The sequence below is a fragment of the Marinactinospora endophytica genome (assembly GCF_054780875.1).
Window position 1 is genome coordinate 571843 of the sequence record NZ_BAAGVM010000001.1, and the last position, 113984, is coordinate 685826.

The following is a 113984-nucleotide window of genomic DNA, read 5'->3' on the forward strand; positions in this document are numbered from 1 at the left end:
GAACATGCCCGACGCCTATCTCGTCTTCCTGGCCCCGCCCTCGTGGGACGAGCTGGTGCGCCGGCTGACCGGCCGCGGCACCGAATCGCCCGAGGTGATCCGCCGCCGCCTCGACACGGCCCGCGTCGAACTCGCGGCCGAGAAGGAGTTCGACACCACGCTCGTCAACACGTCCGTGCGCGACGTGTGCGATGAGCTGCTAGCGTTGATGTTCGCGCCGTCTGTGTGATAGGGGCGACCCGACAGGGCGGCAGCCCAGGGGCGCTCTGCGACGGCCACCGCACGATCCACCCACGGCCCCGTCGACACGGGGCCGGTCGATATCCGGGAGTACGCAACGTGGCTGGCACCCTGCCTGTCGCCGAAGGCATCACCAACCCGCCCATCGACGAGCTCCTGCAGGTCGTCGACAGCAAGTACAGCCTGGTCACCATGGCCTCCAAGCGCGCTCGGCAGATCAACGCCTACTACGCCCAGCTGGGCGAGGGCCTGCTCGAGTACGTCGGGCCGCTCGTCGAGACCCAGGTCCAGGAGAAGGCGCTGTCCATCGCCCTGCGCGAGGTCAAGGAGGGGCTGCTCAGCGCGGACCCCTACGAGGGCGTCTGAGACGGACCGTCCGGGGTCGCCCACCAGGGGCCGGGGCGGTTTCGTTAGGGTTCGACCGTGAGCACTGAACACCAGCCCGAAGTCGTCCTGGGAGTGGGCGCGGGCATCGCCGCCTACAAGGTCTGCGACCTGTTGCGGCGCTTCACCGAATCCGGGCACGGGGTCACCGTCGTGCCGACCGCCGAGGCGTTGCGTTTCGTCGGTGAGCCGACGTGGGCCGCGCTGTCCGGCCGTCCGGTCGCCACCGGTGTGTGGGACGGGGTCCACGAGGTCCCGCACGTACGCATCGGCCAGCGCGCCGATCTCGTCTTCGTCGCCCCCGCCACCGCCGACCTGCTCGCCAGGGCGGCCCACGGCCTGGCCGGCGACCTGCTCACCAATACGCTGCTCACCGCCCGCTGTCCGGTGGTGTTCGCTCCGGCGATGCACACCGAGATGTGGGAGCACCCGGCCACACAGGCCAACGTCGCGACACTGCGATCGCGGGGCGCCATCGTCTTGGACCCGGCGGTGGGCCGGCTCACCGGCGCCGACACCGGCCGTGGCCGGCTGCCCGACCCCGCCGAGCTGTTCGCCGTGGGACGGCGCGTGCTCGCGCGCGGCGCCCTGTCCACCGATCTGGCCGGCCGGCGGGTGGTGATCTCGGCGGGGGGCACCCGCGAGCCCATCGACCCGGTCCGGTTCATCGGCAACCGTTCCTCGGGACGGCAGGGGTACGCGCTGGCGGCCACCGCGGTGGCCCGCGGCGCCCAGGTCACCCTCGTCTCGGCCAACGTGGAGCTGGCCGACCCCGCGGGGGTCGAGGTGCGCAGGGTCGGTTCCGCGTTGGAGCTGCGCGAGGCCGTTCTGGCCGAGGCGCCCGCGGCCGACGCCGTGGTGATGGCCGCGGCGGTCGCCGACTTCCGGCCCTCCAGTGAGGCCGGTGGGAAGATCAAGAAGACGGGGGCCGCACCCGCGCCGATCACCCTGGTCGAGAACCCTGACGTGCTCGCCGAGCTGGTGCGCGAGCGCGCGCGGGCTGACCAGGTCATCGTCGGGTTCGCGGCCGAGACCGACGACGTCTTGGAGAACGGGCGCGCCAAGCTCGCCCGCAAGGGCTGCGACCTGCTCGTGGTCAACCAGGTCGGTCGGGGCAGGGCCTTTGGGACCGTCGACAACCAGGCGGTCGTGCTCGGCCGCGACGGTACGAGCACCGAGATCCCGCGCGGTCCCAAGGAGGATCTGGCCGATCGGGTGTGGGATCTGGTGACGGAAAGGCTGTCCCGGTGAAAACCCACCGGTAAGGTCGTCATTTGGTGGGATTCCATGGTGACATGCCATCGCCGGTGTCGTACTGTTGTGCGGATGCCGTGCGGGAAGGCGCCCTACTACAGTGGTTCCCACCAATCGATCGCGTCGGCCGGAGACCTGCGGGCGGTAGCGTCCCTCGGGTACCGATCGCCGCCGACAACTGTCAGCCAGCAGCCGCTGCAAGGAGTCCCTCAACGTGTCCCGTCGCCTTTTCACCTCCGAGTCGGTCACCGAAGGCCACCCCGACAAGATGGCCGACCAGATCAGTGACGCGATCCTCGACGCAATGCTCAAGGACGACCCGAAGAGCCGGGTCGCCGTCGAGACGCTGATCACCACCGGGCAGGTGCACGTCGCCGGTGAGGTCACCACCGAAACCTACGTCGACATTCCCAGCATCATCCGGGAGAAGATCCTCGAGATCGGCTACGACTCCTCCGCGAAGGGATTCGACGGGGCCTCCTGCGGGGTCTCCGTCTCGATCGGCGCGCAGTCCCCCGACATCGCCCAGGGCGTGGACACCGCTTACGAGAAGCGCGAGAACCAGGACTCCGACGACCTCGACCTCCAGGGCGCGGGCGACCAGGGGCTGATGTTCGGTTACGCCAACCGCGAGACCCCCGAGCTCATGCCCCTGCCGATCAAGCTCGCCCACGCGCTGTCCCAGCGGCTGTCCGAGGTGCGCCGCGACGGCACCATCCCCTACCTGCGCCCTGACGGGAAGACCCAGGTCACGATCGAGTACGACGGCGCCACCCCGGTCCGGCTGGACACCGTCGTGGTCTCCAGCCAGCACGCCTCGGACATCGACCTCGGCGAGCTGCTCACGCCCGACATCAAGGAGCACGTGATCGCCCCGGTCGTGGCCAGCTACGGCCTCGAGACCGACGACTACCGCCTCCTGGTCAACCCGACCGGCCGCTTCGAGATCGGCGGCCCCATGGGAGACGCCGGTCTGACCGGCCGCAAGATCATCGTCGACACCTACGGCGGCTACGCGCGCCACGGTGGCGGCGCCTTCTCCGGCAAGGACCCCTCCAAGGTCGACCGTTCCGCGGCCTACGCCACGCGCTGGGTGGCCAAGAACGTCGTGGCCGCGGGGCTGGCCGAGCGCGCCGAGGTCCAGGTCGCCTACGCCATCGGCAAGGCGCACCCGGTCGGCGTCTTCCTGGAGACCTTCGGCACCGAGCAGGTCGCCCCCGAGCTGATCGAGAAGGCGGTCCTCGAGGTCTTCGACCTGCGTCCGGCCGCCATCATCCGCGACCTCGACCTGCTGCGCCCGATCTACTCCAAGACCGCCGCCTACGGTCACTTCGGCCGCGAGCTCCCGGAGTTCACCTGGGAGCGCACCGACCGGGCCGAGGCGCTGAAGAGCGCCGTCGGGGCCTGACCGCCTGCCCCGCACGCGACAACGCCGGGACGGGACCCGCGCGGTCATGCGCGGGTCCCGTCCCGTCTCGTCCATGGGCGCCTCAGGAGGCCGAGGGCAGGCGAGCCAGCGTCCATTTCTGCACGGCCTCCAGCGGCCCCTGCGAGAAACGGCGCAGCCACAGGGAAGCCGCCACGACCAGCAGCAGGCTGACCGCGGCCCACAGGCCCAGCACCCACCACGGCCCACTGCCGGCCATCCGCTCGGCCAGTCCCAGCCCGAAGCCGTAGCACAGCAGCATGCACGCCACGTTCTGCGCGACATAGCCCGACAGCGCCGTACGGCCCAGCGCCGACAGGCCGTGCGTGAGCGGCCCCGGACGCCGGACGCGGTCCATCACGACCCCCACCAGGCCGATGTAGCCGATCGCCAGTACCGGCGCGGCGACGTAGCGGTCGAGCAGGAAGAAGTCGGGCCCGGCCAACGTCGTCGCCAGGTTCAGCGGCAGGCCCGCGCCCACGCCCCAGACCAGCATGCGCGTCCGTATGCGCCGCCCGGAGGCGCCGGGATCGAACGCCCCGGCCCTGAACAGCCGCACCCCCACCAGGAACAGGCACACCATCAACGGCAGCGCCACCACCATCTCGGCGCGGAGCACGGCCACGTTGGCCAGCCGGAAGGCCACCAGGTCGAGGTAACCGCCCTGGGCGTAGAGCGCGACCACGGGATCCTCGACCGCGGAGGCGTCCCCGCCGCCGGGTTCGGAGCGGGCCGCGGCCACCAGCACCACGGTCAACGCGGTCATCGCGATGACGTGGAACGCCCCCGAGCCCCACAACGCGACCCGCTGGACCACGCGGGAGCGGGGGAGCAGCCACGCGACGATCAGCGCGGTCACCGCGTACCCCATGAGCACGTCCCAGGCGAACACCAGGGTGAAGTGCACCGCCCCCTCGAACAGCAGGAACAGCGCCCGCCAGCGGTAGCGCCCGGGCCAACGGTCCCCTCGCCGGGCCGCCGAACGGAACTGGATCGCCAGGCCCACGCCGAACAGCACGGTCAGCAGGGCCAGGAACTTTCCGTTGGCGGCGAAGCGGAGCAGCACCTCGGCGATTCCGGAGAGCGAGGGGTCCGTCAGCAGCGAGTCCAACGGCACCAGTGGAGTGCCGGCCGCCAGCGGAGCGATGTCGCCGCCCGGGGCGGTGAAGATCCACACGTTCGTGCCGAGCGTGCCCAGGATCGCCACGCCACGTAACACGTCGAGCAGCGGCAGTCGCCGCGCCGCGGCCGGCCCCGCGGCTACTCCGGTCCGTGTGGTCGTGGTCTCCATCGTCAGCGTCCCTCCATCAGTCGGCCGCCCTTCCGGCCGGAACGCTTCCGATACTTCCGCCCGGGCGTCTCCCGCGCCTCCTGCCGAATGCCGAACCGGGATGCTGCTTTCGGAGGACTCTCAGGGACGGATCTCCCCCTGACATGCCGGAGGCGGCGTCGCGGGATCCACCGCGACGCCGCCTCCGGCGGGCCTCAGATGCGAATGGTGGTGCTGCGCACGATCTCGAACACCGGATGGTTGGGTGCCGCCTCCACGAACTCGGTGTCGGAGGAGTCACGGCCCACCTCGAAGTAGGAACCGACCACCACGGCCCGGGGATGGGCGAGGTACTCGCGCAGTACCGGCGCCGCCCGTTCGGGTTCGACCTCGAGAACGCTGATCAGCTCGATCCAACCGCCCCGGCGCAGCGTCGCGATGCCCTCCTTGCGGAGGTTGCGGACCCAGCCCACGGGGCCGTAGGGAGCGACCAGGAAACGGCCGTTGGCGTTCTCCACGAGACTGATCGGCGTTGTACGCAGGAACCCGGACTTCGCGCCGCGGGTGGTGAGCAGGTGGGTCTCCCGTGGCGCGGCGCCGTACTTGACGAGACCGCCGATGAGGGCGTTCGCCGTGCGTCGCAGTCTGGTCATCTCAAATCGCCTGGTGCCGTTCGTCATCGCCTCTCCCTACGTCGCACTCCCCTCCATTCTGGGGGGCGCGACGATCACCTCGCGCGCACCCTCCATACCCGCCGGCCCGACGGCGAACCCGCGGGGGCGAAGGGGCTCATCGGAACGCCGGGATACCCGTCACCGCCTGTCCCAGACTGAGCGCGTGCACCTCCTCGGTGCCCTCGTAGGTGGCCACGGTCTCCAGGTTCAGCAGGTGCCGCAGCACCGGATACTCCAGGGTGATCCCGTTCGCGCCGTGGATCGACCGCGCGGCGCCGGCCACCCGTTGGGCCGCCGCGACGTTGGCAAACTTGCCGTAGCTGACCTGGGTGTGGTGGCAGGCGCCGGCGTCCTTGAGCCGGCCGATCTGGAGCGCGGTCAGGGCGGCGGAGTTGACGTCCACGACCATGTCGGCGATCTTGCGCTGGGTGAGTTGGAAGGCCGCGATCGGACGGCCGAACTGCACCCTCGTGCCGGCGTACTCCAGCGCGGCCTCGTAGCAGGCGCGCGCCGCGCCGGCGACCCCCCACACGATCCCGTAACGGGCCTCGTTGAGGCACGACAACGGCGCGCCCAGACCGGCCGCACCGGGAAGCCGCGCCGACTCCGGCAGCCGCACTCCGTCGAGCACCAGTTCGGAGGTGATCGACGCGCGCAACGACAGCTTGCGGTGGATCACGTTGGCGCTGAAGCCGGGCGTTCCCGCGGGGACGAGGAACCCGCGGATCCCCTCTTCCGTCGTCGCCCAGACCACGGCGACATCGGCCACCGAGCCGTTGGTGATCCACATCTTCGTCCCGTCGAGGATCCAGTCGGAGCCGTCACGGCGGGCGCGGGTGCGCATCGATCCGGGGTCGCTGCCGGAGTCCGGTTCGGTCAGTCCGAAGCAGCCGATCGCCTCGCCGGCCGCCATGCGCGGCAACCACTCCCGTTTCTGCTCCTCCGAGCCGTACCGGTGGATCGCGGTCATCGCCAGTGACCCCTGGACCGACACGAAGCTGCGCAGCCCCGAGTCCACCGCCTCCAGTTCACGACAGGCCAGCCCGTAGGCGACCGCGCTCGTCCCGGCGCACCCGTAGCCCTCCAGGTGCATGCCGAACACGCCGAGGTCGCCGAACGCCTTGGCCAGTCCGCGAGGGTCGGGGATCGTGCCGGCCTCGAACCAGTCGGCGACGTGGGGGAGGAGCTCCCGGGTCGCGAAGTCGCGGACCGTGTCGCGGATCGAGCCCTCCTCCGCGTCCAGCGACGTGTCAACGGCGAGGAAGTCCCGCGCGTCGGGGGCGGCGGGCTTGTGCTGGTCGCCCATGATGGGTCCTTTCGGTTGTGGTGTGGATGTCCAGGGAACCGAGCGTGCCGGCGGGCGGATCGTCAGGGAGTGGCCTGCCGGGCCGCGCCCCGGTCGATCATCCCGCCGATCTGCTCGGCCGTGAAGCCCAGCTCGGCGAGCACGGAGGCCGAGTGCTGACCCAGGAGGGGAGGCGGTGACACCGCGCCGGCGTCATCGGCCTGGGACTCCAGCCGGAAGCCGGCCCGGACCAGGTCCAGGCGCCCGGCGGTGGGGTGGTCGGTCGTCATGGTGACGTCGTCGCCGGCCGCGTCGGCCGTGCGGATCGCGTCGAGCACGCCACGCACCCGGCCCACCGGCACGCCCGCCTCCATCAGCAGCCGGGTCCACTCCTCGGCGCCGCGCCCACGCAGTACCGAGGTGATCTCGGCGACCAGTTCCCCGCGATGCTCCACCCGGCCGGGGTTGGTGGCGTAGCGTGGGTCGGCCGCCAGGTCCGGCCGCTCCAGCACGGCGCACAGGCGCCGGTACAGCGTGTCGTTGCCGGCGGCGATCACGATGTCGGAATCGGCGGTGGGAAAGACCTGGTAGGGCACGATCGCGCCGTGGGCGTTGCCGGCGCGTCCCGGCTCGCGGCCGGTGACCAGGGCCTGCTGGGCGAGGTTGACCAGCCCGGACAGGGCGGAGCCGATCAGCGACACGGTGACGTGCTCGCCCCTTCCCGACGCGCGGGCGCGCACCAGCGCGCCGAGGATCGCCACGGCCGCGTTGAGCCCGGTCAGGACGTCGGTCACGGCGACGCCCACCTTGGCCGGCGCGCCGTCTGGCTCGCCCGTCACCGCCATCAGCCCGCTCTCCGCCTGCACGATCAGGTCGAACCCCGGCCGTTGGGCGGGGACGTGCCCGGGGCCGAAGCCGCTGATGGAGCAGTAGACCACCGCGGGGTTGCGCTCCCGCACCGCCGCGTACCCCAGGCCGAGCCGTTCGGCCACACCCGGACGGAAGTTCTGGACCACCACGTCGGCGCGCGCGCACAGCTCCCGCACCGCGGCCAGACCGTCGGGGTCCTTGACGTCCACGGCCAGACTCCGTTTGCCGCGGTTGACGGCCAGGTAGTAGGCGGCCTCCCCACCGGCCCGGGGCGGTCCCCACGAGCGGGTGTCGTCTCCGTGACCGGGGTGTTCCACCTTGACGACCTCGGCTCCGAGGTCGGCCAGCAGCATGGTGGCGTAGGGCCCGGCGAGCACCCGGGACAGGTCGGCGACGAGGATCCCGTCCAGGGGACCGGAGGGGGCGGTGCGATCGGTGTCGGTCATCCTCGGGAACACTCCTCATGCGTGCCGGCGCGGGAAGCGCGCAACTGGTGACAGGTCTCCAGACAGCGGCGGAGTGCCGTGGCCAGCGCTCCCCCCGACTGCCCGGCGTAACGGGTCTGGACGCGACGCACCATTTCGGCGGTGTCGGTACGGACCGACAGCCCCTCCACGAGACAGCGGAAGAACTCTCGGGCGAGATCGGTCAGCAAGGTGGTGTCCGCGGCGACGACGCGGCCGTCGGAGAGGTCGACGGCGAGCACGACCCCCAGCCGTTCGTATTGGGAGTGACCGGCGACCGTGTCGGGAAGGCGGGCGTAGCCCGAGACCAGGACCACGTCGGGGTTGTCCAGGAGCGGCCGGAAACGGTCGTGTGCCTGCACGGTGCTGTTCCTCCAGAGGGCATGCGAGTACTCCATGTCTTGCACTGGAGTCTCGCGCCTGGACAGGACGACCGGGAAGGACCGGTCACCCTCGGCGGGAGGGCAGGCCCTCCCAGTATGTCGGATCCGATCGTGGCGGTGTCAACGCTCCCACCCCCGAACAGCCCGGTTTGCCTTCCCCAGGGGAGCGTGCGCTATAGTCCGGGCCAGGTCATGAGCGCCAGCGCCAAGCCCCGGCTCGCTGGCCGGCAACCCTCCTTCCGCGGTGGGGTGCCCCGGGTGAGGACCAGGTCGAGACACGACCACCAACGTCAACGTGTCAGACAAGCGCGGACCCCGTCCGACGGTGCCAGCAGATGCGCCCTGGGGTCCTCTGTGACTCTGAGAGGTGCCTGATGACAGCTATCGCCCCGTCCCCGCTCGCTTCCACCGACCTGCCCGACGCCCCCGCCGTGGTCGGGACCGGACTGCGGGTTCCGCTGGTCACCGGCGGGAGCGCCGAGTACGCCAACCTCGACCACGCGGCCAGCGCCCCGTGCCTGGAGGCGGTCCGCGAGGCCGTCGAACAGGCGCTGCCCCGTTACGCGAGCGTGCACCGCGGGGCCGGACTGCACTCGCAGATCAGCACGGACGCCTACGAGCGGGCCCGGGCCTCGGTGGCGCGCTTCGTCGGCGCCGGCGAGGAGGACACGGTGGTGTTCGTCCGCGGCACCACCGACGCGCTCAACCTCCTGGCGCGGTGTCTGCCGCGGGGCACCACCGTGGTGCTGTTCGCCGGAGAGCACCACGCCAGCCTGCTGCCCTGGGAGCACGAGGGGAGCCGGGCGGGCGAGGTCGTCCGGCTCCCGCTGCCCGGCGGGCCGGAGGAGGCGGTCGAGGCCGCCCGCGCCGCGCTGCGGGCCGCGCGGCCGGGACCCCGCCTGTTGTGCGTGACGGCGGCGTCCAACGTCACCGGCGAGGTGTGGCCGATCGAGGAACTGGCGCTGGTGGCGCGGGAGGAGGGGGCGCGCGTCGTGGTGGACGCCGCCCAGCTCGTCCCGCACCGGCCCTTCGACCTGGCGGCCTGCGGCGCCGACTACGTCGCCTTCTCCGGCCACAAGCTCTACGCGCCCTTCGGCTGTGGCGTGCTCGCCGGACGCGCCGACTGGCTCCGGGCGGCCGACCCCTACCTGGCCGGTGGTGGCGCCACCGCCAACGTCACCGACGCCGGTGTCGTCTGGAGCGACCTACCGGATCGGCACGAGGCGGGCAGCCCCAACGTCATCGGGGCGGTGGCGCTCGCCGCGGCCTGTGAGGCCCTGACCGAGGCGGGGTGGGAACATCTGCGCCTGCGGGAGGAGCTGTTGCTCGGCCGGTTGCGGGACGGCCTGGCGGGAATCTCCGCGGTGACCGAGCTCGCGTTGTGGGGGACGGGGTGGCCACGGGTGGCGATCACGTCGTTCGTCGTGGAGGGGGTGGCGGGTGACCTGCTGGCCGCGGCGCTGTCCGCCGAGTACGGGATCGGCGTGCGCGACGGCCTGTTCTGCGCCCACCCCCTCACCCGGGCGCTCCTGCCGGAGGGACACGGACGCGCGGTCCGGGCCAGCATCGGGCTGGGGACGACCCCGGAGCACGTGGACCGCCTCGTCCACGCGGTCGCCGAACTCGTGGCGGAGGGACCCCGGTGGACCTACGCACGCGAGGAGGGGCGGATCGTCCCGGTTCCGGACCTCCGCCTCCACGGGTAAAGGACAAAAGACTTTTCAGAGGACAAAATTCGCTTAAATAAAGTGAGAATTATCCCGGGGGGATAAAAGTCCGAAGAGGCGGTAGCATCGGGCGCTAATGAACGGGCACCGTAACGGAGCCGGAATGGATCACGAGTCCACTCCGGTCCGGGCGCCCATCAGCCGACGGCTCGGGGAGCGCGATCGTGACTGATCACTGGTGGGCGACGAGGACCGACCGGCGGCCGAGCGTGCTGGAGATCCCCTGGCCGCGCGTGGTCCGGCTGGACGAACGACGTAGCGGGCCGCGCCGTGCGGCACCACGGGCACAAGCGATCGTGAAACCTCCCTCTCCCCTGGAACGGGCCCAGACCGCCTTCCTGCGCCGGGCCGTCGGCTACCTGGCCGCGGATCTGCGCGTCCGCCAGTACATCACCCTGGGCGCCGACGCCGCCGCCGTCGGCGCCGCCCGGGACGCCGCCCGGGAACACGTCCCCGACCCCCACTTCCTACGGATCGACACCGACTCCGTCCCCTCCCTGGCCGGCCGCGGACAGGCGGGGGAGGAGGAGATCACGGTCCTACGCGCCGGCGGTCTCCCCGCGGGGGAGCTCATCGGCCGGCTCCGCGTCCGGGGGCTGGTCGACTTCACGGCACCGGTCGCCGTGTTCGTCCTCGACGCCCAGCTTCGCCTCACGGGCCCGCTCCAACCGCACAAACTGGCGGCGACGTTCCACGCGGTGCTGTGCCCGGGCAGCCACCTCGCGATCACCCGGCCGCCCCACGGCTGCCCCGACACGCGGAGCCGGGAACACACCGCCGAGCTGTTCGCCCCGTTCCGGCTGATCGAACCCGGCCTCGCCGACATGGCCTGGTGGCCCTACCCCGACGAGGAGGTCACCGGTCGCGGAACCGGAGTCCTCGCCGGGGTGGCGCGCCGCTCCTGAGACAGCGGGGCGCCCCGCTGCCGGCTAGGCGACCTCGTCGCGCTCACGCCAGGCGCTCAGGTAGGCCCGGGTCATCCAGGCGTCGGCCCAGGCGTGGTCGGGCCGCTCGGGCAGGAACGACGACCTCGACAGTTCCTCCAGCCGTTCCTCCAACCCCTTCGCCGCCTCCAGGGCCTCCTCCCGCGTGAAGCGCCCACGGCGCAGGTCGCGCAGCCACGGCCCCCACGGGTCGGGGATCGGCAACGTGATCCGCCCGGTCTCCAGCAGTTCCACGCCCTGCACCCCCAGACGCACCATGTGCATCGCGAACTTCACGTCGAAGCCGTAGCGGTCGACCAGCTCGGGCCGGTTGGTGCGGCGTCCGCCGCGTCGGCCGAGCAGGCTGTCGCGTTGGGTTCGCAGGTAGCCCAGGAAACGGTGGCCGGCCTGCCGGGAGACGATGCGGGAGGCCGAGGCGCGCAGCTCCTCCCCCAGGGGAGAGAGGTGGACGATCTCCGCGTCGGGCACGAACAGCGGCAACAGGACCGTGGGATTCCCGCTCAGGGCCAGCCGCATCCACTTGCGCAGCGAGTACACGGTGAGATCGAGGTCGCCGGGACCCGATCGAGCGCCTTCGGGCTGGGAACGGAAGACGTACTGCTCGAAGGAGCGCAGCCCGATCACGTACTCGGGCGGTTCCACGCAGATCCCCATCTCGTCGCGGTCGTTCAGACCGTCGACGGAGGTTCCGTGCACGCCGGAGCCGACCTGGCAGAGCAGGATCGTGCCCTGGTCGGCGATCCGCGCGGCCTCGGGGGTGGAGTGCTTCACCTGCGCCTCCTGGAGTGATGGGGACGAATGGGACCGACGGTAACGGCACCCTCCGACATGAGGCACCTGGTTTTCCGGAGGCTCCGGCACACCGGAACGGGGACGGTGGGACGGGCGACGGCCGGCGGTGCTGTTCCACTCGTGCCAGGCCCCGGCGACAAAGGGACCGGGGCATCGCCGAATTCACGGAAGAACATGAATTCGATGGCTTGAGACATCACTTTCCGTGGAGGATCGGGCGGATGGCGGAGCGGGACATGGGCCCATGCCTGCCGCCGGAGCCACTGCGCGCGATAGAAGGGCCGGAACCGTTCCGGTGGCCGGATGGGGAAACCACTCCGGTCCCGTGAAGATCGGTCGCGTAGGGTCCTCATCTGGAAACCGCTCGTGGAGGAGTGGAGGAGAGGCATGGCCGTTTCAGGGTGGATCGACAAGGCGTTCTCGTCTACGGCCGTTCTCGTGGTGCTCTCCGGGTGTTCGCTGGAGGATGTGATCGAACCTCAATTGGAGGTTCCGGATCCCACGGTGTCTCCGCCTGAGGCGTCTTTGGAGGGGTTCGCGGAGTTCAGTGACCTGTCGTTGCCTGAGGGGGTGCGGGAGGTCGGTGTGGATTCGGGGTTCGACGATTACGGGCGGGTCGTCTACTGGATCGATTTCGTGATCGACGACCATAAGGCCGCGGAATCCGTCTGCGAGCAGGCGGGGATCTTCCTGCCATACAGTGATGGTGTTCCCGCATATGAGCGTGAGAAGTTGCGTATCGATCCCGCGGATCTGGAACGCCATTCAGGCGTTCCGCGGGGTTGTGAGGCCCTTATCGGTGATCTCAGTACGGAGGTCATGGCGGTGGTCTTGTATCCGGATCCTTCGGAGGAGGGGCCGGCCAAGGTCTACATGTCGGAGTACGAGGTATCGCGGTGACGTTGACACCACCGCCGGAGTGCCACCTCCTATACCCGGCCGCCATGGAACGTGGTGATGAGGCGATGAGGGGGACCGGTCCGATGGGTGTCCGTAAGGTGTTCTTTCTGTCGGCTGTTCTCGTGATGCTTGTCGGGTGCTCGCTGGAGGATGTGATCGAGCCTCGATGGGAGGTTCCGAATCCTACGGTGCCTCCGCCTGAGGCGTCTTTGGAGGGGTTCGCGGAGTTCAGTGACCTGTCGTTGCCTGAGGGGATGCGGGAGGTCGGTGTGGATTCGGGGTTCGACGATTATGGGCGGGTCGTCTATTGGATCAGCTTTGTGATCGATGATCATGGGGCCGCGGAATCCGTCTGCGAGCAAGAGGGAAGTCTTCTCTCGTACGCCGATGGCCTGGCCGAGTACGAACGGGAACAGCTTCGGATCGATCCCGCGGATCTGGAGCGCTACCCGGGACCTCCCCGGGGGTGTGAGTTCCTTGTCGGTGATTTCAGCACGCAGCTCATAGCGGTGGTCCTGTATCCGGATCCTTCGGAGGAGGGGCCGGCCAAGGTCTACATGTCGGAGTACGAGGTGTCGCGGTGAGATCGGTCCTCTCGCTGGGGAGCGGCACCCTTGCTCTCCGGCGTCATGGAACGCGGTGGCGAGATGAAGGGGATGCCGGCGGGCGCGCCGCCGGCCATGGGCGGGGGCGAAGGGGGTGCCTCTCCGTTCGACCGCCTGCTCTCCTTCCAAGGGAGGGGATGACGGTACGGAACACGTGTCCGCGTAAATCACCGGCGGCAGTTGGAACTGGAACGATGACAAGCCCATCGATATCGAACACACCAATCTGGGAGTGAAGTGGCCGGTTCCATGCGTGTCCGTGAGGTGTTCTTTCTGTCGGCTGTTCTCGTGGTGCTCTCCGGGTGTTCGCTGGAGGATGTGATCAAGCCTCGATGGGAGGTTCCGGATCCTACGGTGTCTCCGCCTGAGGCGTCTTTGGAGGGGTTCGCGGAGTTCAGTGACCTGTCGTTGCCTGAGGGGATGCGGGAGGTCAGCGTGGATTCGGGGTTCGACGATTACGGGCGGGTCGTCTATTGGATCAGCTTCGTGATCGATGACCATGAGGCGGCGGAATCCGTCTGTGAGCAGGTAGGAAATTTCCTGTCATACGGTGATGTTTTGGCCGAGCGTGAACGGGAGCGGCTTCGGATCGATCCCGTGGATCTGGAGCGCTACCCGGGCCCGCCGTGGGGGTGTGAGGCCCTTGTCGGTGATCTCAGTACGGAGGTCATGGCGGTGGTCTTGTATCCGGATCCTTCGGAGGAGGGTCCGGCCAAGGTCTACATGTCGGAGTACGAGGTATCGCGGTGAGATCGGTCCGGCGTCATGGAATGCGGTGATGAGGCGATGAGGGGAACCGGTCCGATGGGTGTCCGTGAGGTGTTCTTTCTGTCGGCTGTTCTCGTGGTGCTCTCCGGGTGTTCGCTGGAGGATGTGATCGAGCCTCGATGGGAGGTTCCGGATCCTACGGTGTCTCCGCCTGAGGCGTCTTTGGAGGGGTTCGCGGAGTTCAGTGACCTGTCGTTGCCTGAGGGGATGCGGGAGGTCGGTGTGGATTCGGGGTTCGATGATTACGGGCGGGTCGTCTACTGGATCGATTTCGTGATCGATGATCACGAGGCGGCGGAATCCGTCTGTGAGCAGGCGGGGAATTTCCTGCCATTCAGTGATGGTGTTCCTGAATTCGAAAGAGAATGGCTTCGGATCGATCCCGTGGATCTGGAGCGCTACCCGGGGCCTCCGTGGGGGTGTGAGGTCCTTGTCGGTGATTTCAGTACGGAGCTCACGGCGGTGGTCTTGTATCCGGATCCTTCGGAGGAGGGGCCGGCCAAGGTCTACATGTCGGAGTACGAGGTGTCGCGGTGAGGCCGGTCCTCTTGTCAGGGTTTAGCGCCCTTGCTCTCCGGCGTCATGGAATGCGGTGATGAGGCGATGAGGGGAACCGGTCCGATGGGTGTCCGTGAGGTGTTCTTTCTGTCGGCTGTTCTCGTGGTGCTCTCCGGGTGTTCGCTGGAGGATGTGATCGAGCCTCGATGGGAGGTTCCGGATCCTACGGTGTCTCCGCCTGAGGCGTCTTTGGAGGGGTTCGCGGAGTTCAGTGACCTGTCGTTGCCTGAGGGGATGCGGGAGGTCGGTGTGGATTCGGGGTTCGACGATTACGGGCGGGTCGTCTACTGGATCAGCTTCGTGATCGACGATCATGAGGCGGCGGAATCCGTCTGTGAGCAGACGGGGAGTTTTAATCCACTCGGTGATCGCGTTCCTGAGCGCAAACAGGAGCGGCTTCGGATCGATCCTGCGGATCTGGAGCGCTACCCGGGGCCTCCGCGTGGCTGTGAGCTTCTTGTCGGTGATTTCAGTACGGAGCTCATGGCGGTGGTCTTGTATCCGGATCCTTCGGAGGAGGGTCCGGCCAAGGTCTACATGTCGGAGTACGAGGTATCGCGGTGAGGTCGGCTCTCTGGCTGGGGTGCGGCCCCTTGCTCTCCGGCGTCACGGAACGCGGCAGCGAGAAGAACACCCCACTCCTTCAGGAGATTTCCGGATTCTCCACTGGGGAACCCCGAAGCGGGAGGAGCGGTGAGACGAAAGGGAGTGTGGTGGGAGGGGGCGCTGTGGGCGGATTGGGTCCCTAAATAGGCCTGAGGGCTCACGACAGCCCTGCCCCGTCCACCTACTCTCCTTCTGGAAGGGGGGAGAGGGAGGGTGGCGTGGGCGATTCTGGGTGGCGAGACGATCGGGGTGCGAGTTTTGTCGAGTATGCGGGACTTGTGGTACTGGTCGCCGCCGTCACCGCCGTTCTGGTTTTCTCCGATCTCGGCGGACGCATCGCAGGTGGAATGGGTGACGCAGTGTGCCGCGCTCTCTCCTTGGCGGGATGCTCTCCCGCCGTGTCGAACGCCGGTGAGGCGTCCGAGGCGCACCCGGGAACACAGCAGGCGCAGCAGCAATCGGGAGCCTTCTCGATTCAGACGGCCGATTTCACCACACCTGGAGACGGTGTCCACTTCTCGTTCGTCCATCACCCCGAAGGGGCCGAGGACGGGTTGGGAACCGATCACGATCGCAGGGACGCGGGAGAAGAGGCCGGACGGGAGCGCGAGACCGACGAGAACCGCCACCATGACCCCCAGGAGCAGAACGGTACCGAGGGAGACGAACCTCCCGACGACGAAGTGGGAGAAGGAGTCGAGGGGGAGAGAACCGACGAACCCGACCCGCCTCCGTGGGAGCCGGCTGATCCCGGCTCGGGGGAGTGGGGGTCCGATAATTGGCCGCTGGACGACTACTTCACCAAGTCCGCCGCCGAGACGATGTCCCACGTGATGGCGGGGTCATGGCCTGACGCATCGCGGAATCTGCTCCACTACCTTGGGAATAGTGGTGATCCTCTGGAGCAGGATGTTGACCGCATGCTGGAGGAGATCCCGGGGCTTCAAGAGCGGGCAGATACTTTCGTGGACAGTCTCGCTGAAATCGCGGTTAGAGAAGCTCAGTCTGATGAGATTGCCGTCCCGGTCACTTACCCTGTCAATACAGATTGGCGGAAATTCGGATATGCACACGGGGCTGGTGAGAATAGAAACTGGTTCTACGCGACCGGGGAGTTCGACATGAACGTGACTGGCCAAATTACCGTCTACCCTCCGGAGGAGCCGGGAGGGCGGTGGCGGTACGAAGCGCGTACCCGCGTAAACTATCGGGACCAGTACAACTGGGACGGGAACAAGTCCACTGACATTCTGGGGTTCACGATCACCGATGAGCAACTCGCCGAACTGCACAGAGCTGGAGTCGCCCAGGAATTCCTCATGTATGGTCGTTCCGAGGAACACACCTACACGGGAGAGATGTGACCGGTCCGATGCGTGTCCGTAAGGTTTTCTTGCTGTCGGCCGTTCTCATGGTGCTCTCCGGGTGCTCGCTGGAGGATATTATCGAACCTCAATTGGAGGTTCCGGATCCTACGGTGTCTCCGCCTGAGGCGTCTTTGGAGGGGTTCGCGGAGTTCAGTGACCTGTCGTTGCCCGAGGGGATGCGGGAGGTCAGCGTGGATTCGGGGTTCGATGATTACGGGCGGGTCGTCTATCGGATCAACTTCGTGATCGATGATCACGAGGCGGCGGAATCCGTCTGTGAGCAGGCGGGGAATTTCCTGCCATTCAGTGATGGCGTTCCTGAATTCGAAAGAGAATGGCTTCGGATCGATCCCGCGGATCTGGAGCGCTACCCGGGACCTCCGTGGGGCTGTGAGGTCCTTGTCGGTGATTTCAGCACGCAGCTCACGGCGGTGGTCTTGTATCCGGATCCTTCGGAGGAGGGGCCGGCCAAGGTCTACATGTCGGAGTACGAGGTATCGCGGTGAGGCGGGAAGGTCTGGCCGGGGCGGTCGTCCTTCTGGTCCTGGCCGCTACGGGATGCGGCGGTGAGGCGGATGCCTCGGAGCTTCCGGAGATCTCGGGCTCCTTCGGTGCGGAGCCCAGGGTGGGGGAGTTCGGCCCGCTTCCCGATGGGGTCGTCATCGACACGGTGATCGAGGGGGAGGGGGACCAGGTCGGGGCCAACGCGCTGGTCGTCGCCGACCTCGTCTCCTACGACTGGGCCGAGGGCTCCCCCGGCGAACCCGTCTTCTCCTCCCACGCGGTGGGAGAGCAGGTCCTGCTCTCCACCGAGGAGTTCGCCGCCTACGTGCCCGAGGGCGCCGGTTCCCTGTCCGGCCATCGTGAGGGGACGCGCTTGGCCGTCGCGGTTCCGAAGGGTTCCTCGGAGTCCGGACCACCGGACGGGAGTGAGGGAGCCGGCCTGCACGTCCTCGACATCGTCACGCACTATCCGGCCGCGCGGACCGTCGAGGGCGAGATGCGTCCCGTCTCGGACCCGGACCTGCCCTCGGTCGAGCAGGAGCCCGGGAGCGAGCCGCGGATCGACGTCCCCGACGGCGATCCCCCCACCGAACCGGTGGCGGTCCCCCTCATCGAGGGGGAGGGGCCACAGATCCGGAAGGGGGATCGTGTCGTCGTCCAGTTCACCGGGGTGACCTGGGACGACGGTGCCGTGTTCGACAGCACGTGGGACTGGGGCGGGCGTCCGACGGCCTTCCCGGTGGGAAGCGGGCAGATCGTCCCCGTCTGGGACGCGGAGCTTCCCGGGGTGAGGGTCGGCAGCAGGGTGATGCTCGTCGCTCCACCCGAGTACGGTTACGGCGCGGCCGGTGGCAAGGAATCCCTGGGGATCTCGGAGGACGACACCCTGGTCTACGTCGTCGACGTGCTCGGCGTCCACTAGAGGCCGCCGCCCTCCGCCCCGTGGCGTCGCGCCGTTCGACTCAGCGCTCGGACCGATCCCCCGCGACGAGGGCGTTGATGAGGGAGGCGCCGCGCTCGGCGTCGTCCACGCTGACGGTGAACCGCCCCCCGGAACGGTAGTCGATGACCAGGCACTCCCCGGCGCGCAGCATGACGGTCATGTTGCCCGGACGCCCCCGGATCCCCCATCCGCCGACGTGGCCGGGGGTGCGCTGTTGCGCCCTGGCCCGCGCGATCCTCTCCGGTGGGATCCGGTGGACCGGCCATCCGAAGAGACCGAACGCCACCGCGACGCCCTGTTCGGTCACCCGTACGTTGACCGACGAGGTGAACAGGCCGACGAGGCCCAGGATGACGGCCAGGCCGATGAGACCACCGGCCTCCCCGCCGGCGACGCCGCCCGTCCACAGGGTGGCCAACACCAGGCAGAAGGATCCGGCGGCCAGGAGGGCGAGCCAGGGGTTGGCGCCACGGCCCACCCACACCGATCGCCGGCCGGGACGGAGGCGCAGCTCGGGCGGCTGCCGCGTGGTGTCGGTGGGGACGTCGGGCGCGCCGCGGCCGAGCCAGCCGGCGAGCACGCCGGTGGCGAGCGACGCGGCCATCACCACCGCCACCCCCCACTCCTTCAGGTCGGCACGTGACCAGGAGGAACGGTCCAGGTTGGCGTCCAGGGTGAGCAGGGAGAGCCCGACCAGGAACACGCCTCCGCCGATGAGGAATCCCCACCAGTACACCCGGCCGGACCGGTGAGTGAGCGTCTGTCCCCATAGCGCCAGGCCGATCGCGATCGCGACGCCGACCAGCCACACCGCGACCGGTAGGACGGTGAAGGTGAGCAACGGGGCGGAGCCGTCGGCTCCCGCGCCGCTCCAGTGGATCGCCACGGGGTCGGGCAGGCGGTCGCGTAGCGCCAACGGCGGGGCGGCCAGGGCGGCCCCCACCAGCGTCCCCCACACCCCCGCGAGGATCGGCGCTCGAATCCGGTCGGTCATGGCAGCTCCTTCAGGATGTCGATGAGGTCGTCGCGCCCGTAGCCGTAGCGCGCGGCCTCGTCGAGGAGGTCGCGTGCCCGTTGCTCGATCAGGGCCCGCCCGGCGGGACGCTCCGCCACGGTGACCCCCCGGCCGCGCCGGAATTCGAGGATCCCCTCGTCGCGGAGGTCGCGCAGCGCCCGCAGGACGGTGTTGGCGTTGATCCCGAGCGCCGCGGCGAGCTCGCGCGCGGGAGGCAGCCGATCGCCCGGCCGGTATCCACCCTCGCCGACGGCGCGTCGGATCGCGCCGGCGACCTGCTCGTGGAGCGGCCGGGGATCGTTCAGATCGAGCGTCAGCAACATGGTGCTATCAACATTAGCACCAAATGGGGATGGGGCGTCGTGACGTGAGACGGAGACGGAGTCGAGTGGACCGCCAGGGGCGCGGCGGCCCGCTCAGATCACGTCGAGGGGGTCGACCCTGACCTGGGCCAGACGCTCGTCCCGGCGCGCGCTGCGCGCCGCCGCCGCGGCCTTCAACGCGGCGGCCAAGGACCCGGCCTCGCCTCGCGGGACACGCAGCAACGCGCGCTCGGTCGCCTCGTCCCTGCCCGGGCTCCCGACCGGGACCGGTCCCAGCAGTTCGGCCTGCCGCGGCAGGTCCAATCCCTCCACGAGCTCCCGGACCCGCGCGGCATCTCCGGTGACCGACGCCATGGTCACGGCCGGCGGGAAACCCAGTTCGCGGCGCTCGGCGAGCTCCCGTTCGGCGAACCCTCCCGGATCCCAGCGGATCAGCGCCTGGGTGACCGGCAGGGACGGGTCGGCCAGCACGACGACCTGTCCGCCCTCGGTGGCCGGGCGCACCAGCGCCGCCGCGTTGCACCAGCGACGCAGCGCCTCCTCCGCCGCGCGCAGGTCGGCGCGGCCCAGCAGGGCCCAGCCGTCCAGCAGCAGCGCCGCCGCGTATCCACCCTCGGCCGCGGGCTCGGCTCCCGGGGTGCTCACGACCAGGGCGGGCCGGGGACCGACCTCGGTCAACACCTCCTCGCGGCCCGACGTGCGCACCGGGAGCGAGGGGAAGGCCCGCCCCAGTTCCTCCGCCGTTCGCCGCGCCCCCACCACGTTCGCGCGCATCCGCCGGTGATCGCACGACGGGCAGCGCCACTCGCCGCAGATCCGGCCGCACCAACGGCAGTAGGGCATCGCGTGCGCGCTGCGCAGGGAGAGGGGACCCTGGCACGTGTCACAACGCGCGGGGGCCCGACAGCTCGCGCAGGCCAGGGCGTTGAGGTAGCCCCGTCGGGGGACCTGGACCAGCACGGGGCCCTCGCGGGCGGCCTCGCGCGCCACGCGCAGGGCCAGGCTGGGCAGCCGGGCCGAACGCGCGGCCTCGTCACGGGCCAGTTCGACGTCGTCGCCCGCGGCGCGTATCCGCGGCGCCCTGCGGCGCAGCAGCTCCCGGTCGGCGGTGAGGGGGAGGGCCCAGCCCGTCTCGATGAGCCGGGCGGCGTCGCTGGTCCGGGTGAACCCGCCGATCAGGGCACCCGCGCCGGCGCGGTGCGCGCGCATGGCCAGCACGGTGCGGGCGTGTGGATAGGGGGCGTGGGGGTCGGCGTGGACGTCGTCGCCGTCGTCCCACAGCACGACCAGGCCCAGGTCGTGGACCGGCGCGAACATCGCCGCGCGGGTGCCCACGACGGCCCGGGCGCGTCCGCGCAGCACCGCCAGCCAGCGGCGGTAGCGTTCGGCCGGGCCGAGGTCGGCGGTCAACGCGACGTGGTGGTCCGGCCCCAGCAGGGAGCGGAGCGCGGCGTCGACGACGGCGACGTCCCGGCCGTCGGGGACGACCACGACGCAGCCGCGTCCGGCCGCGACGGTCGTGGCCGCGGCCACCGCGATCGCGTCGGCCCACCCGGGGCCGGGCAGCGCGTTCCAGACGGCACGCGGCGGCGGGCCCGACGACAGGGCCGCCAGGAAGGCCGCCCCGTCCCGGTACTCCGCCCACGGTCCGGGGGCGGGTGGGGGCGGCGGGGGCGGCACCTCGCCCACGGGCTCCTTCTCCACCCGGGCGTGCCGCGGAGGGATGGCCAGGCGCAACACGTCGTTGAGCGTGCCGGCGTAGTGGTCGGCGACGGCTCGGGCGAGTCCGTGGACCTCCGGGGTGAGCACCGCTTCGGAGGAGACCACCTGGTGCAGGTAGGACAGGCGGCCGGTGAAGTCGGACTCGGCCGCGCGCTCCACGAGGAAACCGTCGAGCACCTGGTTGTTGAACCGGATCCGGACCCGGCATCCAGGGACCGCCTCGGCGTCCATGGAATCGGGGACCAGGTAGTCGAACGGCCGGTCCAGGTGGGGCAGCGGGGTGTCGACGACCACGCGCGCGACGGGCAGCGTGTCCGCGGGGCGGCGCCGGGCGGGGGCCGCGCCCGCGGTCCTCTTCGGGGCCGCCGCGCGGGGCACGTCGAAGAGGGCCTCCTCATCGGGGCCGGGCTGTGTGGTCATCACTGCCAGTCTTACCAGAGGGGAGCGACCGTCCCAGCTGAGCGTCCTGCGGGCCGGGGGCGGGGATGGGCCGGCGCAGGAACCCCGGTCCCGGGAGCGGCCGGACTAGACTGGCCGCGGCGCGCCGCCGGTCAGATGTCGAACGTTGAAGGTGTGGGGTCGTACATGAGGTTGGTCTTCGCCGGCACGCCCGAGGTGGCGGTTCCGTCCCTGGAGGCGTTGCTGGAGTCCCGCCACGAGGTCGTCGCGGTCGTGACCCGTCCCGACGCGGCCTCGGGCCGTGGCCGCAGGGTGTCGGTCAGCCCCGTCGCCCAGCGTGCCGCCGAGGCGGGGGTGGAGGTGCTCAAACCCGAGAAGGCGAGCGATCCGGCCTTCCTCGACCGGTTGCGGGAGCTCGCGCCCGACTGCTGCCCGGTGGTGGCCTACGGCGCGCTGCTGCGTCAAAGCGCGCTGGACATCCCCCGCCACGGTTGGGTCAACCTGCACTTCTCGCTGCTGCCGGCCTGGCGTGGCGCGGCGCCGGTCCAGCACGCCGTGCTCCACGGCGACGACGTCACCGGCGCGATGACCTTCCAGATCGAGCCCGACCTGGACTCCGGTCCGGTCTTCGGCGCGGTCACCGAGCCGATCGGTCCGCGTGACACCAGCGGTGACCTGCTGGACCGCCTCTCCCGTAGCGGGGCGGGCCTGTTGGTGCGCACCTTGGACGGGATCGAGCGCGGTGAGCTCACCGCTCGACCGCAGAGCCCCGATGGGGTCTCCTACGCCCCGAAGCTGACGTCCCAGGACGCGCGGGTGGACTTCGAGGCCCCCGCGATGCGCGTGGACCGCCTGATCCGGGCGTGCACGCCGGCCCCCGGGGCGTGGAGCACCTTCCGGGGGACCCGGATCAAACTCGGTCCGGTCGTGCCGGTCCTCGACGCCCCGGCGCTGCCGCCGGGTCGTCTTTCCGCGGACAAGAAGCGCGTCCTGGTGGGCACCGCCACCCACCCCGTCGAGCTCGGCGAGGTGCAGCCCCAGGGTAAGCGGCTGATGTCGGCCGTGGACTGGGCCCGCGGCGTCCGCCCGGGCGCCGACGAACGCCTCGGCGGGGAGTGAGCGGAGAGGGCGCCGCCGCGCGGCGGTCGGCCCCTGTTCCGTCCGCACTGACCTGTGCCTCTCTGTACCCTCGATGGGTGGCCCGCGATCTCGGGCCGCCCAGTTCCCGCTTGGCATGAGGCTGATACGACCGTGAGTGACCGTTCCCGTTCCCCCTATCGTCCCGCGCGCCGGGGCCCCCGGCCCGCCGGAGGGCCGCCCACGCCCAAGGACCCGGCCCGGCGGATCGCCTACGACGTGTTGCGAGCGGTGGACACGCGGGACGCCTACGCCAACCTGCTGCTGCCGTCGCTGCTGCGCGAACGCGGGGTGAGCGGCCGCGACGCCGCCCTGGCGACCGAGCTGACCTATGGCGCGCTGCGCCGCCAGGGCACCTACGACGCGATCCTGGACGCCTGCGTCGACCGCTCGCTGCGTTCGGTGGACGCCGAGGTGCTGCCGCTCCTGCGGCTGGGCGCGCACCAGCTGCTGGCGACGAAGATCCCGCCGCACGCCGCGGTCAGCGCGACGGTCGACGTCGCGCGCAGGGTCGTCGGCCACCACCGGGCCCGTTTCACCAACGCGGTGCTGCGCAGGGTGAGCGCCCGCACGCTGGAGGAGTGGACGGCGATCGTGGCTCCCGAGCGCGCCGTCGACCCGGTCGGCCACCTCGCGGTCGTGCACAGCCACCCGCGCTGGATGGTCGAGGCGCTGGCCGCGGCCCTGGGCGAGGATCCCGGGGGCGACCTGGCCGACACCGAGCGCCTGCTCGTCGCCCACAACGAGCGCCCTCGGGTGACCCTGGTCGCCAAACCGGGCCGTGCCGCGGTCGCCGAGCTGATCGAGGAAGGCGCGCAGGAGGCCCGCTACTCCCCCTTCGCCGCCTACCTGCCCGAGGGCGATCCGGCGGCGCTGCGGTCGGTGCGCCAGCGCCGCGCGGCGGTGCAGGACGAGGCCAGTCAGCTGGTGGCGTTGGCGCTCACCCGGGTCCCGGTCGAGGGCGCCGACACGCGCTGGCTGGACATGTGCGCCGGCCCCGGCGGTAAGGCGGGCCTGCTCGGCGGGCTGGCCGGACAGCGCGAGGCTCGGCTCCTGGCCGCCGAGGTGCAACCGGCCCGGGCCCGTCTGGTGGCGGGCGCCGTTGAACGGTCGGTGCGTGACGCGGCCCGTGTGGTCGTCGCCGACTCCACCCGCCCGGCCTGGCGTGACGGCGTGTTCGACCGGGTGCTGGTGGACGTGCCCTGCACCGGGCTGGGGGCGCTGCGGCGCCGTCCGGAGTCGCGGTGGCGGCGTAGCGAGGCCAGCGCGGCGGAGCTGGAGCCGATCCAGCGCGCCCTGTTGGATCGGGCGTTGGACGCGACCCGGCCGGGGGGCGTGGTCGGTTACGTGACCTGTTCCCCCCACCTGGGCGAGACCGAGGGCGTGGTGCGCGCGGTGCTGGCCGGGCGCTCCGACGCGGTGCTGCTGCGCGCGGCCGACCATCTCGCGGAGGTGCCGGAGGTGGCGGCGGGCGACTTCGCGCAGTTCTGGCCGCACCGCCATGGGACCGACGCGATGTTCCTGGCCCTGCTGCGCAAGGCGCCGGCCGACGCGCGCTGACCCCGCCCCTGGCATACGCGTCGGCCGTGGGGAGCGGTGCGGGTTCCCCACGGCCGGCGCGCGCCAGGGCGGGGTCAGGCCGTTCCGCTGGTGACGTTGCCCGACGCGGAACCGTGGTGGCCGCTGTGGCTCCAGGACTTGGAGTAGTAGGCCTTCCCGTCCTTGACGTAGGAGACCACCTGGTAGGAGTGGGAGCCGTGCGGCCCGGAGCCGTTGGCCTCCTTGGCGTAGTAGACGTCGGCCGACGCGACGGCCGGGGCGCCCAGGGCGAGCGCGGAGACGGCGATCCCGGTGAAGGCCAGGCGGCGTAGAACGATCGTTTTCATGCTGGGTTTTCCCCTCTGGCAGGAGGCGTCGTCGGCTTCGTTGCCCGGTCTGTCATGGACCGCTCGCTTCCGACCCGGTATCGGGAGGAGAGAGGTGATTTTCCGGGCCACGCCTCATAGTGGGCTCTCGCGCATCAAAACCCAACAGAGGAAGGGCCTGGTCATGACAAAGCCATGCCGGGAGACGGTAAGGCGGAGTTGACCGAGCCCCCGCCGCCGGACGCGGGCGAGCCCACCCCCGCACGCGCCCGCAGCGGGCCGGTCGGCCCGGTGCCGTGCGGCCACCCTAAACTCGGGACCGTGGCAATCCAGATCTCACCCAGCATTCTCTCCGCCGACTTCGCACATCTCGCAGACGAGGCGGCGGCCGTCGCCGACTCCGCCGACTGGCTGCACGTCGACGTCATGGACAACCACTTCGTCCCCAACCTGACCCTGGGGCTGCCCATCGTGGAGGCTTTGCACAAGGCCGCCACACTGCCGCTGGACTGCCACCTGATGATCGAGGACCCCGACCGCTGGGCCCCCGCCTACGCCGAGGCCGGCGCGGGCAGCGTCACCATCCACGCCGAGGCCGCCCGGGCCCCCGTGCGCACGCTGCGCTCCATCCGTTCCCAGGGCGCCCGCGCCGGGCTCGCGCTCAACCCGGCCACGCCGATCGAGCCCTACGCCGAACTGCTGCCCGAGCTCGACATGCTGCTGCTCATGACGGTCGAGCCCGGCTTCGGCGGACAGAAGTTCCTCGACGTCGTCCTGCCCAAGATCCGCCGTACCCGCGAACTCATCCGCGACCGCGAGGCGGCCGTGTGGCTCCAGGTCGACGGCGGGGTGAGCGAGGAGACGATCGAACGGTGCGCGGAGGCCGGCGCGGACGTCTTCGTCGCGGGCTCCGCCGTCTACGGTGCCCAGGACCCGGCCGGCGCGGTCGAGGCGCTGCGCGCCCGGGCCGAACGGGCGGCGGGCTGACCGGCCCTCCCACCGGCGACTTCGCGTGGCCGGTCACCACGGAGGTGGTGGCCGGCCACGTCCGTGTTCCCGCCCCGCGCGACGCCGGGAATACCCGGGCGTGGCAAACTGTTGGGCGAGACGTTTTCGAACGCGTGCTCCGGGGTCGGTGAAAGTCCGAACCGGCGGTGACAGTCCGCGACCCGGCCGAAGCCATCGGCCGGTTGAACCGGTGGAATTCCGGTACCGACGGTGAAAGTCCGGATGGGAGGCAGCGCGCGTGGGAGACCGGCTTTCCGTCGTCCAGCACGGCCACGGGAACCCGGAGTCCCGGCGGTCCGCCGCTCACGCACATCCCCGGAGCCTGACCAGGTAAGGGGATGGCTCCCTCGTGTTCACCGGAATCGTGGAAGAACTCGGCGAGGTCGTCGCCGTCGATCCCGTCGGCACCGCCGGCGAGGCCGCCCGGATGACGATCCACGGCCCCACCGTCACCTCCGACGCCCGGCACGGCGACTCCATCGCGGTGAACGGCACCTGCCTCACCGTCACCTCCGTCGCCGACGGCCGCTTCACCGCCGATGTGATGAGGGAGACACTGGAGCGTTCCAGCCTCGGCGCCCTCGTCCCCGGATCCCCCGTCAACCTGGAACGCGCCGCCCGCGTCTCCGACCGCCTCGGCGGCCACATCGTCCAGGGCCACGTCGACGGCACCGGCGAGATCCTGGAACGCGTCCCCGGCGAGAACTGGGAGACCGTCCGCATCTCGCTGCCCGACCGGCTGGCCCGCTATGTCGCGGAGAAGGGCTCCATCGCCGTCGACGGGGTCAGCCTCACCGTCGTCACCGTCGCCCCCGGTTCCTTCGGCATCGGCCTCATCCCCACCACGTTGGAGCTGACCACGCTGGGCCACAAGGGGGTCGGCGCGACCGTCAACCTCGAGGTCGACGTCATCGCCAAGTACGTCGAGCGCCTGGTGGGCGTGGGAACGTCGACGGGTACGGGGGAGGCCGCGCGATGAGCGCCGTCCACACCGGGGTCTGGTGGCTGGAGTGGGCCTACGCGGGGTTCACCCTGTTCGGCGAGCATGTCCGCTGGGCCGACCTCATCGGCAACGCCGCCGCGCTGGGCACGGTCGCCCTGGCGATCCGGCGCACGATCTGGACCTGGCCGGTGCAGCTGGTCGGCACCGTGCTGCTGTTCGCCGTCTCCATCGACGCCCATCTCACCGGCAACGCCCTCAAGCAGGTGATGTTCGCGGTCATCGTCGTCTACGGCTGGTACCGATGGGCCAAGGGAACCCGTGGCGGCGCCGAGCTCCCGGTGCGTCCGGCCACGGCGCGCGAGCGGGGCCTGCTGGCGGGCCTGCTCGTCGGCGGGACCGTCGCGGTGGCCTTGCTGTTCGACTACACGGGCGTCTCGTGGGCGCCCTGGCCCGACGCCTTCATCTTCGTGGGCAGCGCGATCGCCACCTTCGGCCAGAGCCGGGGGCTCGTGGACTTCTGGGTGGTCTGGATCATCGTCGACCTCGTCGGAGTCCCCCTCGCCCTGATGTCGGGGCTATGGGTCACGGGCATCGTCTACGGGTTCTTCTTCGTGCTCGCGCTGATCGGCATCCGCGACTGGATGCGCCACTACCGGGCCGACCTGCGAGAGCAGGCGGACGCGCGACACGGCCCCGGCAGCACCGCGTCGGCCTGATGGCCCCATCCCACCATCCCCACCCATTCCACAGTGACCGCAGGACACGAGGAGCATCGATGACGATCGCCGCCGAGCAGCAGACCCCGGCACCGGTCGAACTGGACGACATCGCCGACGCCATCGCCGACATCGCGGCGGGCCGCCCCGTCGTGGTCGTCGACGACACCGATCGGGAGAACGAGGGCGACATCATCTTCGCGGCCGAGGCCGCGACCCCCGAACTCCTGGCGTTCACCATCCGCCACACCTCCGGCGTCATCTGCGTGCCGATGCTCGGCGAGGACCTGGACCGCCTCCACCTGCCGTTGATGACGGCGACCAACGAGGAGAGCATGCGCACCGCCTACACCGTCACGGTCGACGCGCGCACGGGTGTCTCCACGGGGATCTCCGCCGCCGACCGCGCCCGCACGATCCGCCTGCTCGCCGACCCCGCCAGCGTCGCCGGGGACTTCGTCCGTCCCGGACACGTCCTCCCGCTGCGCTACCGGGCCGGGGGCGTGCTCGCCCGTCGCGGTCACACCGAGGCCGCGGTGGACCTCGCCCGGCTGGCCGGGCTGGCTCCGGCCGGGGTGCTCGCCGAGGTCGTCAACGACGACGGGACGATGGCCCGGCTGCCCCGACTGCGGGAGTTCGCCGACGAGCACGGTCTGCGGTTGGTCTCCGTGGAACAGCTCGTGGAGTACCGGCGGCGCACCGAGACCCTGGTCGAGCGGGTCGTGCAGACCCGGATCCCCAACCGCCACGGCGAGTGGCGCGCGGTGGGCTACCGGGGCAGTGTGGACGGTTCCGAACACGTCGCCCTGGTCTACGGCGACATCGGCGACGGCGCCGACGTGCTGGTCCGGCTGCACTCCGAGTGCCTGACGGGCGACGCCTTCGGTTCGCACCGCTGCGACTGCGGTACCCAGCTGGACGCGGCCATGGCCGGTATCGCCCAGGAGGGGCGTGGAGTGCTCGTCTACCTGCGCGGCCACGAGGGGCGCGGCATCGGTCTGCTGCACAAGCTGGAGGCCTACCGGTTGCAGGACGCCGGCGCCGACACCGTCGACGCCAACCTGGAACTCGGTCTGCCCGCCGACGCCCGCGAGTTCGGTACCGGCGCGCAGATCCTCGCCGACCTGGGGGTCACCTCGGTACGGCTGCTCAGCAACAACCCGGCCAAGAGCGAGGGACTCGCCCGTCACGGCGTCACCGTCACCGAACGGATCGCGATGCCCACCGTGGTCACCGCCGACAACCTCCGCTACCTGAGGACCAAGCGCGACCGCATGGGCCACGACCTGCCCGGCATCGCGGTGGCCGACTGAGCGCGTCGCGGGCGCACCGACAACCGGCGAGATCGAGGAGACGCAGATGAGTGGAGCAGGAAGTCCGACCACGGGGATTCCCGACGCCCAGGGGATGACCCTCGGCATCGTGGCGACCAGGTGGAACGCCGAGATCGTCGACTCCATGCTGGAGCGGGCCCTGGAGGTGGCACGGCGGGCGGGTGTGGACACGCCGACCGTGGTCCGGGTCGCCGGGGCGATCGAGATCCCCGTGGTCGCCCAGGAACTGGCGCGCTCCCACGACGCGGTCGTCGCCCTGGGGGCCGTCGTCCGCGGGGGGACGCCGCACTTCGACTACGTCTGCCAGTCCGTCACCCACGGGCTGACCGAGGCGGCGCTGCGCGAATCCAGCCCCATTGCCAACGGCGTGCTGACCTGTGACACCCTGGAACAGGCGCGCGACCGTGCCGGCCTCCCCGGCAGCCGAGAGGACAAGGGGTACGAGGCCGCCGTCGCGGCGCTCGACACTGCGCTCGTGCTGCGCCGGCTCCGCGCCGGGGCCGCCTGAGCGCCGGACCGCCACAGGGGCGGGAGCCGTTGACCGGCGGGTATGAGGGAGAAGAAGCGTGCACCCCGGGAACACCAGAGACGAGGACGCCGTGGACGAGACCGGCGCCGCGCCCACGCCACCCGTGACGTGGCGGCCGCGCAACATCCGCATGGTCGCCTACGGGCTGGCCGGGCTGCTGTTTGTGACCATGGCCGTGCTGGCGCTCATCCTGCCGGCGGACTGGAAGTTCCAGGACCGTGTCGGCCTGCTGCTGCTCGGTGTGCTCTCGGTCGGGGTGCTGCACCTCCTCGCCCGGCCGCGGGTGACCGCCACCGACGAAGGTGTCACGATCGTCAACTCGATCCGCACCCACGTCCTGGTGTGGCCGGAGATCGTCGACGTGCGCATGCCGGTGGGCGAGCCCTGGCCCTCGGTGGACCTGGCCGACGGGTCGACGCTGGCGGTGATGGGGATCCAGAGCAACGATGGTGACCGGGCCCAGCAGAACCTGGCCGCCCTCCGCGCGCTGCTGCGGGAGCGGGGCGAGGCGGCGGAGCCCGGCCACTGAGCGGACGGGTCGCCCTCCGCTGCGGACCGGTCGAGGGGCGGTCGTCGCCGACCGCCCCCTCCCCGCTCGCTTGCCACCCCGGTGTCGCTGAGCAGGCGCGCGGTCCGTCCGAGATGGGCGGATATGTGGTTGACCACGAGAGCGCGACGCCGATTTCGGAGGATCGTGATCATTACGGTGGGCCCCCACCGGGCATAGCCTGGCCACGAGCACGGGAGGGGTGCCCATGACCAGTTCCCCCGCGGTCGCCGCGATCGCCGGGCCCGACGCGCTCGCCGCGGCGCTGGACGCCCGCGACTATCTCGCCGACGAGGGAACGGCCACGGCCTGCTTCCTCGCGTTGCGCATGGCCCGCCCCCTGTTCCTGGAGGGCGAGCCGGGAGCGGGCAAGACGGGGCTCGCCCAGGCCCTGGCCGAGGTGCTCGGCGGTCCCCTCATCCGGTTGCAGTGCTACGAGGGGATCGACGCCGCCCAGGCGCTCTACGACTGGGACTACCCCCGTCAGCTCCTGCACCTGCGGGCCGCCCAGGTCGCGGGCGCGCACCAGGCCGACGAACTGGAGGCCGGCCTCTACGACCGCCGCTTCCTGCTGGCCCGCCCCCTCCTGCGGGCGTTGGAGAGCACCGGTCCGGTGCCCGCTGTCCTGCTCATCGACGAGATCGACCGGGCCGACGACGAGTTCGAGGCGTTCCTGCTGGAGTTCCTGTCGGAGTTCGCGATCTCCATCCCGGAGCTGGGAACGGTGCGCGCCGAGGTGCCGCCCGTCACCGTCTTGACCTCCAACCGCACCCGCGAGGTCCACGACGCGCTCAAACGCCGATGCCTGTACCACTGGATGGCCCAGCCCGACCCCGAGCGCGAGGTGGCGATCATCGGCCGCCGCCTGCCCGGGGTGGCCGAACGGCTCGTGCGCGAGGTGGTCGAGGTCGTCCAGCGGCTGCGCGCCCCCCGCGGCCGCGGTGCCGACCTGGTCAAACCGCCCGGTGTCGCCGAGAGCATCGACTGGGCGGCCGCGCTGGCCGAGCTCGGCGCCCGGGAGCTGTCCCCCGACCTCGCCGCGCGCACCCTCGGCGCGCTGCTCAAGCACCGCGAGGACCACGAGAACGTCACACCCGACCTGCCCGGTCTGATCTTCGGGCGGCGGCCCACGGGGAGCGCGGGGTAGGCGGCCATGGCCTTCGACCGTGACGCCCGGGACCTCGCCAGGTCCCTCCTCGACCTGCCGCGCGCGTTGCGCGCCGCCGGGGTGCGCGCCGACCCCGCCCGCGCGCGGGCCTTCCTCACGGCGGTGGCCGAACTCGGCGTGGGCCGGCCGAACGCGATCTACTGGGCCGGCCGGATCACCCTGTGCTCAGGGCCGGAGGACCTGGAGCGCTACGACGCCTGTTTCGCCCGGCACGTCGAGGCCGGACTCCCCGGTCCCCCGACGGGCGGGGAGGGATCGCAGACGTTCCGGGCCCCGGTGTGGCATCCCGCGCCGCGCAGGGAGCGCGGCGCCTGTGACGCCCCCGAGCACGCCGTCGCGGCCTGCGACACCGAGGTGCTGCGCTCCCGCGACATCGCGACGCTGGCTCCGGCCGAACGCGCCGAGGTCGCGCGGCTGCTCAGCCTGGTGGAGAGGCGCGGCCCGCGTCGTCGGTCCCGGCGCACGGTTCCGGCCCGGCGCGGCCGGCCCGACCTGGCGCGCACGGTCCGCGCCATGCCGCGCCGCGGGGGCGAGGCGCTGCATCTGGTGCGCGGCGCCCGCCGTCTGCGCCCCCGCCGCGTCGTAGTGCTGATCGACGTGAGCGGTTCGATGCGGCCCTACGCCGACGCGCTGCTGCGCCTGGCCCACGCGGTCCTGCGCGGACATCCCGGCCACACCGAGGTGTTCGCCGTGGGCACCCGGCTGACCAGGCTCACCCCCGGTCTGGCGGCCCGGGACCCGGCCGCCGCGCTCGCCGCGGCCGGCAGGGCCATCCCCGATTGGGGAGGCGGGACCCGTCTCGGCGCCGAGCTCAAGGAATTCCTCGACCGTTTCGGGCGCCGCGGTATGGCTCGCGGGGCGGTCGTGGTTATCGCCTCCGACGGCTGGGAACGGGGCGACGCGAACGAACTCGGTGTCCAGATGGGCCGGCTGGCCCGCCTCGCCCACCGCGTGGTGTGGGCCAACCCGCATCGGGGACGGCCGGGCTACGAACCGCTCACGGCGGGGATGCGGGCCGCCCTGCCTCATGTCGACGATTTCGTGCCCGGGCACAGCCTGGACGCGCTGGAACGGCTGACGGCCGTCATCATCGGCGGAACCGTCAGGAGAGGAGCAACCCGTGCGTGACATCCGCAACACGGTGGCGGAGCTGTACGCCACCGGCGAGACGTTCGCCCTGGCGACGGTCATCGACACCTACCACAGCGCGCCCCGCGACGCCGGCGCGGCCATGGCGGTGACGGCCGGGGGCGAGGTCGTGGGCAGCGTCTCCGGAGGCTGTGTGGAGGGCGCGGTCTACGAACTCGGTCAGGAGGTCATCCGCACCGGACAGCCGGCGCGCCGCACCTACGGTGTCAGCGACGACGACGCCCTCGCCGTCGGCCTCACCTGCGGCGGCACCCTGCACGTCCTGGTCGAACCCGTCGACCCCCACCGTTTCCCGCGGCTCGGCGACGTCATCGACGCGGTCAACCAGCACCGCCCCGTCGCGGTGGCCACCGTGGTCTCGGGGCCGGGACGGTTCGGCGCGCGCCGCGTGCTGTGGCCGGAGGGGGCCGAGGGAGACCTCGGATCCCGGAGGCTGGAGGCGGCCGTCGACGACGACGCGCGCGGCATGCTCGCCCAGGGGCGCACCGGCATCCTGCGCTACGGGGCCGACGGCCAGCGCCGGGGCGACGAACTCGAGGTGTTCGTCCAGTCGTTCGCGCCGGCGCCGCGCATGCTGGTGTTCGGGGCGATCGACTTCGCCGCCGCCGTCGCCGACATCGGCGCCTACCTGGGCTACCGGGTCACGGTGTGCGACGCCCGGCCGGTCTTCGCCACCCCCAAGCGGTTCCCCCGCGCCGACGAGGTCGTCGTCAAGTGGCCGCACGTCTTCCTCTCCGAGATCGAGGACGAGATCGACGAGCGGACCGCGATCTGCGTGCTGACCCACGACCCCAAGTTCGACGTCCCGGTGCTGGAGGTCGCGTTGCGCACGCCGGCCGGCTACATCGGCGCCATGGGCAGTCGGCGCACCCACGAGGACCGGCTGGCCCGGTTGCGGGAGGCGGGGGTGCCCGACGAGCGGTTGGAACGGTTGCGTTCACCGATCGGCCTGGACCTGGGGGCGCGCACCCCGGAGGAGACCGCGGTGTCCATCGCCGCGGAGCTGATCCAGGTCCGCTGGGGAGGAAGCGGTCGGCCCCTCTCCTCGACGGCCGGACGGATCCACCACGAGTCCGCGCGCCCGCAGCGCCGACCTGCCTTGGTCGGGGGACCGCGCGAGGAGACGATACGGGAATGAGGCGCGGGCGCCCTTCTCCGGAACCGGCTTTCGCGGCGCCGTGACCGGCGGTTTCGCCGGCGGGGACGACAAACTCCCCGGGCGGGCGTTGCAACCCGCCGTGAGCGGGAAGTTCCGCCAAAGAGCGGAAAACAAGAGCCGAGGAGGCGGTCATGCCGTCGTGGGGCTGGGCCGGAGCCGTGCTCATCGTGGCGTTCGCGGTGTTCGGATGCTGGTTGTTGGTACAGCGCACCAAACGACCGAGGAAGTTCTTCCGGGGAGGGTTCGCCGATCCCCTGCGCGACGAGTTGCCACCCGAGGAGCGCACCACGCTCGCGCCGCAGACGGTGAAGGAGCCCACTCGGCGCAGTTTCCTGGAGACCACGATCGATGAGGAGGCCGCCGCCCTCGTCGAGGGGGACGGGGAGCGCCATCACACGCCGCCGTTGACGACGAACCTGGACCGCGAGGCCGCCGCCCTCATCGACGAGCAGGTGGGCGATTCCAGTGAGGGGACGGGGGCCAGGCCCCGGGAATCGGTTCCGCCGGGCGACGCCGACCCGACCCGTCCGCTGTCCTCGAAACCCCGGGGACCGGTGGGGGACCCCCAGGCGCGTGAAAGCGCGCCCGCCCCCGCTGAGGAGCCGGCGTCGGGCATCCCGCTGCCCCGCCCGCGACGCCGTATCAGGTGGCGCAGAGGTCGAGTCTGACCGGCCACAAGCGGCCAAGCCGGCAGGTGAATCGGGGGCCGAGGGCGGGTACATCAACGCGCCATCGCATAGATCACGGGCATAACGGGCGTGAAGCGAGAGTCGCAGATGCAACCTGCCAGAGCTTGTCGCATGGCATCATCGCGGCATGACGACACGGGAGCGTGACGCCGAGACCACGTCGGTCGCCGGACTGTTACTGGCCGCGGGGGAGGGCAGCCGCCTGGGGCGCCCCAAGGCCCTGGTCGAATTGGAGGGGGAGCGGCTCGTCGACCGGGGAGCGCGCATCCTGCGTGAAGGCGGATGCGACCCGGTCTACGTCGTGACCGGGGCCGCCGACGTGACGGTCGAGGCGGCGGTCACGATCCACAACCCCGACTGGGCCGACGGCATGGGTTCCTCGCTGCGCATGGGCCTGGCCACGCTCCCGCCCGGTGTCGACGCGGTGGTCGTGGCCCTGGCCGACCAGCCGCTGGTCACCCCGGCCGCGATCGGACGCCTCCTGGGCGCCTACCGCGAGGGCGCCCGGGCCGCGGTCGCCACCTACTCCGGCAACCTCCGCAACCCGGTCCTGCTGGGAAGGGAACACTGGCCGAGCGTGCACGCGCTCGCCGAGGGCGACGTCGGCGCCCGCCACTTCCTGCGCGCCTACTCCCACCTGGTGACGATGGTCGCCTGCGACGACGTGGCCCGCCCCGACGACATCGACACCCCCGAGGACCTCGACCGGATGCGGGCCCTGCTGGCCTCCGGCGAGAACCGGCCCTGAAAGATCCCGCGCGGTGTCGTCGCGTCACGCTCGGTCCCCGTGCGCGGGGACCGGATCGACCCGGCGGATACCGTAACGGGACTCGGTCGTCTCGCCAGGGGCCAGCACGATCAGATCGGTGCCCGAGGCGAACCCGTTGGGCGGGCAGGTCATGGGCTCCACCGCGAGCTGACGACGGCGCACCCCGGGCTCCAGCACATCAGAGCTGAACACCTGCAACCAACGGTAGGAGGCGTCGGCCCACAGGGCCACAGCGTGGTCCCGATCCGACAGCACGGTCCAGGCCAGACCGTCGAGACCGCGCCGCAGGTCGGTGAACGCGGTGTCGAAGACGGTCTCGCCGATCCGGTGGGCGGAGGTGAAGTCCAGCGGCGTGCCCCGCACGGGCGTGGGCGGGCCACAGGGCAGCAGGCGCTCGTCCACGGGCAGGTGGGCCCCGGCCGGCAGCGCCAGAACCGCCTCGTCCACGACCGAGCCGACCGTCAGGTAGTTGTGCGTGCCGTTGCCGTAGGGCGCCGGATCCGCTCCGGCGTTGCGCGCGCCGATGCACACGCTCAGCCCCGTCACCGGGTCCAGGTCATAGCGCACCGACAACTCCAGCCGGAACGGATATCCCGGCGCGCCGTCGAGCACGTGGGTCAACAGCGCGTCGGTCGAGGAGATGTCGGCGGGCAGCCAGGCCGCGGAGTGGGTGAGGCCGTGGAGCGCGGTGGCGCGTCCGGGCTCGGTGATCTCCAGGCGGTGCTCGACACCAGCGAAGGAGTAGCGGCCGTCCCCGATCCGGTTGGGCCAGGGCAGCAGCACCTGCCCCTGGAAGGCCACCGGCGCCTCCCCAGGGGGGTAGCCCCACACCAGGTCGCGGTCCCGCCAGACCAGGCGTTGCAGCGCGGCCCCGCGCCGATCGATCGACGCCTGGTAGTCACCGGCGGCCAGCTCGATCGTGTCGGTCCCCACTGTCGCCTGACCGCTCATGTGTCCCACCGCTCTCACATCCGATGTCGACCATCGGCGATCATAACCGTCCGGCCCGGGGCGGCGGAGGATCTGGGCGGCGCCGTCCCTCCAAAGCCCGGCGGCGCTATCCGAGGACCAGGCTGAGGGGGATGAGCACCCCCATCCCCACCAGGAAGAAGCCACTGGACAGCAGGCGGACCAGCATCACCGCCGACCCCGCCACGGCCAGGCGGCCGGCGACGAGCCGGGTACGGGCGCGGCGCCGCTGGCCCGCCGCGACCCGGCCGGCCACGAACAACCCCGACCCCAGCGCCACGGGGAACCACCACACCAGCCCCGCGCCGGCGGGGAGCAGGCCCAGCAGCGATGTGGCCAGCTCGGCGACGGGGGAGACGAGGGCGCTCCCGCGCAGTGCGGTCAGCGCCTCGTGGGCCGAGGCGATCCACGGCTGGTCGCTGTAGAGGCCGCGGGTGTGCCACAGCAGCAGGCCGCTCCCGTCGAGGAGACCCAGCAGGGCGGCGGGGTAGGCGAGGCGGCGGCACCGGCCGGCCCGCATCGCGCGCTGGAGGCGCTCCATGTGGCGATCGATGCGTTCGCTCTCGGACAGCCGCCGAGGGCGCAACCGCTCCCAGGGCGAGCCGGACCGCCCGTCGGGGGCGGCGGGGGCGGCGGAACGGCCCGCGCCGGTGACGCGCTCGCGCGCGCTCGCCCAGCCGTCGCTCAGCGCGGTGCCCATCCGTTCGCGGCGTCCCCGCCACAGCGCCCTGCTGTCCGCGCGCTCGCGCTGGCGCAGCAGTTCGCCCTCGCGCGCCGCCGTGGGCAGCGTCAACAGGGCCATCACCAGCGCCGCGTTCGTCGTGGTCACACCGCCCCGGCCCTTCAGCGCGATCCGGCGCTGCTCGCGCCACCAGGGGACGCGCGGCGCGTCGCTGCGGTGGGCGGGGTGCCAGGACTGGGCGCGCAGCAGCCGGCGGTAGTGGCCCGCCGAGTCGGGGTCCAAGACGAGTTCCACCGCTCGCGCCCAGCCGGCGTCCCACTCGTGGCGGCCCGGATGGACGGTTTCGTGATCGTCGCGGGCGGCGAGGCCCGCGACGGTGGCCTCGACCTGACGCATGATGAGGGGAACCTCGTGCTGCACGCGCTCCAGCAGCGCGCACCGGTTCGTCCCCTCGGCGCGGCAGGCGGGGTGGTCGCACCAGTGCCGCGCGGCCAGGCCGAGCGCGCCCAGCTCGACCGCCTCGCGCAGCGCGGCGTGCCGGCTCCCCTCGCCGGTGGCCAGGGCCAGCACCCCCTCGGCGGTCACCTCGTGGCCGCGGTAGCGCGGGGGCATGCCCGGCACGAACCTCGCCGCCAAGGCGCTGATGGCCACGTGCACGCGCTCGGGGTGGGCGTCGAGGACGGTCAGATGGGCGCGGTCGAAGGTGTAGTCGTTGACCTCGCGGTCCAGCCAGGTGCGCAGCGCCGGCCAGTGGGTGCGCAACCAGACCTCGCCCTTGTCGGAGCGGTCGAGGAGGTCGAAGGCGAGGCTGGGGGGATCGTCGTGGGAGACGTCGGCGAACTTGATCGGCGCGTGCCGCCTGGTCTTGACCACCTGCGGCCGTTCCCCGGCCAGCCACTGCGTGACCTCGGCGTACCCCCAGCGGTCCCGGGGGACGGGGGTGAGCAGTCCGCGGGCCAGCAGCCGCCACCGTTCGTCGGGGATCGCCGAGACGTCGACCTCGCTGTTGCGGGCGGTCAGCCAGTTCTCGCCGCGCTCCGGCCGCCTCCCGGTCATCAGCTCGTGCACCATGATGCCCAGCGACCACCATGCGGCGGGCGCCTCGCGGCGGCCCTCGACGACCTCGGGCGCCGCGTAGGCCTCGGTGATGGCCAGCCCGCCGTAGACGCGGCTCATCGTGGCGCGCACCGCGCCGCCGAAGTCGGTCAGGGCGAACACCGGCGGGTCGGTCGCGCGGACGAGGAGGTTCTCCGGCTTGACGTCGGTGTGGTTGTGCTGGAGGGAGTCCTGCCAGTGGTGCAGGCACTGGGCGACCGCCGCGACGATGCCGCGGGCCTCGTCCTCGGGGAGGGGGGAGCGGTCCATGATCGCGCGCAGGGATCCCTCGGCGAAGTACTCCTGGGCCTCCCAGGCCACTTCCTCGCCCCAGGCGCTGCGCGCATGCCCGTAGCCGTGGATGGCGGGCGTGTGGGGGTCGGCGGTGCCACGGGCGCGCAGCCGGTCGAGCAACTCGCGGTTGATGTCGTGGCCGGGCCGGTAGACCTTCAGCGCGACGCGGGGCCGCGGCCCGCCGGCGCCGCCCTCGGAGGCCGCGCCGATCGGCTCGGCGAGGTAGACCACCGCCTCGCCGCCGGAACCGATGTGGCCGAGCACCTCGTAGGAGCGGCGGAGCTCGGCCGGGACGGCGTGGTCCAGGTCGCCGGCCGGGCCGATGACGACACGGGAGACCAGCCGCGCCAGCCAGTCGAGCAGGGGGCGCAGCAACCGGCGCCACCACGGCTGTGACGAGGTGGGGGAGGCGGTGGCCCCAAGGCGCCGGGTGTGTACCGCGGTCTCGCCGCCCGGGGCCGGGGCCGGCGCTACCCTGGTCCGGTTCCCGGGCCGGAGCAGGGCGGTGACCCGGCGGGTCCGCTCCTGGTCGGGGGCCGACCGGGGGCCGGCCGCGGCGGGTTCGATCCGCTGGGTCGGTGCGGTGGGGTCGGAGGGGTCGGGTGTGGCCATCGTGGGAACGGCGTCTCTCCGCTCGCTTGGAAAAGCTGGGTCGCCCCTCCAGGGTAGGTCAGTCCCCGGCGGCGGAGGGGGTCCTCACCCCGACCGGTCGGGACCCGCGCCGGGGTGTGGGCGTGGCCGGGGCCGAGGGAATGGTGCGAGGGGGTTGTCCCCTTTCGCGGAGATTGGCTAGCGTGGCTCATTGGCTAGGCCAATTTCGGTCGCCGAAGCATGGAGGAGGAGCGCAATGACGCACGCCGGTGGGCCGCTCTCGGGCATCGTGGTGCTGGACCTGTCGCGGGCCCTCGCGGGGCCGCACGCCGCGATGCTGCTGGGCGACCTGGGCGCACGGGTCATCAAGGTCGAGCAGCCGGGCACCGGCGACGACACCCGCGGCTGGGGACCGCCGTTCGTGGGCCCCGAGGGCGACCCCATCAGCACCTACTTCCTCTCCTGCAACCGCAACAAGGAGTCGATCGAACTCGACCTCAAGTCCGACGACGGCCGCACCCAGCTCACCCGGCTCGTGCGGGCCAGCGACGTCCTCGTCGAGAACTTCCGCCCCGGGGTGCTCGACCGGCTCGGCTTCTCGATGGAGCGGCTGCACGAGCTCAACCCGCGTCTGGTGGTCTGCTCGATCAGCGGTTTCGGGCACGACGGCCCCGAGGGCGGCCGGGCCGGATACGACCAGATCGCCCAGGGCGAGGCCGGCCTGATGAGCATCACGGGTTCCTCGCCCGAGGAGCCCACCAAGGTGGGCGTGCCCATCGGCGACCTGCTGGCGGGGCTGCACGGTGCCTACGGGACGCTCAGCGCCCTCTACGAACGCGAGCGCACCGGCCGGGGCCGCGTCGTGCGCACCTCGCTGCTCTCCTCGATCGTCGGCGTCCACGCCTTCCAGGGCACCCGTTGGACCGTGGCCAAGGAGGTGCCCCGCCCCATCGGCAACCACCACCCCTCCATCGCCCCCTACGGCACCTACGCCTGCGCCGACGGCATGCTCCAGGTCGCGGTCGCCAGCGAGGGCCAGTGGGCCAAGTTCGCGGCGCTGCTCGGACTGGACGCGACGGACCCGCGCTTCGCCCGCAACGCCGACCGGGTCACCAACCGGCCCGAGCTCAACGCCGCGATCGAGGCGGTGCTGGCCGGCGGGTCCCGGGACGAGTGGCTGGAGCGCATCGGCGCGATCGGGATCCCCTGTGGGGCGATCCGCACCATCGACCAGGTCTACGAGTGGGAGCAGACCCGCTCCCAGGGGCTCGTGCTGTCGGTGGACCACCCGGTGCTCGGCGAGATCGAGCTGCCCGGTCCTCCGGTGCGCTTCGACACCCACCCCGACGAGACCACGGCGGGACGCGCCGGACACCTGCCGCCGCCCCGGTTGGGCGAGCACAACGACAGCGTCCGCGCCTGGCTGGACGAGCTCGACGCGGACGCGTGACCCGCGGCGGGGCGGAGGTGGTGCGGCCGGGGCGACGGCCGCACCACCTCCGCCCCGTTGCGAGCCCTCCCCACGGGCAGGCGCCCGCCCTTATCGTCCACCACGCGGCTCGACCCCGAGCCGGGCGCACGCCTCGCGGTACAACCGCACGACCTCCGCGCGGATCTCACCGCGCTCGGTCAGCGGGCGCCCCCACGGGATGCGCACGGTCTCCTCGACGCCGTCGACGACCACCACGTACTCCCCGCCGGCGCCGTCCAGGCCGGTCATGCGCGCCGACGTGGCCCGCGGAGAATCGCCGAAGGCGCGACAGATGAGCAGGGTGTCCTCGGCGTGGTCGTCGTTCATGTGCGCGGTGACGGCGCGCACGACATCGGGTGAGAACGGGCCGCTGGACACGGGTGGTTCCTTTCCACGGGCGAGGCGTCGCAGAGGTCCACCGTAACCGGCCCACGGCGGGCGGCGACGCGGGGAGGGCGGGCCGGACGCCGGACGCGTAAGTACGATGGGGGTATGAGCGAGGTCGACTGGCTGAACGCCGATGAGCAACGGACGTGGCGCAGCTACCTCGTGGTCAACTCCCTGTTGGAGGAGCGGCTCGACCGCGACCTGCACCGGAGGAACGGCCTCTCCCTGGTCGAGTACGGCATCCTCGTCCACCTCTCGGAGGCCGAGGGCATGCGCATGCGCATGCGTAACCTCGCCCACACCGTCATCGTCTCCAAGAGCCGCCTCTCCCACCAGGTGGCCCGGCTGGAGCGCGACGGGTACGTGCGGCGCGAGCACTGCTCGGAGGACCGTCGCGGCGCCTGGGCGGTGCTCACCGAACAGGGACGCGAGGCGATCCGGGCGGCCGCTCCCGGCCACGTCGCGCTGGTGCGCGCCAGCCTGTTCGACCGGTTGAACCCGGAGCAGGTCAAGCACCTGACAGAGATCATGGACGTCCTGGAACGCGGTCTGCGCGAATCCGAGAACGGATGAGGACCGTCCCCAAGGGGTGTCCTGGCCGGTCCCGCCCACTGACATCCCCCAGGAGGAAGTAGAGTCGCCTCGTGAAGGGACCAACGATCATCGGCGCCCAGCGCTTCCGTGACGACGACGGCAGCGCCGATCCCGAGGTGCGCGAGAAACTGGACGCCTACTCCCGGGGAGCGATCGGTGAGCGCCAGGTCCTGGCCGCGCTCGGTCCCTCCCGGCTCCTCGTCCCGATGGTGGCCGTCGCCACCGAGGTCGAGACCGACGCCGACGGGTTGACCCACGACAAGAAGAGCGACGTCGCGGTGCCGATCCTGGTGGGCAGGGACGGTCGGCGTGGCATGCTCGCCTTCACCTCGGTCGAGACCGTCAAACGCTGGCGTGAGGACGCCCGGCCGGTACCGGTGACCGCCGTGGACGCCTGCCGCACCGCGGTCGAGGAGGGCACGGACGCCCTCGTCATCGACGTCGCGGGGCCGGTCACCTACGCCGTCCAGGGACGTTTCCTGGCCACCCTGGCCGAGCACGGGACCGTTCCCAGCCCCAAGGACGACCCTCAGGTCCTCGGCCTGATCTACCGGATCACCCACACCGAGTTCGGGATCGAGCGGGTACGGATCCACGAGTCCGACCGCGCCGACATCGGGGTGCGCCTGGAGCTGGAGCGCCGCGACGACGAGTCCCTGCGCAGGGTCGCCCAGCGGCTCGCCCAGGAACTCGCCCCTCTCCTGCCCGGAGGCGTGGAGCTCAGCGCGGTCGTGCGCGCGCGCCGCGACTGACGCCCGAGGGACGGGCCGTCCCACGGGGACGGCGGATGTGCCCCCGTCGGCCACCCGGCCCAGACCGCGCCGCCCTTCTCGGATGGAGTCGTTTTCCCGCCACGGGCGGGCGCCGCGCGGTCGGCGGGAAGGCGCCGCACGACCGGGAAGTGACGGGGTGTGGGCGGCCGGGCGGTGCGTCCACGGTCCGGCCTAGAGTTCCCCCATGCCCTCCATCTCCGTTGTCCTCCCCGCGCTGGCCCTGGCCCTTCTGGGCGGATTGCTGGGGGCCGTCGCGGGCCGGGTGGTCCCGTTGTTCCGGGCCTACGAGCCCGTCCCCGACGGGTCACAGGGGCCGCCCCCGCCCCAGTGCCCCCACTGCGGGACGCGGGTCCCCTGGCCGCGTTGGACGCCGTTGCCGGCGCGCTTCGCCCTGACGGGACGCTGCGCCGACTGCGCCACCGCGGTGCGCGCCCCCGCGGTGGTCGGGGTGACGGCGGCGGCCGTGCTGGGCGGGCTGGCCCTGCTGCCCGGCCGGTCCGCCGTCGAGATCCCCGCCTTCGCCTTCCTGGGGGTGGTGGGGGTGGTGCTGGCGGTGGTCGACGCGCGTACCCACCGCCTGCCCAATCCGCTGGTCCTGCCGGCCTATCCGGTCGCGCTGGCGCTGCTCGGGGCGGCGGCGCTGGCGGTTCCCGATGGGGGCGGGCGGATGCTCACCGCGCTGGCCGGCATGGCCGGGGTCGCGGCGTTCTACTGGGTGCTGTGGTTCATCCACCCGGCGGGGATGGGGTGGGGGGACGTCAAGCTCTCGGGGCTGCTGGGGCTCTACCTCGGTTGGTGCTCTCTGGGGTCGGCGGTCTCGGGCACCTTCGCCGCCTTCCTGTTCTCGGCCTGCTACGGCCTGGTGCTCATCGCCTTGGGGAGGGCCACCCGCAGGAGCCGTATCCCCTTCGGCCCGTTCATGATCGCCGGGGCGTTCGCGGTCATCGCCCTCGGCGACCCCCAGCCGGCCCTGCTCGGTTGAGCCCCGCGCCGCCGCAGATCGACCCCGCCGGGGGCCGACCTCCCGGACGGTGCAGCGGCCCGGCGCGCAGGACGGCCGGGATCGTCGGGCTCCGCGGCACGGGGTCGGGGAACGGGCCGCCCGGCACCGTCGAGATCACGCCGTCCCTCTCACCGGCGCGGCCTGTCCGACGGCCCGGCGCGCGGCCGCCACCAAGCGCGCCTCCACCCGACGCCCACGGTTTGAGACCGCGTCGACCGGCGACGTCGGCGCCACCCGCGCGGCGTCCCGCGGAGCGGGCCGGCGGGCCTCGGGCGTGCCGCCGACACCTCGCGTCGCTCCAGCACCCGGCCGGCCTGGCGGCGCCCTGGCAGCATGGCGGCGGACGGAGCGCCGGACCGCCGTCCGGGGCGCCCGCGACCGACACGAGCGGACCACCAGGTGCCGCCGGCCCGACGGACACGTCGATCTGCGCCGCCGCGTCCGGTCCGGCGACCGGCGTGGTGGTGGGCTTCCGGAGTGGCCTGGCAAGGCCGGTCGGGGCGGAAGCCCACCGCCCCGGAAGGAGCGCCACCAGGCGGACGGCCCGCTCCCGGGGACGACCCGCAGTCGCCCCGATGTCCCGCCGAGGTCCCGACCGTGGGAAGATCAGGGCATGTTGCGCTGGCTGACCGCTGGGGAGTCCCACGGGCCGGCACTCGTCGCGATCCTGGAGGGCCTCCCGGCAGGCGTGTCCGTCACCTCTGACGACATCGCCGCCGCGCTGCGCCGCCGACGCGCCGGGTACGGCCGGGGCGCCCGTATGAAATTCGAGCAGGACCAGGTCTCCATCCTCGGGGGCATCCGGCACGGCCGTACCCAGGGCGGGCCGGTCGCCATCGAGGTGGGGAACACCGAGTGGCCCAAGTGGGAGCGGGTCATGTCGCCCGACCCGGTCCCCGCCGAGGAGCTCGAGGGAGTGGCCCGCAACGCTCCGCTGACCAGGCCCCGCCCGGGCCACGCCGACCTCGTCGGCATGCAGAAGTACGGCCACGACGAGGCGCGTCCCATCCTGGAACGCGCCAGCGCCCGGGAGACGGCGGCGCGCGTCGCCATCGGCGAGGTCGCCCGCGCCTTCTGCCGCCAGGCGCTCGGGGTGGAGATCCTCAGCCACGTCGTGTCCATGGGGGAGATCGGCGTACCCGACGACGCGCCGCTGCCCGGCCCCGGGGACCTGGAGCGTATCGACGCCGACCCGTTGCGCTGCGCCGACCCCGAGACCAGCACCCGGATGGTCGCCGAGGTCGACGACACCAAGAAGTCCGGCGACACCCTGGGCGGTGTCGTCGAGGTGCTGGCCTACGGACTTCCGCCCGGCCTGGGCAGCCACGTCCACTGGGACCGGCGCCTGGACGCGCGCCTGGCCGGAGCCCTCATGGGGATCCAGGCCATCAAGGGCGTCGAGGTCGGGGACGGCTTCCGCACCGCGGGACGCCGGGGTTCGGCCGCCCACGACGAGATCGAGCCCGGACCCGACGGGGTCCGCCGCCGCAGCAACCGCGCCGGCGGCGTCGAGGGCGGAATGAGCACCGGGGAGCCACTGCGGGTGCGCGCCGCGATGAAGCCCATCGCGACCGTCCCCAAGGCCCTCGACACGATCGACGTCACCAGCGGCGAGCCGGCCCAGGCGCACCACCAGCGCAGCGACGTCACGGCGGTGCCGGCGGCCGGAGTGGTGGCCGAGGCCATGGTCGCACTCGTCCTGGCCGAGGCCGCGCTGGAGAAGTTCGGCGGCGACTCCGTCGCCGAGACCGTCCGCAACCTGAACAACTACCTGGACGCGCTGACCATCAGGTGAGCGGGTCCGCGGCCCCGGGCGGGACCTCCCGCGGGGGAAGGGGGATTCGGTGATGAGCAGGCCGATCGCGGTCCTCATCGGTTCGCCCGGATCGGGCAAGTCCACGGTGGGGGCCGCCCTGGCGGCCCGGCTGGGCGCGCCGTTGGTCGACACCGACGCCGAGATCGAGACGAGGGCGGGAAAGCCCATCGGCGACATCTTCGTCGAGGACGGTGAGCCGGCGTTTCGCGAGCTGGAGCGCGCGGTCGTCGTCGAGGCGCTGACCGGGCATCCCGGCGTCCTCGCGCTCGGTGGGGGGGCGGTCCTGCATCCGGACACGCGCGCCGCGCTCGCCGGGCACCACGTCGTCTACCTCCAGGTGGAGTTCGCCGACGCGGCCAAGAGGGTCGGCCTGGACCAGGCCCGACCGCTGCTGCTGGGCAACCCCCGGGCCAGGTTGAAGGCGCTGCTGGAGGAGCGGCTGCCCATCTACGAGTCGCTGGCCACGGTCACGGTCTCGACCAGTACCCACCGCGTGGAGGAGGCGGTGGAGGAGATCGTCGCCCGTCTCCCCGCTGCCCGGAACGGAGAAGGATGAGCGCAACACGGATCGGTGTCGGGGGGTCCTCGGCGCCCTACGAGGTCGTCGTGGGCAGCGGTGTGCTGGGCGAGCTCGCCGGGCTGGTCGGCGGGACGGCCGCGCGGGTCGCGGTGATCCATCCCGGTTCGCTCGGCGAGATCGCCCGTCCGGTGTGCGCGGCGTTGGAGGCCGCCGGCCACGTCGTCCACCCCATGCCGGTGCCCGACGGCGAGGCGGCCAAGGACGCCGCGGTGGCCGCCGACCTGTGGGCCCGCCTGGGGCGGGCCGGATTCACCCGCAGCGACGCCGTTGTGGGGGTCGGCGGGGGCGCCACCACCGACCTGGCCGGCTTCGTCGCCGCGACCTGGCTGCGCGGCGTGCGCTGCGTCCTGGTCCCCACGACGCTGCTGGGCATGGTCGACGCGGCCGTGGGAGGCAAGACCGGCATCAACACCGCCGAGGGCAAGAACCTGGTCGGCGCCTTCCACCCTCCCGCGGGGGTGCTGTGCGACCTGGCGACGCTGCCCAGCCTGCCCACCGCCGACTACATCGGCGGCCTGGCCGAGGTGATCAAGGCCGGCTTCATCGCCGACCCGGTCATCCTCGACCTCGTGGAGTCCGATCCCGAGGGCGCCGTCCGCCCCGAGGGCCGGCACACCCGTGAGCTCATCGAGCGCGCCATCGCGGTCAAGGCCGAGGTCGTCTCGGCGGACCTGCGGGAGAGCGGCCGGCGTGAGATCCTCAACTACGGGCACACCCTCGGCCACGCCATCGAGCGCGCCGAGAACTACGCCTTCCGGCACGGGTACGCGGTGGCGATCGGCATGGTCTTCGCCGCCGAACTGGCCCGCCTCGACGGGCGTCTGGACGCGCGGACCGTGGAGCGGCATCGGAGCATCCTCACCTCGGTCGGTCTGCCGACCGGCTACGCGGGCGAGGCGTGGGCCGGCCTGCGCGACACGATGCGGGTGGACAAGAAGGCCCGCGGCGCGACACTGCGGTTCGTGGTGCTGGAGGGTCTGGCCCGTCCCGCGATCCTGGCCGGCCCCTCCGACGCGCTGCTCGACGCCGCCTACCGGGCGGTGAGCGCCTGAACGGCACGCGCAGGTCGCCCCGAACACCCACTAGACTCCTCAGGGGAACGGTGTCGGCTCCTCTGAAGGAGCGTCCCGCCCGAGGCGGAGACGCCGGCGGCCGACACCACGGGTTCCCGCGACGCGCGCCGCAGCCCCACGGGCACGGCCGTGGTTCCTTGACAAGATGACTTTGCCTCACCGCTGGGAGAGACGACCGAAGTGGCCACGACGAACGACCTCAAGAACGGCATGACCCTGAAGCTCGACGGTGGCGAACTCTGGAACGTCGTCGAGTTCCAGCACGTCAAGCCCGGCAAGGGCGGCGCGTTCGTCCGCACCAAGCTGAAGAACGTGACCTCCGGCAAGGTCGTCGACAAGACCTTCAACGCCGGCGTGAAGGTGGAGGTCGCCAACGTCGACCGCCGCGAGATGCAGTACCTCTACGCCGACGGTGAGTCCTACGTGTTCATGGACACCGAGACCTACGACCAGCTCTACATCCCCCGCGAGGTCGTCGGCAAGAGCGCCGACTACCTGCTGGAGAGCGCCCTGGCCACCGTCGCGATCAACGAGGGCACCCCGCTCTACATCGAGCTGCCGGCCGCGGTCGAGCTGGAGATCGCCCAGACCGACCCGGGCCTCCAGGGCGACCGCTCCACCGGCGGCACCAAGCCGGCGACGCTGGAGACCGGCGCCGTCATCCAGGTCCCGCTGTTCATCAGCACCGGTGAGAAGGTCAAGGTCGACACCCGCAGCGGCGAGTACCTGGGTCGCGTCAACTCATGACGTTGCACCACTTCACGGCGGCACCCCTGGCAGGAGATCGATGAGCGGCGCGCGACGCAAAGCCCGCAGACGCGCGGTGGAAGTACTGTACGAGGCCGAGGTGCGCGGCGTCACGGTCGACGAGGTGATCAAGCGGCGACGGGCCCAGCCCGAGCCCCCGATCAACGAGTTCACCGAGCACCTCGCCCGTGCCGTCGACGAGCGGCGTGAGCGCATCGACCACCTGCTCGGCGACTACGCCATCGGCTGGACGCTGGAGCGGATGCCCGTCGTCGACCGCAACATCTTGCGCATGGGGGCCTACGAACTGCTGTGGGCCGCCGACATCCCCGACGGCGTGGCGATCGCCGAGGCGGTGGCGGTGGCCAAGGAACTGTCCACCGACGAATCGCCGACCTTCATCAACGGCCTGCTGTCGCGGCTGATGGAGAACAAGGAACAGCTCACGCTGTGACCTTTCGGGCGGCGGGAGGGAATCTCGTGACGGAAAGGGCCGGTACCGCGGCGTCCGCCTCAGGGCCGCAGCGTGCCGCCGGCACGGCGCGCACCGCCGTCGTCTGGGACGCGCTGCGTTCCGAGCTGGCCGGCATCCAGCGCTCCGGGGGAGAGCCCCTGCGGATCGTGGACGCGGGCGGCGGGACGGGAGGGGCCGCGGTCCCCCTGGCCGAACTCGGTCACGACGTGACCGTTGTCGACCCCAGCCCCGACTCCCTGGCCGCGCTGGAACGCCGCGCGGCCGAGGCGGGGGTGCGGGTGCGCGCGGTCCAGGGCGAGACCGCCGACCTCGCCGGCCTGCTTCCGGCCGGGGAGGCCCACCTGGTGCTGGTGCACAACGTGCTGGAGTACGTCGAGGATCCGGCGGCGGCGCTCGGCGACATCGTCGGCGTCACCCGGCCGGGCGGGGCGGTGAGCGTCCTGGCCACCAACGCGGTCGCGGCGGTGCTGCACCGCGCGCTCGCCGGGCACCTCGGTGACGCCCGGAGCCTGTTGGACTCCACGGACGGCCGTTGGGGCGAGGGCGATCCGATGCCGCGCCGGTTCACCGCCGAAGGGCTCGTCGGCCTCGTCCGTGCGGCCGGCCTGTCCGACATCAAGGTCCGCGGGGTCCGGGTGTTCACGGACCTGCTGCCGGGGCGCGTCTTCGACGGCGACCCGCAGGCCGGCCGGGAGCTGCTGGAACTGGAGAAGTCCGCCTCGGCGCACCCGGAGCTGTCGGGGATCGCCACCCAGCTGCACCTGCTGGCCCGCCGCCCCGCCTGAGCGGCTGTCCCAGGTCGACCGCACAATGGTCATATGAGCCGACGCCAGCTCCAGCGGGGGACCGCGATGCGCGGTGCCGTCACCGCGTCCGGCATCGAGCCGCTCGACCTGACCACCGTGTCCGATGAGGACTGCCCCATCCTGCACATCGACATGGACGCCTTCTTCGCCGGTGTCGAGGAGCTCAAACACCCGTGGGCGCGCGGCCGTCCCGTCATCGTGGGCGGTACCGGCGGGCGCGGGGTGGTGGCCTCCGCCAACTACGCCGCCCGCCGTTTCGGGGTCCACTCCGCGATGCCGATGTCGCGCGCGCTGCGGGCGTGCCCGGACGCGGTGGTCTTCCCACCGGACGGAGCCTCCTACCGCAGGGTCTCGGCGGCGGTCATGGACATCCTCCGCTCGGTCACCCCCGAGGTCGAGCCGCTCTCCCTGGATGAGGCGTTCCTCGACGTCTCCGGTGCGCGCCGGCGGCTGGGCGGCCCGGTGCGCGTCGCCACCCTGATCCGCGAACGGATTCGGACCGAACAGCGGTTGACCTGCTCGGTCGGTGTCGCCTCCACGAAGTTCGTCGCCAAGCTGGCCTCCACCCACTGCAAGCCCGACGGACTGCTGTTCGTCCCCGCGCGGCACGTGCGGGCCTTTTTGCACCCGCTTCCGCTGGGGGCCCTGTGGGGGGTGGGCGACAAGACGGAGCAGACGTTGGCCCGGCTGGGGCTGCGCACCATCGGGGACGTGGCGGCCACACCCCCCGAGACCCTCCGCCGCGAACTGGGCGTCGCCCTGGGAGACCGGCTCGCCGCGCTCTCCCAGGGGCGGGACGAACGCCGTGTCGTCACCGACGCGCCGGACAAGAGCATCGGCGCGGAGGAGACCTTCGCCGAGGACGTCGCCGACGCGGGGCGGATCGGGCGCGAGCTGCTGCGGCTGTCGGAGAAGGTGGCGCGACGGCTGCGGGCCACCGGCCAGGTCGGGCGGACCGTCGTGGTCAAGCTGCGCCGTGACGACTTCACCACGATCACCCGCTCCCGCACGCTCCCCGACTACACCGACGTCGGCCGTGAGATCAGCGCCACGGCGCGGTCCCTGTACGCGGCGGCGGGACTGGACGGGGCGCGGTTGAGGCTGGTGGGGGTCCGGGTAGAGGGGCTGCGGGCCGCGGCCGGCGTGCACCGGCAGCTCGCGTTGGACGAGCCCGAGAGCGGATGGCGCGACGCCGAACGGGTCATGGACCTCGTCGCCCGGCGTTTCGGTCCGGCGGCGCTGCGACCGGCCGTGCTGGCAGAGCGTGACGAAGATGACGTATGATTCGGTAACTTTGTGCCGCCCTCGATCGTTGTACTCGTCAGGTGGTCGTCCACCTGGCGCTGAACCCCCAGGTCGGAGGCAGAGAGGGACGTGGAGACCGGTGTTTTGGGCGAAGCACGCGGGTAGTGTGACCCATGTGGGTCACCTAGACGCGGAAGTATTCTTTTCACCGGGCGCTAAGGCGCCGTATTCTGGGCATATCACTGGCCACCAGATGGTTGCTCAGTACCGGTTGCCCCACCCGGGGACTGTTTTTGGGAGGCGCCGTGCCGCTCTCTGAACACGAGCAGCGCATGCTCGACCAGATCGAGCGGGCGCTGTATGCCGAGGACCCGAAGTTTGCCAATACCGTCCGCCAGACGAATCCTCAGGTCCACTACAAGCGCTGGATCATCAAGGCCTCGATCGGGTTTGTCCTGGGCATCTGCCTCCTCATGGGGGGCGTGATCGTCCAGCAGCCGATCGTCGGTGCCCTCGGTTTCGTCGTCATGCTGGCATGCACCCTGTGGGGCCTGTCGGGGTGGCGGCGCGTCTCCGGTGGTGGCGCGTCCGAGGCGAATACCCCCGCGGCGCAGCCCAAGCAGCGCCGTCAACAGCGTCCGGGCATGATGAGCCGCTTCGAGGAGCGCTGGCGCCGTCGTCAAGAGGGCGAACAGTAGCGTTTCGGCCCACGCGATCCAATACAGAGATCTCACATGTGTCCGCCGGGGTGATCCCTCACCCCGGCGGACACATGTCTGTCTCCCCTTCCTCCCTGTCCCGAACCCGCCCGAGCCGTCTGCGGGTCACGCGTGTGCGCGTCGCCTCCGGGGCCGGGCGCCCCAGACCAGGAGCGAGCGCGGTAGCAGCACCGCCCGCATCCGCCCCCAGGGCCCGGCCCCGGCGCGCAGGGCGCCTCGCAGCAGCAGGCTGTCGGCCGCCAGGTCCTGCGATGGGGCGGGGGGAACCGGGGCGTAGCGGGCCCCCTCCTCGGCCAGCGCGATCCGGTCGAGCGCCGCGCGGGCCTCGGCGGACAGCCGCCGCTCCTCGCCCAGGCGGCGGGCGACCCCACGCGGGCTCTCGGCCGGATTCCAGGCCAGACCGGTGTCGAGGACGTCGTCGCGCAATTCCAGCCACGCGGCGCGGGACCTGGCCGCGTGCGAGCGCGCGCCCGCCCAGCGGACGCGGCGCCTGAGCGTCCGCAGCAGTGCCGGCAGCAGGGGCGCCACGACCAGCGTCAAGGAGACCAGTACCAGGGGCGACAGCGGTGCCGGCCGGGAGGTCGGCGCCGAGGTCGGCGCCTCCGCGGCCGGTGCCCCGCTGCCGGAAGAGGAGGGCGTGGGCTCCTCCTCGGGAGAAGGGACGTCGGTGGTGGAACCGGTCGCCGCCTCCTCCGGAGCGTCCGGCGTGGGAGTCCCGCCCTCGGGGGCGGAGGAGGCGTGATCGGGGACGTTCGCGCCCGGCTGCCCCTGCCCCGAGGAGGGGGTCGGCTCAAAGCGCAACCAGCCATGCCCCTCGAAGTACAGCTCGGGCCAGGCGTGGGCGTCGCGTTCCGTCACCAGCCAGTGGTCGTCGAAGATCTGTTCCCCAGGGGTGTAGCCGACTGCCACCCGGGCCGGGATGCCGGCCTGGCGGGCCATCAGGGCCATCGCGGCGGCGAACTGCTCGCAGTAGCCGACGCGTTCCTCGAAGAGGAAGCGGGCCAAGGGGTCCTCGCCCTCGGGGACGGCCGGGGGCTGCAGGCTGTACTCGAACCTTCCGTCGGTGAACCACTCCTGGAGGGCCACCGCCCGTTCGTGCGGCCCCGACGCGTCGGCGACGATGGAGCGGGTGAGCTCCCCGATCCGGGGGTCCAGGCCGGCGGGCACGTCGAGGTAACGCCGGTCCACACCGCTCACGTTCGGGGAGGCGGCGGCGAGATCGTCGGGGTCGGTCGCGAAACGCGGGGAGGTCACCCGGTAGGTCAGTCCTCCCGCGTTGCCCTGGGGGGCGAACACCATCAACGTGTCGGGGTCGGCGAACCAGTCGCCGGAGATCTCGATCCGCTGTGCCGGATAGGGCAGGGGCAGGAAGTTCATGTCCTGGGCGGTCGGGGTGACGGTGATGTCGGTCGTCGTTTCAACGGCCGCGTCGGACTCGACCCCGGGGACCGGCGGCAGCGCCTCCTCGGTCACCCGGTACCGTTGGGCCGCCCGCACCGCCGACATCGTCCAGTTCTCGCCGTCGAAGGCGTCGAGGACGTGGACCCGCAGGTAGTCGGGTTCCTCCGTGGAGGTGCGGTACTCCAGGACACGCCGATCCAGCGTCGAGAGCAGGCCACGGCGCAGGGAGGCCATCGGGTGGACCGTGGTCACGGTCCCGTTGTCCCCGCGGACCTCGTCGATCAGGCCGAACACCGTCCCACTGGCCAGTCCGGGGACGACGGCCGGGACCAACAGGGCCAGAGCCGTCGCGGGCGCGGCGATCAGGAGGCCGTCCACCGCGTGCCGTCCGGCCCCGCCCGCGCGTCCGGGCAGGGCACCGCGCTCGCGTGCCCGTTCCCAGCCGTCCACGACGAGCAGGATCAGGAATCCGGCCGCGGCCACGACGAACGCCGGACCGCCGATGCCCTCCTCGTGCACCGACAGGGGGACGAACAGCAGGGCGAGGAGTGCCAACCCGCTCAGCGCCGCCAGCCGCAGTGTCACCACGACGAGGTCGACCAACATCGCGAACAGCCCCAGAGACAGGGTGACGACGAACACGAGGGAGGAGGTCGCCTCGATGGGCGAGGGATTGGCGTCGATCTCGGCCATCCCGGCCTCGGCCAGTCCGCGCAGGACGGCCATGGAACCGCCCGTGGGGACGACCCCGAGCAGCGCCTCGCCGGAGGCGTGGCAGCCGGTCAGCAGTGCCAGCAGTACGACCGCCTGGAACAGGGGCAGCAGGAGCGCCGGTGAGCGGAGGGCGCGGGCGGCCAGCGAGGTCAGCCCGACCGCGAGCACCGCCACGGCGGGCACGGGCCACCAGTCCCGGTCCAGGAACAGCGGATGCAGCAGGGGCAGCGCGCCCAGGGTGGCGAGTGTCGCCGCCACCGTGACCCGGCCTTTCACCTGTGCCCTCCCAGGGGTCCGGTCCGTTCGGTCGATGGGCGACGGCCCTGCCACGCCGCGGGCAGGTCGTCCAGCGTGTCGATCGCGAGCACCCGCCACCCGGTTCCGGTGAGCCGCACCTGGGCCTTCTCCAGAAGGGCCGGGGAGGACCATGGCGCCCGTCGACACAGCACCGCGATCCGGTCGCGCCCCTGCGCCGGGCGGGTCCGCGCGAACTCGTCGAGGTCCGACTCGGTCAGCGCGCCGAGCACCGCGACGACCGGCCCCCGGTCCGCCGCGACGGACTCGTCGAGCAGTCCGAGCTCGCAGCGCAGGTCACTCGTCGAGGCCGGGAGCACGGCGAGGACGTCGAGCACGCCATGGCCGGACACGGTGGTCTCGCCTCCCGCGGCGAGCAGACGGATCTCGCGGCCGTCGGCCGACAGGTGGAGCGCGATCGATCCCGCCGCGGCCACCGCGGTCTCCAGCGACGACTCCGCGCCCTCACCCGCGTGGGCGTGGGACCGCGCGTCCAGGAGGAGGGTGGCCTGCTCGCGTCGCCACCGTTCCTCACGCCGTACCATCAGTTCGCCGCGCCGCGCGGTCGAGCGCCAGTGCACCCGCCGAACGTCGTCACCGTGCCGGTACTCCCGGGGAACGGTGTCGTCCTCCCCGCTGCTCGCCATGGAACGCGCTGGACTGGTGTCGCTGTCCGCTGTCCCGCCACCGGGCGCCGCCCCCGAGAGCTCCACGATCCGGGGCACCACCAGCAGCGACAGGCCCGACCCCGAGGGCCTGGCGAGTTCGACGCAGCCCAAGGGGTCGCGGAAGCGCAGGGTCAGGGGACCGATCGGGTAGCGTCCGCGCGCCCGCGCGCACACCCGGTAGGCGATCTCCCGTTCCTCGCCACGGCGCAACCGGCCCACCGCGAAGCTCGGGGGCCGCCCCAGCGCCAGCGGCAGCGTCTCCTCGACGACCAGCCCGCCGGCGAACAGGGCCGTGGAGGAACCGGTGAGCCGGATCACGACCCGCGCCTCCTCCCCGGCGGTCACCCTGGCGGGGAGGAGATCGCGCGTGTGCCGCACACCGTCGGGGACTCGCAGCACGGTCAATGCCGCCAGCAGGGGCAGCGAGACGACGAACACGCCGACACGCAGCAGATCGCGTTCGCCGACGAGCACCGCTCCGACGGCGACCGCGACGCCCACGCACAACAGGACCCGACCGCGGAAGGTGAAGGCGCGTAGGGGTTTCACGACCCCGTCTCCGGCCGGACCGGAACGGCGGGGCGCAGGACGGCGTTCATGGAGGTGTCCTCGGGTCAGTCGGGAACCGGGATCCTGGCGACGAGGTCGCGGACGACCTGTTCGACGGGCAGCCCCTCGATCCGCGCCTCGGTGCTGGGGAGCAACCGGTGGGAGAGGACGGGGACCGCCAGGGCCTGGAGGTCGTCGGGGATGACGTAGGAGCGCGCCTCCAACGCGGCGTAGGCGCGTGCCGCGCGGACCAGGTGCAGGGTCGCGCGCGGCGACGCTCCCAACCGCAGCGCGGGGGAGGAACGGGTGGCCGAGACGAGGTCGACCGCGTAGCGGCGCACGGAGGGGGAGACGTGGATGGCGCGGACCCGGTCGATCATGTTCTGGACGTCCGCGGCCTTGGCCACCGGCTCCAGCCCCGCCAGCGGCGACCGGGATCCGTGGGTGTCGATCATGTCGAGTTCGGCCTGAGGGGAGGGGTAGCCGATGGCGACGCGGGCCATGAAACGGTCGCGTTGCGCCTCGGGCAGGGGATAGGTCCCCTCCATGTCCACCGGGTTCTGGGTGGCCACCACCATGAAGGGCCGTTCCAGCTCGCGGGTCTCGCCGTCGACGCTGACCTGGCTCTCCTCCATGCACTCCAGCAGCGCCGACTGGGTCTTGGGCGAGGCCCGGTTGATCTCGTCGCCCACGACGATGTTCGCGAAGACCGGCCCCGGGACGAACTCGAACTCGTGGCGTTCCTGGTGGTAGGCGTTGACTCCGGTGATGTCGCCGGGAAGCAGGTCCGGGGTGAACTGGATCCGGCTGACGGAGCAGTCGATCGACCGGGCCAGCGCCTTGGCCAGCATCGTCTTGCCGACGCCGGGGATGTCCTCGATGAGCAGGTGCCCCTCGGCCAGGAGGACGGTCAGCGCGATCCGCACGACCTCGGTCTTGCCCTCGATCACGGTTTCGACGGCCGTCCGGATGCGGTCGGCGGTGTCCAGGACCGCGCCGACGTCATGCACGGCCTCGTCGTCTCGTCCGGTGAGCCGCGTGTCCAGTGACACCTGTCCCCTCCCGCCCCGCCTGCTCCGACGACTTGAGGCTAGGCGTAAAGCGGGGCTTTGCAAACCGGAACCGGAGAGTACGTCCGGGCTCCCGCCGTGACCCGCCTCACCGGCGGATCCCCGGGGCGCGTCACGCCGTGACGGGCCCCGCGGCCCGACACGTCCGGATCGTTTCGCTCCTCCCCCTCTGAAGTGCTTCGATGCTCGCTGGGGGCGGGTGGGGCGACCGCGGAATCTGTTGACCGTGGAGGAGAGTGGAGTACAGTGGGGCACCGTGGAGCGGGGCGCCGCTCCATCGGGTCGGTGGGAGGTGGGAACCGGTGTTCCTCGGCACCCACGCGCTACGCCTCGATGAGAAGGGACGACTGTTCCTTCCGGCGAAGTACCGCGACGAACTGTCGGGGGGACTGGTGATCACGAAAGGCCAGGAGCGCTGTCTCTACGTCTTTCCTGTGCACGAGTTCCAGCGCATCACCGACGCCCTCCGTTCCGCACCCGTCACCGCCAAGTCGGTGCGCGACCACGGTCGCGTCTTCTTCGCCAGTGCGTCCGACGAGACGCCCGACAAGCAGGGCCGGGTCACGGTCCCGCAGAGTCTGCGCTCCTACGCGGGACTCGGCCGCGACTGCGTTGTCATCGGGGCCAACACGCGCCTGGAGATCTGGGACGCGCGAGCCTGGGCCGATTACGAGACCGAACAGGAGCAGGCGTTCGCGGAGTTGTCGGAGGAGGTGTTGCCGGGGGTGCTGTGACCCCAAGGCGTCGCCGCGCCGGTTCGACGGCCGGTCCGGCGGGTCCACGGGTCACGACCGTCGAATCCCGTCCGGTCACGGCCTCCAGACGCGCAGGAACGCCGGCTGACGCATCTTCCCCGGCGCCAGACGGCGAAAGGCGGGTCACAGCGGCTCCGCGTGCCGCGTCCGGGGGCCGGACCGGGGCGGTCTGGTCCGGTTGTCGACACCGGGTGCTGTCACGATCACGAGGGACGTCGATCGGGCCGCACCCGAGCCCGGCACCGACGACTGAAGAAGTAGCGATTCAAGGGGGAAGAGTGCTGATGGTCGATCCCGGACCGGAGGCCGTGGACGGGGCGTCGGCGAAGACGACCGATGTCGCGAGGGCCGCGGAGGGGCACGAGGGTCCGTTGGAGGATCGGCCCAAGCACGTGCCGGTCATGCTGGAGCGGATCGTCGAGGTCCTCTCCCCGGCGCTGGAAGGCGAGCGGCCCGTCCTCGTGGACGGCACACTGGGGCTCGGCGGCCACTCCGAGGCCCTGCTGCGCGCCCATCCGCGGCTCCGGGTGGTCGGTGTCGACCGCGATCCCAGCGCGTTGGAGCGCAGCGCCCGTCGCCTCGCTCCGTTCGCGGAGCGGGTCGACTACGTCCACGCCGTCTACGACGAGATCCCGCGCGCCCTTGACGACCTCGGGATCGCCGAGGTCCACGGTGTCCTTCTCGACCTCGGGGTCTCCTCGCCCCAGCTCGACGAGGCGGAACGGGGCTTCGCCTACTCCTACGACGCGCCGCTGGACATGCGGATGGATCCCACGCGGGGGCTCACCGCGGCCGACGTCGTCAACACCTACTCCGCCGCCGAACTCGCCCGCGTCCTGCGGGTCTACGGCGAGGAGCGTTTCGCCGCGCGCATCGCCCAGGCCATCGTCCGTGAGCGGGCGGGCGGGCCGATCGACTCCACCCGCCGTCTGGCCGACCTCGTTCGCGGCGCGATCCCGGCCGCCACCCGGCGCACAGGCGGAAACCCGGCCAAACGCACCTTCCAGGCGCTGCGTATCGAGGTGAACGCGGAACTTCCCATCCTGGAACGCGCGCTGCCCGCGGCCCTGTCCCGGCTCGCGGTCGGGGGACGGATCGCGGTGCTGTCCTACCACTCACTGGAGGACCGCATCACCAAGCGCGCGCTGGCGGCGCTGGCCACCGACACCACACCTCCCGACCTGCCGGTTCCGCTTCCTGACCGGCAACCCGAACTCCGCCTGCTCACCCGCGGGGCGGAACTGCCCTCACAGGAGGAGAACGCCCGCAACCCCCGTGCCGCCTCGGCGCGCCTGCGGGCCGCCGAGCGGGTCCGCAGGGCGTGACGAGGGACGGCTGAGGGATGACGCGCCGTGAATGGGGAAGCAACGGGCGCGGGACCGGACCAGCCGGACCGGGAGTAAACAGGGGACAGGGATGAGCGAGCCGCAGGGGAACGGCGACACCCGGGCCGCGGGCCGCGCCGGCAGGGGGCGAACACGCCCCCACGCCACGACCGGTGCGCAGACCGGGGGCGCGTCTGTCCGCTTGGGCGCCGAAGGGGAACGGGAGAGCGCGGTATGAGCAGTGCGATCGAGGACAAGGCCCGGCGCGGGCGGACGGCCGGACACGCCGCGACGGCATCGGTCCCCCGGAGCAGAGCCCACCGTCCGCGCGATGTGTCCGCGCGGCGCGCCGCGACGCCGTCCCGGCCGGTCCCCCGCCCCGCTTCCCGACCCGCCGCGACGGCGCAGCCACCGCGCATGCCCTTCGTCCTGCTCGTCCTCGCCCTGCTCGGCGGCGCCCTGGTGGTCCTGCTGGCGCTGCGCACCGTCCTGACCGAGGACGCCTTCGAGATCGGGGAGTTGCAGAGGGAGAACCGGGAACTCTCCCACGAGCAGCAGCGCCTACAGGAGCTCGTCGTCCAGGCCGAGTCGCCCGACGCGCTGGCCCGCCAGGCAGAAGAGCTCGGTATGGTGCCGGGCGAGGCGCCGCAGTTCATCGACACCCGCACCGGCGAGGTCCGGGGCGGTGACGAAGGCGGGGCCGACAGCGGGCTGCCCGGAACCGGAGACCCCGGCGAGGTCGACGGGGAGGCCCGGTGAAGGGCGTGGCCGGCGCAGACCGGGGGGACGGGGCCGCCGAGCGCGGGCCCGCGTCGGTGAACCGGTGAAGGAGGCAAGGTGAGCACACCCCGTGACCCCCGCCCTCGCAACCCCCGGCGCCGTGGCACCCCCGACCGCACGGTCAAGGGGACGTCTCCGCGGGAGAACGGGGGGCAGGGCCGGCCACGCGGGTCGGTGGATCCGGCCCGGACGGGCACGGCGGCGAAGGGGGGCAGGCCACGCCCGCGCGGGAAGGCCGTCCCGTCCCGCCGCCCCCCGCGTGGCCCGGTTCCACCGCTGCGGCGACGGTTCCGCCGTAGTGATCCGGGCCCGCGCATCAGGATCGCCCTGGCCCTGATGGGGGTGGTGCTGTTGGTCTTCGCGGGGCGGCTGGTGCAGATCCAAGGGATCGAGGCCGCCTCCTACGCCTCGGCGGCCGCCGAGCTGCGCCTCAGCGAGACGGAGATCCCGACCACGCGCGGATCGATCACCGACGCCGATGGGCGGCCGTTCGCGATGTCGGTCGAGGTGCGCACCGTCTTCGTGGACCCCTACGACGTCAAGGCCGACGAGCGCGACACGATCGTCACCGAGCTGTCGCGCCGCTTCGACCTGCCCGAGGAGGAGGTCGCCCGCAAGGTGGACTCCGACGACAGCCGCTACCAGGTGATCGCGCGCGAGGTCCCGCTCGAGGAGTGGAAGGAACTCGACGAGCTGGACCTCCAGGGGGTGGCCGCCGAGACCGCCTACAAGCGCGTCTACCCCGAGGAGACCGGGGCGGCCAACCTCGTCGGCTTCGTCGGCACCGACGGGCACGGCCTGGAGGGCCTGGAGAGCGTCTTGGAGGATACGCTCGCCGGCGACCCCGGCAGCAGGCAGGTCGAACTCGGCACGGGCGGCACCGAGATCCCCATGGCCAACGGCGTCGCCAAGGAACCGGTCCCCGGCCACGACGTGCGGCTCACCCTGGACCAGGACGTCCAGTGGCGGGCCCAGCAGGCCCTCGCCCAACGGGCCGGGGAACTGGGGGCCGACAGCGGCAGCGTGATCGTGATGCGGCCCACCGGCGAGATCGTCGCGATGGCCAACTACCCCACCTACGACCCGGACGCCATCGAGGAGTCGACACCCGAACAGCGCGCCAATGGGGCCTTGTCGGCCGCTTTCGAGCCGGGCAGCACCAACAAGGTGATCACCGCGGCGGCGGCCTTGGAGGAGGACGTGGTCACCCCGGACACCGTCTACACGGTGCCCGACTCCATCCGTCGCCACGGCGAGACGTTCCGCGACTCCCACAACCATCCGACCCAGCGGATGACGCTCAACGGGATCATGGCGACGTCGAGCAATGTCGGCACGATCAAGGTCGCCGAGGACGTCGGCGCGGAAGGGCTGTACGAGTATCTCGGCAAGTTCGGCTTCGGCGAGCCCAGCGGTCTGGGACTGCCAGGGGAGAACAGCGGCATCCTCACCGCGCCCGACGAGTGGTGGGGGACCCAGCTGGCGTCGATCTCCTTTGGACACGGCATCTCCGTCAACGCCGTCCAGATGGCGAGCGTCTACGCGACGGTCGCCAACGACGGCGTGCGCGTCGAACCCACGGTCATCGCGGGCAGCACCGACGAGAACGGCGAGTTCCGCCCGGCACCGGAGCCGGCCAAGGAGCGGGTCATCTCCGAGGAGACCGCCAGGGAACTCAGGTTGATGCTCGAGGCGGTGACCGGTGAACACGGGACCGCCCAGGACGCCCGTATCCCGGGCTACCGGGTCGCGGGCAAGACCGGCACCGCCAACCGGGTCGACCCCGACACGGGGAGCTATGACACCGGGGGCTACACCAGTACGTTCGTCGGCATGGCGCCGGCCGACGATCCGGAGCTCATCGTCCAGGTCGTCCTGCACAACCCCAAGGAGCAGTACTACGGGGGCGAGGCGGCGGCTCCGGTGTTCACCGATGTGATGTCCTTCGCGCTGAAGACGTTGCAGATCCCGCCGACGGCGACCGAGCAGCCCAACATCCGCCTGTTCGAGTGAGGTGCGGACGTCCTGGTCTCCCGTCCGAGGGGAGGCGCGGGGCCATGCCGCGCGGGCGTGTGGATTAACCCCGGGTGGGTCACAACGGATAACCTCATCGGCGTGCCACCGGTAATGCGACCTGATCACAATCAACTCCGCCCGCTGTCCGAACTCGTCCGGTTGCTGGAGACGAACGCCTTCGGCGGGCGCCCCGACCCCGACGGGACGACGGACGCCGTGCCTCCGGCGGTCATCGGCGACGACCTCGACGTCACCGAGACGACGATCACGGGGATCACGCACGACTCCCGCGGGGTGCGTCCCGGCGACCTCTACGCGGCCCTGCCGGGTCAACGGGCGCACGGCGCCGCCTATGCCGAACAGGCGGCCCGGGCCGGCGCCGTGGCGATCCTCACCGATCCGCAGGGCTACGAACGCGCCGTGGCCACCGGGCTGCCGGTGCTCACCGTCCCAGATCCCCGCGCGGTCCTGGGCGAGGCGGCGGCCTGGGTCTACGGCCACCCGGCCGACGAGTTGCTGCTCATCGGCACCACGGGGACGAGCGGCAAGACGACGGTGACCTACCTGATCGAGTCGGGGCTGCGCGCCTCGGGGCGGCGCACCGGGCTGATCGGCACCGTGGAGATGCGGGTCGGTGACGAGCGGGTCGACTCCTCGCTGACCACACCGGAGTCCACCGACCTGCACGGTCTGTTCGCGGTCATGCGCGAGCGTGGCGTCGACGCGGCCGCCATGGAGGTCTCCAGCCACGCCCTGGCCAAGGGCCGGGTCGGTGGCGCCCACTACGACGTGGCGATCTTCACCAACCTCTCGCAGGACCACCTGGACTTCCACGCCGACCTGCGCGACTACTTCGACACCAAGGCGCGCCTGTTCACCCCGGAGTTCGCCAGAATCGCGGTGGTCAACCGCGACGACCGGTTCGGGCGGGCGCTCATCGACATGGTCGCCGCCCACGGTGAGGTCCCGGTGACGACCTTCTCCTCCGAGGGAGACCCCGAGGCCGACTGGCGGGCCGTCGACGTGGAGCTGGGGCCTGACGGCAGCACCTTCCGGATCGTCGGCCCGGGCGGACTGGAGACGAACGCGGCGGTGCGGCTGCCCGGCCCCTTCAACGTCTCCAACGCGATGGCCGCGATCGTCGGCCTGGTCGAGGCCGGGATCCCGCTGCACGAGGCGATCGAGGGGGTCGCCGCGGCGCCGGGCGTGCCCGGGCGGATGGAGCGCGTCGACGAGGGACAGAACTTCACCGCGATCGTCGACTACTCCCACAAACCGGGGGCGATCGAGGCGGTACTCTCCTCGTTGCGTTCCATCACCGAGGGGCGTCTGACGATCGTCGTGGGCTGCGGTGGCGACCGTGATCGGGCCAAGCGTCCGCTCATGGGCGAGGCGGCCGCGCGGTTGGCCGACGCCGTCATCCTGACCGATGACAATCCGCGCACCGAGGACTCGATCACGATCATCACGAGCATGCTCGACGGGGTCGCGAAGGTCCCGCAGGAGGAGCGCGCCCGCATCACGGTCGAGCCCGACCGCGCCACGGCCATCCAGATGGCGGTGGAACGCGCCAAGCCCGGTGACGTGCTCGTGGTGGCGGGCAAGGGCCACGAGCGCGGCCAGTACGTCGCGGGGCGGGTCCTGGAGTTCGACGACCGCGAGGTGCTGCGCGATGCGCTGCGCTGGCGGGTGGGCGGCTCCTAGAGGGGTGCCCGCGGGCCGATGGCGGTGCTCTCGGGCGGGTCGTGAGGGAAAAATCGGCCCGTCCGAAAACCGGTGTGAATCGTGATCACTCCGTGAGTAGAGCCCGGCGTCGATAGGGGTGCCTTCCGGGAGGAAACGCCGGACCTGCGAGTTTCTGTCGATTTCCGGCGACAGAGGGAAGGCTGGGACGGGGCGCTGTCCGTGCGCTCCGTCGCCATGGGGTGACGAACCGGTTCCCATTCCGGGCTGGGCGCAACCCCGATAACCAAACATGTTCTAAGGTAGGTCCGGCAATTGCAGCCCGGCACCGTGGCGTTGAAACGCCGCCCTGCGTCCCATGTGTACAGCGATGTCCCCGTACTGCGCGCTGTCCGTCGTCAGGGAGCCCCCAGGCGCGGTGGAACCGGGCCCGACATGAGGAGTGGATTTGATCGCGCTGACGCTCGATCGGATCGCTGAGATCACCCAGTCCCGCATATGCGGATCGGCGCAGCCCACCGACATCGTCACCGGCCCGGTCGTCATCGACTCGCGGCAGGTCGGCCCGGGCTCGCTCTTCGTGGCTTTGGGTGGCGAGCGGGTCGATGGCCATGACTTCGCCGACGCGGCCGTCGCCGCAGGCGCCGCAGCCGTGTTGGCGTCCCGCCCGGTGGCGGCACCGCACCTGCTGGTTGACGGAGGCGACGCCGAGGTCGTGGACGCCCTGGGGCGACTGGCCCGGGCCGTCGCCGAGCGGCTTCCCGACGCCGACATCGTCGGTGTGACCGGCTCGTCCGGCAAGACGACCACCAAGGACCTGCTCGCCCAGGTGCTGCGCCGCCTCGGTCCCACGATCGCGCCCGCCGGCTCGCTCAACAACGAGATCGGCCATCCCCTGACCGTGCTGCGTGCCGACGAGACCACCCGGTTCGTCGTGCTGGAGGTCGCCGCGCGTGGCATCGGGCACATCGCCCACTTGTGCTCCATCGCCCCGCCGCGCATCGGCGTCGTGCTCAACGTCGGCAGCGCCCACGTCGGCGAGTTCGGCAGCCGCGCCGCCATCGCCCAGGCCAAGGGCGAGCTGGTCGAGGCGCTGCCGTCGGCGGAGCAGGGCGGCGTCGCCGTTCTCAACGTCGACGACGACGCGGTGATCGGGATGCGCGCGCGCACCGACGCCCGGGTCGTCACCTACGGCCTGGCCGAGCAGGCCGACGTGCGCGCCCGCGACGTGGAACTGGACGCTTCGGGACGGCCTCGCTTCGTCTTGGAGCTGGGAGGAGACAGCGCGCCGGTCAACCTCGCCCTGGTGGGCGTCCACCAGGTGCACAACGCGCTCGCCGTGGCGGCGGTCGCCGCGGAGATGGGCATGGCCGTCGCCGACATCGCCGCAGCCCTGAGCGAGTCCGGCCCGGTGAGCCGATGGCGGATGGAGGTCACCGACCGCCCGGACGGTGTCACCGTCGTCAACGACGCCTACAACGCCAACCCCGAGTCCATGGGGGCCGCACTGCGGACGCTGGACGTCCTCGCCCGCGGCCGGCGCTCCTTCGCGGTCCTGGGGCACATGGCCGAGCTCGGCCCCGCCCACGAGGCCGAGCACGAACGCATCGGCCGGCTCGCGGCCGAACTCGGCGTCGACACCCTCGTCGTCGTCGGCGAGCACGCCGCTCCGATCGCCGAGGGCGCCCGGGCGGTCTCCACCTGGGCCGGGGAACTCGTCGAGGTCCCCGGCGCGCTCGAGGCCGCCGCCGCGTTGCGAGAGCGGTTGCGTCCCAAGGACGTCGTCATCGTGAAGGGATCCCGCGTGGCCGGGCTGGAACGGGTAGCCGAGGAGCTCATCGCCGTGGAGGACGCCAAGTGACCGGCATTCTCATCGCCGCGATGCTCTCCCTGCTGGTCTCCCTGCTGACCATGCCGATGGTGATCCGGATCCTGTACCGGTTCAAGTTCGGCCAGGAGATCCGCGACGACGGCCCCGAGGGCCACAAGACCAAGCAGGGCACGCCCACCATGGGCGGCATCGTCATCATCCTGGGCGCGGTCATCGGCTACTTCGGTGCCCACCTGGTGTTGATGACCAGACCGACGGTCTCCGGCCTTCTCGTGATGTTCCTGTTCGTCGGGTTGGGCTGTGTCGGCTTCCTCGACGACTTCATCAAGATCTACAAGCGGCGCAGCCTGGGGCTGCGCAGCGGCGCCAAGATGGCCGGCCAGGCCATCGTCGGTATCGGCTTCGCCTTCGCCGTCACCCAGTTCCCCAACGGCTACTCCTACACCCCCGGCTCGGTCCACCTGTCGTTCCTGCGCGACTTCGGACCGCCCCTGATGCTCGGCGTCTTCATCATCTGGGCGCTGTTCCTCATCGTCGGTTTCTCCAACGCGGTGAACCTGACCGACGGTCTCGACGGTCTCGCCACCGGTGCCACGATCCTGTCACTGGTCGCCTACGTGGTCATCGGCAACTGGCAGCTCCGGCAGAGCTGCGTCAACGCGCTGGAGCCCAACTGCTACACCGTCCGTGACCCCCTGGACCTGGCGGTCGTCGCGGCGGCGGGGCTGGGCGGCTGCATCGGCTTCCTCTGGTACAACGCGCCGCCGGCCAAGATCTTCATGGGCGACACCGGCTCGCTGGCCCTGGGCGGTCTGCTCGTCGGCCTGGCCATCACCACCCGTACGCAGCTGCTCCTGGTGATCATCGGCGGTCTGTTCGTCCTCATCACCCTGTCGGTGATGCTGCAGATCGGATCGTTCCGGCTGACCGGCAAGCGGATCTTCCGGATGGCCCCCCTGCAACACCACTTCGAACTGAAGGGCTGGGCGGAGAGCACGATCGTCATCCGGTTCTGGATCATCCAGGGCCTGTTCGTCGCGGTGGGGGTCGGGCTGTTCTACCTGGAATGGATGCCGAGGTAGTGATGAGCGACACCAGCGGATCCAAGACGGGCTTCGGCAACCGCGCGGTCTGCGTGGCCGGCCTGGGCGTCTCGGGCGGGCCGGTGGCGCGGGCGCTGCTGGCCCAGGGCGCGCGCGTCACCATCCTCGACGCGCGGACCGACGAGGCCACCCGGGCGCGGGCCGCGGAGCTGCGCGAGGCCGGTGCCGAGGTCGTCCTCGGCGGCGACAGCCTCCCCGAGGGGACCGAGCTGGTCGTCACCTCACCGGGATGGCGGCCCGACGCCCCGCTGCTCGCCGCCGCCGGCGCCGCGGGGGTCGAGGTCATCGGCGACGTGGAACTGGCCTGGCGGCTCAAACCGCGCGACCAGGTGTGGCTCGCCATCACGGGGACCAACGGCAAGACCACCACGGTGCGCATGCTGGAGGCGATGCTGCGGGCCGACGGGCGGCGCGCCCTGGCCGTCGGCAACGTCGGAACCCCCGTCATCGAGGCGGTGCAGGGCGAGGACGCCCCCGACGTCTTGGCGGTGGAGCTGTCCAGCTTCCAGCTGCACTGGTCCTCCTCACTGCGACCGCACGCCGCGGTCGTGCTCAACATCGCGCCCGACCACATCGACTGGCACGGAGGGCTGGAGTCCTACGCGCTGGCCAAGGGGCGGATCTACGCGCCGGGGACGATCCGCGTCGTCAACTCCGCGGACTCCTGGTCGCGGCGTCTGGCGGGGGAGTGCGGCGACCCCGCCGCGCCGTTGGTCGGTTTCACCCTGGAGACCCCGCGCGCCGGCGAGCTCGGTGTCGTCGAGGACCTGCTCGTGGACCGCGCCTTCGTCGCCGACCCGCGCACCAGTGCCGAGGAGCTGGCCACCCTCGCCGACGTCACCCCGGCCGCGCCGCACAACGTGGCCAACGCCCTGGCCGCCGCCGCGCTGGCCCGGTCGATCGGGGTCGACCCGAAGTCGGTGCGCGCCGGCCTGGCGGCCTTCACGCCCGAACCCCACCGCATCGCGCACGTGGCGACCATCGCCGGTGTCGACTACGTGAACGACTCCAAGGCCACGAACCCGCACGCGGCGGCCGCCTCGCTGGCCGCCTATGAATCGGTGGTGTGGGTGGCCGGTGGGCTGCTCAAGGGGGCCGAGGTCGACGAACTGGTCGCCTCGGCGGCGGGACGGCTCCGTGGTGTCGTCCTGCTCGGCGCCGACCGCGCCCGGTTGCGCGAGGCGTTGCAGCGTCATGCGCCGCAGGTGCCCGTGGTCGATGTCGCGCGCACCGACGAGGGGGCGATGACCGAGGTCGTCGCCGCGGCCACCGGGCTCGCCCAGGAGGGCGACACCGTGCTCCTGGCCCCCTCCGCGGCGTCCATGGACATGTTCACCGACTACAAGGCGCGTGGTGAGGCCTTCACCGAGGCCGTACGCGCCCTGGAGTCCTGACCTCCCCACGACGTGTGACGGGGGCGGCGCGCGGAGTTCCGGGAAGCCGATTCCGCGCGCCGCTACCCGCCCCGGTCGCAGAAAAAACCCCAACACACGGGGAATGTGCGAGGTCCCGACGGTCTTTGCCGCCAAACTTGGTCGATGCTGGGAGAAGCGCGGCGTGGGCGGAGGTGGCGTATGGCGGCTTCGACATCGACTTCCCGGCCCGCCGGGGTCAAGCGGCCCCCACGGGCCGGGACGGGGACGTCATCGGATGGACCGTGGGAGCTGGTGCGCCGGCTCGACCGGCCGCTGACCTCCTACTACCTCTTGTTCGGAAGCAGCGCCCTGCTGATCGCGCTGGGCCTGGTCATGGTGCTGTCGTCGTCCATGGTGGACTCCTACACCGAGACCGGCTCCGCCTACTCGCTCTTCCGCAAGCAGATGTTCGCCGCGGCGCTCGGCCTGCCGCTGCTGGTGCTCGCCTCCCACATGCCGGTCCGTCTCTTCCGGCTGGTCGGCTATCCGGCGATGCTCGCCTCCATCGCCCTGCTCGTCGTCACCGTGTTCCAGGGGCAGGAGTACTACGGCGCGACCCGGTGGCTGGAGATCGCCGGGGTCACCGTCCAGGCGTCGGAGCCGGCCAAACTCGCCTTCGCGCTGTGGGGCGCCAACGTCCTCGCGCGCAAGGAGGAGCTGCGCCAACTGGTGGAGTGGCGCCACCTGCTCCTGCCCCTGCTGCCCGGCTGCGGTGTGCTGGTGCTCCTCGTCCTGCTGGGCAGCGACCTGGGGACGACCTTCGTGCTGTTGGCGATCTTCCTGGCGCTGCTGTGGGTGGTCGGCGCGCCGGGCCGGCTGTTCATCGGCATGTTCGGCCTGGTCTCGCTGCTCGTGGCGATCATGATCGCGGTCGAGCCCTACCGCATGGCCCGGCTCACCTCCTTCCTCGACCCCGAGGCCGACCCCACCGACACCGGCTTCCAGCTGTTGCACGGCCTCTACGCGCTGGGGACCGGCGGCCTGTTCGGCGTCGGTATCGGCGGCAGCCGCGAGAAGTGGGGTTTCCTGCCCCACCCCGAGAGCGATTTCATCTTCGCGATCATCGGCGAGGAGCTGGGGCTGCTCGGAACCCTGCTGGTGGTCGGGCTGTTCGGTGTGCTCGGCTACGCGGGCCTGAGGGTGGCGGCGCGGGCCGACGACCCCTTCGTCCGGCTGGCCTCCGTCGCGATCACGGCCTGGATCGTCGTCCAGGCGCTGGTCAACATCGGGACGGTCATCGGCGTTCTGCCCATCACCGGCATCCCGCTGCCCCTGGTGTCGGCGGGCGGATCGGCGCTGATCCCCACCATGGCGGGGCTGGGCATGCTGCTCGCCATGGCCAAGTCCGAGCCGCAGGCCCGAGAAGTGCTCGCGGCGCGCGGTCCCGGCCGTGTGCAAAGGGCTCTAAGCTGGCTTGGCCTGGACGATGTCGACAAGGGTGGGAAAACCGCCACGGCTCGTCGGGCCCAGAACCGAACGCGTCCAACGCAGATTCAAGCGAGGAGGAATCGGCGACGATGAGGGTAGTCCTCGCCGGCGGTGGCACGGCCGGGCACATCGAGCCCGCACTGGCCCTGGCAGACGCGCTACGGCGCGTCGATCCCGACACCCGGATCCTCTGTCTGGGGACCGAGCGGGGACTCGAGACCCGTCTGGTCCCCATGCGAGGATACGAACTGGGGGAGATCCCCGCGGTCCCGCTACCGCGCAAGCTCACCCCCAAGCTGCTCTCGGTCCCCGGCAAGCTGGCCAACGCGATCAGCACCGCCTCGGGCCACCTGGAGCGGGTCCAAGCCGACGTCCTCGTCGGCTTCGGCGGTTACGTCGCCACCCCCGGCTACCTCGCGGCGCGTCGGCGCCGTATCCCGATCGTGGTGCACGAGGCCAACCCGCTGCCCGGGCTGGCCAACCGGCTCGGTGCGCGGTTGACCCCCCACGTCTTCACGGGGCACCCCAACACCGAGATCCGCAACGGCCGCTACGTGGGCATCCCGCTGCGCGAGCAGATCTCCAAGCTCGACCGGCTGGCCATGGGGGACAAGGCCCGGGCCCACTTCGGTCTGCGCCCCGACCTGCCGACCCTGCTGATCTTCGGGGGCTCCCAGGGAGCCCAGGCCATCAACCAGACCGCCTTCGACAGCGGCGAGGACTTCTGCCGCGCCGGCATCCAGGTGCTGCACGTCGTCGGCCCCAAGAACGCGAGCGAGCCCGAGGACCGCACCCGTGACGGTGTGCCCTACGTCGTCGTGCCCTACGTCGACCGCATGGACCTCGCCTACGCCGCCGCCGACGTGGCGATGTGCCGTTCCGGCGCGATGACCTGCGCCGAGCTCACCGCTGTGGGGCTCCCGGCGGTGTTCGTCCCGCTGCCCATCGGCAACGGCGAGCAGCGTCTCAACGCCGAACCCATCGTCCAGGCCGGCGGCGGTCTCCTGGTCGCCAACTCCGAGTTGAATCCCCAGTGGATCCGCGACAACCTGTTGCCGCTGCTCACCGACACCGACCGGGTCGTCGCGATGTCGGAGGTCGCGGCGAAGATGGGCCGGCGGGACGCCGACATGGAGCTGGCCCGCGAGGTCATGGCCATCGCCCGCGGGGACCGCCCCACGCCGGAGATGCCGATCGACGACTCCGACGACGATCTCGACGACGAAGGGAAGGACGGCCGATGAGCCTGGTCTCCCCTACCGAGCCCGTACCCGTGGCGCAACTGGGCCGTGTCCACTTCATCGGCATGGGAGGCGCCGGCATGTCCGGCATCGCCCGGGTGCTGATCCAGCGTGGCGTCGAGGTGTCCGGTAGCGACGCCAAGGACAGCGACGTGCTGCGCTCCCTGGAGGAGCTCGGCGCGCGCACGCACGTCGGTCACGCCGCGGCCAACGTCGGCGACGCCGACACGGTCGTGGTCTCCTCCGCGGTGCGCGAGGACAACCCCGAGCTGGTCGAGGCCCGATCGCGGGGGCTGCGCGTGCTTCCGCGCGCCGCGGCGCTGGGGGCGCTGCTGCTGGGCCGGCGTGGTGTCGCCGTCGCCGGGACGCACGGCAAGACCACCACCACCTCGATCCTGACCGTGGTGCTCCAGCACCTGGGGGTCGAGCCCGGGTACGTCATCGGCGGCCGGCTGGTGACCACCGGCCTGGGGGCCGACGCGGGCGCCGGCGACGTCATCGTGGTCGAGGCCGACGAGAGCGACGGCTCCTTCCTCATGCTCGCCCCGAAGGTCGCCATCGTCACCAACGTCGAGGCCGACCACCTCGACAACTACGGTGGGCTGGACGAGATCCACGCGAACTTCGCGGCGTTCGCCGAACGTGTCGCCGACACCCTCGTGGTCGGCGTCGACGATCCGGGGGCGCGCAAGGTCGCCGAGGTCGCCCGCGGCCTCGGCCGGCGCGTGCTCACCTACGGGGAGTCCGCCGACGCGCAGTACCGCGTGGGGAACGTCCGCGCCGACGGGTTCTCGACCCTCTTCACCCTCACCCCGCCCGGAGGCGACCCGCTGGACTGCGCGGTCGCGGTGCCCGGCCGGCACAACGTGCTCAACGCCGCCGCCGCCATCGCGGCGGCCGACGAGTTGGGCCACGACCCCGAGGTCGCGGTCCAGGGCCTGGCCGGTTTCACCGGTGCCGCCCGGCGCTTCGAGCTCAAGGGCGAGGCGGGTGGGGTCCGGGTCTACGACAGCTACGCCCACCACCCCACCGAGATCGCCGCGGACCTGCGCGCCGCCCGGGCGGCGCTGGACTCCGACACCGGGCGCCCCGAGGAGCCGGGACGGGTGGTGGCGCTGTTCCAGCCCCACCTCTACAGCCGTACGCGGATCTTCGCCACCGAGTTCGCCGACGCGCTCACGCTGGCCGACGAGGTCGCCGTGCTGCCCATCTACGCGGCCAGGGAGGATCCGGAGCCGGGGGTGACGGCGGAGCTGATCACCAAGGGCGTCGGGCACGAGCGGGTCCACTACTGCCCCGACCGCGCCGAGGCGGTGGCGCGGGTGGCCGCGCTCGCCCGGCCGGGCGACATCGTCTTGACGATGGGGGCCGGTGACGTCACCGAGCTCGGTCCGATCATCGTCGAGGCGCTGGAGCGGCTCGCGCGCTAGGCGGTTGCGCCGACGAGTGAGAGAGGTGCGGTGATGGGCTCCGGGCGCCAGAAGGAGCCGGCTTCCGGCCGGGGGGCGGGCGGTGCCGCCCGGCCCCGCCGCTCCGACCCGTGGCAGGTCGCGTTCGTGGCCCTGCTCGTGGTGGGACTCCTCGGTCTGGCCTCGTGGGTGGTGCTGGGCTCCCGGCTGCTGGTCGTCCGCGACGTCGAGGTCACGGGGGTGAGCAGACTGAGTCCCGAAGAGGTCGCGGCGGCCGTCGACGTGTCCACCGGAACGCCGTTGGCGAGGGTGGACGTGTCGGCCGCGCGCGAACGGGTGGAGAAGCTGCGCCTGGTCGAGTCGGCCACGGTCACCCGGGGCTGGCCGGCGTCGCTGCGCGTCGAGGTCACCGAGCGTCGGCCGGTCCTCAGCGTCGAGGTCGACGGAGGTTACCGGCTCATCGACCGAGAGGGCGTACGTGTCGCCGACTCCGAGAAGCTCCCACCCGACCAGCCGCTGATCACGGTCAAGGGGGAGATCGTCGGCAATCCCGCGGTCGCCGAGGCGGCCCGGATCGTCGGCGAGCTTCCCTCCTCGATCCTGGAGCGGCTGGAACACGTCGAGGCCGCCGACCGCGCCGAGATCACGCTGCACCTGTCCGACGGCGCGAGCGTGATGTGGGGCGACGGCGAGCGGACCGCCCAGAAGGCCCGCGTCCTGGAGGTCCTGCTGCGTGAGCACCCGCCGAGCGCGGAGCGTTCCTACGACGTCAGCGCGATCGACGTGGCGGTCGTCACGTAGCCGTCCCGGGGCCGAGCCGGGCATATCCGGGCGCGACGCGCCGAGCGCGCGCATCGCGTCCGCCCGCGACACGCCGATAGGCTGATCTCGTGGTTGGTTGCTCGTCGGCGGACGTCGGCCTACTGTCGGAAAGCACTACCTTTAGTTGACATAAGTATCGACTTCGTTCATCGGGGATGAATGCGATGGGGAGAGACCCCGGGTCCCGCCCTCCACGCGATCCCCGTGGCACCGCAGCCGGCTCGCCGGAGGCGGAACGCAACCGAACACTGTAGAACCGGACGCCGGAGGACCGAGCCCCAGCGGTGGGAAACGGGAGAGACCACCGAAAGGGGAACGGCAACGCCGGCACGAAGCGAGCGGAAAGGCCCCTCGTCGTGGCAGCACCGCAGAACTACCTCGCGGTCATCAAGGTCGTCGGCATCGGCGGCGGCGGTGTCAACGCCGTCAATCGGATGATCGAAGAGGGACTCAAGGGCGTCGAGTTCATCGCCATCAACACCGACGCTCAGGCGCTGCTCATGAGTGATGCCGACGTCAAGCTCGACGTCGGCCGTGAACTCACTCGCGGACTGGGCGCGGGGGCCAACCCCGACGTCGGCCGCAAGGCCGCCGAAGACCATCGGGAGGAGATCGAGGAGGTCCTCAAGGGGGCCGACATGGTCTTCGTGACCGCGGGCGAGGGCGGTGGTACGGGCACGGGGGGTGCGCCGGTCGTCGCCAACATCGCCCGTTCCCTCGGCGCCCTGACGATCGGTGTGGTCACCCGCCCCTTCGGCTTCGAGGGCAAGCGCCGCGCGACGCAGGCCGAGACCGGCATAGCGATGCTGCGCGAAGAGGTCGACACGCTCATCGTCATCCCCAACGACCGGCTGCTGTCGATCTCCGACCGTCAGGTCAGTGTCCTCGACGCCTTCAAGGCCGCCGACCAGGTGCTGCTCTCCGGTGTCCAGGGCATCACCGACCTCATCACCACGCCCGGCCTGATCAACCTCGACTTCGCCGACGTCAAGTCCGTCATGTCCGGAGCGGGGTCGGCCCTCATGGGCATCGGATCGGCGAGGGGGGACGACCGCGCGGTCGCGGCGGCCGAGATGGCGATCTCCTCGCCCCTGCTGGAGGCCAGCATCGACGGCGCCCACGGGGTGCTGCTGTCCATCCAGGGCGGCTCCGACCTGGGACTGTTCGAGATCAACGAGGCGGCCCAGCTCGTCGCGAACTCCGCGGCGCCCGAGGCCAACATCATCTTCGGCGCGGTCATCGACGACGCCCTCGGCGACGAGGTGCGTGTCACGGTGATAGCGGCGGGCTTCGACGAACCGCGTGCCGACGCCGCGCCCCCCCAGACGCTCAGCAGGCCCGGTCCCGTCTCGCCTCCGCCGGCACCGCAGCAGGTGAGCCCGCCTCCGGCGCCCACCCCCGCCCCGGCCGCGCCGGAACCGTCCGCGGCACAGCCGGCCGAGCCGGCACGCGAGCCGGAGCCGGCCCCCGAACCCGAGATCGTCCAGCCGCCGCGGGCCGGTCAGGCCCCCCTCCGCCCGGCCGAGCCCAGCCCCGAGCCGGAACGGCCCCAGGCCGAGGAGGTCTCCCGCCCCGAACCGGTCCGTGAGCCCGAGACGCCGGCCGAGGAGGAGACCTACCAGTCCCGCAACGTTCGCCCGCTCGGCGACAACAGCTACGGGACGCTGCGCCGTGGCACGGCGGACAGTCCCTTCTCCCGCTCCGGCGACATCCCCGCGCCGCGCCGCAGGGTCGTCTTCGAGGAGGGCGACGACCTGGACGTGCCCGACTTCCTCAAGTGACCGTGGCCGGGACGGCGCCACCCACGACCGTCCCGGCCCTCAACCGCACCGGCGGACCGCTCGCCCCGAGCGGCCGCCGGCTCGTGCTTCCCCACCCCCCACCAGGAGGACCTTCCCCCGCGATGAGTGCCGTGATCGAGCTGGGACCGGGCATCCGCGCCGGTTTCACGCAGCGTTACGACGGAGGCGTCAGCGCCCCTCCCTACGACACGCTCAACCTCGGCGCCGGAGTCGGTGACGATCCGGCCGCCGTCGAGGAGAACCGCAAGACGGCGGGTGTGGCCTTGGGGTTCGATCCCGAACGTGTGGTGTGGATGGAGCAGGTGCACGGCGCCGACGTGGCGGTCGCGACCGGGCCGGGAGTCGTCGGGCGTGTCGACGCGGTGGTGACGGTCGAACCGGATCTCGTCCTGGCGGCCCTGGCCGCCGACTGCCTGCCGATTCTGGCCGCCGATCCCGTCGCCGGAATTCTCGGAGCCGCCCATTCCGGACGTCAGGGAACGGCTAAAGGGGTCGCCGTGGAAATGGTGGCCGCGATGGAGCGCCTGGGGGCCACACGGTCGGACGTCGTCGTCGCGCTGGGGCCGTCGATCTGCGGGGAATGCTACGAGGTGCCCGCGGCGATGCGCGATGAGGTCGCCCGTAGTGTCGCCGAGGCCGCCTGCACCACCCGTGAGGGAACGCCGGGGATCGACATGCGCGCGGCGGTCGCGGCCCAGTTGGGACGGGCCGGGGTCGGCCGGGTTCTCGTGGATGAGCGCTGCACGCTGGAGTCCCCGGAACTGTTCTCGCACCGGAGGGGCGCGCCGACCGGCCGGCTGGCCGGATACGTGTGGCGGGAACAGGAGTGACCGACATGGATTCGCGTAGAGCGAAACAGATCGCCGCGAACCTCGTCGCCGTTCGCGAAAGGGTCGAGAGGGCCTGCGACGCCGCCGGCCGGGACCCCGCGGACGTGACGATCATCGCGGTCACCAAGACCCGACCGGCCTGTGACGTGCGCATCCTGGCGGAGCTCGGCGTCACCGACGTCGGGGAGAACCGGGACCAGGAGGCGGCTCCCAAGGCCGCCGAATGCGGTGATCTGGATCTCACCTGGCACTTCGTCGGGCAGCTCCAGACCAACAAGGCCCGTTCGGTGGCGCGTTACGCCGACGTGGTGCACTCCGTCGACCGCGAGCGGCTCGCCCGGGCACTGGGGGCGCGCGCCCGAAGCGAGGGGCGCCGACTGTCCTGCCTGGTCCAGGTCGACTTGGACCCGGGGGCGTCGGCGGGGGTGATCGGCCCCCGGGGCGGAGCCGATCCGCGTGATGTCATGGCCGTCGCCGAGGCGATCGATGCGGAGGAGGGGCTCGTGCTCGGGGGTGTCATGGCGGTCGCGCCGTTGGGTGCCGATCCGGACGCGGCGTTCGCGCGACTGTCCGAGGTGGCCTCTACGCTTCGGGATCGCTACCCTCATGCCACGGCCATCTCCGCGGGCATGAGCGGTGACCTGGAGGCCGCGATCGCGAGGGGCGCGACACACCTCAGGGTGGGTACGGCGTTGCTCGGCGATCGCGGGACGATCGTGGGGTAATGTCCCCACATGGAACTTGGCGCCCATCTGTCGAGTTCGCCCACCGGACGGACATGAGGGGCGCGGGCCCGCCAGCGACAAGTCATCTGCGGTGCATCACCACAGGGACGACGGAGGACAAGAGATGGCCGGCGCGATGCGCAAGATGGCGGTCTACCTCGGCCTCGTGGAGGACGACCGTTACGATCACCGCTATGCGGATGAATATGATGACTTCGATGACTTCGATGAAGGGGCCGACGACCGCCGCGACCGCGGTCTCGACGCCCGTGGCGGCGACTCCAGAGCCGAGCCCGTGACGGAGGCGGACAACTACGCCGTGTCCAACGGGGAGCGACGCAACGTCACCCATACCGCTCCTGCCACCGCCGATCTCGCGCGGATTACTACGCTGCATCCCCGCACGTATAACGAAGCGCGTACTATCGGAGAGCATTTCCGGGAAGGTATACCGGTGATCATGAACCTCACCGAGATGGTCGACAGTGACGCCAAGCGTCTCGTCGACTTCGCGGCGGGGCTGATCTTCGGTCTACATGGCAGTATCGAGCGCGTGACGAACAAGGTGTTCTTGTTGTCCCCGGCTAATGTTGAGGTGACCGCTGAAGACAAAGCACGCATCGCTGAGCGAGGGTTCTTCAATCAGAGTTAGATCTTTCCAGATGTCCAGTGACCAGGTCGGGGAACGAGTGTGAGTATCGTCCAGAACATACTCATCACCGTCCTGTACCTCTTCATGTTGGTACTCATCGGACGGCTCGTTTTCGAGATCGTGCAGTCGTTCGCGCGGTCCTGGCGACCCACGGGATTTGTACTGGTTCTGGCCGAGTCGACGTACACGATCACCGACCCGCCGTTGAAGCTCCTGAGGCGCTTCATCAAGCCGGTACGGCTGGGAAGCGTGGCGCTGGATCTGAGCTTCACCGTCCTCTTCCTGCTGGTCGTGATCCTCATCCAGCTCGTGGCTACGATCCCGATCGTGTAGCTGAGTCCAAGATGTCGGAAAGGTAAGCTCCGGTTCCGATATGTGGTCTTGGTCATGGTCTGGATTGCCGTAAGGTCACGATCAGGTAGCGTCCCTACGGACAGAGTCCAAGCGCGCCAAGGAGACGAACATGCCGCTAACACCCGCGGATGTGCGAAATAAGCAGTTCAGTACGACCCGGCTTCGGCCGGGGTACGACGAGGAAGAGGTCGACGCGTTCCTCGACGAGGTCGAGTCCGAGCTCGACCGTCTGATCCAGGAGAACGAGGAGCTGCGGGGTAAGCTCGCCGAGTGCCTGCGTGGCAAGGTTCCGCCGGCCGGGATGAACGACTTCCAGCCGCAGGAGCCCCAGCAGCTCGCTCCGGAACCGCCGCCCCAGCCCGAGCCGATCCGGCAGCCCGAGCCGATCCGGCAGCCCGAGCCGATGCCCGTCATGGGCAACATGGGCGGCATGGGCAACATGGGCGGCATGGGCAACATGGGGCTGCCCGGTGGCGGCGAGGACAACATGGACACCGCGGCGCGGGTCCTGGCGCTCGCCCAGCAGACCGCCGACCAGGCGATCTCCGACGCCCGCCGCGAGGCCGACGAGACGCTCGGCAAGGCCCGCCACGAGGCCGACGACATCCTCGGCAAGGCCCGTCGCCAGGCCGAGCAGATCGTCAACGAGGCCCGCGCGCGTTCCGAGAACCTCGACCGTGACGCCCAGGAACGTCACCGTCAGGTCATGGGCTCCCTCGTGCAGCAGCGCGAGGAGCTGGAGCACAAGGTCAGCGAGCTCAAGGACTTCGAGCGCGAGTACCGCAGCCGGTTGAAGGACTACTTCGAGCGGCAGCTGCGCGAACTGGCCGAGGGGGCCACCGAGCACGCCGGACCGACGACCACGGGAAGCTTCCAGACGATGGCGCCCACCGGCGGCAGTCCGTCCTTGCAGCACAGTGGACCCGGCACCGCGCCGGGAGGCAACCCGTTCGCCCAGCCCGAGCCCGCCCAGCACGGTGGTTACCACCCGGACGCTCCGCACGACCGTCGCTGACGGGCGTGGAGGACGCGACACAACACAAATGAACCCTTGAGTTCGTGAAAAGGCCCTCCCTCCAGTGATCATCGTTTGCCTCGTCCTCGTCGTCGCGGCCCTGGTCGTGATCGGCGCGGCGCTGGTCCTCGCAGAGCAGACCCTGGTCTACATCGCTCTCGGGCTGGGAGTGCTGACGGCGCTCCTGCTCGCGGTCGAATTCGTCCGGGCGAGGAAGACGCTGTTCGGCTCTCGACAGGATCACCGGGCAGGAGGGACCCTTCCGGCAGAGGTGTCCCGGACGGGCGGTTTGGGGAAGGCGTCCGTCCGTGCCGCCTCTGTCGGTTCCACCACCGTTCCGCTTTCGTTGGGCGGTGACTCTGGGGCGAGTACGTCCACCGCACCCGCGTCGGCCATGGAGCTGGCGCGGGCGGTGTCGTTCCCGGGCCCCGATGGAAACGGGGAACACCAGCCCCCGACCTCCGGTGTCCTGGCGCACCGTTACCTTCCCCCCACCGATGACGCATGGTCCGGTGACAGCCGCCTGCACAAGGCCATCCTCACCACGGGAAGGAAAGGGCGGCAACGCGGGGACGGCGAGCACGCTGTCCTGGTCGGCGGAGACGACCACGCCGTGTCCCACGACCCGGGGGACCCCCGGACATCCGCCGCCGAGGAGAGCGTGGAGCCGGGAAAGGGCTCCGGCGAGGGGGAGCGCCCCTCCACAACGCGTCCCCTGCGCCACTTCACCTATGTCGTCCCCGGCGAGTCCGCCCCGGCACAGGTCCGCGAGGACGAGGACGACCGCCGGGACGGGGAACGGTCCGCGGACGCCCCACGAGAAGAGAACGATGACGTCGCCGCGTCCCCCGGGGACGAAGAGGCGGGCCTCGCGGAGCACCCGGACCGGGACACCGCGCGCCAAGACGACACCGAGGAGGGGCCGGACGGCCACGGGGATGAGGGGGACGTGACCGTCCTCGCCTCCGACCGGTCCGATGCGGCCTCCGCCGAACCCGAGCCGGCCTCGTCCGGCGAGGAGCCCGAACCCGCGGACGACACCGCCGAGCCCGTTGTGGCCCCCGAACCCGCGGCGACCGACGAGTCCGACACCGAGAGTCTGGCCCCCCTCCGCCACCCCGTTGGGGAAGCAGCGTCGGAGCACGCCGAGACGGTCGAACCGGAGCTGATCGCGGACGAGGCCTGGGCCGACGACCCCTCGGATGACACCCCCGAAGCACCCCGCGCGGCCGAGGAGCCCGAGGACTCCTCCCTTCGCGAGCGAGACGGGGAGGCCGGCTCCGAGCAAGGCGAGGAGGGAGGGGAATCGTCCCCCTCCGGACAGCTGGAGCGAGAGGATGAGGATCTCGCCTCCGATGACGCCGACAGCAGCGCGCACGACGGGGATAGGGAAGTCCTGCCCGCGCCGGAGGAGGATGCCGGACGGGAGACGGCTGTCTCCGCCCGGTCGGAGCGGGACGGCGCGGACTCCCGGGCCGATGTCGACAGCGCGGAACGCGACGGGGACGACGCCCCGGGGGAGCCCGACGAGGACCCGGATCGCACGGTGCCCCTCCGCCCCACCACGGCCTCGGCGGAGTAACACCGGAGGCGTCCGTAGCCACCGGACGCCGTCTTCGGCCCGCGCTCAGCTGTTCCACGAGGCCCACCAGGGTGTTGCCGTCGCAGCCCGCGCCCTCCTGAGGAGGGCACGGCGGCCGCGCGGGCGGCGGGACCGTCCGCAGAGGACCGGGGTCTTCGGCCCATCTCCGGGGAGGGGCGACGACGTGTCGCCTCGCCCCTCTCACACGAGGAGGACGGCCCACCCGGGCGCGGCCCTCCGTGAGACGAGAAGGGCGGACCGGGAAGCTCCGGCCCGCCCCGTCACGCGGTCACCCGTGACTACGCCTTGCGCAGCCACAGCGTGACGCCGTAGTCCTGCGAGGACACGGAGTAGACCTCCTCCTCGGGAGCGCCCTCGGTCATCGAGGCGGCCAGCACCTCGCCACCGATCGTCGCCGCGTGCTCGGCGACGGCCCGCGCCGTCGTGGGATCCGTCGCGCTCCACCACAGGTGGATGCGGTCGGAGATGTCCAGGCCGCTGGCCTTGCGGGCGTCCTGGACGAGCCGCACCACCTCGCGGGCCAGACCGGCGAGCTGGAGTTCGGGGGTGACCTCCAAGTCGAGCGCGACGGTCTCGCCCGCCTCCGAGGCGACCGCCCACCCCTCGCGGGGCTGCTCGGTCACCAGCACCTCTTCGGCGCTGACCTCGACGGGTTCGCCCTCGACCTCGATGTGCGCCCAGCCGGTCGACCGGATCTGCTCGACGAGCGTCTTGGGGTCGGCGGCGCCGATCCCCTGGGCGATCAGCGGCGTGCGCTTGGCGAAGCGCTTGCCCAGGGCCCGGAAGTTCGGCTTGACCGTGTAGTCCACGAGGTCACCACCGACCACCGACAGTGAGTCCAGCGCGACGACGTTGAGCTCCTCGCGGATCTGTCCCCGCAACTGCTCGGGCAGCGAACCGAAGAGCGTCGCGCCCACCAGCGCGCGCGCCAGCGGCTGGCGGGTACGCACGCCGGAGTCGGCGCGGGCCGCCCGGCCCAGCTCCACCAGACGGCGGGTGAGCGCCATCTGCCGGGACAGCTCCTCGTCGATCAGCTCCTCGCGGACCTGGGGCCAGGAGGCCAGGTGCACCGACTCCGCGGCGTCGGGACGGCGCAACGCGGCCCACACGTGCTCGGTCAGGAAGGGCACCAGCGGGGCCATGAGCAGCGTCACGGTCTCCAGGCACTCGAACAGCGTCGCGAACGCCGAGGCGCCCTCGGGCGTGTTCGCCCCGGCCCAGAACCGGCGGCGGGAACGCCGCACGTACCAGTTGGACAGGTCGTCGACGAAGGCGGTGAGCAGCCGTCCCGCGGTGGCGGTGTCGAAGCGCTCCAGCGCCTCGTCCACGCCCTTGACGACCCGGTTCAACTCCGACAGGACCCAACGGTCCAGCAGCGGCCGGTCGGCCGGGGCGGGCGCGTCCGCCAACCGCGAGTGGTCCCAGGCCTGGCCCGCGTTGGCGTAGAGGGTGAAGAACGAGGCGGTGTTGTAGTAGGTCAGCAGGACCTTGCGGACGATCTCCTCCAGCGCCGCGTGGCCCACCCTGCGCGGCGTCCACGGCGAGCCGCTGGCCGCCATGAACCAGCGCAGCGCGTCGGCTCCATGCCGTTCCATCACCGCCATGGGCTCCAGGATGTTGCCCAGGTGCTTGCTCATCTTGCGGCCGTCCTCGGCGAGGATGTGGCCCAGGCAGACCACGTTCTCGTAGGAGGACTGGCCGAAGACCAGCGTGCTCACGGTCATCATCGAGTAGAACCAGCCACGGGTCTGGTCGATGGCCTCACAGATGTACTGGCCCGGGAAGTTGTCCCGGAAGACGTCCTCGTTGCGGTGCGGCGCGCCCCACTGGGCGAAGGGCATGGAGCCGGAGTCGTACCAGACGTCGATGACCTCGGGGACGCGGTGGGCCTCCCCGCCGCACTGGGGGCAGGCGAAGGTGACGTCGTCGACATAGGGCCGGTGCGGGTCGAGGGCGCTGAGGTCGCGCCCGGCCAGCTCACCGAGCTCGGCCAGCGAGCCGACGACGTTCACGTGGTCCTCGGGGCAGATCCATACGGGAAGCGGCGTGCCCCAGTAGCGGCTGCGCGACAGCGCCCAGTCGACGTTGTTGCGCAGCCACTCGCCGTAACGCCCCTCCTTGACGTTGGCCGGCACCCAGTTGGTCTCGGCGTTCTGGGCGAGCAGCTCGTCCTTGATCGCGGTCGTCTTGATGTACCAGGACGGCAGCGCGTAGTAGAGCAGCGCGGTGTGGCAGCGCCAGCAGTGCGGGTAGCTGTGCTCGTAGGCGACGTGGCGGAACAGCAGGCCGCGTTCCTTGAGGTCGGCGGTGAGCGCGGTGTCGGCCTCCTTGAAGAACACGCCGCCGACCAGGTCCAGGTCCGCCTCGAAGGTGCCGTCGCCGCGGACGGGGTTGACGATGGGCAGACCGTAGGCACGGCTCACGGCCATGTCGTCGGCGCCGAAGGCCGGGGCCTGGTGGACCAGGCCGGTACCGTCCTCGACGGTGACGTAGTCGGCGAGCACCACATAGTGGGCGGGCTGGTCGAACGCCACCAGTTCGAAGGGCCGCTGGTAGGTCCAGCGTTCCATCTCCGCGCCCTCGAACCGTTCCCCGGTCAGCTTCCAGCCCTCGCCCAGCACCGAGCCGACCAGCGGTTCGGCGAGGAGGAGCCGTTCGGTGCCGTCGGTGGCGACGACGTAGTTCACGTCGGGGTGCACGGCGACCGCGGTGTTGGACACCAGGGTCCAGGGGGTCGTCGTCCACACCAGCAACGCGGTGGGGTGGTCGGGATCGGCCAACGGGCCGGAGGTCAGCGGGAAGCGCACGTACACCGAGGGATCGGTGACGGTCTCATAGCCCTGCGCCACCTCGTGGTCCGACAACGACGTTCCACAGCGCGGGCAGTAGGGGCTGATCCGGTAGTCGCGGACGAGCAGCCCCTTGTCCCAGATGACCTTCAGCGACCACCAGACCGACTCGACGTACTCGGGGTCCATGGTGCGATAGGCCTCGTCCATGTTGACCCAGTAGCCCATGCGCTCGGTCATCTGGGTGAAAGCGTCGACGTTGCGCAACACCGACGCGCGGCAGCGGGCGTTGAACTCCGCGACACCGAACTCCTCGATGTCCTTCTTGCCGGAGAGGCCGAGCTCCTTCTCCACCGCCACCTCGACGGGAAGGCCGTGGCAGTCCCAGCCGGCTTTGCGCTCGACGTGGAAGCCCTTCATCGTCTTGAAGCGCGGGAAGACGTCCTTGAACACCCGCGCCTCGACGTGGTGCACGCCGGGCTGGCCGTTGGCGGTGGGCGGCCCCTCGAAGAACACCCAGTTGGGACCGCCGCGGGTCTGCTCCAGGGAGCGTTCGAAGACCTTCCGCTCCGACCAACGGCGCAGCACCTCGTGCTCGACGGCCGGAAGGTCGATCTGGGCGGGAAGGGAGGGGAAGGGGCGGGAGGGGAGTCGTTCCTGCGTCATCCGGCGTACCTTTCCATCAGGGCTCGTCCTGACGGAGGGACGAGGCGCACGGCCCCGCGGTACCACCCTCCTTGGGAACACCGTTGCCGGGCGTCCCCCACTTCGTTGCTGCCGCTGCCGGTTCTACTGGGCGTCCCATCGGGGAGGCCGTTCTTCCGGCGGCTCCGGGGTGATGTTCACGACGGTCGTCACCCCCCGGGCTTCCACCATCCCCGGGTCGCTGTGGGCCGTCTCCGGCGCTACTCGTCCCCATCCACGCCTCGCTGGCACCGAGGATAACGCAACCACGACGGTGCCGGACCGGTTTCCCGGCCCGATGGGGCGGGGGCATACTTGGCGTCCGACACGACCACGATCAGGAGGGCCGATGACGGGGGAACCGGTGCGGGCCGGGACGGTCCTGGTGACGCTGCCGGACCGGGACGACGCCGAGGAACTGGCCGAACAGCTCCTCGCGCAGGGGTACGAGCCATGCCTGGTCCACCGCGACATGCTCGCCGGCGAGGACGACGCCGAGGACGTCGACTGGGTCATCGAGGTCCGGACCGGACCGCACGGAGGGCCGGCGACACTCGACGAACCCCATCTCGCCGCCCTCGCCGAGGACTACGACGGCTTCACCGCCGCGGAGTGACCCCGCCGGCCGGCGCACGGGGCGGTCACCGGCGCCGACGTCGTGTGGCGCTGGCCTACAATGGCAGGCGGACCGCCCGTCCCAGTGGGCGGCCGACGAAACGGATGGACGCGGGGCCCAGGTCGCCCGTGTGCCGCCCGGTCCGACCGGCGGCATCACAGGCGTCGGTCCCAGCGCCACGTGAGTCGTGGCGCGCGAACAGCGCGAGGAGCGTCGCTGAGTGACGTGAACCCCGATCGGGGCGAAGACAAGACCGTGCACGGATCCGCCCCGGCCCGACCGCGGCGAGTCCTCCTCCTACTGCTCGTGGCGCTGGCCGCGCTGGCCGCGGATTTCCTGACCAAGGAGATCGCGCTGGCCCGCTTCTCGCCGCAGGACCCCGTGGTGCTGCTCGGGGGGCTGCTCAAACTCACCCTCATCTTCAACCCCGGCGCCGCGTTCTCCATCGGCACCGGCTACACCTGGTTCTTCAGCCTGGTGATGATCGGGGTGATCGTCTACATCCTGAGCACCGCCCGCAAGCTGCGCAGCGTCGGTTGGGGGATGTCGCTCGGACTGATCCTCGGTGGGGCATCGGGCAACCTGGTCGACCGCCTGTTCCGGCCGCCCTCCCCGCTCCACGGCCACGTCGTCGACTGGATCCAGGTTCCCAACTGGCCGGTTTTCAACATCGCCGACTCCTGCATCGTCGTCGGCGGCATCCTGGCCGTGCTGCTGGCGTTCCGGGGGATCAACCTCGACGGCACCCGCGAATCCGACGGCGAGGAGGACCAGGCGGAGGCGACGCGACCGCCGGCGCAGGGGGAGGCCGGAGGGCGAGGGGCGGAGGACACCGCCGAGGGGAGCACATCCGTGCGGAAGGAGGACGGCCGTGAGTGATCGGCGCAGCATGCCCGTGCCGGACGGTCTGGAAGGCGACCGGCTCGACGCCGCCATCGCGCGCATGTTCGGGCTGTCCCGTACCAGGGCCGCCGAACTCGTCGCCGCCGGCGACGTCCTGGTGGACGGCGCCGCGGGGGCCAAATCCGACCGGGTCCAGGCGGGTTCCTGGCTCGATGTGACACTGCCGCCGCCGCCCAGCGCCCCCGTTCCGCGCCCCGACCCGGTGCCCGGGATGACCATCGTCTACGAGGACGCCGACATCGTCGTCGTCGACAAGCCGGTCGGTGTGGTCGCCCACCCGACCGTCGGCTGGACCGGCCCCTCGGTACTGGAGGGACTGCTCGCCTCCGGCGTGCAGCTCGCCACCAGCGGGGCGGCCGAGCGGCAGGGGATCGTGCACCGCCTGGACGCCAACACGACCGGCCTGATGGTGGTCGCCAAGAGCGAGGTCGCCTACAGCGTCCTCAAGCGGGCCTTCAAGGAGCGCACGGTCGACAAGCGCTACCACACCCTGGTCCAGGGCCACCCCGACCCGCTGCGCGGCACGGTCGACGCCCCCATCGACCGGCACCCCTCCGGAGACGGCAGGTTCGCCGTCGTCGCCGGGGGCCGTCCCTCGATCACCCACTACGACACGCTGGAGGCGTTCCGCGCCGCCAGCCTGCTGGAGATCAAGCTCGAGACCGGCCGCACCCACCAGATCCGCGTCCACATGGCGGCCCTGCGCCATCCCTGCGTCGGTGACCACCTCTACGGTGCCGACCCCACGCTGGCCGACCGGCTGGGGGTCCACCGCCAGTGGCTGCACGCCGTCCGGCTCGGTTTCGAGCACCCCACCGAGGGACGCCCGGTGGAGTTCGAGAGCCCCTATCCCGAGGATCTGCGCAAGGCCGTCGATCAGCTCCGGGAGGACTGAAGCGGCGGCGCGTCGGTCTGCGCCGAGGAGGGGCCCGGCGATGCCGGGGACGGCCGTGACGGGGCCTGGCACAGCAGCGCTCCGGCGATGATGACCACGGCCCCCACCACCTGGTTCCACGACGGCGACTCGCCGAGCAGCAGCACACCGGCGGCCATCGCCACGACCGGGAGCAGGTAGGTCACGGTCGAGGCGACCGTCGCCCCCGCCGCGCTCACCACCCCGTACTGCAGCACGTAGGCCAGGCCGGTGCCGAGCGCGCCCAGGGCGAGCATGGCCAAGACGACGCGCGGGGAGACCGCCCCGGGCAGGCCCCCGGCGAAGGGGACGATGAGGAGGAGCTGCGCGCTGCCGGCCAGAAGCTGAGCGGCCGACAACTCCAGTGGGCCGTACTCGCCGCCGGTGAGGAAGCGCCGCATGTAGGGCAGTCCGATGCCGTAGCACAGCGCCGCCGCGAACGCCGCGGCCAGGCCCGCGGGAGCCGGCCCGGTATCGCCCTGCCACACCCCCGACACCACGATCACCCCCGCGAAACCGGTGGCCAGCCCGGCCAGACGGCGGCGTGTCGGCCGTTCCTGCGGCAAGACGAGCAGGGACACCAGCAGGGTGAACAGGGGCGTCGCGGAGTTGGCGACGCCCGCCACGGACGAGGGGATCTGCCCGCCGGCGTAGCCGAACAGCGTGAAGGGCAGCGTGTTGAGGAAGAACGCCGCGACACTCAGGTGCGCCCACACCCGGAGGCCACGCGGCAGGCGGCCTCCGAGCAGCCACAGGACGGGGACCAGTGCCAGCGCTCCGGTGACGACGCGGGCCAAGGCGATCTGCACCGGTCCCAGCTCCGTGGCGCCGATCTTGATGAACATGAAGCTCAGGCCCCAGATGAGGACGAGGAGCAGGAAGCGGGGACGCCAGTCGTGGCGGAGGCGGCCGAAGGGACGAGGCGACGGGGCCGTGAGGTTCATGTCTTGTTTGTAGCGTTCTGACGGGTCTTAGGACTACTTCAATGTTCTTAAGCGGTGGGTTAGCATTCCTTACATGCTGAACGTGGAGCGGATGCGTGTCCTCCACGCGATCGCGGTGAACGGTTCGCTCAACCGGGCCGCCGAGGAGTTGCACGTCACCAGCTCGGCCGTCTCCCAGCAGCTGGCCAAATTGGAGCGTGAGGTCGGCCAGCCCCTGGTGGAGCGCAACGGCCGGGGCATCCGTCTCACGGAGGCCGCCGAAATCCTCGTCGAACACGCCTCACAGATCCTCTCCCTGGTCCGGCGCGCCGAGGCCGACCTGGAGGCGCACCGCGACGAGGTGGGCGGCCACCTCGTGCTGTCGGCGATCGCCACGGCCGCGCGCGGACTGGCCCCCACCGCCCTGGTCCTCCTGCGCGAACTCCACCCGGGGCTGCGAGTAGAGCTACGCGAGCAGGAGCCCGACGAGAGCGTGCCCGCCGTGGCGCGTGGCGAGTCCGACATGGCGATCGTCGTGGACTGGACCGGCGCTCCCATCCCCCTTCCCGGCGCAATGGCCAAGGCGCCGCTGATGGAGGACGTCGCCGACATCGCGTTACCCGCGGGACACTCCCTCGCCCACCGGGACCTCGTCGACTTCGACGAGGTCGCCGGCGAACGCTGGATCAGCTGGACCCGCGGCTCGATCTGCGACGACTGGCTGCACGGAATGCTGCGCGCCCGCGGGGTCGAACCCGACATCGCCCACAGCGTCGAGGAGCACCAGACCAAGCTCGCCATGATCGCCGCGGGACTGGGGGCGGCCGTCATGCCGCGGCTGGGCCGGGGACCGGTCCCCGAGGGGGTGCGCCTGGTCCCGGTCCAGCCGGCGCTCGTCCGTCAGGTCTACGTCTTCTGGAGGGCCGACGCGGGGCGCCGCCCGGCGATCAGGGCGACGGTGCGGGCGCTGCGCGAGGCGGTCGGCGCCGCGGAGGAGTGACCCGGCCGGCCGCTCGGGCTCACCCCCGGTGCCGTGCCAGCAGCCCGGTCAACGTCGCCGAAGGGCTGATCGCGTCGGGGTCGGTGCGCACGTCGACCAGCGTCGGCCCTTCGGCCTCCGCCGCCGAGACGAGCGCCTTCTCCAGTTCGGCCACGGTGGTCGCCGTCACGCCGCGGGCGCCGAGGCCGCGCGCGTAGGAGGCCAGGTCCAGGGGACCGCTGATGTCCACCGCGGCCATCCGGCCCAGGTCCCGGGCCTGATGCATGGCGATGGTCCCGTACAACCCGTTCTGGAACACCACGACCGTCAACGCCAATCCCAGCCGCGCGGCCGTCTCCAGCTCCTGGCCGGTCATCAGCACACCGCCGTCGCCGGCCACCGCGACGACGTGGCGTCGCGGCTCCACCAGTTTCGCGGCGACCGCGGCCGGCACGGCATAGCCCATCGCCCCGCTGGTCGAGGCGAGCTGGGTGCGGGGGTGGCGGTAGATCCAGCCGCGGTGGAGGAAGGCGGCGAAGTTGCCGGCGTCGTTGGTGACGAGGGCGTCATCGGGGAGGACCCGGCGCATCGCCGCCACGACCTGCCAGGGGTGCAGCAGTCCCGGCGCGCCGCTGTCGGGGACCGGGGAGGGGAGGGTGGACCGCTCCCAGTCGTGGTGACGCTCCGACCAGGCGCGTTCGGTGACCTCGACCTCGACGTCGGCGAGCGCGGCCAAGGCCCGTGCGACGTCGGCGACGACCCCGAAGCGCACCGGCATCGACGAGCCGACCTGGGCGGGGTCGATGTCGATCTGGGCGACGCGAGACGTCCCGTCCGCTCCGATGGCGGGCAGCCGGTAGCCCTGGGTGGTGACATCCCCCAGCCGCGAACCGGCGACGAGGACCGCGTCGGCCTCCTCGAGCGCCCGAAGGGTCGCCGCAGGACAGCCCAGGCCCAGGTGGCCCAGGTACAGCGGGTGATCGTTGGGGAACACGTCCTGGCGCCGCCAGGACGTGTAGACACCGGCCCCGAACCGTTCGGCGGTCCTCACCAGCGCATCGCGCGCGTCACGGGCCCCACCCCCGGCGATGATCACCGGCCGCCGCGCCGAGGCCAGCCAGGAGGCGATCCGGTCGCGTTCGCGCGCGTCGATCGACGGGAGCGGCGCCGCCGGGGGCGGTGGCGGCACCATCAAGGGCGTCACCCGCTGCCCGAACAGGTCGCCGGGAACGGCGATCGCCACCGGGCCCGGGCGCCCCGTGGTCGCCACCCGGACGGCCTGGGCCGTCACCTCGGCCAGCCGGTCGGCGCGGGTCACCGTCGTCGCCCACTTCGTGATGGGGGAGTAGAACGCGGTGAGATCGACCTCCTGGAACGCCTCACGGCCCAGGTGGGCGGTTTCGACCTGGCCGAGGAACACGACCATCGGCAGGGAGTCCTGCGCCGCGGCGTGCACCCCCACCGCGAGGTTCGCCGCACCGGGGCCGCGCGTCGCCGCCGCCACCGCGGGCCGGCCCGTCAGCCTGGCCTCGGCACCGGCCATGAAGCCGGCGCCGTTCTCGTGCCGGGTCGACACCAAGGTCATGTCCGGATGCCGCTCCAGCGCGTCGGTCAGCTCCAGGAAGCTTTCGCCGGGAACCGTGTAACAGCGCCGGACGCCGGCCGCGGCCAGGACCTCCACCGTCTGCTCGGCTGCGGTGGTGGCGGGGACGGCCTCGGGAGGGGGCAGAGGGGTGTGGGACACAGCGGGAGCCTTCCGTCATCGCAAGGAACACGGGCGTCGTCGGCTCCACGCTGTCACGTCCGGGGCCACGGGTGAAGGCGCACACGCGGCCACAGCAGGTCCGGCGCCGCTACGGGCCGGACATCGGTCACCGGCCCGGCGCGCGCCCCGCGGCCGCCACGGCGGCCTCCGGGAGCACCGACGGGGACGGGACGCGCAGGGCCGGCGCCACAGCCGCCGCGCTCACGACCGGCCGGCCGGGCAGCGTCGACCACGATGAGCGCGCCCGCCAACGCCACCGGCAACGTCAGGGCGAAGCCGCCTGCCAGGGGTGCCGGAGCAGGCGGCACGACCGGCGGGCTTCAGCGGGCAGCACCCCGGCCGCGCCGAGCATGGCGGTCCACGGACTCACGGGACTCCTTTGCCGCGCGGGGGCGGCACGTGGATCCGCCCCTACCCGGCTCCGCAGAAGAGCCCTGCGGGCGGGGCGAACGCCCGGCCGGGCGTGCCACGACCGACGCGCGGCGCCGGACCGGTGGCCGTGGGGGAGGCCCGCCGCCTCGCCACGGGACCGGCCGGCCGCGCTCCCCCGCCGAAGGTCACTAGCGGACCCTACGGTGGTTCCTCACAGTGGACGACCACGAGCGGAGTCTCCCATGTCCTCGCCCACAGGCGTTTTCGTCATCGGACTGCCCATCGCCGATCGACGACGCACGATGGCCTTCTACCGTGACGCCTTCGGTTTCGAGCCGATCGGCGCGCCGGCCGAGGACGGCGTACCCGAGCCGTTGCAGTACCCGATCGGCGAACAGACACGCCTGATGTTCGTTCCCACGGGCGGGTTCGGCTGGGCCCTCGGTGACCGGGGGATCGCGCCGTCGGGAACCAGCGAGTGCCTTCTGAACACGACGGTCGTCACTGAACGTGACGTCACCGACCTGGCCGTCCGGGCCGGCCGGGCCGGCGGCGAGGTGATCAGCGAACCCGGGCACCGACCGTGGGGATACGCGGTGACCCTCGCCGACCCCGACGGGCACGTCTGGCAGATCACCGCCGCGTCGCCCGCGGCCTCCTGACCGGGCGCCGTCCCACCGGACGGCTACGCTGCGGCGGCCGCGCGCGTCACCGGGCCGGACCGCCCGGAACCGGGACGTCGTCCGCGCGCCCCGTTCCCCGGCCATGGACCGGTGAGCCATGCCGGCAGGCCGGCCGCGCCCGTCCATCGCCCAGGCGGGCAGCCCGCAGCGCAGGGAGTGGCGGCGGGCGAAGGCGCCGGTCGCGCCGGTGCCGTGCCTGCGGCCCCGTCCCCTGCGACCACGGTGCGCGGGAGTTGTCCAGCCGCCGGGCGGCCGAGGCCCATGACGTCCTCGCCACGGCGGCCCGCGCGGTGGGGCGTTGCCGCGGGACGCCCGCCGACACCATCAGGATCGGCGTGCTCGGACCACCCGCCCTCGACGGGGCCGGGCCGGCCAGGGTGGGGACTCAGGCGCTTCATGAGTGGATCGGCCTGGAGAGCACGCCCGAGCGTGCCGCGCTGCTCGCGGCGATCCCGGCGGAGGTCTGACAGCGCCGTCCGGTCGCTCGACACGAGAGAAACCGTCGAAAGGGCATAAGCTGTCTCTTCGTGGTTGAAATCGTCATCGTCGATCGGTGTGAGGACCGTGACCAGGTCTTCGTGATCCGCGGCGCCGTCTTCGTCGCGGAACAGGACGTTCCCATCGAGGAGGAGCGAGACGCCCGCGATCGTGACGCCGAGCACTTCCTCGCCAAGGTGGACGGCGTGGCGTCGGGCACCTGCCGCCTCGTCGTGGAGGGGGAGACCGCGCTGCTGGGCCGGCTCGCCGTCCTCAAGCGCGCGCGTGGCACCGGGCTGGGTGCGGCGCTGGTCCGCGCGGTGGAGGAACGGGCGCGTCAACGCCGCCTCTCCTCGATCGAGCTGCACGCCCAGACGCACGCACGGGGATTCTACGAGCGGCTCGGCTACACCGCCTTCGGTGAGGAGTTCCTCGACGCGGGGATCCCGCACCTGGGCATGCGCAAGGCGCTGACCTGACCACCGCCCCCACCTCTGGGCGGGCCGGGCGAACGGCCCGATGTCACCGATCCCACAGGTCGGGCCCCGACCTCTGTGGTTACCGGCCAGTAGGATTCGGTTCAGTGATGGGCACCCCCACCACGACGCGGACGAGAAAGCTGACGAACACCCATGACGGTCCACGCAGAGCCGGTCGCCGAACTCCCCGATCCCGCCGACTACGGCCTCACCGTGGTCGAGGCGGAGGCGCTGCCTGCTGAGCTGATCGCCCTGGTCGACCAGGTGCGCGCGCTCGCCGACGCGGTCGCCCACACCGAGGCGGACCCCGCCGAACTCGCCGAGGCCGGCGCCGCCGTGGCCGCGCTCACCGAACGGCTCGGCGCCACGCGCCGCATGACCGGCGCGATGCTGCGCCAGCGCCACCCCGACGGGCGGATCGAGTACAACACCCTCACCAACCTCGTGTCCGGACCGGTCAACCCCACGGCGCCGCCCCTGGAGCTCACCGAGGCCGACGGTGGACTGCGCGGCGAGGTCACTCTCAACGGCACCTACCAGGGGCCGCCCGGCCTCGTCCACGGCGGTTGGATCGCCGCCATGCTCGACCAGGCGCTGGGCGCCGCCGCCGGCGTGGCCGGCATGCCCGGGCTCACCGCCAACCTCACCGTCGACTACCGTAAGCCCACGCCCCTCAACGCGCCGTTGACGGTGACCTCTCGGGTGACCGGAACCGAGCGCCGCAAGGTGTTCGTGTCGGCCGAGATCCGCCACAACGGTGAGATCACCGCCGAAGGCACCGCGATCATGGTGCAGATCGCGCTGCCCGGATAGGGGCGCGTGTCCGCCACCGCGGGCGTGGGTGTAGGCAAGGAGACCATGAAGGAACGTTCCGCCCCCGCTATGGCCACCCCTCCCACCGAGGGGGGACTGGCCGAGCCCCTGTACGCCCGCGCGGCCGAGGCCCCCGAAGAGGTCATGCTCGACCGCAAACAGGAGGGCCGCTGGACCGGTGTCACCGCGGGTGACTTCGCCACCCAGGTGACCGCCGTCGCCCGCGGCCTGATCGCCGCGGGGATCGAGGTCGGGGACCGCGTCGGCCTGCTGGCCGACAACGCGTTCGAATGGACGCTGTTCGACTACGCCCTGTGGGCCGCCGGCGCCGTCCCGGTACCGATCTACCCCTCCTCCTCGGAAGGGCAGATCCGCTGGATCCTCGGTGACTCCGGTGCCCGCGCCTGCCTCACCGACACCGCCGAACGCGCCGCGGTCATCGAAGGGCTGCGAACCGACCTGACCGGACTACGCCACGTCTGGACGGTCGAGGAGGGGGCGGTCGACACCCTGCGCGCCGCGGGCGCGGACATCCCCGAAGAGGAGGTGAGCCGCCGCAGGGCGGCCGTCTCCCCCCGGGATCCGGCGACCATCGTCTACACCTCGGGCACCACCGGATCGCCCAAGGGATGCGTCCTCACCCACGCGAACTTCTTCGCCGAGGTGGACAACATCATCGCCGCGCTCCCCGAACTCTTCCGCCCCGACGCGGCCGGCCGGCGCCCCAGGACACTGCTCTTCCTGCCCCTGGCCCACGTGTTCGGCCGCATGGTGGAGATCTGCGCGATCCACGCCGGGGTCCGGCTCGCCCACACTCCCAGCGTGCGTTCGCTCCTGGACGACCTGACCACCTTCCGACCCACCTTCCTGCTGGCCGTGCCCTACGTCCTGGAGAAGATCCACGCCACGGCCCAGACCCAGGCGGGCACGGGACTCAAGGGCCGGATCTTCGCGGCGGCGCGCGCCACCGCCGTCGCCTACAGCCGCTCCCTCGACGAGGGCGGCCCCGGACCCCTGCTGCGCCTGCGCCGCGCGGTGTTCGACCGGCTGGTGTACCAGAGGGTCCTCGGGGCGCTCGGCGGGGAGGCCACCCGCGTGATCTCCGGCGGCGGGACACTGGAGCCACGGCTGCTGCACTTCTACCGGGGGATGGGGCTGGAGGTCATCGAGGGCTACGGGCTCACCGAGACCACCGCGGCCGTCGCGGCCACCCGGCCCGGCCGGGTCCGCCCCGGAACGGTCGGCATTCCCCTGCCCGGAGCGTCGATCCGCATCGCGCAGGACGGGGAGATCCTGGTCAAGGGGGAGCAGACCTTCACCCGCTACTGGAACAACGAGGCCGAGACCCGCGGCGCCTTCACCGACGGCTGGTTCGCCACCGGCGACCTCGGCGAGTTCGACGCCGAGGGCAACCTGCGCATCATCGGCCGCAAGAAGGAGATCCTGGTGACCGCGGGCGGGAAGAACGTCGTCCCCGGCCCCATGGAGGACCGGGTGCGTGAGCACCCGCTGGTCAACCAGTGCATGGTGCTGGGCGATGGCCGCCCCTTCGTGACCGCGCTCATCACCCTGGACGGCGAGGCCCTGGCCCGCAGGGAGGGGGGACCGGACTCCGAGGAGGTGCGCGCCGAAGTTCAGGAGGCGATCGACGCCGCCAACCGGCAGGTCTCCAAGGCCGAGTCGATTCGCCGCTTCACCATCCTGCCCGGTGCCTTCTCCGAGGAGGACGCGACGCTGACCCCGACCCTCAAGCTGCGCCGTTCGGCCATCCTGGAACGCTACGCCGGTGAGGTCGAGCGGATGTACGCCAAGAGGTGAGGGCCCTCCCGTCCGCCGTCCCGCCGAAGAGGCGGACGGGGCCGGTGGAGCCGCCTTTTCCGTCGTTTCGACCCCGACGGGAGGCGGATCTGCCAGCATCTCCTCAGCACGGACCGGGTCGGCGCCCCACCGCGCTGCCGCGCGGATCCCGGCCCGTGAGACCACATCCCATCCCGCGAGGAGGAACTGTCATGTCCCAGGAAACGGTGTCGGAGCAGGACGGCTCGATCGAGGCCGGACGGCCCCGCAGGTGGGGCTTTGAACAGAGCCCGGTCAACATCCGCACCGATCTGCTGACACACAGGCGCCTGCCCCGGCTGGAGTTCGCCTACGGGAACTCGGCCAAGATCGAGCTGGAGTACGTCCGCCATCCGGCCGACGAGCCGCCGGGCCTGGGCGTGCACCGCCCCGAAGAGAACGTCGCCGGACACATCCGCTCCCACGACCACCACCTTCGCGTCGGTGACGCCGACTACGTTCTCTCCGAGGTGCACTGGCACACCCCCTCCGAGCACCTGATCGACGGAAGGACGTTCTGGGCCGAGCACCACCTCAAGCACCACCGCGTCGACGACCCCGGCGACGCCCTGGTGGTCGCGGTCTTCTGGGAGGCAGGGGAGGACCACCCCGACCTTCAGCGGCTGGTCCGGGAGTTCCCCCGCTGCCGGGACAACGCCGAGATCATCACCGTCGACTCGGTCGACCTGACCCGGCTCGTCCCGACCGAACGTGCCTCCTACCGCTACCGGGGCTCCCTCACCACCGCCCCCTACAGCGAAGGGGTGAGCTGGATCGTCATGGCCTCCCCCCTCACCGCGCGAGCCGCGACACTGGCCGAGCTGGAGACCGACTTCCCCGGCGGCACCGCGCGCAGCGCCCACCCCCTGTACCGCCGGACCATCGAGACCGACGTTCCACGTGTGCGCTGACCGTCAGCCCCTCCGGGCGGGAAACCTCAGCCCCGGAGGGGCCCGGCCACGACGGCGTGCCGGGTGAAACCGAGCCGGACAAGCAGGTCGTGGGCTTCGCGCACCCGGTCGGGAACGGGCACCGGGGCACTCCAGCCCCGCTCGGCGTAGAGCACCAGGCGCTGGAGGTCCCCGACCAGGAAGTGCAGCACCTCGGCCTCGGGGTAACGGTCGTCGTCGTGGTAGCCGGCGAGACCGCCGGGGAAACAGCGGAAGGACCAGTGCACGCCCGGCCAGTGCACCGCCGCGGTGGCCAGCGCCCGCTGCCCCATATAGGGCTTGGCGGTGACCACGGCGCGGCGCACCGCGATCCCGTGCCCGTCGACCAGGAGCCGGGAGAAGGCGAAGTTCTCGGCGGTGTTGGTCGCCCGCCGCTCCAGCAGCATCGCCGAATCCGGGATCGCCGTCTCACGACGGGCCACCGCGGCGAACTCCTCGGCCTCGGGCCGCTCCCAACGGGCCGGACCGGTCTGTCCGGATGTGTGACGGCCCCGGTCGCCCGAGAAGACGACGAGCGGGGCGACCCCACGCTCCCAGGCGCGGGCGGCGTACCCGGCCACCCGCAGGTCGTGGCTGCCCAGGGCGAGGAGGATGTCGGCGCCGGAGGCGTCGCCGGCACGGTCCGGCGCGGTGTGGAAATCCCACAGCACCTGGGCCGCGCGGCGACCTTCGGGGGTGAGGTGAGCCGTCATGGCGTGCCGGGGACCTCGGGTGGACCGGCCGCGCCCTTTTCGCCTTTTCTCCAGGTCAGCGTGATCTTCATGGTGCTTTCGGCATTGGCTTTGACGAGCATGATGTCGGCGCCGGCGGTGACGTTGACCCCCAATTCGACCGATACCTCGTCGGGGGAGGAGGCCAGTTCCCCCAATTCATGAGCGACCAGGTCGGACAGTGCGCGGACTTTGCCCAGCACCGTCTCGAATTTCTCCTCGGCCGTGCGGAAGGCGGTCCGCGAGCTGACATCGCGGACCTTGGCGGGTCCTCCAGCGGTCTCGATGAGGACCGACCCGCCATGGGCACTGTCGAATCGAATGATCTCCGGCAATTCTTCCCGCCTTTCACCGGCGTGACGTGGTGATGTCCGTCGATCCTGTCCTCCGGAACGGGAGGACGTAAGCAAAATGTCCGGGATCGGTCTACATGGATTTGTAGAGACCGGGGATATCCACCTCACTGGCCGTATGTCAGCATATTCGTCATGGGAAGTTCCGTGTGCCGTTTCCGTACCCCCCGGCGGCTCGCCGTCGCGCTTAGTTCGAGAGAATCGGATGAGTCCTGACCCAACACGCAGCGAGGGACCTGGTGGAGGCGAGGACGGAACGGTGCCACGTGCCGGCGGTTCCCTGACCAGGGAGATGGCAGACCTGCACTGGTGGAAGTCGAGCCACAGCAACAATGCGAACGGCTGTGTTGAAACCGCTCGTCACCAGGACGGCAGCGTCGCGCTCCGCGATTCCCGTAACCCGGAGAAAGCCGTCCTGGGCTTCCAGTGCATGGAATGGTGCGCTTTCCTCGCCGGAGTGCGGAAAGGGCTCGGGTGACCCCGCGGGACGGGGGACGGCGCCCTCGCCCCGCGGCGCGGCTCACAGGTCGTTGATGTGCAGATCGCAGTTGGCCCGCACGTTCTCGGCGGCCGAGAGCGTGCTGGGGTGGTCGGGACCGAACACCGTCGCGTAGCGCCGGATCACATCATCGGTCTCCTCGGACAGCGTGGAACCCTCGATCGCCTGGCGGTCCAGCACCAGGTTGCGTAGAGCCGCGAGGGTGAGCGGATGGTTCTCGGGGAACGCCCGCCGGCATCGGTCGAGGGTGGTGGTGTCCATCTCCAGGGCCGCGGCGACCTGTCCCGTCGCGAACAGGTCGCTGGCCAGGTTGATCGCGTTGGCGATCGTGCTGGGGTGGTCCTCACCGAGCCGGTCGACGTGAACGGCCAGCGCCTCCTCGTCCAGCCGCCGCGCCTCGGCGGCCCGGCCGAGGAGCCGCAACACGACCGCGTGGTTGAGCGCCACGTCCGCGTACAACGGGTGGTGCTCGCCGTAGAGGTCGCGGAAGCGATTCAGGGAGTCCTCCGATAGCCGCAGCGCGGCGTCGTGCGCGCCGGCCGCCCGCAACGACACCGAGTGGTTGGCCGCCGCGCGCATCGTTCCCGGGGAGGCGGGACCCAGCCGCTGGTGGGAGAGCTGCCAGGCCTCCTCCGTCAGCTCCAGGGCCTCTTCCAGCAGCCCCAGCCGTCGCTTGACGGTGCCCACCGCCTGCATGGTCACCAGCCGCGACGGGCTCTGCCGTTCGCGGATCCGGTTGTTCAGCGTGTGGATGGCCTCCAGTTCGACCGCCGCCTCGCGGTAGCGGCCGGACTCCATGAGGTTCATCCCGTAGCCGTAACGGCTGCCGTTGGTCAGGGCGTGTTCGGGGCCCAGGATCTCGACGCGGATCTCGTAGTTGTACCGGTCGATCCGCATCGCCTCGTCGAAACGGCCGTTCAGCCGCAGGCCGACCGCGTGCAGGTGGGCCGCGCGCAGGGTCAGGGGGTCGTCGCGGCCGAAGATCCGCTCGTGCCGCTCCAGGGAGTCGGTGCTCACCTCGACCGCGCGCTGGAACTCGCCGATATTACGCAGGTCCCACGACAGGATGGCGTGGGCGTCGAGAGTCTCCTCGTCGTCGGGACCGCTGGTGCGGGTCAGCGTCTCGACGGTGCGCGTGCACAGCTCGTAGGACTCCTCGAAGCGGCCGAGCTCACGCAGGATCTCGGCGTAGCGCATGGCGGCACGCAGCGTCTGCACGTGATCCTCGCCCAGGCGCCGGCGCCACTCCTCCAGCACCTCCAAGCCGAGGTCGTGCCCCTCCTGGTAGCCGCCCCACAGGGACAGGAAGTGCAGCTCGCCCAGGACGAGCTGGCGCGCCCAGTCGCTGTCGCACCGCCACTGCCGGGTCGCCTGGACGTGCGGCAGCAGTTCGACGTAGCGGCCCCACTCGCGGATGGCGAAGGGGTCTCCGGGGTCGAGGTTGGCCAGCAGCATGTGCGCGCAGTGCAGCACCTCCTCGCGCTCGCGCGGGCTCAACGGGATCCGCAGCGCCTCCTGCACCAGCCGGTGCAGCTGGAAGGTCTCGTTGCGGTGGTCCATCTTGACCAGCGCGTAACGGTCGATCGCGCGCAGCGCCCTGCTCAGCTTGATCGCGGGATCGGCGAGGATCTCGGTCAGTTCCGGCGGCGCGTCGACGTTGCGGGCGCCGTTGAACAGTTTGCGCGGGATGGGCTGCGGCGCGAGGAACGCGCACACCCGCAGCAGTTGCAGCGCTCCGGGGTTGGTCTCGCTGAGCCGGTCCAGGGTCATGTTCATCGTCGCCGCCACCGACCGCGGGTAGTCGGGGCTGGGGCCCAGGTTGGCGAGCAGCTCGTCGGCCTTCTCGTCGAAGACCTCCAACCACTCCGTCGCCGGCATCAGGGTCTCCAGCAGCCACACCGCGGTCTGCTCGACGGCCAGGGGGAGGTCGCCCAGCCGTTCGGCGATGCGGTCGGCCTCGTCGTCGGTGAGCGTCTTGGGGCCGCGCTTGTGCAGCAGCTCCTTGCTCTCGGCGCGTTCGAAGGTGTCGACCTCGAGCAGGCTGTTGTCCCCGGCCCGCCACCGCGGCGAGCGCGAGGTGATGAGGAGCTGGCCGGGGCCGTCGGTCGGCAGGAACCCCTGAAGCTCCTCGGGATCGCCGGCGTTGTCGTAGATCAGCAGCCAGTTGTCGATCGGCGCGCCCAGCCGCAGCGCCTCGAGCGCGGCGCGTACCGCGGCCGCGGGATCGTTGGAGGAGCCGACCCCCAGACGCACCGCGAGGTCGATGAGGGCCTGCTGCACCTGGGCGGAGGTCTCCGAGGGGATCCACCAGACGAGGTCGTACTCGGCCCGGTTGCGGTGCGCGTACTCCATCGCCAACTGGGTCTTGCCCACCCCGCCCATACCCTGGAGGGTCTGGGGGACCAGGGCGGTGGTCCCCTCGCGCAACCGCCGTCGCAGTTCCTCGAGAAGGAGCTCGCGCCCCACGAAGGTGCGGTTGCGAGGCGGGATCTGCCCCCAGATGGTGGGGGAGGCACCCCGGTCGGCGGACCGCTGCGCGGTCAGGCTGCGCAGGACGTCTGTCACGCTGTCTCCTTCGGGAATGGTCGGTGGCAGCCCGTTCTCGGGTGTCCCGACGGGTGCGCTCACGGGCGGGTCGGGGATCGGGCCGCGTTGTGCGGTCGCATGGTCGTCCGCCGGTTGTTCCGGGGCGTCGGCGGAGGGGGACGCCGCCTCCTCGCCTCTCCCCTCGACGGGGGCGGGGGAGGAGGGGCCGATCCGTTCCGCCCAGTCGGTGGCGGCCCTGCGGACGTACCCCGAGAGCGCCTGGAGCGCGGGGATGACGGCCCGGGCGAACGGCTCCGTGGCGGCGTCGACCTCGGGGGGCCGCCAGGCGTCGGGCTGCCGAAGCAGCGGCGTCAACCGGCTCAGCCAGGGAACGGAGTCGCGATGCTCCTCGGCGAGCGACCCGATCAGCTCGGTGATCTGGGATCGGCGGCCGCCGAGGGCCAGCAGACGTTCGCGCACACCGGGGTGGAAGTCCAGGGCGACACGGTCGGGCCGGGAGATGTCGTCGTCACCGATCCGGTCGACCAGGTCCGACCACAGGACCTCGGCGAGGTCGGTGCTGCGGGAGGCGGGGGCGAAACGCCGTTGCACCCCGCGGATGATCGGCAGGTTGAGCGGGACCGCGGCGAGGTAGACCGCGAGCTGGAACGCGGTGGGGGAGGCCGCGGCCCGGAATCGTTCGATCCGCTGGTCGGCGTTCAAGGGGGCGGCGCGCCGGCGCGCCCGCGCGGCGAGTGTCACCTCCCGGGAGGCCAAGGCGTCCTCCTCGTCCCACGCGGCGGTCTCCTCCACGGCGTCCTCGACGATCAGCGCGCTGCACCGGAAGCCGTCCGGATCGCCCCGCCCGGCGAGGAAGCGCGCCCAGCGGCCGATGTCCTCGGGTTCGAGCGCGAGCACCGGTACGGCCAGACCACGGATCTCGGCCTCGTCGGAGCGCGCGGCGGGCGCGATCGGCAGCGTGGAGAGGTGGGCGACACGGTAGCGCGCGTTGGGCACGGAGGCGCCCCGGGCCGGGACGGAGGCGCGCAGCGCGACCCGGTGCAGCCTCATCGTGGTGCGTCGCCACTGGTGGCGTTCCATCACCTGCACCAGGCCCACGGAGGCGTCGCGTCCCCAGCGGGCCAGCCACGACTGCACGGCCCCGCTGTGCCAGCCGAAGCCCAGTGCGTCGCTGAGCACCAGGACGACGTGCCGGCCGGGGCCGTGGGCCGGCAGCGTCGGAGCGGGGTCGGCGGCCCCCTCGCCCTTGAGCGGAACCTCGCCGAAGAAGGTCTTGTCGGAGTCGAAGCGTACGAGTCGGACCTCGCCGAACACCCGTACCTGGCGTACCAGGTCGGTGAACTCCCGGACGAGCGGTCGATGCAGCATCATCGACAGGCTGTCGTCGACGAGGAGCGTCAGCTCGTCGGCGAGGAACACGTCGGGGGAGAGGACGGGAAGCAGCGGTGTGCGGCCGGCTCGGGCCGTCTCGGGGGCGGCCAGGGCCAGCTCGGCGTAGCGCTGGGCCGTGCGGGACTCGTCGAGTCGCTGCCCGCCGGGACGGAGACGGCGAAACGCCCGCAACGCCCGGACCAGGGCCTGGGGGCGCCGCAGGACGGACTCCACCGGCGTGGCCGGCGAGGCGCCCGCGGGGCCGGAGGCGGGCGGGACGGGGGGAGGGGGGTCCGGCCGTGTGGGCCGTGTCTCCTCGGCCTCGGGGGCCGGCCGCTCCGGGGGAGCGGAGGCGGGATCCTCGCCGGTGGTGCCCTCGTCCCCGAGCGGCCGGGGGCGGGGCGCCGGGGGCCGTGGATCGGCGGGCGCGTCCGAAGGCGCGGGGTCCGGCGACCGGGTCGGGGAGGCGGGATCGGCCGCGTCGCGCACCGCGGCCAGCCACAGGGCGTCGGCGACCTCCCACCACTGCGGCGCGGAGGCGGGGCAAGCCTGTGGGTACGACAAAGGGGGAGGCGGCGCGCTTTCCGCCTCCGTCCCGTCGAACCGGTCGTGACCCTCGTGTTCGGTCACCCGTGGCCCGCTTCCGTCAGGCGTTGCCAGACCAGTCTGAGTACCCGGCCCCAGGCGTCGGAGTCCAAGGATGCGCCAGGGGGGTGCCCGGCGGAACTGGCGAGATAGACGGAGTTCAGTAGCTGGTCCACGGAGAGCCCGTCGAGTTCTCCCGAGCGTTCGATGAAGCGGCGGATCAGCTCGTGGTCGTCGCTGCGCAGGCGGCCTCCGAAGTGGGCCATGACGATGTCGGCGAGCTCGGTCTCGCTGGGGCGGCGCAGCCGGAGGGGCAGACAGCGGCGCAGGAAGGCGGGTGGGAAGGGGCGTTCGCCGTTGCTGGTGATGATGATGAAGGGGAAGGCGCAGCAGCGGACCTCGCCGTTGTGCACGGTGAACGCGCGGTCGGGGTCGTCGGTGGGCACGGTGATCCGGGGATGGCGGGACCGGAGGCGGGCGAGTTCGGGAATGGCGTAACGCCCGCTCTCCAAGACGTCGAGCAGGTCGTTGGCCAGGTCGATGTCGCCCTTGTCGAACTCGTCGATGAGCAGGACCCGGGGCAGCCGGTGGGGGAGCAGGGCCGTGCCCAACGGTCCCAGGCGCAGGTAGTCGCCGATGGGGCGATCGGCCGCGCGCTGCTGGTCGCCCCCTCCTCCCGCGGTGTCGGCGGAGATGTCGTGGATGCGGGCGATGGGGTCGTATTCGTACAGTCCCGAGCGCAGCGTGCTGCGGCTGTTGACCGGCCAGCGCAGCACCCGGCCGAGTTTGAGCTCGTGGGCCACCCGGTAGGCCAGACTGGACTTGCCGACCCCGGGGTCGCCGGTGACCAGGAGCGGCCGGCGGAGCAGGAGCGCGGTGTTGACCGCGTCGATGACCTCGGTCTCGTGAGGGGTCGGCGGTCGGGAGCGCGGGGTCGCCGTGCCGAGCATCCGGGTGATCTCGGAGTGGTCGTCGGGCGGGGCGGGCTGGAGGGGGCCTCCGTCGAAGCGCCGCCACGGGGGCGGGGCGGGGAGTTCGGAGGCGAGGTCGAGGTAGTCGCGGGGTCGCCCGGTGCCGCGGTAGATCCACCAACGGGGGATCTGCGGGCTCGCTTCGCCGCCGTGGTCGCTCCCGGGCGCTCGCCCCGGCTCGGATGACGGGACAGACGCCATCGGCGGACCTTCCTAGGACGGGGTTTCACCTGCTGTGGTGCGGGTGGAAATCAGCAAGATCGGGCGGATCGGGCATTTGTGACGAAATTTCGTAAACCATGCTGACTTCGAGCGGATCATAGCCGCTTCCCTCCTGCCGGGATCCTATCTCACTTCCCGTGCGGAACTTTTTCAAGGCGTGCGGAAGGGCCTCGATTTTCGCCAGTGAGAGGCGTTCCCGGTCGCCGCCGAGAAACGGTCGCACATGGCGGTGGAAAAGTTCCGTCCCCTCCGCGTCTCCGCGTAACCACACGATGATCGGGATTCCGGTGGTCAGGGCGATGCCGAGCTGTTCATAGCCTTCGGAGGTGCGCGGATCTGCGCCCAGAACGCACGCGACCAGTTCCTCGTCGGCCAGATGGGTGTTGAGCGTCCTGCGGGCCGTCTCGCTCGTCGTCGAGGTCGAGACCCAGTAGACGTCGCCCTCCTTGCGGGCCGAAAGCGCGTGCTGGTGCTTGCGTAACTGGGCGTGCACGTCCCGCCATTGCGGGTGGTCGTTGTAGAGGAGTTCCCAGCAGCGCAGCACGATCTCGTGGGCGCCGCCGATGGGCTGGACGATCCCGGTGATCGGCGCCGGCCGCCCCCACCTGGTCACCTGCCACGCCAGCAGGGAGAAGGGGAGGACGAACTGGAGGTTCAGGCCGTGGGAGACGGCCCCGGGCAGCCGCTTCGCGGCGTCGACCATCTCCAGCACCGTCTCCTCCAGCGTCTCCCGGGTGACGGTTCGGCCGCTCCCCCTGCTGTAGCCGGGCCGCGGCCCCCCGGAGACGGTCCAGGAGGTGACGGTGTAGCGCTCGGGGCCGTCGAGGTCGCCTTCGACCGGTTCGGCGCAGACGATGAGCCAGGGCGCCTCGGCCCGTTCCGGGGGACGGGGGGCCCGGGAGCGTCGCATCAGCCCGCGCCACTCCTCCTCGGCGAGGGTGTTGCGGTGGTGGCGGTCGATGGTCTCCGACAGCCCCTCCCCGGTCCACAGGCCCCGCGCGCGCACCTCCTCCAGGAAGATCGCGTCGCGTGGCAGGCCGTCGTCGTCGGGGGTCAGGTCGGCGAGGTAGTCGTAGGCATCCAGGGCGGTGCCGAAGTCCTCCCGCGGATGGTCGGCGCGGCCGTGCATCGCCTCGTCGAAGGCGCTGCGGATCGCGCCGAAGCGCAGACCGGACAGCCAGCGGCGGACGGCGAGGGTGGCCTCCTCCTGCGCGGTGAGGAGATCCAGCAGGAACGGGACCTGTTCCACCGGGATCATGAAGGCGGTGCGCCCGTCCTCGGGGATCAACCCCTCGACGCGGCTGGTGAGGATGCCCACCACCCGGCCCTGTAGATCGTCGATCACCCCGCAGCCGCTGAAACCGCCCTCGACCGGGACGGGATGGGAGCGGTCGATGTCGACCTGGAGCTGTCCGAGACGGGTGCCGCCCCGTCCCACCACCTCGGCGCGGGCCGTCAACCCGCCCTCGACCCCCTGGGGATAGCCGTGGACGCGGACCCTGCGCGGACGGGGCCCCGTGGCCACACGACCCAACTGGACGGCCGCGCCGACCGGATGCGCGTCCCGCAGCGTCAGCACGGCGATGTCGAGCGCGTCGTCCCAGTGCTCGGCCAGGAGCCCGGCGGCGCGGCGCTGTCCGTCCTCGGTGCCGACGACGACCTCGGCCGGGGCCGGTGGCAGGTCCGTGTCCTCCAGGCACAGCGCGTCGCGCACGACATGGGCGCAGGTCGCCACGTGGCCGCCGGGGAGCAGGATCCCGCCTCCCACCACGTAACCGTCAGGGGTCATGATCCGGACCTGCCAAGAGAGGTCGAAACCGGGCGAAGGGGATGGCATTGCGCCGCAGCCTCTTTCCTCGAATCGTTCAGGGGCGTGTATTTCGATTCTGTGGGAGGGGGAGGGGGGATTCGGTCGTTTCCTTATTCTTCCCTTCGGGAGGAATCACGGTGCGGACACGTGAAAGCGGACACGAGGGATCATCCCATCCGACGTCTCCGAAGTCGTCCCGGTTCCCGGAAGGCACCTGGGGCACGGGCGGGTCCGGTATCATCAGCGGCATGTTCCACCGCTATCGCCTGTTTAGCGAGCCGGCTCCGCAGCAGCCGGCCGCCGACATGTGACGGCGGCGGAGCGGAGCCGGCCGAAGAGCGCGGAGGTCACCGACCTCGCGCTCTTTTCCTTTTCGTGGCGGTCGGCCGTCCCTCCCTCCCGGACGGGCCCGCCGGCCGCGTCCACCGGATCGAGGAGACGACCCAGATGACCACCAGCCCTTCCCTCGCCGAACTGCGCGCCCGTATCGACGAGGTCGACGCGACACTGGCCGAACTGCTGGAGCGGCGCGCCCTGCTCGCCGCCGACGTGCAACGTCTCAAGCCCGTCGGCGGGTTCGCCGGACGCGACCCCGAGCGTGAACGCGCGGTCGTGGCGGCGATGGCCCGGCGGGCGCCGCGCCTCGGCGCCGAACGCCTCGCCCGCATCATGAACGGCGTCATCGAGAGCGGACTGGAGGTCGCCGAGGAGGAACGGCACACCATCGACCCCCCTCGGTGACCCTGGCCGGGGCCGTGCCGCCGGGCACGGCCCCGACACGCCGACACTGCGACCCGCGCGCCGATCCACCTCCCCGCGGGCGGTGATCTCGGCGACACCCCACCGCTGTCCGCGCCGCGGGTGACGACGGGCTCTTGCCCGTCGCCGGGGACGGCGAGCGCCGGATCGGGATCCGTGACCCCCGTGACCGTCATAGGCTCATGAGGCACACCAGTCCACCGAGCCGCATGTGGGGAAACAGCACCATGGCCGACTCCTTCGTCCACCTGCACGTCCATACCGAGTACTCGATGCTCGACGGTGCGGCTCGGTTGAAGCAGCTGTTCGAAGTGGCCCAGCGGGAGAAGATGCCGGCCGTGGCCATGACCGACCACGGCAACGTCCATGGCGCCTACGACTTCTACAAGCAGGCCAAGAACGCGGGTGTCACCCCGATCATCGGGGTCGAGGCATACGTCGCACCCGAGTCGCGCTTCCACAAGGAGCGGGTGCGCTGGGGTGACCCCTCGCAGAAGGACGACGACGTCTCCGGTGGTGGTTTCTACAACCACAAGACCATCTGGGCGCAGAACAAAGAGGGCCTGCACAACCTGTTCAAGTTGAACTCGCGGGCCTCCAAGGAAGGCCACGTGCGCAAGTGGCCGCGTATGGACAAGGAGCTGATCGCGGAGCACTCCGCGGGGCTCATCGCGACCACCGGCTGCCCCTCGGGAGCGGTCCAGACCCGTCTGCGCCTGGGGCAGTTCGACGAGGCGTTGAAGGTCGCGGGGGAGTACCGCGAGATCTTCGGGCGCGAGAACTACTTCGTCGAGTTGATGGACCACGGTCTCGACATCGAGACCCGGGTCCGCTCGGGGCTGCTGGAGATCGCCAAGAAGCTGGGGCTGCGCACCGTCGTCACCAACGACTCCCACTACACCTACGAGAGCGAGCGCGACGCCCACGACGCGCTGCTGTGCATCCAGACCGGTTCCAAGCTCGCCGACACCGACCGGTTCCGCTTCTCCGGATCCGGTTACTTCCTCAAGAGCGCGGACGAGATGCGCGCGATCGACTCCTCCGACGCCTGGCAGGAGGGGTGCCGCAACACCCTGGTCATCGCGGAGATGATCGACACCTCCGGAATGTTCGACTACTACAACCTGATGCCCAAGTACCCCATCCCGGAGGGGGAGACGGAGGAGAGCTTCTTCCGCAAGGAGGTGCTGCGGGGCCTGGAGCGGCGCTTCCCCGACGGTGTGCCGGAGAAGTACATCAAGCAGGCCGAGTACGAGATCGACGTCATCATCCAGAAGCGTTACCCCTCCTACTTCCTCGTCGTCGCCGACTTCATCAACTGGGCGAAGGCCAACGGGATCGCGGTGGGACCGGGCCGTGGATCGGCCGCGGGGGCGCTGCTGGCCTACGCGCTGGGCATCACCGACCTCGACCCGCTGCCGCACAGCCTCATCTTCGAGCGGTTCCTCAACCCCGAGCGCGAGTCCCCGCCCGACATCGACGTCGACTTCGACGAGCGCCGGCGCGGTGACGTCATCCGTTACGTGACGGAGAAGTACGGCGAGGACAAGGTCGCCATGATCGCCACGTTCGGAACCATTAAGGCGAAGGCTGCCATCAAGGACGCATCGCGCGTCCTGGGCTTCCCCTTCGCGCTGGGCGACCGCATCTCCAAGGCGTTCCCCCCGGCCGTCATGGGCAAGGACATCCCCCTCAGCGGCATCTTCGACGAGAAGCACCCCCGCTACAGCGAGGCCGGTGAGCTGCGCAAGCTCTATGAGGAGGACGTCGACGTCAAGCAGGTCATGGACCTGGCCCAGGGTCTGGAGGGGCTGATCCGCCAGACAGGTGTCCACGCCGCCGGCGTCATCATGAGCTCCGAGTCCATCACCGAGCACATCCCGGTCATGACCCGTCCCGCCGACGGTGTGACCATCACGCAGTTCGACTACCCGACGTGCGAGACGCTCGGGCTGATGAAGATGGACTTCCTCGGCCTGCGCAACCTCACGATCATGGACGACTGCATCAAGAACATCGAGGCCAACCGGGGGGAGAAGATCGACCTGCTCTCCCTGGGGCTCGACGACAAGAAGACGTTCGAACTCCTCCAGCGGGGCGACACCCTCGGCGTCTTCCAGTTCGACGGCGGTCCGATGCGTTCGCTGTTGCGCCAGATGAAGCCCGACCACTTCGAGGACATCTCCGCGGTCGGCGCGCTGTACCGCCCCGGCCCGATGGGCGCGAACTCCCACATCAACTACGCGCTGCGCAAGAACGGCCTCCAGGAGATCACACCGATCCACCCGGAGCTCGCCGAACCCCTCAAGGACATCCTCGGCACGACCTACGGCCTGATCGTCTACCAGGAGCAGGTCATGCAGATCGCGCAGGCGGTCGCCGGCTACACCCTGGGCCAGGCCGACCTGCTCCGTCGCGCGATGGGCAAGAAGAAGAAGGAGGTCCTCGACAAGGAGTTCAAGCCGTTCAGCGAGGGCATGAAGGCCAACGGCTTCTCCGACGAGGCGATCAAGACCCTGTGGGACATCCTCGTCCCCTTCTCCGACTACGCCTTCAACAAGGCGCACAGCGCCGCCTACGGGCTGGTCTCGTACTGGACCGCCTACCTCAAGGCCAACTACCCGGCCGAGTACATGGCGGCCGTCCTCACCTCGGTGGGCGACGACAAGGACAAGAGCGCGCTCTACCTCAACGAGTGCCGCCGTATGGGCATCAAGGTGCTGCCGCCCGACGTCAACGAGTCCGACTCGACGTTCACCCCGCGCGGCACCGACGAGATCCGTTTCGGCCTCTCGGCGATCCGCAACGTCGGCGGCAACGTGGTCGACGCGATCGTCAAGGCGCGTACGGAGAAGGGGCGTTTCTCGGGATTCGCCGACTTCCTGGACAAGGTCCCGGCCCAGGTCTGCAACAAGCGGGTCGTGGAGTCGCTGATCAAGGCGGGCGCCTTCGACGAGTTCGGGCATCCGCGCAAGGGCCTGGTCCTGGTGCACGAACAGGCGATCGACGCGATCATCGGTCACAAGCGGGCCGAGGCGGCCGGGCAGGACTCGCTGTTCGGCGGCATCACCGAGCCGGAGTCGGGCATCCAGGTGGTGCCGGCCATCCCCGAAGGGGAGTGGGACAAGACCACGTTGCTCACCTTCGAGCGGGAGATGCTCGGGCTCTACGTCTCCGACCACCCGCTGCTGGGCCTGGAGGGGATGCTGGCCTCCAACACCGACTGCTCGGTCGCCGATCTCGCCGAACGCCCGGACGGGACCACCGTCACGGTCGGCGGTCTGCTGTCGGGCCTCACCCGCAAGGTCACCAAGCAGGGCAACTCCTGGGCGATGGCGCAGCTCGAGGATCTGGGCGGTGCCGTGGACTGCATGATCTTCCCCAACACCTACCAGCTGTGCTCGCAGGTGCTGGCCGAGGACGCGATCCTGTTCGTCAAGGGGCGGCTCGACCGTCGTGAGGACACCCCGAAGCTGATCGCGATGGAGGTCATCCAGCCCGACCTGTCCAAGGTCGGCAAGGACCAGCCGGTCGTGGTGTCCCTGCCGCTGAGCAGGGTCGTCCCCGAGGTGGTGGCGGAGTTCAAGGACATCCTCTCCCGCAACCAGGGGCAGACCCAGGTCCATCTCCAGGTCCACAACGGTCCCCGCACCACGGTGTTCGCGCTCGACGACAAGCTGCGCGTGGCGCCCTCGCCCGAACTCATGGGCGAGCTGAAGGCGCTGCTGGGATCGAACTGCCTGGGGGGCGTCTAGCGTCCCGCCGGTCCCGGGGCCTTCCCGGCGGCGGGAGGAGACGGCCGGCCGGCGTGCGGCTCCCGGCCCCGGTGATGTCGGCCGATGTCGTGGAAGCGCCCAGGGCGGGCACCAGGGGATCGGCCCGGCCCGTGGAGCCCGCCTCCCGTGAGACGGCCCGTCTCAGGGGAGGCGGGCCGTTTCGTCGGGCGCCTGGACACCGACCTGCTCCGGGGCGCCGCCGACGTGCCGCGGGGCCGGGAGCGGGCCGTCGTGGACGCCGCGCGGCCCCGTCCTCCTCGCCCGGCGGGGTGGGCTCAGACGCCGGTCGCCCCGTCGCCGGATTCGCGCAACAGGTCCAGGTGGCCGTTGTGGCGCGCGGTCTCCTCCAGCACGTGTGTCAGCACCCAGCGCAGTGTCACGGGGGGACGCCCGGGGGCGCCGCGCCGGCGCGCGGCGTTGCCCAGTTCCAGGCGGGCGGTGATCTCCCGGGAGCGCGCGCACTGGGCGTCGTAGTCGTCCAGCAGGGCGGCGACGGGCAGCGTGGCGCCCAGCCGCCATTCGGCGTCGGGGTCCTCGGCCGAGCACGGGGAGCGGTTGGGCAGTCCCAGCATGACGACCTCGAACCAGTGGTGCTCCATCCACCGCAGGTGTGAGAGGAGTCCGGCGATCGTCATCAGGGGGGAGGTGGGCCAGGGGGCGTGTGCCGCCAGCGTCGGGTCCAGCCCGGCGCACTTCCAGCGGACGGTGGTGCGATGCCAGTCCAGCCAGGCGGTGAGCATGGTCCGCTCGTCGGCGGCGGGAGGCGGGGACGTACGCGGGTCGATGTCCAACATGGGGCCATTGTCGTGATTGGCGCGTCGGGCGTCACACGTTTTTCCGATCCGGAACAGCGGATAGATTCGGTGCGCGGACCGCCCGGCCGGAGGCGGCGAGGGAGAGGTGGGCGATCGGTGAAGCGGCAACGGCTCGTCGTCGGCGGCGCGGCGCTCGGGCTGCTGACGGTGCTGGGCCTGCTCCTGGGACTGCTGTGGTGGGCGATCGCGCCGCGGCCCCGGGTGACGGTCGTCGAGGGCGGTGCCACCGCGCCCTTCCCCCTGTCGGAGACCGCGTTCGCCGCCGAGGGGCACTACGCGCTGATGATGATGGTGGCCGGCCTGCTGTGCGGGTACGGGGGCTACCTCCTCCAGCATCACCTGTCGGTGCGTCGGCGCGTCGACATGCGCTCGGCGATGCTGCTGGGACTCGCGGTGGGCGCGCTGACCGGTTCGCTCGCGGCGTGGGGCGTCGGGACGCTCCTGGACGCCGGCGCGGCCCAGCGCGCGATCGAGGCCGCCCGGCCGGGAGACGTCGTCAGCGAGGGACTGCACCTGCGGGCACACAGCGCCCTGCTCCTGTGGCCCTTCGTCACCGTCCTCCAGTACGCCCTGTTCGACGCGGTCAGCCTCTGGCGAGGGGACGTTCCCCGTTTCGACCCGCCCGGGGAGGACGGTCAGGACGCGGCGCCGGACCAGGACGGCCGGACGGCGGCGGTGGCCGGGGAGGGGACGCGGGAGACAGGCCCCGCCTGAACCGTCCTCAGCCCCGGGCGCCGATCGGGGCGGTCACCGCGCCGGTGAGCCGCACCAGCTCCTCGGGTGCCAGTTCCATCTGCAGACCCCGGCGTCCGGCCGAGACGAAGATGGTCGGATGGCTCGTCGCGGAGGAGTCGATGACGGTGCGCAGCCGTTTGCGCTGCCCCAACGGGCTGATCCCGCCCACCACGTACCCCGTCGCGCGTTCGGCGGCGCGCGGGTCGGCCATGGTGGCGCGCTTTCCGCCCACCGCGGCCGCGAGCGCTTTGAGGTCCAGTGACGTCGCGACCGGGACGACGCCGACGGTGAGGGTCCCCTCCACGTCGGCGACCAGGGTCTTGAACACCCGCTCGTGGGCGACCCCGAGCGCGTCGGCGGCCTCCTCGCCGTAGGAGCCGCCGTTGCCCGTAGCGGTGTAGGGGTGCAGGGTGAAGGCCGCCTTCGCGCGCTGCGCCGCGACCGTCGCCGGAGTTCCCTTGCCGCTCACCGTCGCCCCATCCCCTCGGTCCCGTCGCCTCGGCCGGCAGGTCCGGCCGGTCCCAACCCTAGCGCCGCGAGGGCCGCGGCCGCGCGGTCCGGTCAGTTCAGGTTGATCTCCTGGCGCAGGAACTGCCCGGCCGGCAGGGTGGGCAGCGAGGCCAGCACCCGGTTCTCGCGGCGCAGGAGCGCCGCGGCGCGTTCCAGGCGGGCCGCGGCGTGGTCGGCCTCCAGCAGCCCCTGCTTCTCGTCGGGGTCCACGATGATCGCCGCGGACACCGCGTAGGACACCGGCAGCGGGGCGGTCGGGAAGTCCGCCGGGGGATCGGCCGGAATCCCGATCCCGGTCAACCGCTCGCAGTAGCGGCCGAACAGCCGGGCCACCACGTCGACCTGTTCCCCCGCGCCGGGGCCGTCCTCGTCGGGCAGGGGGGTGGTGGAGGCCCGCAGGTAGGGGAAGGAGTCGTCGGGAGGGAGCAGCTCGTCGATCCGGAACCGCCGGCCGCCCTCGACGACGAGGTCGTAACGCCCGTCTCCGCGCAGCCGGGACGTGCGGATCTCGGCGGTGCAGCCGACCTCGAAGAGCCGCTGGGCCGACCTCTCGCCGACCTCGTGCCCGAGTTCGATGCCGACCACTCCGAAGTGCCGGGGTGTATCGGAGGGAGCGTCGAGCAGGTCGCTCACCAGACGCCGGTAACGCTGTTCGAAGATGTGCAGCGGCAGGGGCAGGCCGGGGAACAGGACCGACCCGAGCGGGAAGAGCGGCAGCCGGTGGAGCACGGGACAAGTATGCCCAAAAAGGGAGGCCCCTTCCGGGAAGCCTCGCGGAAGGGGCCCTGCGTCCGGCCGGTGTGGCGGTGGACGCCGGTCACAGGGTCAGGGAGGGGCCCGCGGTCCCGGGAGCGGTGGCGTCGCCGCCGGTCTCGTCCGGCATGTCGCGCGCCACGAACGTCTCGACGTCGAAGAGGTTGCCGTTGCTGCGGTCGATCACGGCGAGCAGCGTCGACATCTTGGCGACCTCCTCGGTCTGCTCCTTGAGGAACCAGTGCAGGAACTGCTCACCGGTGTAGTCGTTCTCGTCGCGGGCGGCCTTGGTCAGAAGGTGGAACTGCTCGGTGACCTCACGCTCCTGGCGCAGCGCGAGCGCGACGAGGTCACGGGCGGTGTCGAATTCGTTGCGCACTTCGCCGGTCGCCGGAATGGTCACGGGAACGTCGTTGTCGATGAGGAAACGCACGATCATCATCGCGTGGTCGCGTTCCTCCAGGGACTGCCGGTAGAAGACCCTGGCCAACTGGGGGAGGTCGCGTTCGTCGAACCAGGTCGCCAGGGCGATGTACTGCTGGGAGGCGGTGAACTCGTGGCGCAGCTGGTCGAGCAGCAGGCGGTGGAACTTGGAAAGTCCGCGTTCGGAGCCGATCGTCGTGGAAGTCATATTCCGATAATAGTTTGAAATTGCGCTGAAAGCGACGAGGGGAAAGGTGATTTCCTTCGCTTAGGGAAGGCTTTTCAAAATGGAATGAGGTTAGGTTTTCCAAACTTAGGATGTGCTTATTTTCATTCCCGGTCCGATCGTCTCCGGCCGGCCGGGACGGTCGGCGGCGCGGCGGACGGGGACGTGGTGCGATTCGTCACCGCAGGTAGGGGCGGGGCTCCCGGCCACTAGACTGAGGGGCGTGATCTCCCGAATCGATCTCCGAGGAACCCCAGGTGACCCGCGCGGCCTGCTGCCCCGCGCCGAACTCGACGTCGAGGCCGCGACCGAGAAGGTCCGCCCGATCTGCGAGGACGTGCGCCATCGAGGCGTCGAGGCGCTCATCGAGCTCACCGAGCGGTTCGACGGCGTGCGGCTCTCCGACATCCGGGTCCCGCGCGAGGTGATCGATTCGGCCCCCGACCGTCTCGAACCGGCCGTGCGCGCCGCGTTGGAGGAGTCGATCCGGCGTGCCCGCCTGGTCCACCGCGACCAGCGCCGCGCCGACATCACCACCGAGGTGGTGCCCGGCGGCACCGTCACCGAACGGTGGATCCCCGTGGACAGGGTCGGCCTGTACGTCCCGGGCGGCCGTGCCGTCTACCCCTCCAGCGTCATCATGAACGTCGTGCCCGCCCAGGAGGCCGGCGTGCCCTCGCTGGCCGTGGCCTCCCCGCCCCAGGCCGAGTTCGGCGGCCTGCCCCACCCCGCGATCCTGGCGGCCTGCGCGCTGCTGGGCGTCGACGAGGTCTACGCGGTCGGCGGCGCCCAGGCCGTGGCGATGTTCGCCTACGGCGCCGGCGAGTGCGCGCCCGCTGCCATGGTCACCGGCCCCGGCAACATCTGGGTCGCCGCCGCCAAACGCCTGCTCAAGGGGGTCATCGGCATCGACTCCGAGGCCGGCCCCACCGAGATCATGGTGCTCGCCGACGACAGCGCCGACCCCGACTATGTCGCCGCCGACCTCATCAGCCAGGCCGAGCACGACGTCATCGCGGGGTCGGTGCTCGTCACCCCGTCCGAGCGCCTGGCCGGCGAGGTCGAGGAACGACTGCGGGCCCGCGTCGACGCGGCCAAGCACCGTGAGCGCATCACCGAGGCGCTCGGCGGCCGTCAATCCGGCATCGTCCTCGTGGACGACCTCGACCAGGGGCTGGCCGTCGCCAACGCCTACGCCGCCGAACACCTGCAGATCATGACGGAGGACCCCCGTGCCGTCGCCGCGCGGGTGCGCAACGCCGGCGCCATCTTCATCGGCGACCACTCCCCGGTCTCCCTCGGCGACTACTGCGCGGGCTCCAACCACGTCCTGCCCACAGGGGGGTGCGCCTGCCACTCCTCGGGGCTGAGCGTGCAGACCTTCCTGCGCGGCGTCCACGTCGTCGAGTACGACCGCGCCGCGCTCGCCGACGTCGCCCACCACGTGGTGGCGCTGGCCGAGGCCGAGGACCTGCCGGCCCACGGCCAGGCGGTCACCGCCCGGTTCGAGGGGGAGGAGCGCGCGTGAGCGAGTTCGGCCTGGAGGACCTGCCCATCCGCGACGACCTGCGCGGCCGCACCCCCTACGGCGCGCCGCAGCTGGACGTCCCGGTGGCCCTCAACACCAACGAGAACCCCTACCCGCCGTCGCCGCGACTGGCCGAGGCCCTGGCCCGCGCCGTCGCCGATGTCGCCGTCGGGCTCAACCGCTACCCCGACCGCGACGCGGTCCGGCTGCGGAGCGCGCTCGCCGACTACCTCGGCCACGGCCTGGACGTCCGCGGGGTGTGGGCGGCCAACGGCTCCAACGAGATCCTCCAGCAGGTGCTGCAGGTCTTCGGGGGGCAGGGCCGCACCGCCATGGGGTTCGAGCCGTCCTACTCGATGCACCCCGTCATCACGGGTGTCACCGGGACCCGTTGGGTGGCCGAGCGGCGCGGTGACGACTTCTCGATCGACCCGGCCGAGGCCCGCGCGGCGGTCCTGCGTCACCGGCCCGACGTGGTCTTCCTGACCTCGCCCAACAACCCCACCGGGACGGCGCTGCCACTGGAGACGATCGAGGCCGTGGCCGAGGTGGCCCCGGGCGTCGTCGTGGTCGACGAGGCCTACGCGGAGTTCCGCCGCGAGGGCACGCCCAGCGCGTTGTCGCTGCTGCCCCGCCACCCGCGGCTCATCGTCTCGCGCACCATGTCCAAGGCGTTCGCGATGGCCGGGGCGCGGCTGGGCTACCTCGCCGCGCATCCGGCGGTCGTCGACGCGATCCAGCTCGTCCGGCTGCCCTATCACCTCTCGGCGGTCACCCAGGCGGTCGCCGTCACCGCCCTGGACTTCGCCGACGAGCTCCTGGGAACCGTCAAGCAGCTGCGCGAGGAGCGCGACGCCCTCGTCGCGTGGCTGCGCGAACGGGGGTTCAGCGTCGCCGACTCCGACGCCAACTTCGTCCTGTTCGGGGTCTTCCCCGACCGCGGCGAGGTCTGGCGGCGAATGCTCGACCAGGGAGTCCTCATCCGCGAGGTGGGTCCCTCGGGCTGGCTGCGGGTCTCCGTCGGCACGCCCGAGGAGAACGCGGCGTTTCGCGCCGCGCTGTCGAATGTGACCGGTCACTAGACCGTCCGCTTCGCCCCAACACCGTCACACAACACCGTCCAGCAGAGAGCCGCGATCCCCATGAGCCGCATCGGCCGCGTCGAACGCACCACCAAGGAGACCAAGGTCCTCGTCGAGATCGACCTCGACGGGACCGGCGTCGCCGACATCTCCACCGGCGTCGGCTTCTACGACCACATGCTCGACCAGCTCGCCAAGCACGGCCTGTTCGACCTCACCGTGCGCACCGAGGGCGACCTGCACATCGACTCCCACCACACGATGGAGGACACCGCGCTCGCGCTGGGCGCGGCCTTCCGCGAGGCGTTGGGGGACAAGGCGGGCATCCGCCGCTTCGCCGACGCCAAGGTCCCGCTGGACGAGGCGCTCGCCGAGGTCACCGTGGACCTCTCGGGCCGGCCCTACCTCGTCCACTCCGAGCCGCAGAACATGGCCCCGGTCATCGGCCGCGACTACGACACCACGATGACCCGGCACATCTTCGAGTCCTTCGTCGCCCAGGCGCGTGTGGCGCTGCACATCCACGTGCCCTACGGGCGCAACGCCCACCACATCGTCGAGTGCCAGTTCAAGGCGTTCGCGCGGGCGCTGCGGTTCGCCTCCGAGCGCGACCCGAGGGTCACCGGCGTTCCCTCCACCAAGGGCGCCCTGTGATGGACAGCCTCGCGCCGGTCCTGCTGCTGGCCCTCGGCGGGCTCCTGGCCGGAGGGACCATCGCCACCTGGCGGAACAGCAGAGTGCTCGCGGTCGCCCTCGCCGTCTGCGCGCTGCTGGCGGTCGTCGCGGGCGTCCTGCGGCTCGACTACTTCAACTGACCCACGACCCATGGAAAGGCGCGGTCACACGTGCAGCCACGTGTCGTCATCTTCGACTACGGATCGGGCAACCTCCGTTCGGCGCAGCGTGCGGTGGAACGCACCGGCGCCGACGTCACCGTCACCAGCGACCCGCATGCCGCGCTCGACGCCGACGGCCTGCTCGTGCCCGGCGTCGGCGCCTTCGAGGCGTGCATGACCGGGTTGCGCGCCGCGGGCGGCGACCGGATCATCGGCCGGCGGCTGGCCGGCGGCCGCCCGGTTCTGGGGGTCTGCGTGGGCATGCAGGTCCTGTTCGAGCGTGGCATCGAGCACGGCGTCACCACCGAGGGCTGCGCGGAGTGGCCCGGCACGGTCGAGCGCCTGGAGGCGCCGGTCGTCCCCCACATGGGGTGGAACACCGTCGAAGCCCCCGAGGGATCCCGGATGTTCGCCGGTATCGACCCCGACGAGAGGTTCTACTTCGTCCACTCCTACGGGGTGCGCCGCTGGGAGCTCGACGCCTCTGGCGCGCCCGTCGCGTCGCCGTTGGTCACCTGGTCCCGGCATGGCGAACCCTTCGTCGCGGCGGTCGAGAACGGACCGCTGTGGGCCACCCAGTTCCACCCGGAGAAGTCCGGCGACGCCGGCGCGAAGCTGCTGGCCAACTGGGTCGCCACCCTGTGAACGGCCCGAACACCGACCGTCCGTCCCATCCGACCGAGGTTTGCCAATGACATCCACGCTCGAACTGCTGCCCGCCGTCGACGTCTCCGGCGGCCAGGCCGTCCAGCTCGTCCAGGGCAAGGCCGACTCCGGGGGCCGCTACGGCGATCCGGTCCAGGCCGCGCTGGGCTGGCAGAAGGCCGGCGCCGAATGGATCCACCTCGTCGACCTCGACGCGGCGTTCGGCCGCGGCCACAACCGCGAGCTGCTCGCCCGCATCGTCGGCGAGCTCGACGTCAAGGTCGAGCTGTCCGGCGGCATCCGCGACGACGAGTCGCTGGCCGCGGCCCTGGCCACCGGCTGCACCCGGGTCAACATCGGGACCGCCGCGCTGGAGGACCCCGACTGGTGCGCCCGTATCATCGG

The 113984-nt window shown here is 71.5% G+C and carries 106 protein-coding genes and 2 riboswitches (2 of these 108 only partly in view); of the genes, 78 read left to right on the top strand and 28 right to left on the bottom strand.

Annotated features, from left to right (window positions below; genetic code table 11):
* From gmk to metK, 4 genes are all read left to right on the top strand, one after another.
* A protein-coding gene (gmk, locus tag ACYVHU_RS02535; RefSeq protein WP_078760492.1) for a guanylate kinase crosses the window boundary here: on the top strand, nucleotides 1-229 show its final stretch. The gene continues 368 nt to the left of window position 1, outside the view; only the last 229 of its 597 coding nucleotides appear in the window; its start codon lies beyond the left edge, outside the window; the stop codon is at nucleotides 227-229.
* Between the two features lie 110 nt (nucleotides 230-339).
* On the top strand, nucleotides 340-606 hold the full coding sequence (gene rpoZ / locus ACYVHU_RS02540; RefSeq protein ID WP_078760493.1) for a DNA-directed RNA polymerase subunit omega: 267 nt from the start codon (nucleotides 340-342) through the stop codon (nucleotides 604-606).
* A 57-nt stretch (nucleotides 607-663) separates the two neighbouring features.
* On the top strand, nucleotides 664-1875 hold the full coding sequence (gene coaBC, locus ACYVHU_RS02545) for a bifunctional phosphopantothenoylcysteine decarboxylase/phosphopantothenate--cysteine ligase CoaBC (protein ID WP_078760494.1): 1212 nt from the start codon (nucleotides 664-666) through the stop codon (nucleotides 1873-1875).
* Between the two features lie 217 nt (nucleotides 1876-2092).
* Nucleotides 2093-3286, top strand: coding sequence for a methionine adenosyltransferase (gene metK, locus ACYVHU_RS02550; RefSeq protein ID WP_078760495.1), 1194 nt, complete (start codon nucleotides 2093-2095; stop codon nucleotides 3284-3286).
* Nucleotides 3287-3368: 82 nt separating this feature from the next.
* Here metK and ACYVHU_RS02555 read toward each other — a convergent pair whose 3' ends face one another.
* From ACYVHU_RS02555 to ACYVHU_RS02575, 5 genes are all read right to left on the bottom strand, one after another.
* Nucleotides 3369-4595: a DUF418 domain-containing protein gene (locus tag ACYVHU_RS02555; RefSeq protein ID WP_078760496.1), complete on the bottom strand. Its 1227-nt coding sequence runs from the start codon at nucleotides 4593-4595 to the stop codon at nucleotides 3369-3371.
* A gap of 194 nt (nucleotides 4596-4789) precedes the next feature.
* Nucleotides 4790-5254 carry a nitroreductase/quinone reductase family protein gene (locus tag ACYVHU_RS02560; RefSeq protein WP_078760497.1) on the bottom strand — a complete coding sequence of 155 codons (465 nt, stop codon included), beginning with the start codon at nucleotides 5252-5254 and terminating at the stop codon, nucleotides 4790-4792.
* A 109-nt stretch (nucleotides 5255-5363) separates the two neighbouring features.
* On the bottom strand, nucleotides 5364-6554 hold the full coding sequence (locus tag ACYVHU_RS02565; RefSeq protein ID WP_078760498.1) for an acyl-CoA dehydrogenase family protein: 1191 nt from the start codon (nucleotides 6552-6554) through the stop codon (nucleotides 5364-5366).
* 62 nt (nucleotides 6555-6616) lie between these two features.
* Nucleotides 6617-7849 carry a CaiB/BaiF CoA transferase family protein gene (locus tag ACYVHU_RS02570; protein WP_078760499.1) on the bottom strand — a complete coding sequence of 411 codons (1233 nt, stop codon included), beginning with the start codon at nucleotides 7847-7849 and terminating at the stop codon, nucleotides 6617-6619.
* Nucleotides 7846-8229 carry a DUF3870 domain-containing protein gene (locus tag ACYVHU_RS02575; RefSeq protein WP_235000768.1) on the bottom strand — a complete coding sequence of 128 codons (384 nt, stop codon included), beginning with the start codon at nucleotides 8227-8229 and terminating at the stop codon, nucleotides 7846-7848. The genes ACYVHU_RS02570 and ACYVHU_RS02575 overlap by 4 nt, the downstream gene beginning before the upstream one ends.
* A gap of 209 nt (nucleotides 8230-8438) precedes the next feature.
* Nucleotides 8439-8565: riboswitch (SAM riboswitch) on the top strand.
* 59 nt (nucleotides 8566-8624) lie between these two features.
* Between ACYVHU_RS02575 and ACYVHU_RS02580 the strand changes: the two genes are divergently transcribed.
* Together ACYVHU_RS02580 and ACYVHU_RS02585 are read left to right on the top strand one after the other, a co-directional pair.
* Entirely contained in the window at nucleotides 8625-9956 is a 1332-nt protein-coding gene (locus tag ACYVHU_RS02580) for an aminotransferase class V-fold PLP-dependent enzyme (protein WP_432935939.1), read from the top strand.
* Nucleotides 9957-10141: 185 nt separating this feature from the next.
* A complete protein-coding gene (locus ACYVHU_RS02585; RefSeq protein WP_159457217.1) occupies nucleotides 10142-10882 on the top strand; it encodes an SAM-dependent methyltransferase in 741 nt (246 codons plus the stop codon).
* A gap of 24 nt (nucleotides 10883-10906) precedes the next feature.
* Here ACYVHU_RS02585 and ACYVHU_RS02590 read toward each other — a convergent pair whose 3' ends face one another.
* Nucleotides 10907-11692, bottom strand: coding sequence for a nucleotidyltransferase domain-containing protein (locus tag ACYVHU_RS02590; protein ID WP_078760503.1), 786 nt, complete (start codon nucleotides 11690-11692; stop codon nucleotides 10907-10909).
* A gap of 324 nt (nucleotides 11693-12016) precedes the next feature.
* Here ACYVHU_RS02590 and ACYVHU_RS02595 point away from each other — a divergent pair, with 324 nt between their 5' ends.
* The 8 genes from ACYVHU_RS02595 to ACYVHU_RS02630 all read left to right on the top strand — a co-directional run bounded on the left by ACYVHU_RS02595 (nucleotide 12017) and on the right by ACYVHU_RS02630 (nucleotide 17943).
* A complete protein-coding gene (locus ACYVHU_RS02595; protein ID WP_498947414.1) occupies nucleotides 12017-12613 on the top strand; it encodes a hypothetical protein in 597 nt (198 codons plus the stop codon).
* A complete protein-coding gene (locus ACYVHU_RS02600; RefSeq protein ID WP_498947415.1) occupies nucleotides 12610-13197 on the top strand; it encodes a hypothetical protein in 588 nt (195 codons plus the stop codon). Before ACYVHU_RS02595 ends, ACYVHU_RS02600 begins: the two co-directional genes overlap by 4 nt.
* A gap of 270 nt (nucleotides 13198-13467) precedes the next feature.
* Nucleotides 13468-13968 carry a hypothetical protein gene (locus ACYVHU_RS02605; protein ID WP_498947416.1) on the top strand — a complete coding sequence of 167 codons (501 nt, stop codon included), beginning with the start codon at nucleotides 13468-13470 and terminating at the stop codon, nucleotides 13966-13968.
* Between the two features lie 54 nt (nucleotides 13969-14022).
* Nucleotides 14023-14523, top strand: coding sequence for a hypothetical protein (locus ACYVHU_RS02610; RefSeq protein ID WP_498947417.1), 501 nt, complete (start codon nucleotides 14023-14025; stop codon nucleotides 14521-14523).
* A gap of 30 nt (nucleotides 14524-14553) precedes the next feature.
* Nucleotides 14554-15108 (top strand): hypothetical protein, encoded by a 555-nt coding sequence (locus ACYVHU_RS02615; RefSeq protein ID WP_498947418.1) that lies wholly within the window; start codon nucleotides 14554-14556, stop codon nucleotides 15106-15108.
* Between the two features lie 260 nt (nucleotides 15109-15368).
* Nucleotides 15369-16514, top strand: coding sequence for a hypothetical protein (locus ACYVHU_RS02620; protein ID WP_498947419.1), 1146 nt, complete (start codon nucleotides 15369-15371; stop codon nucleotides 16512-16514).
* Nucleotides 16511-17023, top strand: a complete 513-nt coding sequence (locus tag ACYVHU_RS02625) for a hypothetical protein (RefSeq protein ID WP_498947420.1) — start codon at nucleotides 16511-16513, stop codon at nucleotides 17021-17023. The genes ACYVHU_RS02620 and ACYVHU_RS02625 overlap by 4 nt, the downstream gene beginning before the upstream one ends.
* Nucleotides 17020-17943 carry an FKBP-type peptidyl-prolyl cis-trans isomerase gene (locus ACYVHU_RS02630; protein ID WP_078759984.1) on the top strand — a complete coding sequence of 308 codons (924 nt, stop codon included), beginning with the start codon at nucleotides 17020-17022 and terminating at the stop codon, nucleotides 17941-17943. Before ACYVHU_RS02625 ends, ACYVHU_RS02630 begins: the two co-directional genes overlap by 4 nt.
* A 40-nt stretch (nucleotides 17944-17983) precedes the next feature.
* Here ACYVHU_RS02630 and ACYVHU_RS02635 read toward each other — a convergent pair whose 3' ends face one another.
* The 3 genes from ACYVHU_RS02635 to ACYVHU_RS02645 form a co-directional block, all read right to left on the bottom strand.
* Nucleotides 17984-18958, bottom strand: coding sequence for a hypothetical protein (locus ACYVHU_RS02635; RefSeq protein ID WP_078759983.1), 975 nt, complete (start codon nucleotides 18956-18958; stop codon nucleotides 17984-17986).
* Complete coding sequence (locus ACYVHU_RS02640; RefSeq protein ID WP_078759982.1) at nucleotides 18955-19302, bottom strand: GntR family transcriptional regulator; 348 nt, start codon at nucleotides 19300-19302, stop codon at nucleotides 18955-18957. The genes ACYVHU_RS02635 and ACYVHU_RS02640 overlap by 4 nt, the downstream gene beginning before the upstream one ends.
* A gap of 93 nt (nucleotides 19303-19395) precedes the next feature.
* The gene (locus ACYVHU_RS02645; protein ID WP_498947421.1) at nucleotides 19396-21444 is read right to left on the bottom strand and encodes a primosomal protein N'; all 2049 of its coding nucleotides are present in this window, start codon (nucleotides 21442-21444) and stop codon (nucleotides 19396-19398) included.
* A 165-nt stretch (nucleotides 21445-21609) separates the two neighbouring features.
* On the opposite strand from ACYVHU_RS02645, the gene fmt reads away from it, so the two are divergent.
* Both fmt and ACYVHU_RS02655 read left to right on the top strand, forming a co-directional pair.
* On the top strand, nucleotides 21610-22542 hold the full coding sequence (gene fmt / locus ACYVHU_RS02650) for a methionyl-tRNA formyltransferase (protein WP_078759980.1): 933 nt from the start codon (nucleotides 21610-21612) through the stop codon (nucleotides 22540-22542).
* Between the two features lie 132 nt (nucleotides 22543-22674).
* Nucleotides 22675-24120, top strand: a complete 1446-nt coding sequence (locus ACYVHU_RS02655; RefSeq protein ID WP_078759979.1) for an RsmB/NOP family class I SAM-dependent RNA methyltransferase — start codon at nucleotides 22675-22677, stop codon at nucleotides 24118-24120.
* Between the two features lie 74 nt (nucleotides 24121-24194).
* On the opposite strand, the gene ACYVHU_RS02660 is transcribed toward ACYVHU_RS02655, so the two are convergent.
* Nucleotides 24195-24446 carry a hypothetical protein gene (locus ACYVHU_RS02660; protein ID WP_078759978.1) on the bottom strand — a complete coding sequence of 84 codons (252 nt, stop codon included), beginning with the start codon at nucleotides 24444-24446 and terminating at the stop codon, nucleotides 24195-24197.
* A 300-nt stretch (nucleotides 24447-24746) separates the two neighbouring features.
* Between ACYVHU_RS02660 and rpe the strand changes: the two genes are divergently transcribed.
* The 11 genes from rpe (at nucleotide 24747) to ACYVHU_RS02715 (ending at nucleotide 34415) form a co-directional block, all read left to right on the top strand.
* Nucleotides 24747-25412, top strand: a complete 666-nt coding sequence (gene rpe, locus ACYVHU_RS02665) for a ribulose-phosphate 3-epimerase (RefSeq protein ID WP_078760050.1) — start codon at nucleotides 24747-24749, stop codon at nucleotides 25410-25412.
* A 130-nt stretch (nucleotides 25413-25542) separates the two neighbouring features.
* Nucleotides 25543-25673, top strand: a riboswitch (FMN riboswitch).
* A gap of 109 nt (nucleotides 25674-25782) precedes the next feature.
* On the top strand, nucleotides 25783-26412 hold the full coding sequence (locus ACYVHU_RS02670; protein WP_078759977.1) for a riboflavin synthase: 630 nt from the start codon (nucleotides 25783-25785) through the stop codon (nucleotides 26410-26412).
* Complete coding sequence (gene pnuC, locus ACYVHU_RS02675) at nucleotides 26409-27092, top strand: nicotinamide mononucleotide transporter family protein (protein ID WP_498947422.1); 684 nt, start codon at nucleotides 26409-26411, stop codon at nucleotides 27090-27092. The genes ACYVHU_RS02670 and pnuC overlap by 4 nt, the downstream gene beginning before the upstream one ends.
* A gap of 59 nt (nucleotides 27093-27151) precedes the next feature.
* Nucleotides 27152-28405: a bifunctional 3,4-dihydroxy-2-butanone-4-phosphate synthase/GTP cyclohydrolase II gene (locus ACYVHU_RS02680; protein WP_078759975.1), complete on the top strand. Its 1254-nt coding sequence runs from the start codon at nucleotides 27152-27154 to the stop codon at nucleotides 28403-28405.
* 46 nt (nucleotides 28406-28451) lie between these two features.
* A complete protein-coding gene (gene ribH, locus ACYVHU_RS02685) occupies nucleotides 28452-28934 on the top strand; it encodes a 6,7-dimethyl-8-ribityllumazine synthase (protein ID WP_078759974.1) in 483 nt (160 codons plus the stop codon).
* 151 nt (nucleotides 28935-29085) lie between these two features.
* The gene (locus tag ACYVHU_RS02690) at nucleotides 29086-29484 is read left to right on the top strand and encodes a PH domain-containing protein (RefSeq protein WP_078760049.1); all 399 of its coding nucleotides are present in this window, start codon (nucleotides 29086-29088) and stop codon (nucleotides 29482-29484) included.
* 226 nt (nucleotides 29485-29710) lie between these two features.
* Nucleotides 29711-30649: an AAA family ATPase gene (locus ACYVHU_RS02695; RefSeq protein ID WP_078759973.1), complete on the top strand. Its 939-nt coding sequence runs from the start codon at nucleotides 29711-29713 to the stop codon at nucleotides 30647-30649.
* A gap of 6 nt (nucleotides 30650-30655) precedes the next feature.
* Complete coding sequence (locus ACYVHU_RS02700) at nucleotides 30656-31798, top strand: vWA domain-containing protein (protein ID WP_078759972.1); 1143 nt, start codon at nucleotides 30656-30658, stop codon at nucleotides 31796-31798.
* Nucleotides 31791-32957 carry an XdhC family protein gene (locus ACYVHU_RS02705; RefSeq protein WP_078759971.1) on the top strand — a complete coding sequence of 389 codons (1167 nt, stop codon included), beginning with the start codon at nucleotides 31791-31793 and terminating at the stop codon, nucleotides 32955-32957. The genes ACYVHU_RS02700 and ACYVHU_RS02705 overlap by 8 nt, the downstream gene beginning before the upstream one ends.
* Nucleotides 32958-33109: 152 nt before the next feature.
* Entirely contained in the window at nucleotides 33110-33646 is a 537-nt protein-coding gene (locus ACYVHU_RS02710) for a hypothetical protein (RefSeq protein ID WP_078759970.1), read from the top strand.
* A gap of 148 nt (nucleotides 33647-33794) precedes the next feature.
* Complete coding sequence (locus tag ACYVHU_RS02715; protein ID WP_078759969.1) at nucleotides 33795-34415, top strand: nucleotidyltransferase family protein; 621 nt, start codon at nucleotides 33795-33797, stop codon at nucleotides 34413-34415.
* A gap of 24 nt (nucleotides 34416-34439) precedes the next feature.
* Here ACYVHU_RS02715 and ACYVHU_RS02720 read toward each other — a convergent pair whose 3' ends face one another.
* Together ACYVHU_RS02720 and ACYVHU_RS02725 are read right to left on the bottom strand one after the other, a co-directional pair.
* Entirely contained in the window at nucleotides 34440-35387 is a 948-nt protein-coding gene (locus ACYVHU_RS02720) for an aldose 1-epimerase family protein (RefSeq protein ID WP_432935907.1), read from the bottom strand.
* A gap of 106 nt (nucleotides 35388-35493) precedes the next feature.
* Nucleotides 35494-38088 (bottom strand): protein kinase domain-containing protein, encoded by a 2595-nt coding sequence (locus ACYVHU_RS02725; protein WP_078759967.1) that lies wholly within the window; start codon nucleotides 38086-38088, stop codon nucleotides 35494-35496.
* A 235-nt stretch (nucleotides 38089-38323) separates the two neighbouring features.
* On the opposite strand from ACYVHU_RS02725, the gene ACYVHU_RS02730 reads away from it, so the two are divergent.
* Entirely contained in the window at nucleotides 38324-39517 is a 1194-nt protein-coding gene (locus ACYVHU_RS02730) for a CaiB/BaiF CoA transferase family protein (RefSeq protein WP_498947423.1), read from the top strand.
* Nucleotides 39518-39607: 90 nt separating this feature from the next.
* Here the strand turns inward: ACYVHU_RS02730 and ACYVHU_RS02735 are convergent, their stop codons facing one another.
* Nucleotides 39608-39865: a DUF2470 domain-containing protein gene (locus ACYVHU_RS02735; protein WP_078760048.1), complete on the bottom strand. Its 258-nt coding sequence runs from the start codon at nucleotides 39863-39865 to the stop codon at nucleotides 39608-39610.
* A 165-nt stretch (nucleotides 39866-40030) separates the two neighbouring features.
* Here ACYVHU_RS02735 and ACYVHU_RS02740 point away from each other — a divergent pair, with 165 nt between their 5' ends.
* From ACYVHU_RS02740 to ACYVHU_RS02790, 11 genes are all read left to right on the top strand, one after another.
* Nucleotides 40031-40498: a MarR family winged helix-turn-helix transcriptional regulator gene (locus ACYVHU_RS02740; RefSeq protein ID WP_078759965.1), complete on the top strand. Its 468-nt coding sequence runs from the start codon at nucleotides 40031-40033 to the stop codon at nucleotides 40496-40498.
* Nucleotides 40499-40569: 71 nt separating this feature from the next.
* Nucleotides 40570-41271 (top strand): SseB family protein, encoded by a 702-nt coding sequence (locus ACYVHU_RS02745; protein ID WP_078759964.1) that lies wholly within the window; start codon nucleotides 40570-40572, stop codon nucleotides 41269-41271.
* Nucleotides 41272-41476: 205 nt separating this feature from the next.
* On the top strand, nucleotides 41477-42274 hold the full coding sequence (locus tag ACYVHU_RS02750; protein WP_078759963.1) for a prepilin peptidase: 798 nt from the start codon (nucleotides 41477-41479) through the stop codon (nucleotides 42272-42274).
* A gap of 634 nt (nucleotides 42275-42908) precedes the next feature.
* A complete protein-coding gene (gene aroC / locus ACYVHU_RS02755) occupies nucleotides 42909-44090 on the top strand; it encodes a chorismate synthase (RefSeq protein ID WP_078759962.1) in 1182 nt (393 codons plus the stop codon).
* A 49-nt stretch (nucleotides 44091-44139) separates the two neighbouring features.
* Complete coding sequence (locus ACYVHU_RS02760) at nucleotides 44140-44667, top strand: shikimate kinase (protein WP_078759961.1); 528 nt, start codon at nucleotides 44140-44142, stop codon at nucleotides 44665-44667.
* On the top strand, nucleotides 44664-45743 hold the full coding sequence (gene aroB, locus ACYVHU_RS02765; protein WP_078759960.1) for a 3-dehydroquinate synthase: 1080 nt from the start codon (nucleotides 44664-44666) through the stop codon (nucleotides 45741-45743). The genes ACYVHU_RS02760 and aroB overlap by 4 nt, the downstream gene beginning before the upstream one ends.
* A 201-nt stretch (nucleotides 45744-45944) precedes the next feature.
* Nucleotides 45945-46511, top strand: a complete 567-nt coding sequence (efp, locus tag ACYVHU_RS02770) for an elongation factor P (protein WP_078759959.1) — start codon at nucleotides 45945-45947, stop codon at nucleotides 46509-46511.
* Between the two features lie 40 nt (nucleotides 46512-46551).
* Entirely contained in the window at nucleotides 46552-46965 is a 414-nt protein-coding gene (nusB, locus tag ACYVHU_RS02775) for a transcription antitermination factor NusB (RefSeq protein ID WP_078759958.1), read from the top strand.
* Nucleotides 46966-46991: 26 nt separating this feature from the next.
* Entirely contained in the window at nucleotides 46992-47771 is a 780-nt protein-coding gene (locus ACYVHU_RS02780; RefSeq protein ID WP_144290664.1) for a methyltransferase domain-containing protein, read from the top strand.
* Nucleotides 47772-47804: 33 nt separating this feature from the next.
* Nucleotides 47805-49076, top strand: coding sequence for a DNA polymerase IV (gene dinB, locus ACYVHU_RS02785; RefSeq protein WP_200813485.1), 1272 nt, complete (start codon nucleotides 47805-47807; stop codon nucleotides 49074-49076).
* Nucleotides 49077-49342: 266 nt separating this feature from the next.
* Nucleotides 49343-49735, top strand: coding sequence for an SCO2097 family morphological protein (locus tag ACYVHU_RS02790; protein WP_078759955.1), 393 nt, complete (start codon nucleotides 49343-49345; stop codon nucleotides 49733-49735).
* 126 nt (nucleotides 49736-49861) lie between these two features.
* Here the strand turns inward: ACYVHU_RS02790 and ACYVHU_RS02795 are convergent, their stop codons facing one another.
* From ACYVHU_RS02795 to ACYVHU_RS02805, 3 genes are all read right to left on the bottom strand, one after another.
* Nucleotides 49862-52147 carry a transglutaminaseTgpA domain-containing protein gene (locus ACYVHU_RS02795; RefSeq protein WP_235000660.1) on the bottom strand — a complete coding sequence of 762 codons (2286 nt, stop codon included), beginning with the start codon at nucleotides 52145-52147 and terminating at the stop codon, nucleotides 49862-49864.
* Nucleotides 52144-53382, bottom strand: a complete 1239-nt coding sequence (locus ACYVHU_RS02800; protein WP_078759953.1) for a DUF58 domain-containing protein — start codon at nucleotides 53380-53382, stop codon at nucleotides 52144-52146. Before ACYVHU_RS02800 ends, ACYVHU_RS02795 begins: the two co-directional genes overlap by 4 nt.
* A 65-nt stretch (nucleotides 53383-53447) precedes the next feature.
* Nucleotides 53448-54434: an AAA family ATPase gene (locus ACYVHU_RS02805; RefSeq protein ID WP_078759952.1), complete on the bottom strand. Its 987-nt coding sequence runs from the start codon at nucleotides 54432-54434 to the stop codon at nucleotides 53448-53450.
* A 320-nt stretch (nucleotides 54435-54754) separates the two neighbouring features.
* On the opposite strand from ACYVHU_RS02805, the gene mraZ reads away from it, so the two are divergent.
* From mraZ to ACYVHU_RS02900, 19 genes are all read left to right on the top strand, one after another.
* Complete coding sequence (mraZ, locus tag ACYVHU_RS02810) at nucleotides 54755-55186, top strand: division/cell wall cluster transcriptional repressor MraZ (RefSeq protein ID WP_078759951.1); 432 nt, start codon at nucleotides 54755-54757, stop codon at nucleotides 55184-55186.
* A gap of 422 nt (nucleotides 55187-55608) precedes the next feature.
* The gene (gene rsmH / locus ACYVHU_RS02815) at nucleotides 55609-56532 is read left to right on the top strand and encodes a 16S rRNA (cytosine(1402)-N(4))-methyltransferase RsmH (RefSeq protein ID WP_235000686.1); all 924 of its coding nucleotides are present in this window, start codon (nucleotides 55609-55611) and stop codon (nucleotides 56530-56532) included.
* Nucleotides 56533-56949: 417 nt separating this feature from the next.
* The gene (gene ftsL / locus ACYVHU_RS02820) at nucleotides 56950-57291 is read left to right on the top strand and encodes a cell division protein FtsL (protein ID WP_235000659.1); all 342 of its coding nucleotides are present in this window, start codon (nucleotides 56950-56952) and stop codon (nucleotides 57289-57291) included.
* A gap of 78 nt (nucleotides 57292-57369) precedes the next feature.
* Entirely contained in the window at nucleotides 57370-59325 is a 1956-nt protein-coding gene (locus ACYVHU_RS02825) for a peptidoglycan D,D-transpeptidase FtsI family protein (protein ID WP_078759949.1), read from the top strand.
* Nucleotides 59326-59439: 114 nt separating this feature from the next.
* Nucleotides 59440-61032: a UDP-N-acetylmuramoyl-L-alanyl-D-glutamate--2,6-diaminopimelate ligase gene (locus tag ACYVHU_RS02830; protein WP_432935883.1), complete on the top strand. Its 1593-nt coding sequence runs from the start codon at nucleotides 59440-59442 to the stop codon at nucleotides 61030-61032.
* A gap of 427 nt (nucleotides 61033-61459) precedes the next feature.
* Nucleotides 61460-62872, top strand: coding sequence for a UDP-N-acetylmuramoyl-tripeptide--D-alanyl-D-alanine ligase (locus ACYVHU_RS02835; protein ID WP_078759947.1), 1413 nt, complete (start codon nucleotides 61460-61462; stop codon nucleotides 62870-62872).
* Nucleotides 62869-63924: a phospho-N-acetylmuramoyl-pentapeptide-transferase gene (gene mraY / locus ACYVHU_RS02840; RefSeq protein WP_078759946.1), complete on the top strand. Its 1056-nt coding sequence runs from the start codon at nucleotides 62869-62871 to the stop codon at nucleotides 63922-63924. Before ACYVHU_RS02835 ends, mraY begins: the two co-directional genes overlap by 4 nt.
* Nucleotides 63925-63926: 2 nt before the next feature.
* On the top strand, nucleotides 63927-65339 hold the full coding sequence (gene murD / locus ACYVHU_RS02845; protein WP_078759945.1) for a UDP-N-acetylmuramoyl-L-alanine--D-glutamate ligase: 1413 nt from the start codon (nucleotides 63927-63929) through the stop codon (nucleotides 65337-65339).
* A gap of 180 nt (nucleotides 65340-65519) precedes the next feature.
* Nucleotides 65520-66881: a putative lipid II flippase FtsW gene (gene ftsW, locus ACYVHU_RS02850; RefSeq protein WP_078759944.1), complete on the top strand. Its 1362-nt coding sequence runs from the start codon at nucleotides 65520-65522 to the stop codon at nucleotides 66879-66881.
* Entirely contained in the window at nucleotides 66878-68032 is a 1155-nt protein-coding gene (gene murG / locus ACYVHU_RS02855) for an undecaprenyldiphospho-muramoylpentapeptide beta-N-acetylglucosaminyltransferase (RefSeq protein ID WP_078759943.1), read from the top strand. The genes ftsW and murG overlap by 4 nt, the downstream gene beginning before the upstream one ends.
* Entirely contained in the window at nucleotides 68029-69459 is a 1431-nt protein-coding gene (murC, locus tag ACYVHU_RS02860; protein WP_078759942.1) for a UDP-N-acetylmuramate--L-alanine ligase, read from the top strand. The genes murG and murC overlap by 4 nt, the downstream gene beginning before the upstream one ends.
* Before the next feature lie 33 nt (nucleotides 69460-69492).
* Nucleotides 69493-70239 (top strand): cell division protein FtsQ/DivIB, encoded by a 747-nt coding sequence (locus ACYVHU_RS02865; protein ID WP_078759941.1) that lies wholly within the window; start codon nucleotides 69493-69495, stop codon nucleotides 70237-70239.
* Nucleotides 70240-70616: 377 nt separating this feature from the next.
* Nucleotides 70617-72041, top strand: coding sequence for a cell division protein FtsZ (gene ftsZ, locus ACYVHU_RS02870; protein ID WP_078759940.1), 1425 nt, complete (start codon nucleotides 70617-70619; stop codon nucleotides 72039-72041).
* A gap of 122 nt (nucleotides 72042-72163) precedes the next feature.
* A complete protein-coding gene (gene pgeF, locus ACYVHU_RS02875) occupies nucleotides 72164-72892 on the top strand; it encodes a peptidoglycan editing factor PgeF (RefSeq protein ID WP_078759939.1) in 729 nt (242 codons plus the stop codon).
* Between the two features lie 5 nt (nucleotides 72893-72897).
* Complete coding sequence (locus ACYVHU_RS02880) at nucleotides 72898-73617, top strand: YggS family pyridoxal phosphate-dependent enzyme (protein ID WP_078760046.1); 720 nt, start codon at nucleotides 72898-72900, stop codon at nucleotides 73615-73617.
* A gap of 124 nt (nucleotides 73618-73741) precedes the next feature.
* A complete protein-coding gene (locus tag ACYVHU_RS02885; protein WP_078759938.1) occupies nucleotides 73742-74269 on the top strand; it encodes a cell division protein SepF in 528 nt (175 codons plus the stop codon).
* A 39-nt stretch (nucleotides 74270-74308) separates the two neighbouring features.
* Nucleotides 74309-74602: a YggT family protein gene (locus tag ACYVHU_RS02890; RefSeq protein WP_078759937.1), complete on the top strand. Its 294-nt coding sequence runs from the start codon at nucleotides 74309-74311 to the stop codon at nucleotides 74600-74602.
* A 130-nt stretch (nucleotides 74603-74732) separates the two neighbouring features.
* Nucleotides 74733-75638 carry a DivIVA domain-containing protein gene (locus tag ACYVHU_RS02895; RefSeq protein ID WP_498947424.1) on the top strand — a complete coding sequence of 302 codons (906 nt, stop codon included), beginning with the start codon at nucleotides 74733-74735 and terminating at the stop codon, nucleotides 75636-75638.
* A gap of 64 nt (nucleotides 75639-75702) precedes the next feature.
* Nucleotides 75703-77220 carry an MSCRAMM family adhesin gene (locus ACYVHU_RS02900; protein WP_078759935.1) on the top strand — a complete coding sequence of 506 codons (1518 nt, stop codon included), beginning with the start codon at nucleotides 75703-75705 and terminating at the stop codon, nucleotides 77218-77220.
* 299 nt (nucleotides 77221-77519) lie between these two features.
* Here ACYVHU_RS02900 and ileS read toward each other — a convergent pair whose 3' ends face one another.
* Nucleotides 77520-80696: an isoleucine--tRNA ligase gene (gene ileS / locus ACYVHU_RS02905; RefSeq protein ID WP_078759934.1), complete on the bottom strand. Its 3177-nt coding sequence runs from the start codon at nucleotides 80694-80696 to the stop codon at nucleotides 77520-77522.
* Nucleotides 80697-81063: 367 nt separating this feature from the next.
* On the opposite strand from ileS, the gene ACYVHU_RS02910 reads away from it, so the two are divergent.
* From ACYVHU_RS02910 to ACYVHU_RS02920, 3 genes are all read left to right on the top strand, one after another.
* Nucleotides 81064-81330 carry a toll/interleukin-1 receptor domain-containing protein gene (locus ACYVHU_RS02910; RefSeq protein WP_078759933.1) on the top strand — a complete coding sequence of 89 codons (267 nt, stop codon included), beginning with the start codon at nucleotides 81064-81066 and terminating at the stop codon, nucleotides 81328-81330.
* 225 nt (nucleotides 81331-81555) lie between these two features.
* Nucleotides 81556-82209: a signal peptidase II gene (gene lspA, locus ACYVHU_RS02915; RefSeq protein WP_235000658.1), complete on the top strand. Its 654-nt coding sequence runs from the start codon at nucleotides 81556-81558 to the stop codon at nucleotides 82207-82209.
* Complete coding sequence (locus ACYVHU_RS02920) at nucleotides 82202-83128, top strand: RluA family pseudouridine synthase (protein ID WP_078759931.1); 927 nt, start codon at nucleotides 82202-82204, stop codon at nucleotides 83126-83128. Before lspA ends, ACYVHU_RS02920 begins: the two co-directional genes overlap by 8 nt.
* Here the strand turns inward: ACYVHU_RS02920 and ACYVHU_RS02925 are convergent.
* Nucleotides 83110-84090, bottom strand: coding sequence for a DMT family transporter (locus ACYVHU_RS02925; protein ID WP_498947425.1), 981 nt, complete (start codon nucleotides 84088-84090; stop codon nucleotides 83110-83112). The genes ACYVHU_RS02920 and ACYVHU_RS02925 overlap by 19 nt on opposite strands.
* 73 nt (nucleotides 84091-84163) lie before the next feature.
* Between ACYVHU_RS02925 and ACYVHU_RS02930 the strand changes: the two genes are divergently transcribed.
* Entirely contained in the window at nucleotides 84164-85069 is a 906-nt protein-coding gene (locus tag ACYVHU_RS02930) for a LysR family transcriptional regulator (RefSeq protein ID WP_498947426.1), read from the top strand.
* Nucleotides 85070-85088: 19 nt separating this feature from the next.
* On the opposite strand, the gene ACYVHU_RS02935 is transcribed toward ACYVHU_RS02930, so the two are convergent.
* The gene (locus ACYVHU_RS02935; protein WP_498947516.1) at nucleotides 85089-86777 is read right to left on the bottom strand and encodes an acetolactate synthase large subunit family protein; all 1689 of its coding nucleotides are present in this window, start codon (nucleotides 86775-86777) and stop codon (nucleotides 85089-85091) included.
* A gap of 650 nt (nucleotides 86778-87427) precedes the next feature.
* Here ACYVHU_RS02935 and ACYVHU_RS02940 point away from each other — a divergent pair.
* From ACYVHU_RS02940 to ACYVHU_RS02965, 6 genes are all read left to right on the top strand, one after another.
* Nucleotides 87428-87847 carry a VOC family protein gene (locus ACYVHU_RS02940; protein WP_498947427.1) on the top strand — a complete coding sequence of 140 codons (420 nt, stop codon included), beginning with the start codon at nucleotides 87428-87430 and terminating at the stop codon, nucleotides 87845-87847.
* 254 nt (nucleotides 87848-88101) lie between these two features.
* Nucleotides 88102-88335: a hypothetical protein gene (locus tag ACYVHU_RS02945; protein WP_078759928.1), complete on the top strand. Its 234-nt coding sequence runs from the start codon at nucleotides 88102-88104 to the stop codon at nucleotides 88333-88335.
* 60 nt (nucleotides 88336-88395) lie between these two features.
* The gene (locus tag ACYVHU_RS02950) at nucleotides 88396-88824 is read left to right on the top strand and encodes a GNAT family N-acetyltransferase (RefSeq protein WP_078759927.1); all 429 of its coding nucleotides are present in this window, start codon (nucleotides 88396-88398) and stop codon (nucleotides 88822-88824) included.
* Nucleotides 88825-88977: 153 nt separating this feature from the next.
* A complete protein-coding gene (locus tag ACYVHU_RS02955; protein WP_078759926.1) occupies nucleotides 88978-89637 on the top strand; it encodes a PaaI family thioesterase in 660 nt (219 codons plus the stop codon).
* A 45-nt stretch (nucleotides 89638-89682) separates the two neighbouring features.
* Complete coding sequence (locus ACYVHU_RS02960) at nucleotides 89683-91455, top strand: AMP-dependent synthetase/ligase (protein WP_432935862.1); 1773 nt, start codon at nucleotides 89683-89685, stop codon at nucleotides 91453-91455.
* A gap of 191 nt (nucleotides 91456-91646) precedes the next feature.
* The gene (locus ACYVHU_RS02965) at nucleotides 91647-92384 is read left to right on the top strand and encodes a carbonic anhydrase family protein (RefSeq protein WP_078759924.1); all 738 of its coding nucleotides are present in this window, start codon (nucleotides 91647-91649) and stop codon (nucleotides 92382-92384) included.
* 26 nt (nucleotides 92385-92410) lie between these two features.
* On the opposite strand, the gene ACYVHU_RS02970 is transcribed toward ACYVHU_RS02965, so the two are convergent.
* Together ACYVHU_RS02970 and ACYVHU_RS02975 are read right to left on the bottom strand one after the other, a co-directional pair.
* Complete coding sequence (locus ACYVHU_RS02970; RefSeq protein WP_078759923.1) at nucleotides 92411-93115, bottom strand: YdcF family protein; 705 nt, start codon at nucleotides 93113-93115, stop codon at nucleotides 92411-92413.
* Nucleotides 93112-93468 (bottom strand): CU044_2847 family protein, encoded by a 357-nt coding sequence (locus ACYVHU_RS02975; RefSeq protein ID WP_200813484.1) that lies wholly within the window; start codon nucleotides 93466-93468, stop codon nucleotides 93112-93114. The genes ACYVHU_RS02970 and ACYVHU_RS02975 overlap by 4 nt, the downstream gene beginning before the upstream one ends.
* A gap of 310 nt (nucleotides 93469-93778) precedes the next feature.
* On the opposite strand from ACYVHU_RS02975, the gene ACYVHU_RS02980 reads away from it, so the two are divergent.
* Nucleotides 93779-93964: a DUF397 domain-containing protein gene (locus tag ACYVHU_RS02980; RefSeq protein WP_078760044.1), complete on the top strand. Its 186-nt coding sequence runs from the start codon at nucleotides 93779-93781 to the stop codon at nucleotides 93962-93964.
* A 42-nt stretch (nucleotides 93965-94006) separates the two neighbouring features.
* Here the strand turns inward: ACYVHU_RS02980 and fxsT are convergent, their stop codons facing one another.
* The 3 genes from fxsT to ACYVHU_RS02995 form a co-directional block, all read right to left on the bottom strand.
* The gene (gene fxsT, locus ACYVHU_RS02985; RefSeq protein ID WP_235000656.1) at nucleotides 94007-98467 is read right to left on the bottom strand and encodes an FxSxx-COOH system tetratricopeptide repeat protein; all 4461 of its coding nucleotides are present in this window, start codon (nucleotides 98465-98467) and stop codon (nucleotides 94007-94009) included.
* A 62-nt stretch (nucleotides 98468-98529) separates the two neighbouring features.
* Entirely contained in the window at nucleotides 98530-99660 is a 1131-nt protein-coding gene (locus ACYVHU_RS02990; protein ID WP_078759920.1) for an AAA family ATPase, read from the bottom strand.
* Between the two features lie 25 nt (nucleotides 99661-99685).
* Complete coding sequence (locus ACYVHU_RS02995) at nucleotides 99686-101470, bottom strand: VMAP-C domain-containing protein (protein ID WP_159457205.1); 1785 nt, start codon at nucleotides 101468-101470, stop codon at nucleotides 99686-99688.
* Nucleotides 101471-101938: 468 nt separating this feature from the next.
* On the opposite strand from ACYVHU_RS02995, the gene ACYVHU_RS03000 reads away from it, so the two are divergent.
* Nucleotides 101939-102232: a chorismate mutase gene (locus tag ACYVHU_RS03000; RefSeq protein WP_078760043.1), complete on the top strand. Its 294-nt coding sequence runs from the start codon at nucleotides 101939-101941 to the stop codon at nucleotides 102230-102232.
* 245 nt (nucleotides 102233-102477) lie between these two features.
* Nucleotides 102478-106005, top strand: a complete 3528-nt coding sequence (dnaE, locus tag ACYVHU_RS03005) for a DNA polymerase III subunit alpha (RefSeq protein ID WP_078759918.1) — start codon at nucleotides 102478-102480, stop codon at nucleotides 106003-106005.
* 296 nt (nucleotides 106006-106301) lie between these two features.
* Here the strand turns inward: dnaE and ACYVHU_RS03010 are convergent, their stop codons facing one another.
* A complete protein-coding gene (locus ACYVHU_RS03010) occupies nucleotides 106302-106820 on the bottom strand; it encodes a DinB family protein (RefSeq protein WP_078759917.1) in 519 nt (172 codons plus the stop codon).
* Between the two features lie 117 nt (nucleotides 106821-106937).
* On the opposite strand from ACYVHU_RS03010, the gene ACYVHU_RS03015 reads away from it, so the two are divergent.
* The gene (locus tag ACYVHU_RS03015) at nucleotides 106938-107555 is read left to right on the top strand and encodes a hypothetical protein (RefSeq protein WP_078759916.1); all 618 of its coding nucleotides are present in this window, start codon (nucleotides 106938-106940) and stop codon (nucleotides 107553-107555) included.
* A 7-nt stretch (nucleotides 107556-107562) separates the two neighbouring features.
* Here ACYVHU_RS03015 and ybaK read toward each other — a convergent pair whose 3' ends face one another.
* From ybaK to ACYVHU_RS03030, 3 genes are all read right to left on the bottom strand, one after another.
* The gene (ybaK, locus tag ACYVHU_RS03020; protein ID WP_078759915.1) at nucleotides 107563-108045 is read right to left on the bottom strand and encodes a Cys-tRNA(Pro) deacylase; all 483 of its coding nucleotides are present in this window, start codon (nucleotides 108043-108045) and stop codon (nucleotides 107563-107565) included.
* A 92-nt stretch (nucleotides 108046-108137) separates the two neighbouring features.
* On the bottom strand, nucleotides 108138-108815 hold the full coding sequence (locus ACYVHU_RS03025; RefSeq protein WP_078759914.1) for an LON peptidase substrate-binding domain-containing protein: 678 nt from the start codon (nucleotides 108813-108815) through the stop codon (nucleotides 108138-108140).
* 88 nt (nucleotides 108816-108903) lie between these two features.
* Nucleotides 108904-109470 (bottom strand): ferritin, encoded by a 567-nt coding sequence (locus ACYVHU_RS03030; RefSeq protein WP_078759913.1) that lies wholly within the window; start codon nucleotides 109468-109470, stop codon nucleotides 108904-108906.
* A gap of 241 nt (nucleotides 109471-109711) precedes the next feature.
* Here ACYVHU_RS03030 and hisD point away from each other — a divergent pair, with 241 nt between their 5' ends.
* The 6 genes in view from hisD to priA are tightly spaced (at most 60 nt apart) and all read left to right on the top strand, a layout consistent with a single transcriptional unit that may run on beyond the window.
* Nucleotides 109712-111016 (top strand): histidinol dehydrogenase, encoded by a 1305-nt coding sequence (hisD, locus tag ACYVHU_RS03035; RefSeq protein ID WP_078759912.1) that lies wholly within the window; start codon nucleotides 109712-109714, stop codon nucleotides 111014-111016.
* The gene (locus tag ACYVHU_RS03040; protein ID WP_078759911.1) at nucleotides 111013-112098 is read left to right on the top strand and encodes a histidinol-phosphate transaminase; all 1086 of its coding nucleotides are present in this window, start codon (nucleotides 111013-111015) and stop codon (nucleotides 112096-112098) included. Before hisD ends, ACYVHU_RS03040 begins: the two co-directional genes overlap by 4 nt.
* Before the next feature lie 60 nt (nucleotides 112099-112158).
* Nucleotides 112159-112752, top strand: coding sequence for an imidazoleglycerol-phosphate dehydratase HisB (hisB, locus tag ACYVHU_RS03045; protein ID WP_078759910.1), 594 nt, complete (start codon nucleotides 112159-112161; stop codon nucleotides 112750-112752).
* Nucleotides 112752-112913 carry a CG2302 family histidine operon protein gene (locus tag ACYVHU_RS03050; RefSeq protein ID WP_200813483.1) on the top strand — a complete coding sequence of 54 codons (162 nt, stop codon included), beginning with the start codon at nucleotides 112752-112754 and terminating at the stop codon, nucleotides 112911-112913. Before hisB ends, ACYVHU_RS03050 begins: the two co-directional genes overlap by 1 nt.
* Nucleotides 112914-112943: 30 nt before the next feature.
* Nucleotides 112944-113579 carry an imidazole glycerol phosphate synthase subunit HisH gene (gene hisH / locus ACYVHU_RS03055; RefSeq protein ID WP_078759909.1) on the top strand — a complete coding sequence of 212 codons (636 nt, stop codon included), beginning with the start codon at nucleotides 112944-112946 and terminating at the stop codon, nucleotides 113577-113579.
* A 46-nt stretch (nucleotides 113580-113625) separates the two neighbouring features.
* Nucleotides 113626-113984, top strand: partial view of a bifunctional 1-(5-phosphoribosyl)-5-((5-phosphoribosylamino)methylideneamino)imidazole-4-carboxamide isomerase/phosphoribosylanthranilate isomerase PriA gene (priA, locus tag ACYVHU_RS03060; protein ID WP_078759908.1) — the start only. Its footprint extends 373 nt past the window's final position; 359 of the gene's 732 nt are visible here — the first part of the coding sequence; its start codon is at nucleotides 113626-113628; the stop codon falls past the right edge of the window.

Excerpts from the sequence above, each read along its gene's own strand:
- ACYVHU_RS02695 (WP_078759973.1), top strand. The coding sequence starts at position 29,711 with ATGACCAGTTCCCCCGCGGTCGCCGCGATCGCCGGGCCCGACGCGCTC.
- ACYVHU_RS02895 (WP_498947424.1), top strand. The coding sequence starts at position 74,733 with ATGCCGCTAACACCCGCGGATGTGCGAAATAAGCAGTTCAGTACGACC.
- ACYVHU_RS02595 (WP_498947414.1), top strand. The coding sequence starts at position 12,017 with ATGGGGAAACCACTCCGGTCCCGTGAAGATCGGTCGCGTAGGGTCCTC.
- ACYVHU_RS02735 (WP_078760048.1), bottom strand. The coding sequence starts at position 39,865 with ATGAACGACGACCACGCCGAGGACACCCTGCTCATCTGTCGCGCCTTC.
- ACYVHU_RS02605 (WP_498947416.1), top strand. The coding sequence starts at position 13,468 with ATGCGTGTCCGTGAGGTGTTCTTTCTGTCGGCTGTTCTCGTGGTGCTC.
- ACYVHU_RS02990 (WP_078759920.1), bottom strand. The coding sequence starts at position 99,660 with ATGGCGTCTGTCCCGTCATCCGAGCCGGGGCGAGCGCCCGGGAGCGAC.
- rsmH (WP_235000686.1), top strand. The coding sequence starts at position 55,609 with ATGCTGGAGCGGATCGTCGAGGTCCTCTCCCCGGCGCTGGAAGGCGAG.
- ACYVHU_RS02610 (WP_498947417.1), top strand. The coding sequence starts at position 14,023 with ATGGGTGTCCGTGAGGTGTTCTTTCTGTCGGCTGTTCTCGTGGTGCTC.
- ACYVHU_RS03000 (WP_078760043.1), top strand. The coding sequence starts at position 101,939 with ATGACCACCAGCCCTTCCCTCGCCGAACTGCGCGCCCGTATCGACGAG.
- ACYVHU_RS02910 (WP_078759933.1), top strand. The coding sequence starts at position 81,064 with ATGACGGGGGAACCGGTGCGGGCCGGGACGGTCCTGGTGACGCTGCCG.
- ACYVHU_RS02880 (WP_078760046.1), top strand. The coding sequence starts at position 72,898 with ATGGATTCGCGTAGAGCGAAACAGATCGCCGCGAACCTCGTCGCCGTT.
- ACYVHU_RS03010 (WP_078759917.1), bottom strand. The coding sequence starts at position 106,820 with ATGTTGGACATCGACCCGCGTACGTCCCCGCCTCCCGCCGCCGACGAG.
- aroC (WP_078759962.1), top strand. The coding sequence starts at position 42,909 with ATGTTGCGCTGGCTGACCGCTGGGGAGTCCCACGGGCCGGCACTCGTC.
- dnaE (WP_078759918.1), top strand. The coding sequence starts at position 102,478 with ATGGCCGACTCCTTCGTCCACCTGCACGTCCATACCGAGTACTCGATG.
- ACYVHU_RS02565 (WP_078760498.1), bottom strand. The coding sequence starts at position 6,554 with ATGGGCGACCAGCACAAGCCCGCCGCCCCCGACGCGCGGGACTTCCTC.
- hisB (WP_078759910.1), top strand. The coding sequence starts at position 112,159 with ATGAGCCGCATCGGCCGCGTCGAACGCACCACCAAGGAGACCAAGGTC.
- ACYVHU_RS02750 (WP_078759963.1), top strand. The coding sequence starts at position 41,477 with ATGCCCTCCATCTCCGTTGTCCTCCCCGCGCTGGCCCTGGCCCTTCTG.
- ACYVHU_RS02730 (WP_498947423.1), top strand. The coding sequence starts at position 38,324 with ATGACGCACGCCGGTGGGCCGCTCTCGGGCATCGTGGTGCTGGACCTG.
- ACYVHU_RS02725 (WP_078759967.1), bottom strand. The coding sequence starts at position 38,088 with ATGGCCACACCCGACCCCTCCGACCCCACCGCACCGACCCAGCGGATC.
- pgeF (WP_078759939.1), top strand. The coding sequence starts at position 72,164 with ATGAGTGCCGTGATCGAGCTGGGACCGGGCATCCGCGCCGGTTTCACG.
- ACYVHU_RS02995 (WP_159457205.1), bottom strand. The coding sequence starts at position 101,470 with ATGACCCCTGACGGTTACGTGGTGGGAGGCGGGATCCTGCTCCCCGGC.
- ACYVHU_RS02580 (WP_432935939.1), top strand. The coding sequence starts at position 8,625 with ATGACAGCTATCGCCCCGTCCCCGCTCGCTTCCACCGACCTGCCCGAC.
- fmt (WP_078759980.1), top strand. The coding sequence starts at position 21,610 with ATGAGGTTGGTCTTCGCCGGCACGCCCGAGGTGGCGGTTCCGTCCCTG.
- ACYVHU_RS02740 (WP_078759965.1), top strand. The coding sequence starts at position 40,031 with ATGAGCGAGGTCGACTGGCTGAACGCCGATGAGCAACGGACGTGGCGC.
- ACYVHU_RS02635 (WP_078759983.1), bottom strand. The coding sequence starts at position 18,958 with ATGACCGACCGGATTCGAGCGCCGATCCTCGCGGGGGTGTGGGGGACG.
- ACYVHU_RS02925 (WP_498947425.1), bottom strand. The coding sequence starts at position 84,090 with ATGAACCTCACGGCCCCGTCGCCTCGTCCCTTCGGCCGCCTCCGCCAC.
- ACYVHU_RS02680 (WP_078759975.1), top strand. The coding sequence starts at position 27,152 with ATGACGATCGCCGCCGAGCAGCAGACCCCGGCACCGGTCGAACTGGAC.
- ACYVHU_RS02980 (WP_078760044.1), top strand. The coding sequence starts at position 93,779 with ATGGCAGACCTGCACTGGTGGAAGTCGAGCCACAGCAACAATGCGAAC.
- ftsW (WP_078759944.1), top strand. The coding sequence starts at position 65,520 with ATGGCGGCTTCGACATCGACTTCCCGGCCCGCCGGGGTCAAGCGGCCC.
- ACYVHU_RS02965 (WP_078759924.1), top strand. The coding sequence starts at position 91,647 with ATGTCCCAGGAAACGGTGTCGGAGCAGGACGGCTCGATCGAGGCCGGA.
- ACYVHU_RS02940 (WP_498947427.1), top strand. The coding sequence starts at position 87,428 with ATGTCCTCGCCCACAGGCGTTTTCGTCATCGGACTGCCCATCGCCGAT.
- ACYVHU_RS02560 (WP_078760497.1), bottom strand. The coding sequence starts at position 5,254 with ATGACGAACGGCACCAGGCGATTTGAGATGACCAGACTGCGACGCACG.
- ACYVHU_RS03050 (WP_200813483.1), top strand. The coding sequence starts at position 112,752 with ATGGACAGCCTCGCGCCGGTCCTGCTGCTGGCCCTCGGCGGGCTCCTG.
- ribH (WP_078759974.1), top strand. The coding sequence starts at position 28,452 with ATGAGTGGAGCAGGAAGTCCGACCACGGGGATTCCCGACGCCCAGGGG.
- ACYVHU_RS02710 (WP_078759970.1), top strand. The coding sequence starts at position 33,110 with ATGCCGTCGTGGGGCTGGGCCGGAGCCGTGCTCATCGTGGCGTTCGCG.
- ACYVHU_RS02645 (WP_498947421.1), bottom strand. The coding sequence starts at position 21,444 with ATGACCACACAGCCCGGCCCCGATGAGGAGGCCCTCTTCGACGTGCCC.
- ACYVHU_RS02830 (WP_432935883.1), top strand. The coding sequence starts at position 59,440 with ATGCGACCTGATCACAATCAACTCCGCCCGCTGTCCGAACTCGTCCGG.
- ACYVHU_RS02555 (WP_078760496.1), bottom strand. The coding sequence starts at position 4,595 with ATGGAGACCACGACCACACGGACCGGAGTAGCCGCGGGGCCGGCCGCG.
- ACYVHU_RS02955 (WP_078759926.1), top strand. The coding sequence starts at position 88,978 with ATGACGGTCCACGCAGAGCCGGTCGCCGAACTCCCCGATCCCGCCGAC.
- ACYVHU_RS02960 (WP_432935862.1), top strand. The coding sequence starts at position 89,683 with ATGAAGGAACGTTCCGCCCCCGCTATGGCCACCCCTCCCACCGAGGGG.
- ACYVHU_RS02640 (WP_078759982.1), bottom strand. The coding sequence starts at position 19,302 with ATGTTGCTGACGCTCGATCTGAACGATCCCCGGCCGCTCCACGAGCAG.
- ACYVHU_RS02930 (WP_498947426.1), top strand. The coding sequence starts at position 84,164 with ATGCTGAACGTGGAGCGGATGCGTGTCCTCCACGCGATCGCGGTGAAC.
- ACYVHU_RS02660 (WP_078759978.1), bottom strand. The coding sequence starts at position 24,446 with ATGAAAACGATCGTTCTACGCCGCCTGGCCTTCACCGGGATCGCCGTC.
- ACYVHU_RS03030 (WP_078759913.1), bottom strand. The coding sequence starts at position 109,470 with ATGACTTCCACGACGATCGGCTCCGAACGCGGACTTTCCAAGTTCCAC.
- ACYVHU_RS02715 (WP_078759969.1), top strand. The coding sequence starts at position 33,795 with ATGACGACACGGGAGCGTGACGCCGAGACCACGTCGGTCGCCGGACTG.
- ACYVHU_RS02690 (WP_078760049.1), top strand. The coding sequence starts at position 29,086 with ATGGTCGCCTACGGGCTGGCCGGGCTGCTGTTTGTGACCATGGCCGTG.
- ACYVHU_RS02865 (WP_078759941.1), top strand. The coding sequence starts at position 69,493 with ATGGGCTCCGGGCGCCAGAAGGAGCCGGCTTCCGGCCGGGGGGCGGGC.
- pnuC (WP_498947422.1), top strand. The coding sequence starts at position 26,409 with ATGAGCGCCGTCCACACCGGGGTCTGGTGGCTGGAGTGGGCCTACGCG.
- ACYVHU_RS02970 (WP_078759923.1), bottom strand. The coding sequence starts at position 93,115 with ATGACGGCTCACCTCACCCCCGAAGGTCGCCGCGCGGCCCAGGTGCTG.
- murC (WP_078759942.1), top strand. The coding sequence starts at position 68,029 with ATGAGCCTGGTCTCCCCTACCGAGCCCGTACCCGTGGCGCAACTGGGC.
- ftsL (WP_235000659.1), top strand. The coding sequence starts at position 56,950 with ATGCCCTTCGTCCTGCTCGTCCTCGCCCTGCTCGGCGGCGCCCTGGTG.
- ileS (WP_078759934.1), bottom strand. The coding sequence starts at position 80,696 with ATGACGCAGGAACGACTCCCCTCCCGCCCCTTCCCCTCCCTTCCCGCC.
- ACYVHU_RS02570 (WP_078760499.1), bottom strand. The coding sequence starts at position 7,849 with ATGACCGACACCGATCGCACCGCCCCCTCCGGTCCCCTGGACGGGATC.
- murD (WP_078759945.1), top strand. The coding sequence starts at position 63,927 with ATGAGCGACACCAGCGGATCCAAGACGGGCTTCGGCAACCGCGCGGTC.
- murG (WP_078759943.1), top strand. The coding sequence starts at position 66,878 with ATGAGGGTAGTCCTCGCCGGCGGTGGCACGGCCGGGCACATCGAGCCC.
- aroB (WP_078759960.1), top strand. The coding sequence starts at position 44,664 with ATGAGCGCAACACGGATCGGTGTCGGGGGGTCCTCGGCGCCCTACGAG.
- ACYVHU_RS02885 (WP_078759938.1), top strand. The coding sequence starts at position 73,742 with ATGGCCGGCGCGATGCGCAAGATGGCGGTCTACCTCGGCCTCGTGGAG.
- ACYVHU_RS02700 (WP_078759972.1), top strand. The coding sequence starts at position 30,656 with ATGGCCTTCGACCGTGACGCCCGGGACCTCGCCAGGTCCCTCCTCGAC.
- dinB (WP_200813485.1), top strand. The coding sequence starts at position 47,805 with ATGAGCCGACGCCAGCTCCAGCGGGGGACCGCGATGCGCGGTGCCGTC.
- nusB (WP_078759958.1), top strand. The coding sequence starts at position 46,552 with ATGAGCGGCGCGCGACGCAAAGCCCGCAGACGCGCGGTGGAAGTACTG.
- ACYVHU_RS02720 (WP_432935907.1), bottom strand. The coding sequence starts at position 35,387 with ATGAGCGGTCAGGCGACAGTGGGGACCGACACGATCGAGCTGGCCGCC.